The following is a 95,192-nucleotide window of genomic DNA, read 5'->3' on the forward strand; positions in this document are numbered from 1 at the left end:
TTTAGTGGGAAGCTGGGTTTTTTGAAACGCCAAAATTACGCTGAAACCCGCGTGAAATGGGGCTTTGCGAGAAGTAGAGATTTAGCCGAAAAGGGTGATGGTACCGGAGGCCGGACTTGAACCGGCAACGTATACCAAAACAGTATCCAAGCCTCTAGAAAAGCTGCGCTGGTTGCACATTCAGAATTAATACGAGCACACAAGGACATTGGTTTCACTATACGAAATTCTCAAAGCGGCCGTAGGGTTATCGGAAAGCTCTATTCGTTTAACAGTTAATAACGGACCGCTGTCCGTCTCACAGCGGACTTTCACCAACAACTTGTCCACCAGCAGTCGTTCTCCGTACCGAAAATTCTGGTATGACTCCCTCAGGCGTCCTAACGACTGTTGATTGTCAAACACGAACCACATCACGGTCAAAACCATTCGATTAGCCGTAATTTGGTCAATTCGCACAGTAAAAATTAATTTGCAGCTGGAACAACGGTCGCCTTGCAAGACATTTTCTTTATTCCGTGTAGGATATATCTCACAAGTCATTCGAATTGCACTTATAATTGAGTGCACACTATGTCAATAGCTGCTGCCTCTGGTCAATCTTGGGAAAAGACGTTAACAACCTATTAACAAGTTGATATTTCTTTTTACCGAAAATCGAGCGATCAATAGATAGAATGCAACAGCCCGAGATGTTCGGATTACGGAAACTGTTGTCGAAGAATCGATAACGCCAATAGTATAAGGGAACGCTGTGAAAGTTTTCGAACACGACAAAAAGACCGTGGATATCTTGTGGACTGGAGGATGGAATTCTTCATTTCTGGTTTTAATTAATATTTTGGGTCTTCAGAAAAATCTGTGGGTCGTTTTCAGACCCGGTAAGTCTCCAAGAGCATGATATAGAGCGATTTCAGCAGCATGATAGGTCTTAAAACCATACGCCTTTCTGGTAGTCAGTTTCGCTTTGTTGTTGAAGCCCTCAACGACACCGGTGGATATCTGCCCTCTAGCTCTGAACCAGTTAAGCAGAAGCGGACGGTGCTTGCGAAGTGTCTTCGCTATCGCCTTCATGGGCTCTATCTTGGATCTCATTGTTTTCGTACACCATTTGTCGAGAAATTTCCCAGCCCACGCTGGGGACCAGTACTCCCAGAAAAATTGAAACTCTTCCTTCAGCAAATAGGCTCTCACCGATTTCAGATTGTATTGAAGCAGTTCGGCCAACTTTGTCTCCTGGAACTCGGTCAGGTTTTCAGGTCGCTTAAGCAACGCCCAACGGCTTTTCTTCAGTACAGGGTCGTAGCCTTCTGCTACCATCTTCTTTGCCTCTTGCGCTCGAACTTCATCGATCGCCTTGTTCATCTTCGCCACGACATGGTAACGGTCAAAAACGTGTACGGCTTGATTCGCCTTTTTGGCAATGACTTTCAGATACGGTTTCCACATGTCACTGCATATAAATCGAAGTTCCTGGCTTCGTTCCCTGCCAAAGCTTCTGAAGAACCTCAGCAAGGTTCTTACAGTGCGTTTCTCACCGATCCACAACAGTCGTCGGCAACCCTCGTCGATCTGATAGACCAGAGTCAGGTAGTTATGGCCTTTCTGCCACTGGATCTCATCGACGCCGATCGAAGAGATACCCGTCATGTTTCTGTGTTCAAGACCCCAGTTAACCGCCATTTCAACCGACTTGAAGACATGATCCCAAGTCGTTCGAAAGGCTACGGCCACTTCTTTCCAGCTCAGTTTCTTGGCCCAATTAGCGAGGAACCAAGCGTAATTATCAGTCAGCTGATGCTTTCCCGAAGCCCAGGGCATCTTCTCAACATGTATGCCGCATCGCTTGCAATTAACCCTCCTTGGGGCATAAGCAAAGAAGATTCTTATTCCCCAAAAAGGTATAAACTCAAACAACCGTTGTGCCAGGCGATCATACCCTGGACATCGTTTCCCACAGCCCGAGCAGATGCCTCTGCTGTTGGATCTGGGATGGATCTCGACCTCCAGCGTCGGATTATGCTCATCACCTACCCAATGAGCGGTGCCGTACACAAAAGAGTTGAATTTCTGGATACGATTGAGGATAGTCTTAAGTTGCATCCTGTCCTCCGGATTCTGTGTGTTGTAGTTTTCGCAAACACATCATCTCAGAATTTGGACAGGGTGCTCTACCTCCTCGCTCTCAAGCTTTACCTAAATTCCACCTCTCATTGGCACATTATTCACCCACTAATTTGTCGGAAGACCCAATATTTTTGTCGAAGGACGGTTTGAGTAGTTTGGACATCAAGGAACTTGGCAAAATAGAAGACCCCATTATAAAACAGAGACAAAAAGACGCATCGGTGGAAAGCGCTGTTCAACAGTAGTCAATTCTTACTTCATTCGTCTTTGGTATTATCATAATGTTGAAACTCTTAGGACGGGGTATCGGATTTGCCCTAATAGTGCTATTGTTGGTAGCCGTCTCATTTTTCCTGGCTGCCTTCTATTACCATTCAAAATATCAGTGGACTCGGATCGACGTCAATTCTCAACGGGCTTTGTACACGGGAAGGATATCTTTTTCCGGAGTCAAAGAATTGGAACGGTTATACATGTCGACAACGCCAAGACCGCAGAGGTTGGTCATTCGAAGCCTTGGTGGTGACTTGCATGCAGGTATGAACTTAGGCCTGTTTGTGCACGACAACGCATTGGATGTAGAAGTCAAGGAGATCTGTGCTTCTTCCTGCGCCAATTATGTTTTCTCTGCAGCTCGTAAGAAATATTTGCACAGAGATTCTATTCTAGTCTGGCATGGTGGTGCAATGTCTGATGCCATTCCAAGCGTCAATGAGCTGAAGATAAAAATCGAAGATGAGATAATTAGCGCTTCGAAAATCACCAATAAAGAGAGACTTGCTGCATATCGAGAGTTTGGCTTTCGGTATGTTTCTGATCTTATTCCTAGAGAGACAAAGTTCTTCAATAAAATCGGCGTTCAACAGAACATAACCGTCACTGGATTTGGATATTTGCCAAGTGATAAAAAGCCACGGAAAAAGCAATACGCTGGATTTTATTACAGCTTAGAGGATATGCAAGAGTTTGGTCTGGTAGACATTCATCTGATTGATGATGATTGGCTTCCATCTAAGAGTTTCTTTTGGGACAGATACTTCCAGGTGGACATGAGCAGAATGCACAACGCAGATTCTGAACCGAAAGTGAATATTAAGGACGTGACGGTACAACTACCAGATATTGGTGCCTTTAAATAGCTGCCTCAAAAAATGCACGAATGACGCAGCTCGACACGTGGAAACTTTTCTTGCTAGTGGAATAACGGTCAATTTCACAAGAAGCTAGGCTTTATATACCGTCCTTTGGTTCAACTCTCGGCCTGTGATATTCATAATGAATATTACTTGTCAGATAGCCTTGCCATCTGGGAAAACGAAAGGACGGATGGGGCCGAACCGTTCCATGGCCTAGGCGTCGAAAGCGAAAGCGTGACATTTTCCTAAATCGAGCATGATATTGTTGAATGTAACGGCTCTAAAAAGAGAAGAGCCTAGAGTCAGCGTCTAGATTGAAATATGCTGAAGTACATCTATGACCGCTTACAATCAAGATCCTGTCGCAAGAAGCTGGTGAGCATCGCAATACTGTAGTGACCGCTCATGGCTGACAGCCGTGGTAGAGCGGAGCTTCCGTTTTTTTCGCAAATTTTTAAAATCAAGGGATTGAATTGAACTCTTGAATGACCACTTTCTGCTTCATGAAAAGAGTATCAAAATCGTCTGGATGATTCCGATAAATAAATCTGATTTGTCGAATATCAGTTTGCGAAGTCTGACTTGGGAAAAGAAGGATAGGAAACGGGCCAGAAACGTATCTGGTGCTGACGATTTATTGCCAGCTGTAGATGGAGATCACGGGATTATCGGGCAAAGACATGGAGCAAATTGCCGAAGATTTTGAAGCCGAATCGGGCATTCGCTTAAACATCAGCGGGCGGATGTCGATGTTTGATGATGTCTTCGCTTGAGCCGAAACCTTCTTAGATGTTGAAAGAAGCCTTTAGCATTGTATCATTGGGACTCCGTGATACCGTGTTGGGCATCAAACAGGACAGTCGATCAGGTAACGCAAATGCCTAAGGTAAAAAAAGCGTTAACACCCGCGCAGAGCGCCGCAAACAATATGAATGGGTGTTTATGAACGGCAAGCAGGTCAAGGTAAAACGACCACCCACCGTTGAGGGGATGAGTGTGGATGATTTTATCCGAGCCAACGCCGATCCCATCTGGTTGCACCAAAATGAGATGTGGGAGTTCATGGAGCCGAACGACCCGATAGACAACGACGATTGAATGCAGGGGATTGCTAAGTCGTAAACCCATATCCCGATCTACCGTAGAAATCGTATCCAGCGCCACAAACGCAGTACGTCCGCCAGCGCGGCGGCCACATAGGTATAAGCGCAAGCTCTAAGCACTTTGGCCGCTGCCGCAAGGTGGTGTTCCGGCAGATATCCTTCTTTCAAAATGGGCAGTGCTTTTTTGAAGCTTGCGTCGTATTCTTCGGGAAGAATCGCGGCGTACATCACTACGGATGTCAGCATGGAGAGTATGCCTATCAACCCCAGAACCGCCAGGGCCAGCGGTGTTTTTAAAAACACCATAAATATCGGGGCGCTCATCAGCACGTAAGACCCGATCTTTTTGATGCGGAGGGCTTTGCCCATGTATTTTTTTCTTAAGTGGGAGACCGGTTCGTCGCGACAGAACTGAATAGCGTGGCCGATTTCGTGCGCCGCTGTGGCGACGGCGGTAAGGGATTTACCCTCGTAAACATCGGGGCTGAGGCAGACGATTTTCTCATCAGGGGAATAGTAATTTTCATCCTCATTGCCCTTTTTTACCTGAACGCCCTCGAGCGTGAATCGTTCCACCAGATGCTCTGCCAGTTCAGCGCCTGTGCCTGGCATGTCACTAATGTGCCGGGAGTGTCGCCAGAGAACATACTTTACCCAGATTGAGGGGCCATAGACTAGCGCGAGAATGACGAAGAAAGCGAGACCGTATGCCATAGAGAATTGAGCGTTGTGTTGACTTTAGTACACGATTGTAATGGCTCAATGTGAAATGGTGAAGGGTGCCGGATATAGTCCTTTCATACGTCTCCACATTCCTCTTTGGTACCCAGTGCAGTGTATCAAATAGATTGCCTTGGCCCCGCGATCCCAGGATCGGATGTAAATTCAAATGCATCGCGTGTCAGGTTATTCAATGCCGATAAAGCCACCCGTCTGGTGTGCCCAGAGCTTTGCGTAAATACCATTGAGTACCAGTAACTCCTGATGGGTGCCGGATTCAACAATTTTCCCTTCGTCCAGCACCAGCAAACGATCCATTTGGGCGATAGTGGACAGACGGTGTGCTATTGCCAAAACGGTCTTATTCGACATAATTTGATTCAGGCACTGCTGTATTGCCACCTCCACCTCAGAATCCAGCGCACTGGTTGCTTCATCAAGAATGAGAATCGGTGCATCCTTGAGCATCACCCGCGCAATGGCGATGCGCTGACGCTGACCACCAGATAGCTTTACGCCGCGCTCACCTACGTGTGCATCATAGCCAACCCGCCCATTCAGATCCGACAGGTATTGAATAAACTCATGAGCTTCAGCCTGTTTGGCGGCCACCAGCATTTCTTCCTCGCTGGCATCCAGGCGACCATACAAGATATTGTCTCGCACTGATCGGTGCAGCAAGGAGGTGTCCTGAGTCACCATACTGATATTAGCACGCAGGCTCTCCTGACTGACCTCGCGCACGTCCTGGCCATCGATGATAATCTGTCCTTTCTGAACATCGTAAAAACGCAATAAAAGATTCACCAGAGTCGACTTGCCCGCCCCAGAACGCCCAACCAGACCAACTTTTTCGCCAGGTTTGATGTCTATGTTCAACCCGCTAAATACGTTTATGAGCTTGCCTTCAGATCCGGCGTAACCAAAATCCACATTGCGGAATGATATAGCACCGCCACCGACAGCTAGGCGCTTTGGCTTTTCCACATCTTTGACTTCAACTGGGTGAGACAGTGTATTAATGCCGTCCTGAACGGTTCCGATGTTCTCAAACAGCGAGGACACTTCCCACATAACCCACTGCGACATACCGTTCAGACGTAGACACAAACTTACCGCGACAGCGATATCGCCTGGTGTCACGACTTCGTGTAACCACAGGTAGATCGCCAGTACCGTAATACTGAATACCAACAAGGCATTAGAAAACCATACGCAACCATATAGTACCGTCACCAGGCGCATTTGCGGATGCACGGTCTGAAGAAATTGATCCATGCCCTCTCTGGCATAATCAGATTCCCGTTTGGAGTGCGAAAACAGCTTGACGGTAGCAATGTTGGTGTAACTGTCAACGATCCTCCCGGTCATCATAGAGCGGGCATCCGCCTGACGTTGAGAGACTGTCTTCAATCTCGGAACCAGCACTCTCAGGATAATCACGTATACGGCAAACCAACTGAGCAAAGGAATGGTTAGACGCCAGTCAGTGGTAAACACCAACACCAGGATGCTGATAAAATAAACACTCACATAGACCAGAATATCCAGCAACTTCATCACCGACTCACGCACGGATAGCGCAGTCTGCATAACTTTGGTGGCAACTCGACCGGCAAATTCGTTCTGAAAGAAACTCATGCTTTGACCAATCAGATAGCGATGGGCCTGCCAGCGGATCCGCATGGGATAATTGCCCAACAACGTCTGATGCGTCAATAACGACTGAACGATCACCAAAGTAGGCAATACCACCAGCACTAACGCGCTCATCCGCCAGAGGCTGGCCGATTCCTCAGCTAAGAACGTTGCCCGGTCGCGGGTGCCAAACCAGTCAACGAGTTGCCCAAGATAGCCAAATAGCAGCACTTCCAGCGCCGCAATGGATGCACTCAGAACAGATACACTCAGGATCGCCGGCCACATTCCCTTGGAATAGTACAAACAAAACGCCAGCAGCTTTTTCGGTGGCTGTTCTGGTAGCTTGGCAGGAAACGGGTTCGTTAACCGCTCAAAAAAGGTAAACATAGAGTGTCGTATTCCGTGGCTGATGACAGAGACGGCGAATGCTTTTGGCCCCAGCATCACTATGGTCTTTCTGTAGTTGTACGGCTTCTAACGCGGATGAAAATTGCACCCTGTGTGTTACGGCATCTGCGATTGTTGGGCGGCTGTTGCGTATTGCTGGTAGGCGGGTATGGCAATGGCTGCCACTATACCAATAACAAAGATAATCGGTAATATCAAACCAAGAAGTTTTACGCCCAGTGAGTTTTGACAGGGCGCAGGGCCGTAATCATTAACACCTTGCGTGCCCGGAAAGAAGATCAGATAAATCGCTATTAGTAAGTTTAGAAGTGGCACGATGAACAGTAAAAGCCACCAACCATTGCGGTTGAGGTCATTCAGTCGCCTCTTTGCAAACATGACCGAAAAAACAATGGTTGCTACGTAAAACAAGCCAATGCCAATCAACCCAAAAATGGATGACCCCTCCCCCGAGGTGGTAGCAAAAACCCCGCCAACGGGAATCAGTACCAGCATTAACAGGCATTGAATGCCAACGCTGTACGCCAGATACCGTAACCGACCGATGCGGCCTTTAAAGGTTAAAAACTCAGGTTGGTAGCTTTCTTCCTGGTGTTCTGATAAAGCGGCGCCTGGTGCCGTGTAGGGGCTTTGATCGTTCATAATCACTCCGTTGACGCTGGGATCGGACTGTATTTGCGTTATCGCTTGCTAATCATAGCATACGGGTATGGAAATGAGGTTGTACTGAAGGAGCGAAACCCGGCACGTCGAACGTGGGTGGCACGATAATCAACACTGGTTGTTCTGACACCCCCCCCAAAGTATGGTGTAACTTACTCTTTTCTTATAAGCCAGAGTCAAATCCATTCATAAGGTTTTTACTCAAGAATAAAGCTCGGCATCGGGAACCTTGTTGGCGTTCTCCGGACGCACGACGCTATCAGTAGTTATCACTTCAACGACAATGGGTTTGGATGGACTATCTTGCGCTCCTTCTTCGGCTCCAATACGTGAGTCTCCGCCACCCAAACAGACCGCCAAGTTCTTTGGGCGATTCTCTTCCCAATTCAATTGATGATGATGCTTGCAGCATAAATATTCAGTGTACCAAGGGTAGATTTAGGTAGAAGAACGTAGATTTTCGTAGATTTGTGTAGATTCTTTCCCAATAGAAACGCCGAGTCTATGGAAATCTACGTTAATCTACAAAAATCTACGAAAATCGATAGCACTTCTAAAAGAGGGTTTCTCCTCGTTTTTTATTGCGCAATTCATTTCGTAGTGACCAGTGGATAATTTATCCAAAGTTTACTTGGGATAAAATGCGTTGCTTGCTGCGCATGGAGAAAAGAATATGTTGCCGAAGGCAATCGTAAGAAGAGTTTCTCCAAAGTAGACTTTGGAGAGAAAAATCTAAATATAAATACGATACGTACTTTGGACAGAATTCCGAATCCCTAGTAGATATGTACTTGGGATAAAACTGAAATCCAGTAATTGGCAAAAACAGTGAAGAACACAACCAAAGTGGGATCTATCGCAAATCGAGTTCTGTGGTAATATCTTGACCCTCTATAGGGAAGACTAATGAGCGCAATCTCGTTCAAGGGCGGACATTTTCGTCGCGAGAAGACTCTTTGGTGCGTTTCAATGCCGCCAACCTGAGGCGGGCCTTTAAAGCCTGGACGGGAATCACCTGTCTGAGTACCGCCAGTCACTGGGAAACGACCCCGCCTGATGGCGCTGGCTGACACTATTGAGGTAATGGTGTAAAATTCAGCAACGGAACACTTAGGACGCTAAACCACGCATCATGACTGAAGTTAACGACAAGACTATCAATTTAGCCTATTGCATCAATGATATCGCCCGCTATTTCAGGACCTGCTTCGACCGGGAAATGTCTCAACACGGCCTTACCCGCTCGCAATGGTGGCTGTTGGCAAACCTGCAATATAACAACGGCTCAAGCCAGCAAGACCTTGCCGAAATTATGGAACTCGGGAAAAGTGGCACCGGAAAACTCATCGACCAGCTGGAGAAGAAGGGCTGGGTTGAGCGAAAACCCAATCCGGAAGACAAGCGTGCCTACAAGGTTTATCTCACCGAAGCCGTACAGCCCCTGATCAAGGACATTGATCTCGAAGCCCACACCCTGATCGAACGATCCCTATCGGAGCTGTCCGAGAGGCAGCGCACGCAACTGCAGAAACTGCTGGATAGCGTAAAAGGTCAGTTGCTGCAAATGAACAACGGGGCCACACGCTAGCCCCGCCAAATATTAGCCAGCTCCGAAACAGCATTGGAGTGGAAATTACTGCTTTAGATAGCACCCGTGAATCCTGATCATCTTAAGATATGACAGCCGCTTATAGACTGGGGTTTAAAGCACAAACGCCAAGGTAATCAATAGCAAACAAGACAGCGAACACCAGGCGGTAAAACTGTGTCGCAACCAGGAGGGTGCGAATTTCAGCTCCATAAATGAATGTCCAACCAGGTACACCTTCACAAAAGAAATAAACAGAATCGCGGCAACCGCCGCGTCCGGTCCTAAACCGTGATCGCGAAACCACCACGACAACAGCGTCAGGACCACCAGGGCCGTCCACACCTGTATCAAGCTCTTGGTGTGATCTTCACCCTTTGACAATGCGACTGTACTCATAATTTCAACCTCACTTAATCAAGTAAAACAGGGCAAACAAAACCAGCCAGATCAGATCCACCAGGTGCCAATAAATAGCGCCATTTTCCAGAAAGCGCACTTGCCTGGGCGTGACGTTAGTACGAATAGCGGCTGTCATTTTCCACAGGTAGGTCAATACAACCATGCCAACCAATACATGCAGAAAGTGTAAACCTGTCATCATGTAGTAGAGCTGGAAAAACAGGTCATATTGTGCATCGTAGCCGGCAGAGATCTTGATCCCCCACTCGATCATCTTGTTGACAATAAAGGCCGCCCCCCCCAAACCGGCGCCGAGAATGTATTTCCTCCCTAGAACCGCCTGACCACTTCGAATTGACTGCACCGCAAGAGCGACAAAGAGGGACGAGGCCAATAACACCAGGGTGTTTATGAGCCCCATGTTCAGGTTTAGCTGGTGCGAGCCCTCCAGAAACATCTCTGGGCGTTGTGCCCGCTCGTAGAGAAATGTCATAAAGTACAGACTGAAAACAATTAGATCGCAGAGCACAAAGCCCCAGATTCCGATCTCTCCCGGAGCCCGCCGGGCTCCCGTATCAATAGCTGTCGTGTTCATCGCTATAGATTCTCCTGTTTGCAGGCTGATAATCAGCCTTCATCTTTGATTTGCAATAGCTTAAGCGTAATGAGGTTTATGCGGTCGAGCCCGCCAATCCTGGCTGTGGGTTATCGATCTCATTGACGTTGGGTAGCGGTTTGTCCACTTCGTGTTCCACCAGTGGATCTTCCCAACCCGGTGCATAGACGCCCATTCCCTCGCCGGTTTCCTTGGCACAAATCGCTTCCTGACGATCGATGGCTTTTTTACCGTAGTAATTCAGGATTTCCATCCACAGGAAAAACTCAATCAAGGGAATCCAGGTTGGCAGCATGCCGCTGTAATCTGAGGGCCCCTCGCCGAAGAACATTGCCAACATACCCATGACCCAACACAGCACCGAGGCCAGGCTATAGTATCCCACCCAGCGTGGATACATCTGGTGTTCCGGCGGATTCATAAGAATCCCCAATCCGAACGCAGCTACCCAGACGTAGAATGCGGGCCCAATAAACAGGAATGTAAACCAGCCCATTTCATAAAACGCTTGAACCAGCTCCGGCGAAAAGTCCCCTGAACGGTAGGCCGCCAGTGCCCAAAATATTTCAATCATAATAAAAGTTGCGACTGATGCCGACAGACACACTATCTGGGTAAGATAGAGAACGGGAAAACGGCTTTCCGTTTTTCGTGTCCATATGGCTAGAGACGCGCCCCAAGGCGCCATAAATGCCGCTCCAAACAGCATTAGATTACATCCGAGCAAAAAAAGCGTTTTGTTGCTATTAAGCCACTGCGCCACCTCTTCAGCTTGCATGTCAGGCCCGGGAATGGGGAAAAACCCGGCTAGAAAGATAAATCCCACTAAGTAAAAAGCGGTGCATAAGTGACCCGACCATAAGCAGAGTCGATGGGCGGACGGCGTCATTCGCATTTCCATGGAATCGCTTCTCCTCATTTATTCAAATACAGATTTCAGTTCACGCAAACGGGAAATCGCGGTTTAGCAAGATGCAAATCACCCGATTGCAATACATTCGATCTGCCAATTATAGTATCCTGGTATACTATCGGGTGCAAGCGAAACTCTCTCAGTTAATTGGATGGACGCTGGGTTTGATCTTTGGAATAGCCCAAAATCTACGTACGCCAACCTAGCCAATGATGGATTAATATGGTATGCCGGTTTATTATGACCATATGTTCTTATAGAGGATGGAATGCCTTTGATCAGGCCACACCAGGGTTAATGGTGGGTACAGGGTTATTGGTGGATATCGATAGTCGATTGCAATTGCCTCAGAAGGAAGCAAATAAGAACGCGGTCAAAGCCGAGATGGGGTCTGGTTGTCTAGCGGAAGGATTGGAAGAGTAAATGCCTCCACAAGCTGTATCTATTCAGAATATAGCGACAGAGAACCGATTTAACATCAATAAAGGATTGAATACTGCCATTCTCTTCGATCCAAAAGAATCAGCAATATATCTTCTTTCGATATTCCCCGGGTGTTAACCCCACTGCACGCTTAAACGCTTTGGTAAAATGGGCTTGACTGGAGAATCCGCAGCCCAAGGCGACCTGAGTGAGAGACATGTTGTCGTCGACGAGGAGCTTTTTGGCATAGGCCAGTTTTTGGCCGGTGATATATTGATGCGGGGTCGAACCCATTGCGACCTTAAAAGCACGTGCAAAATGACATGGGCTCAAGCAGGCTTCCTCAGCCAAATCATCCAAGGTGATCACCTGATGAATATTGGCCGCAATGTAAGCTTCAATACGCTCGAGTTTTTTGGGGCCAAGTGCACCGGAGGGTGTATCGGCCACCAACTGCTTCGAGGACAGATTAGAGTAATTCTTGACAAGATGCGCGGCCAGGGCGGATCGTAAGGTTTCGATCAATAAATGACTACCCATCGATTCGTTTTCCATTTCGGCGACGATTGTCATAATGATCTGCTCTATCAAGGCGTCGTGAAACCCTCCCGCATAATTCAGTTGCACGCGATCAGGATCGATGTCGAATTCCTTGAGTGCTGCGTCGGAAAACGGCATGGCGGGAATGTACAGATGAACACACTCCTCCATGTTTCCGCTCAGCTGCACAAAGTCTTCGTGAATCCCCGCGGGACATAGCCATATGGTACCTGGAACACCGTGAGACTTTTGATACTCACCATCTCCGGAGCGCTCCACCGTTAGATTGCCTTTAAGCAGGATGCCGATTTCCGTTTCCATCGGGGTCAGGCCTGTGAGTTCTCCCGCATCGTGGGACCAGCGCTCTACCAGCAATTGAGTGTAGTCACTGCTGTCCTTGCTGCTGGATAGTCGTGTTCCGGTTCGATACTTGGCATCGCCGTGCCCTTGTAAAGCCATATGACAACTCCTGGAGGGATGGTGGCACTTCTTATTATAGTTGACCGACATCAGGATAAATAACTCGCAAACGTCGAATTAACAACCTTCGCAACCTATTTGCTTAAGGATCTTATGAGAAGCTTCCTATTACCCATCGCTCCTCTCCAATCCGGGCGCCCGCGTGAGTCTGCTGCAACAACTTAGCTAAGGATCATACTGCCTGACGGCCCTTCTGTCTTCATTACCTGGTGGGCCGTTGACCAAAGACATCAATTTTGGACAACGAATGCGCAAGATATGGCAATACCAGGGTTCTCTACCACTGCATACTGAATTCATCACAACTGATACCTGAAGATTGTATGTCGACGGTCTTAGGGTCAGATGGATTCAGCGGAGTGGAATATCATGAAGAGCAAAACCGTTATTGGCGCCTGCCCGCAAGACTGTCCAGACACATGCTCCATGTTGGTCAAGGTTGAGAACGACCGAGTGGTTTCCGTACGAGGTAACCCCGAGCAGCCTTTTACGGCCGGCCGTTTGTGCGCGAAGGTCAACAACTACCAGGACCGTGTCTACAGCGAGGATCGAGTATTACACCCGCTGAGACGAACAGGCCCCAAAGGATCTGGCAAATTCGAGCGCATCAGCTGGGATCAAGCCCTGGAAGAGATTACTGAACGCTGGAAGCAGCTCATTGCTGAACACGGTGCCAGTTGCATTCTGCCCTATAGCTATCTCGGCACTCAGGGCATCATCAATGGGCTCAATGTCGGTGATCCCTTCTTCAACCGCCTGGGGGCGACGATTTCGGAACGCAGCTTTTGCGACTCGGGTTCGAGTACGGCATACGAGATGACCATCGGCCATACCGCGGGTACCGACCCCGAGAGTTTTACTCGCTCGAAGTACATCATTCTCTGGGCGTGTAATCCGCTGAGTACAAACTCTCACCATTGGCCCTTTATTGATAAAGCACGCAAAAGCGGTGCGAAGCTGGTGGTGATTGATCCTTACAGGAGCCGCACCGCCAGGCTGGCTGACTGGCACCTGGCGATTCAACCCGGTACGGATGGTGCGTTAGCACTGGCGATGATTAATGTCATCATCAACGAGGGGCTGATTGACCGGGACTATATCGACCGCTACACCCTGGGCTTCGAGGAACTCAGAGAGCGAGTCCAACAATACCCGCCTGCAAAGGTGGCGGAAATAACCGGTATTCCCTGCGACGATATTGTTCAGTTAGCCAGAGAGTACGCTTCCACCAGTCCTGCAGTAATTCGTATAGGCGTCGCGCTTGAGAGGCACGCAGGGGGCGGTCAAGCGGTAAGAAGCATTTCGTGCCTGCCGGCATTGATTGGCGCCTGGAGACAGCCAGGCGGTGGATTGTTGCAGCTGTCCATTTGGCCATTCCCGGTCAATTGGGGGCATCTGATGCGTCCGGAATTTATTGGTGGCTCACCCTGTGTACGCAATGTCTGGCAGTTGGGGCAAACGCTGACCGAGTCCAGAGACAATGACGCTGGCAATCGCACCTCAATAAAATCCTTGTTCGTGTACAACTCCAATCCCGTGATTATGGTACCTGAGCAAGAGCGGGTCATTCGGGGATTGGAGCGCGAAGATTTGTTTACTGTGGTTAGTGATCATTTCGTTACGGATACGGCAATCTACGCCGACATAGTGCTGCCGGCAACCACGCAAGTAGAACAGGAAGACATTATGTTCTCCTGGGGGCATCTGTATCTGTCGTATAACAATCGCTCCATCGACCCCCTGGGCGAAGCCGTGAGCAACACAGAACTGTTTCGGCGTCTTGCCAAGTCGATGAACTTCGAAGATCCCTACTTCTACCGCTCCGATGAGCAGATGATTCTCGAAGCGGTGGATTGGGATAGCCCGTTACTGAAACACACCAGCCTCGAAGAACTCAAACAGGAAGGTTTTGTTCGCCTGGGCTTACCGAAACCCGATGAATATGCACCTCATGCGCAAGGCAACTTCCCAACGCCCTCGGGCAAGTGTGAGTTTAGGTCCACCATAGCCGAGCAGGGAAATTTTGTGATTCCGCTGTTCAGGCAAGGTTATGCCGGACAGCAATTGGGAGATTCGGTCGATCCACTGCCTCACTATATCGAGCCGGTTCAATCTCAACAGGCAACTCCAGAACTGTTTGCAAAATATCCCTTAAAAATACTATCCCCCAAGAGCCACACATTCATCAGTTCCAGTTTTGGAAACTTAACCCAGCAGATGCGGCAGGCGGGTGAGCAGCATGTGATTCTGAACCCTGTTGACGCGCAGTCACGGAATATTCAGGAAGGAGAAATCGTAACGGTGTCCAGCCCGGTGGGCTCCTACCAGGCCATCTCTCGAATCAGCGAAGACATCTTGCCTGGAGTGGTCGTCTCGCCGGTGGGCTATTGGCGATTCTCAAGTCAGTTTACCTCTACCGTACAGGCAGTTAACCCATCAAAGTTTGCGGACTTGGGTGCAGCTCCCACCTTTTCAGACGTATTGGTACAGGTTGAAGCCACTAATTTGGAGTAGGTTTATGCCTCATGTAGTAACTGGAAATTGTTTGGGTTGTCGTTATACCGAGTGTGTTTCGGTGTGCCCAGTGGAATGTTTTCATTTTGACGATACGATGAACTACATCGACCCGGATGTGTGTATCGATTGCGGGGGTTGCATTCCTGCGTGCCCGGTGAATGCCATTTACGATTCCTACAATTTGCCGGAAGAAGAAATGCGATGGGAAGCCATAAACCAAGAGCGTTCCAAAGAACTTCCGGTGCTGTCGGCACCTATCGATCCACTGCCCGGTGCTGATGAAAAGAAGCGGGAGCTGGGCTTATGACAGACAAGCCGATTAACTTGCCCTTTCGGATCGCCATCGTTGGTAGCGGTCCCAGCGGTTTTTACGCCGCCGAAGCCCTACTCAGGTCCGAGCCTCCTATCGAGGTGGACGTTTTCGAGAAACTGCCGGTGCCATACGGCCTGGTGAGATATGGCGTCGCTCCCGACCATCACAAACTGAAACAAGTGACCCGTGTTTTCGAACGTATCGCACAAATGGAAGGCTTTCGTCTGATTGGAAATGTGTGCGTGGGTGAAGACGTAACCGTTGACGCTCTGAGGCAGTGCTATCACGCCGTTATTTTTGCCAATGGCGCCGAGAGAGAGAAGGATCTTGGTATTGACGGGGAGTGTTTGGACGGCAGCTTTTCGGCACGAGAGTTCGTCGCCTGGTACAACGGGCACCCACATTACAGAGACTTGGATATCGACTTTTCACACGAGACGGCCGCAGTCATTGGGCAGGGTAACGTCGCCCTGGACGTCGCCCGTATTCTGCTGAAGTCCGAAGCCGAATTGAGCTCGACGGATATCGCCGATTATGCACTGGAGGCATTGAGCCAAAGTAAGGTCAAGAAGGTTCACATCATCGGTCGACGTGGTCCCGTTCAGGCGAAGTTCACCGACAAAGAGCTGCGTGAATTTAAGACGCTGCCAGGCTGTGATCCACTGGTGCGGGAAGAAGAATTTGTACTTAATGCCGCCAGCCACAAGGAGCTGGAAGATAGCACAGATGCCAAGCTGTCCACTAATCTGGAAATAATGCAGGGATTTGAATTTCAACCGTCATCAGATCATCAAAAACAGTGCTGGTTCCGCTTTTTGCAGTCTCCCTCTCGATTGATGGGCGAAAACAGAGTTGAAGCTCTGCAACTAGAACGTTGTGCCTTGGTTGGCGAACCTCTTCATCAAATCCCGGTACCTACCGGGCAGCTAAGCAGAATTGACTGCGGTTTAGTGATTCGCTGTATTGGTTATCGAGCCAAGAGAATTCCAGGCCTGCCCTATGATACGGATAAGGGTGTGCTCAGGAATAACCAGGGCAGACTGACAAAAGCCGGAGAGTCTCTGCCCGGTTTGTACGCGGTAGGCTGGATCAAGCGGGGATCAAGCGGAACCATTGGAACCAATCGTGGGGACAGTGTGGACACGGTCAAACAGCTCTTGAGTGATCTTCCTCAACTTCCAGAACCGCAACACTCACGGTCTCATATTCTGGATTCTCTGACTCGCTCAGGGCTCAGACACACCAGCTTTGGAGACTGGCAAAAAATCGATATCGAGGAAGTGCGACAGGGACAGTCGCTTGGTAAACCTCGTCAAAAGATCACCACACTGCCAGAGATGATCAGCGTCCTCGATTCGTGATCCCGGCCTGTGACAGGGCCACTATAACGTTACTGGAGAGAATAATGAAACTGATACACCCCCTGAAAGCAACCCCTACTCTTCTGGCGCTAAGCTGCGCCTGTCTTCCCATCGCCGAGGCCATCAGTCAAGATGATGGTGTTCGTGGCCTAGAGGAAATTATCGTCACGGCGCAGAAGCGAGAGCAAAACCTTCAAGATACTCCAGTAGCCGTGACGGCGTTCGGTCAAACGGATCTGGAAAACAAGGGCATAGGAGATATCGCCGATATCGCTGATTTCACACCAAACCTCATGTTTGACAAAACCGCGCCCTTAAGCGGTGCATCAAGTGCCGCAGTGCTGTTTATTCGAGGTGTCGGTCAGTCCAGTTTTCAAGTCACCGATGATCCCGGCGTGGGAACCTACGTAGATGGCGTCTACGTAGGCAGTTCTGTCGGTGGTGTTCTGGATGTCATCGATGTGCAGCGAATCGAAGTGCTTCGCGGTCCCCAGGGCACGCTGTTTGGGCGCAATACGATTGGTGGTGCGATTAATGTGACGACCAAGCGGCCGGCAGACGAACACCAAGGCAGTTTTGAGGTGACCGCAGGAAACTACAATCGCATCAATGTGAGGGCCAGCACGGATATTCCACTGACCGAGAACTTAAAAACCAAGTTCACCGCGGGCTACAAGAAGGCGGATGGTTGGGTAGATCTAGTGGCCAATTCGGAAGCTGGCAACGGCACTGAAAACCATCGCAGCCAGAAGACTCCCGGAGATGACAACGAAGGAGCGGCGCGTTTGGCTGTACTCTACACGCCAACTGACGAGCTGACTTTCTACGTGACTGCAGATGCCTCCAGAGTGCGTGAGGCATCTGCTGCGTCAACACTTCTTGGGGTCGGAAAGAACGCAAACGACCCCTCATTCGATGAAGTGGATGGTTTCTTTAACCGGGCCCCCGGAAGAGAGGACAGTGAATTCAGTGCAAATCACGGCATTCTTAACCTTGTTTATAACACCACTCAGGCCGCCACTACTGACATCCCCGGATACGGCACCGGAGTATTTTACGATGATCGCTGGATACCCGATAACCCCGCCAGAGAATCCTTCCGCACCGGCGTTAACGGCACCGACGTGGACACAACCGGCTTTTCAACAACGGTGGAGTGGGATCTCAATGACAGCATTTCGCTAAAGTCCATTACCTCATTCCGGGAAGTTGAAGCTACGCTTAATCGAGACGCAGACGGCTCTCCGCTAACGATCGTTCACTGCTTTACCGATTTTGAACACGAACAATACTCTCAGGAGCTGCAACTGTCTGGGAACTCGGAGAACTTGAAGTGGTTGGCGGGTCTCTACTATTTCAAAGAGGATGCAACGGATCCCTACAGTTGCGAACTGCCGACCGGTCACCTGCTCTTGAAGGCTACGGTGGAAAACACCAGCGTCGCTGCATTTGCCCAGGCAACTTACACTTTTTTGGATGATTTCAATATTACCTTCGGTCTAAGGTGGACCGAAGATGAAAAAACCATGAGCCCTGAGTTTGGTTTGGTGGAATCGTTTGATCGACCCGAAACCCTGGTGCCTAATCTGGTTGATGAAAACGGGAACCAAATTACCTATATCGAAGACAAATACGATGATGTCTCTCCCAGCTTCAGTATTGATTACCAGGTTACTGAAGAGCTGCTTCTTTACTACTCATACAAAGAAGGATTTAAGGGCGGCGGTTTCAGTTCTCGGACTCTGGTCCCCCGAAATGATGTCCTGCAATTCGACCCGGAAGAACTGTCAACCAATGAAATCGGTATAAAGTACGAAGGTTTCGACCGTCGACTTCGTGTCAACGCCGCAGCTTTCCTATCTGAGTACGAAGGCATTCAAGGAACACAGATCGAGTTCATTGCACCGGGCACACAGAATATCGGGGACTCTGAGATCGATGGTTTCGAATTGGAAGTGACCGCGCTGCCCACTGATAACTTGATGGTAAACTTCACCGTTGCTTATCTCAATCATCGCTTCACGCATATTTCTGAAGTGTCGCCTCTGGTGTCTCCCGATGGATTTATTCAGCCCACCGATCAGCTGACTAACACACCAGAGTGGAGTTACACCGCCTCGTTTGATTACACCATTCCTGTGCCGTCTTTAAACGGCGAACTTGCGTTGCGCGCGGATTACTCTCACTACAGCACGGTGTGGAACGACGATCTGAATTCCACGGTGCTGAAGCAATCACCTTATGGCATCACCAATGCTCAAATGGCGTTTATGTCGGATACCGGCGAATGGAGTTTTGTGATCTGGGGTAAAAACCTGACCGATGAAGAGTATATCGTCAGCGGAGACGACAATATCTACGCGGGCTTCCGTGAAGCGAACTTTGGCGAGCCTAGAACCTACGGTGCGACCTTGAGACGCAGCTTCTAGCTTTTGCTCAGTGGTGCGAACTGCTCCAGCGTTTGTTGTCAAGCCGTTCGCGATTTCGAAGAGCCCGGCTTTGGGCTCTTCTCTTTTTGCTTGTTATTGCGCGCTGCAATCAAAGACCAACTATCCAGAAGGGGGCATCATGTCCAGTGAAGTTCAAACGATTGATGAGTTATACCGCGTAGCTGAAAACGCTGCGGAGCAATTTTCCAAGTACACCTTGACGCAAGTGGAGGCCATTGTACATGCGGTGGCCAACGCTGCGGCTGATAAGGCTGAATACTATGCGCGATGGGCGGTTCGCGAAACCGGCTATGGCAGCGTCGATGCCAAAACCGCAAAAAACATCGCAACCTCAACCGGCTTGGTTGAAAACTATAACCTGGCGGATTATGTGTCGCCAAAGATAGATCAAGTCAAGAAGATGATCGCAATTCCCAAGCCTGCCGGTGTTGTGATCGCTCCCATGCCCTGTACCAACCCCATTATGACGGTTAATTTCAAGGTGATCGCTAACTTGATTGCGAGAAATTCCGTCATTTTGTGCCCGCACCCCGCCGCCAAGGAATGTTGTGTGGATGCGGCTGACTTTTTGGCGGAAGTCGCTGAACAAGCCGGCGCCCCCAAGGGTTGCATTCAGATTCTTCGAGTCCCTAGCATAGAGATGGTGGGGCAGATGATGCGCTCGCCTCGAACCAGCCTGATTATGGCAACGGGTGGTCCGGACTTGGTTCATGCTGCCTACAGCTCTGGAAACCCTGCGGTAGGCGTGGGACCGGCCAACGTTCCCTGCTACGTACATGAATCAGCCGACATTAAACGCGCTGGATCGTCGGCGGTGATTGGGAATAGCTTCGATAATTCTCTGCCTTGTACTTGCGAGTCAGTGGTGATCGCTGACAGGTCAATTAGTGAAGCACTAAAACGCGTTATCGCCGACAACGGAGGCTGGTTCGCTGAGGGCGAAAGTAACGAAAAACTGAGGGAGTTCTTATTTCCTAATGGTGTCTCCAATCCGGCCGCTCTGGGTAAGAGTCCCCAATGGATCGGCTATCAAGCGGGTGTCAATGTTCCTGATAACGCCCTGTCAATCGTCTTTGAAATCGACCATATTGGTATGGACGAACCCGTTAGTAAGGAGAAGATGTTTCCCGTTCTGGGTTTTTACCGCATCGATGGTGGAGCGGCAGAGGGCATCGCCAGCGCCCTGGACATGTTGGATCTTATGGGCAAGGGACATTCCGCTGTGATCCATTGCGAAGACCCGAAGGTTGTCGCCAACTACAGTATGGCATTGCCTGTCTGTCGCCTCGCCGTAAACACACCGGGCATGACGGGGTCGGCTGGAATGACAACCAACCTTTGCCCAACGGGCGCTGTGGGTACCGGGTTCTGGGGTGGAAGCTCCACCGATGAAAACATCGGACCTCAGCATCTGGTTCAATACACCTACGTTGCCTACGACAGCGATGAGTCCGTAGTCATGGGCAGCATTGAACAGGCACTACCGCAAGCGATGTAGAAATCCCCCGGATGGTCCATTGCTTTGAATTGAGCCTGCCGATTAACGTTGATGCAGCGGTAGGCTTGTTCACCTATAGCAGCAGATTGGAGGCTGTCGTCATCCTTACCTTCTTGGTAAAATCCCCACTTTTACTTTGGCAGAAGAATGACCAGATCTTTGCAGAAAACCAGCCCAGTTTTGGACGGGGCAGACTCCGTTGTGGTCCTCGACTTTGAAACCACCGGGCTGTCACCCACACAAGGGGATCGTGCGATTGAAATCGGAGCGGTACTGATTGAGCACGGGCAAATAACCGACCGCTTTCAACAGCTGATGAATCCTGGCTTTCGCATTAGTGGTTTTATTGAAAATTACACCGGCATTACCCAAGAAATGCTGGAATCTGCACCGCCGTGTGAAGAGGTGATGGCACAATTTGCGGACTTTATTGGAGACCATAACCTGGTCGCTCACAACGCCTCCTTTGACCGCCGCTTTTTGGATGCCGAGTTGGGGTTTATCCAGCGGGATTATGGGGGCGGCTTCGCCTGTTCCATGTTGATTGCCAGGCGGCTGTACCAGGAAGCCCCCAGCCATAAACTGGGTGTACTGGTGGATTATAAAAATATCCCCAATGATGGGGTGTTTCACCGGGCTTTAGCCGATTCCGAGATGACGGCCAGGTTGTGGTTGTTGATGCTGGAAGATATCAAGGAGCAATACAGCATCGCTCCTGTCTCGTTTGGGTTGATGCAGGAAGTGTCCCAAAAACCCAAAGCCTCGGTAGCGCGTTTTTTGCGTGCTCAAGCATAGGGGTGGAGCCACTATTAATACGGGTCAACGATAGGAGTGCCTATGCCCAGTGACGACTATCAGTGGGAAGCCGACCAAAAGGGATATGAGGTCGAGACCCTACAGGCGCCCCCCTGTATGACCGGCAGCGGAAGTTCCGGGGGCGGCGGCTGTGTCTAACGGGAAACGTCGCATTTCGCGACTCATTCTTGTTCTCTTATCATCAGTCTGGTTCTTTCCCGTCAGCTGTACTTCAATCTCGGTGGTATCCAGCCAGATCTTGAGTCAGCTCGACACCAGAGACATCCGTGCCGGTGAAACGCCCTATCCAATATTCCGCGTGCTGCTCCGTCATACCAAGACTGGTGAACTCACCAGCGTGCCCCTGGGGCAATATGCAGACTATCTATCCAATCATTCTGAATATCATCTGCAGCTGCCCGAAGGCGATGGAGAATATTGGTATGAGGATAACAACGACCCAGGAGCGGAGTTCTTTATTCACTACCAAGTGAGCTTCGATGAGAATGGGCATCCCATCGTGAAGTGCCAATATTCTGATATGGATTACCCAGCCTGGTGGCAGTATCGGGTGATGGGAGATCAGGTGGAGCCGATTTATTCGGGGATGTTTCATATGGGGCACGCGCTATCCGGAGTGATCCCAGGATTCGCAATCGCCTCGATCATCTATTGGATTGCAGGGCGTATTAGGAAAACCAAACGGGAATCCACCAACGGTGAACCTAAGTGATTTGGCATATTGTTAGGCTCCGTCGCAATGGCTTGACCCACAGTTCTACCCCCTCACATTCACACGACGCAAACAGATCCTCAATAGCTTTGGCCGTAGTTCAGACGGCAAATTGAAAGTTGCAGGCTTCTGGCCAAGCATAAAATCAACTCACCTTTATAGCCGGCAGTATAAAATATGCTCAAATATGAAAAACCGGATACCGACGAATCCACTTGTGCCCTCTTCTTCCGTTCCCGTTACCAGGAAAGCAGGTGCTTAGTGGCGCCCAAGTAAGCATGTTAGATAAGTTTCTTACTTTATTTCAGGAAAAAGTATGGATTTTCTCAAATCCCGTTTTTATACTCGAAACCGCACAGAGGGATGATGTGCACATTCAAACCAGCCATTGTAAACATAAGGACTGTGTCTATGGTATTTATCGATTGTAAAGTCGGTGAAGCAATTCACATCGGCGACGACATTATTGTCACCCCCCTTTCAGTATCAACATCGAACATCACATTCAAAGTGGAAACCATCGTTCGAGTACAGCCCCAGAATACGGCAGTATTTCTGAAGCTTCTCGGATCGAAGGAAGGTGCTGTAGGCAGAGGGAGACCAAAGAAGAAAAAAACAGCAAGGCTTCTTGGGCTCAGAAAGCGGTCCAAATACAAGCCCCATTAGCGGTCTTCACAGCCTCCATACCGAGGAATTTTCAGACCTTGATGATGATGGGTCGCTCAGTTTTGTATATCCACGCGCGTCACCTGGTAGAGGAGTACTCGCTCGGCGGGCACCCGTCATCTTTTCTGTAGCCCTCAAGGGATGCCTGCCTTTCAAGGAAGTGTCGGAAGATGACGAGGGGCGTTTTCGCCAGACTGACGTCGGAATCAGTCTGCATTATATTGCGCTGAATCCTCCGCCGCCCTCCTCACATGCAAGCTATCCAGCGCCGCTTGTCTTTGTTCGGCATCACCTCGGTGATAGGCCACGAGCATATCCGCCACGTCGTCTTCTTCGCAGAACAAGTAACACGTCGGCACGTTGAGTTCTTGAGCAATGCTTTGTGCGATCTCATAGTCCGGTGAGTGAACTCCCTTTTCGTATTGATTCATACGGGCACTGGCTGACAACGCATCAATGCCTGCTCGGATCCCCAGCTCACGCTGAGACAGGCCGGCATGGGTTCGTGCTTGTTTTAATCGTTTGGTAAAAGGGGATACGCTGTTCATTCCGTTGTAGCTACTGGACCGGGGCCTATAGGGTAGCCGAGACAGGCTGTTCTTTGAAGAAAAAATACACTCTGGATGACAAAGTTCGGCGGAAGAACTAAGAGATGCTTAGCAAATTTACAGGTGACGATGGGGCGCTCCTGCGCGCTCCCATTGACTTGCACTGATCCTATTCATCAAAGGCAGGCTGATTAATACCCTAAGCCCACCCTCCTCCCGGTTCTCCAGTCGGAAGCTGCCATCGTGAAGATCAATAATCTCCCGACATAGCGGCAACCCGATACCACTGCCTTCTTTCTTAGTAGTATAGAAAGGCACCAGTGCCTGAGACATGACCTCCGAGTTCATGCCGCTGCCTCTGTCGGAAACCGAAATATGTGAGTGCTCCTCTGAATGCCAAACCTTTATTCTGACATCGCTGTCGGGAGAACCTGATTCCTTGGCATTTTTAAGCAGATTCACCAGGACTTGCTGAATCTGCGTGGCATCAAAGTAGCCTGGCGTCGACGGTAACGCCGTTTCATCGAGTTCAAAATGCGAAATTCTCTTCAGAGACTCAAAGAGCTCTGACCATGGTACGAGTTGCCGATCAGGCTTGGGCAGCTTGACCACATTGGCATAACTGCTCACAAATCGGCTCAGGTGTTCACTGCGTTCCGAGATGGTATCCAGTATCTCCCTGAGGTATTCATAACGCTGCTTTTCGATGGCAACCTTGCCCGAATGGGCCATGGAAGAGATAGGAGCGAGTGAGTTGTTGAGTTCATGACTGATAACACGGATCACCTTCTTCCAGGTATTGAGCTCTTGACGCTGAAGTTCGCGGGTGAGCTTTTTGATCAGCAGAAGTCGATGTTCAAGTGAGTTGAGTACAAAGCGACCGTGACTCAGATGATAGGTTTCCTGTACGCCATTGTCCTCCAATGTGAACAATCCGTCCTGACCACTGCGGATCAATTCGCCGACGATCGGAGGTATTACGTCCAGCAATGGCCCCAGCTTCAAACCTGTAATGGCTTTGCCAGCATTGACAATATGCCGAGCCATGGCATTGGAGTAAACAATCGTGCCGTTGTGATCAGTGAGTATCAGCGAGAGGGAGGTGTTCTGAATCACCGTGTCCAACAACAGTTCACGCTGGTAAATGGTTTGACGTTCCTTACGCAGCTTTTCCGTAACGGTGTTGTAAACACCCAGTATATCGTCGATCTGGTCGCGATCGGATTTTGCCAGGCTTACGCTGAAATCGTTGTCCAACAGATTATGCAGACCGTTGTGCAATGCCTCCAGGCGGGTTCTGTCATGGCGGCTGTGCCACCGATGGAGGATAAAGCTGAGCAACAGAGAAACGATCACAGCGGCGGCCAGCCCCAACCACTCGAAACCCAGTCTGGCACCAATGCTGTAGAACGTCAGTGCCGTTATGAGAGTGGTTAGCCAGAGGCCTATGACCGACTGAATGTCGCGCGGGGTCAGTTGCATAACAGAGGACCTGACTTATTGCTCACTGGAAGACTTCTGGTAGGAGATTCCGTACTTGTCCATGCGCCGATACAGCGCCTGCCTGGACATGCCCAACTGGCGAGCGGCCTGGGCAATGACTCCGCAATTGATCTGTAGTACGTATTCTATCATTTGCCGTGTCGGCTCCACTTGCATACGCGACTGCATCGACGATTGAGCGCCTGCTTCCAAGTCCAGGCCGAAATCGTCAGCCTCCAGTATGTCAGCTCCGGAGACCAGCAGCGCTCTTTTACAGGCATTTTCCAGTTGTCTGACGTTACCGGGCCATGGGTACTGCAACAGTCTGTCGACGGCTGAGGGCGACAGGTTTTTCTGTCCCCCCAGAAAACGGTGCAGCAAAGGAAGGATGTCGTCTTGGCGCTCGGCGAGGGGGGGCAGCCTGAGCTCAATGACATTGAGCCGATAAAACAGATCCTCTCGAAACGCTCCATCACGAATCGCATCGGGCAAATCAGTATTCGTTGCACTGATCAGACGCACTGTGCATCGCCTCGGCTGGCTGGAGCCCAGGCGCTCAAACTCGCCGCTCTGTAACACCCGCAGCAGTTTTGCCTGGCCGCTAGCCGACATATTACCAATTTCATCCAGAAACAAGGTGCCGCCATCGGCGCTTTCAAAGCGGCCCACACGGGTTTTGGTTAAACCGGTATAAGCACCGGGCTCAGCACCAAACAACTCCGCCTCCAGCAGTTCATCGGGTAAGGCACCGGCGTTGACTCTGACAAATGGACCGTCGCTGATCTGAGAATTGGCCTGGATAACTTCAGCAATTTTTTCTTTACCCGATCCATTGGGCCCTGTAATCAAAACGGGTACGTCGGAACGAGCGACTTTAACAGCGAGCTCGACAAGGCTCTGCATCTGTTCGCTTTGGTAAATCAGTCCACACAGATCATATTGTTGGCGGAGATCCTGCTGTGCCAGCTGCTGTGCATTCGCTCGCTGCATTTGCTCACGTTGCAAGCTTTCCAGCGCCATCAGGTTGTTGATGGTGGCAATCAGTTTGGCGTCGTCCCAGGGTTTGGCGATATAGTCGGCTGCGCCTTCCTTAATTAACTCAACCGCCATTTCCAGTTGAGTCCAGGCCGTAATCAGAATAATGGGCAGATCTTGACGCCGCTGCCTGATTTTGGAGAACAGCTCCCGCCCCTGCCGACCGGAATTCTCTCCCTCGCTGAAGTTCATGTCTTGAATGACCAGAGAGATGCTCGCATCGTTATCGATTCGCTCCAACCCCTCGGTCGGCGAGACACAGTAGTCGTTGTCGATGCCCTGCAGGGTCAGGAGCATTTGCAGCGCACTGCCAATAGAGGGGTTGTCGTCTATAATCAGAACCTTGGACATGGGTTATCCGGTGATGGCCTCCCTGGGAGGAATCCGTGACGCCTTTCTGACTGGAAAAAAGGCCGCTGTTAATGTAATCAACAAGATGAACATAGCAGCCACGGGGATGTACCCCCAGGGTAGCGGTTCAAATCCGTAAGACTTAACCATATAGGCGCTGGAATAAAATGCAACCACTGTTCCAAGGCATGCCGAGCAGCCCACCAACAAAGTATTCTCTACCAAAAAGTAGCGCATCACCGCGGTGCGCGTTGCCCCCAATGCCCGGCGAATACCAATCTGCCGGCGGCGCTGATTAACCCAAAAACTGGTTAAACCCAACACACCCAAGGCATTGACCACGGTAATCATTGCCAATACTACCGACAGCAGTGTGATCATCGCATAATCAGCGGCGTAGGCGTTTCTGGCTATGGCGTGCATGGTCTTGCCATTGTCAACGATGCGACGGCTGTTGAGATTACGCAGCTTTGCGGTCAAGTCTTCCATCAACGCTTCCTCGTTGTGTTCATTGACCCTGACCAGATAATGCACTGAATCTTTCATTTCCAGATGGGGATAGATCAGAACATTGTGCGGGAACTGCCAATTGAGAAAATGGCCGAACATGTTCTCGATCACCCCGACCACTTGGTAGGCTCCCGACTCACCTTCATAGACGGTTTTTCCTAACACATTGTCTACACCCGGAAACAGGCGTTCAGCCAACGCTTGGGTAATAATCACGGAGCCACCGGTGGGCCAAGCCATTCGATCGAAGCGCAGATACTCCTCGGGATGAAAGTCTCGCCCCTGTATCAGCCTCGCTCCCAGCGTTTGCAGGCCGCTCTCCGTCAAGCGGATGACCGATGCCTCTGACGATGCTGCGGTCGGGGGGCGTTTGCCCTCATGCAAGGGTTCATTGCTGAAACCGGAGGTGCCACCGCTACTCGACATGGGCACGCCGGAGATGGCAATAGCGGATTCCACGCTGTTTTGAGACAACAAAAATTCGACATCCGTTGCTATGGTTTCATTCAGGCTGCCCCCATCATGTTCCTGTTTAACCCAGATTCTGATCAACCCGTCGAGGTCAATCCCCGGGTCGCGGGTAATATAGTCATAGCGTTGATAGGTATAAGACATGGCGTTGCTGATGATCGCAATGCTCAGTGCCAGCTGCAGTATGATCAATACCGGAGCGGCCGGTTTACGCACCAGGCTTTTTAGTATGGGGCCCAGTTCTAACATAGTCTTCTCCTGCCTTGCGGCGTGTTGTGACTCAATCTGCCTTTAGATACAACGCGGGTGCCGTGCGACCGATCTTTAACGCCGGCAGGAATCCACAAAGCACCCCCGTGGCCAGGGCCAGTACAACTGCAAAGCCATAGGTTTGAAGGTGCACGGTCGCCACCTCATCGTAACTCTGGTACATCATGCGAATACCTTCCAGGCTCAGTGCAGAAAACGCCAGGCCAAGTACCGCTCCGACACAGGAAACCAACATGGCCTCGGTCATATGTTGCAGGAAGATGGATCCCCTGTCGGCACCCAATGCCCGTCGTAACCCCGCTTCGGGGGCATTGCGAATAAACTTGGCCAGCAACAGAACCGCTGTATTCATCAGGCATACCGACAAAAAGGCAAAGGAGAACCCCAAGAGCATTCGATCATCGTCAGTAACCACCTTGTAGATTTCCAACCACTGCCGGGGCGATTGCAAGTGATAGTCCTGAAACATCCGATATCGTCCCAGTTGCTGTTGTTGTGCGATGTAGTTGCCTATGAACGTTTCGAATTCGGCTTTGTTTTGAGCAGAAGAAAAGCCGGCCCAGGCGTAAATCCATACGATTTCGCTGGCGAGAAAATCCTGCCGGGTACGGATTTCTTCGTGCTTCCAGCCGGACATATTGCCCCAGTTGGGAAACTCCCGTTTGGTTACGCTGAAAAAAGGCAGGTACAGTTTGGGAGCTTCTCGGAATGGATTGCCGTGCAAATCGTATATCGACGGCGTCGGATGCCAGCGGTCTTGCACCACACCGACAATGGTATAGGGCTGACCGTCCAACAATACGAACTTGCCAACGGAATCATTGCCCAGAAACAGTTTGTCATTGATGGCTTCCGACAACACCACAACTCGCTCGCCGTTAGCGTCCTCCTCTTTGGGCCAGGCGCTGCCATAGAGAAAGACAGCATCAAACATAGTAAAAAAGTCTCGCGTGACCAAGCGGGTTTCTTCCACCGAGGCGGGCAGCTGCAGGTCTGGCGATTTTACGTTGACACCGGTATTCGCCGTGAGCACAACCTGTTCGGCAACCTCGGCATCGTAAACTGCCTTTGCGTCCATGTAGGTTAGTGAAACCGGTATTCCGTTATTGTCCCAATAGCCTTCCTGGTGGCCCCAACTGTTGAGCTGTATTGCGGCAATACGATCGTTTTTGTGCGCCATGGGGTTATTGGACATTACGGAATAGATAGTCAGCATGGTGAGATTGGCAGCAATACCCATGGCAACCGCCAACACCATCATGGCGGAAAGCCAGGGGGTACGTTTGAGGCTGATCCACGCCAATTGCGTATAGTAGAAGAACATGGTTAGCCTCCTAGGCCGGCTCGGAAATTGATGCGATGGCATCGCTGTGGCCCTGGTACATTTTGAAGTCCGTAACCTGGCCGTCGACAATCTGAATGTTCCGCTGCGCCCGACGCGCCAAATCGGGATCGTGAGTGACCATAATGATCGTCATACCCTCGCGATTAATATCTTCCAGCATTTGCATCACTTGGCGTGCCATCAGCGAATCCAGATTCCCCGTCGGTTCGTCGGCCAGCAGGAACCTTGGCTCGCCGGCCAGCGCGCGGGCGATGGCAACCCGTTGCTGCTGACCACCCGACAATTGTGCAGGCACCTGTCTGGCCCTCGCGGCCAAGCCCACTCGTTCCAGTGCTTGGGTGATTCTTTGCTTCCTCTGTGCCGCGGGCATGCCGCGATAACGCAAGGGCACATCGACGTTGTCATAGAGATTCAGGTCGGAGATCAAATTAAACCCCTGAAAGATAAAACCGACTTTTTGGTTGCGAATCCTGGAGCGGGCGCGGTCGTTCAGTGTGCCGACGTTTTCTCCGTCGAGGTGGTACTCACCGCCATCAAAGGTTTCGAGTAGCCCGGCGATGCTGAGTAATGTGGTTTTACCCGAACCGGAGGGGCCGGTGACGGAGACAAATTCTCCATCCTCTACTTGCAAGTCAAAGTCACGCAAAGCGTGGGTTTCAATCAATTCGCTGCGATAAATTTTTTTGACAGACTTCATCGATAACATAGGTCATTCCCCTAGTCGCTGATTATCAGTTGTTGGTCGTCGTTGACGTAATCTAGAGCCGATATAATGATGGTGTCACCCTCTTCGAGCCCATTGACAATCTCCAGCTCCCGCAAATTGCGGCTTCCCGTTTGTATGTTGACCCGCTCAGCCGTTGCACCCCGTACCCGGAAGACCTCTCCGCGAAAGTTATCGAAGAACGAACCTCGACTCACCTTTAAGGTGTTTTCGATTTTTTGCAAATATATGCTGACGCTGAGTCGCTGGTTTTGGCGTAGTGGCTCGGGTGGCGGTTGCAGAAATTGAATTCGGGTAACCACTTCACTGTTGGTCACCTGCGGAGAGATAGCCGTCAAGCGAGCAGCATATTGCGTGGCACCAACGGAAACCCTGGCTTGCATTCCCGCTTCTAGGTCGTGAGCGTAGCTCTCGGAAACACGAGCCTCTATCTCAAAGGCGTTCTGGTCCACCACCGTCATCAACGCTTGATTAACGGTAACGGCCTGACGCTGTTCAACAGCCACCCGCCCAATCAACCCATTGACGGGCGAGCGGATTGACAGCTCCTTGACCCGCCGCCGCAGTGCGTCTACCGCCAGCTGCTGGCTTTCGATCTCCAATACCAGGCTGGCGTCCTGGAAGTCCAGACTCTCTTTTTCCAGACCGTTGTTTTGTCGCGCCTGTTGATAAACAAGCTCGGCCCGTGCCAGATTGTCGCCGGCTTCTTCGTGATCGAGATTGCTGATCAACGCCAGAGCAACGGCCTCGTCTGCCCGTCGTTTTTCCCGACGCATGGCTTTCAGATTCACGCGGGCGAGGTCTTGGTTTTGTTGCAGCTCCAGTTTTCGGCGTTTGTTGTCGATCTGGACACCGCGATGTTGCATGTGCAGGCGTTTAAGAACGGCCTGCTGCTGCGCCAGGTTTTCGTGCAGTGCGGGACTGATGATCCGGGCAATCACCTCCCCTTGTTTGACCACATCACCCGCTTTCACTTGTAGCTGTACGATACCCGACTCCTGAGCGAACAAGGTCGGACTGCTGGCCGCTATCACGTAGCCCTGGGCAACCAGCTCCCGAACCAGATCGCCACGTTCGACGTTTGCAAACCGCAGAACATCGCCAGAAATGACACGGTCCGCGCTGGCAATGACCAAGTGTTGCCAGAGCATATAGCCCATAAACGCAATCGCCAGCATAGCAGCACCTCCTTTTTTGGCGCGGGAGGCGTAGACGGATCGCGGCGTTATCAAGGTGTCCTGGCCGGAGGTATCTCGAATCATGGTGGTCATATCAGCTCAGCATTAACAGCATATGCCATCTGTATAACAAGGACCGTGCCATTATCCCCTTATTGAGATAACGCAATGATTTTTATAGAGATTTTATTGCTGGAAAACGGGCGATGCACAACAATGTGTCCGCTAAAAGTGTCCGAAGTGTCCGCCATAGATGGAGACTGCCAACGATACCGCAGAACAGTAGCAAACTATTTAACCGTCAAGATGGATCGCTGGTTTTTACGAATGAAATTATAAAAGTACTTGGGAATCAGCCGCGAGCCCGCTTCACTCGCTCGAAATGCCCGTTGAAACGCTTCGAAAAATACGGGGTAGTCACTGTGCTCCACCATCAATTCGGTGGAAACCACCCCTCTTAACACCTTCGAAGGGTACCAAGAGTTGATATCGAGCCCTTCCAAGGGAATCCGCCGGCGTAAGAACGCTCGAAACAGAGAGAATTGAGAGAGAACCACATCGGGGGAATGGTACTCGCCAAATAGGAATGGGGCCAACTGGTTGTCGATCAGTTCTTGCCAATAACCTGCATTCAGGAGTGTTTGCATTTCGCTTTGTGAGGGATACCACTGAGTGCTGATTCGGACCCCCTCTTCCGACTGGTAGGACTGCTCAACGTCGGACGAACGTAAATAGGCTACGAAAGCACGGTCACTTTGATCTTGCAGTCCATGAAATTGTTGGTATTGCTTGAGCGCATTGTTTATAAATTCTGTCGAGTAACCGACTTGTTTCAGCACTAACAATGTTTCTGATGTTGGTGTCCAGGTTGATCCGTCAACCCTGCATTGAGGCTTCACTCCTCCGGCTCCAGCAGTGCTTGCATTTGCCGACGCAGTGCCAGGTTGTGAGCGCTGTTGTCCCCAACAATCTCATCGTGCCGGTCACGCCAGATGGTAATCACTGGGTAGGTTTTTAGTCGCCGCTTTTTGAGGGTGCGGGTCTTGCGATAAATTTCTTCCGCCAGTTCCTTGTTGAGTTCGAGCTGATAGTAGTATCCGTTCAACCAGAACACGCCGTTGGGAATGAGCTTGCCCTTTTCATCGTATTGGAAACGCACCGACTCAGCGTGTGGTTCCTGATCTTCCATCTCATCTTGCCGTCTCGCTACGTTATAAAACTGGCGCTCAAAGTTGTCCAGCCTGGAAGACGGCCGCACCCGTTGGTGGAAAATATCCAGTGTATAGCGATGATGGTCGCGACCATAACCTTTGTCTCGAACACCAACCGTCGGTTTAACCCAGTTGTTCAGACGGTGAACCAGATCCAGACGCTCTCGCTTTAGAGAATCGTGTGAAATAAAAGCCAACTGCGGAGAGGTCATGGCATTAAAGATGAGAGGATGAAACTTAACGACAAAGTAGCGCTCTTCCATCAGCTGTGTGGTTTGCCCATCCTCATCCACCCTTTCATACCAGTCTTCAGCGGAATAAAACTCGGTGATGTAGCTATAGTCACCTTTGGTGAACCGGCTGTCGGGCATATAACGTTGTCGCCAGTATTCCGACTGCGTGGCATCGACACTGAATTGCGTGTCCTTAAGGCGCTCAACCATCCGCAATACATTGTCACGGTTTTCCTTAACGTTAGAGACCAGTCCTATTTCTCGAGTTAATTCATAGATATCAAAAAAACAGTATTCGTTGATCATCTTCGCTGGAGCGGGATCATTGAACAAGTCTGATTGTTTATCGTCATTGGCTTGTTTTAACATCCCGTTAAGCGCTTGAATCACACGCTGATCGGAACTGTACATGATGCCAGCCCCTTCCTTGGTGGAGGTGGCCGTGGTGATATCGACGTAATCGTTTTTCTTGATGAAATAGCGACAGTTGATCAACTTCTCTTTATCGGCTCTTGAGCGGGCTGCCGCTTCGAGAATGCCGAAGGCCCCTTCGGTGTAAGGTACAACATCGCCCTCCCCTTCCAACCGTGTGATGCCTTTACCTTCTAGAAACTCTGAATACACCACCAAATCGTTGAGTTTCGGTCGCCCCTGCGGCGACGGTGATTTGTTGGCGGCTGCCTGTAAGTGAGCTAAAACGCCGCTGAGGTTGTTGAGCTGGTGTACGGTGCACTTTCGGCGTTTTCCTGCAATTTCTCTGTATTCGGGATAAATTCGCATGGAGCCGACACTTTCGAGTTCTTGCACTCTACGGCTGATCATACTGTTGGCCGTCGACAGACCTTTGCTGGACTCACCCCCGCTGCCTGGAACAACGTGCGATTGCAGCGATTGGTTTAATTCTTCTCGGTTAAGAACCCTTTTATTTAGCGCTACTGAGCCATTGATCATGGCAACAACAAACTCTTTCAGCCCTGAACCTTGTGGTATAGAGAGTAGCTCGTGCACAGATTGAGACACTTGTGGCTGAATTTCGTAGAGAGCTGTTGGTCGCGGCATGGCTTTTGAGGATGTACTTTTGGTTGTGAGGATGAACTTATCAGTTAGCCACTGTTGGATCAAGTCTTTTGAGGTTGTACTTATGGGTATATCTAGATGCGTTGCTGCCCTTTAGGGGATTCCCAAAGATATTGATCAAGAGAGAAAATACAGAGTAGTAAGAATAAACCAGAGTAAATCTGAATAAGCCGCAGTAAAACCAGAATATTTCTTTAGAATCATTAGGTTATGGTAAGGGTACGATAAGTTACCTGCGTAAATAATAGGTAACCTGCCCTTTTGCATAAGTTACTCGCATTTGCATGAAAGTCACCTGCGTACATTTATAAGTAACCTGCCTTTTTTGAAAGTAACTTGCATAGTTTAATAAGTTACCTGCGTTTTTTATAAGTAACTTGCCTTCTGAGGGATCTCACTGCTGAAATGTGGCTGAACTCATGGAAAAACTGCCTTTTTGGCCTTTTCTTGCCAATGAAATCAGGCAGTTGAGGCAGTCAGGTAGACTTATACGCGCCGCGCCGCCCTTTTCCTTGCAATTTAATAAATTCCAGGCAAAATCTCTAAAATATTTAAATTCTGGCTTTTCCTAGAGGATTTTATTAAATGGCTCTCGATAATCTTCAAAAAATTGAAGAAGTGGATCGCTGGATCGATGCGTGTGGTGACTACCTGGAAGGCCAACAAGAGTTCGCCAATGAGTTTGTTGAACCGCGTCGATACAAAGGCAATGAATTGGTAGAGGTCGTCGGCGTTACGGCATTGGCGACGATCCATACCGCTGAGAAAGAGGGGCGTTTGCCGCCACCGGATCTTAATGAGAACAATCGGCGTTTAGGCGCCACCTTGGGGCAGGTCCTTACCATGCAGGATTACTTTGGGACCAGCCCTTGTCGTCAGTCAGACGACGAGCCCCAGATTCTCAGTTTTATTAACTTCAAGGGAGGGTGTTATAAAAGTACGACGGCACTCTACGCGGGCTCCTACTACGCCAATCTGGGGTATCGTGTATTGCTGGTTGACTTGGACCCACAGGCATCCCTGACCTTGAATACGGGGTTATTCCCCGATGTGGATTCTTCCTACGAAAGCTCCTTGGCGCCTTACATTATTGAGGATGTCGATCATCCGCTGGAGAACGTCGAGGCGGTGGTTCGTAAGACTCATCTGCCGAATATGGACATTATCCCCGCGTGTCTGGATCTTGCGGGTGTCGAGTTCAGTCTCTCTAACGAAGTGGTTGAAAGTCGCATTACCCAAGACAAGGCTGCAATGGCGGGGGTGTTTTTTCGGGTTCGCGAGGCGCTCTCATCCATTAAGTACAACTACGACCTGGTGATCCTGGACGGTACACCGAGCCTGGGGCTCTTGCCGCTGAATATTATTCTGGCTTCTGATACCGCCATTGTACCCGTCCCGACGGAAGCGACTGATTTCGCTTCCACTCGCTCGTTTTGCAAACTCTACAAACAGCAGGCGGAAATCTTAAACGACGCTTTTGGCGATGATGTTCCTTTGCCTGACATGTTTGTGCTTCCAACTCGCTATTCGCCCTCGGAGCACAATGCAACCGTGAGTTCGCAAGAAATCTTGAACGCGGTGCGTGAAATCTTCAACGTGAAGTGTCTTGATACCGTGATTCGCAAACATGAATCGGTGGTGAGTAATCTCAGCTTTTTCAGGCGTACGGTTTTTGATGTGAATGCGGGAGATTGCAATGTTTCCAGGGATGCCCGGAAGAAGGCCATCGCGAACTTTAGTACGGTCTTTAACGAAATTCTGGAAAAAGCGGTGTTTCCTCACTGGGAATCTAAGCGCGTCTGGCGGGAAGAAAGAGGGATTGTGTGATGGCTAAGGTAGACATGAGTAAATTCCGGGCTAAGCGTTCGGAAGGTCAGAAGAGTAACGGGGAGGGCAATGCCACTGCTAACACCAAAACACCTCGAACCGAAAAAAGCACTGCGTCGCCTACGTTAAGCCGTGCACCGAAAAGCGGTGCATTTGGAGGCAAAAAGACAGAGCGAAAGTCCATTCGGCTGCCGGTAACGGGGGCAGACATAGACCTGGTTGCTTCCTCGGTGGATCCTGACTCCTGTTTGATCCACAAGAACAATCGACGTATTCAGGCGCTGCTGACGGAAGACAATCCGAAAGTGGTTAAGCTGAAGAACGCCATCGAGAAAGAAGGGCAGCGCGACCCTGTTCTGGCACGAATGATTGAGGTCGATGGTGAAAAACGCGTGGAGATCATCGACGGTTCACGTCGTCGATTTGTCTCGCAGCTGTTAAAACAGAGCCATCCGGACACAAAACTCAGGGTCTGGATTGGGCATGGAATTAGTGACGCCGATGCCGACTATCTGACGCGCTCGGAAAACGAAAACCGCGATGACATATCCGCTTGGGAAACGGCCCAACACCTTAAGAAACAATTGGACGAAAATCCGACTTGGACACACGATGTCCTCGCCGCTAACGAAGGCATGGCTCGACAGACGGTATCAGATTATCTCGCTTTGGCGGAGGTGCCACTGGCACTTGTGCAGCTGCTGTCTTCACCTGACTTGTTGAAGGTGAGTACTGGTCTTCAGATCGTAAGGTCCATCAAAAGCCTCTCCGTCAAGGAGCTGAAACAGCTGAGCAAAGCGCTGGAGAAAGAAGCGCCTTTTGGCAAGGCCAATGAGCTGGTGAAGGCCATCAAGAGCCTGCATAAGCCCGCCACCGCTACCGAGAAACCCACGGCCAACAAGAAGATTGAAATCAAATCGGGCGATACACTGAGGGCAGAGATTGGCCGTAACCGCCGAGTGCAAGGGCAGTATAAGATCGATCTGTACGATCTGACAGAAAGTGAATATGAGGCCATCTATAACGCTCTCGAGAAACTGCTTAAATAGCCATATGGCCTTTGGCCGGAGTCCGGCCAAAGGGGCTGTTTTTAGCTAACCTATTGAAATAACTAGAAAAATAAAATATCACTCCGTGCAAAAATGCACTTTTTCACCTAAGAGCATCAGTGACACCATTGCAACAGTCGTGGTCAGCGAGAGATGTTTAACGTGAAACATTCACTCGATATGATGCTTGTCCGCCTTCTGAATCAGTCGTGCAACGGGAGGCGATGATCACAATGTTCCTACGCTATTTTGTACAGATGCCAAGCCGGCCGTAAACTGTGGATTTGTCGACAACGCACGAGACAGGTGGTGCTTGAATAAACCGAAATAATCCTATATTAAGAACTAAACGCAAAGGGATAAGCGCATGTTGGGTATTACGACCGCCACACGGCTGAATGTCAGATCCAAACCAGACGGAAGCAGCAGCAAGCGTGGTTTTTTACCGAAGGGAACGGTAATCACCATAACCGGGCAGATCGATAACTGGTTCGAAATTAAATATCAGGATTTCCCCGCCTACCTCTCTTCGCTTTATGTAACGCCATTCACCGGTAACAGTCACTTCAGCGCCAGAGTTACCGCGAACCTGCTTAATGTCCGGTCCGATCCCAGCGTTCGAAGCGCCATTATCGGCCAACTGCCAAAATCTGCAGCTGTCACGGTTGTCGCGTTGCACCCCGATTGGGTCGAAATCGAGTTTAATGATCGGGTAGCATTTATTGCCAGGGACCACGTGGAGCTGGACGGTATCGACAAACTCACACAGGGAATGGTAACGGCACGTGCCTTGAATGTTCGTGGATCCCCGCACAGAGATGGGGCCCTCCTCGGGAGACTATCTCGCAATGCTCGCATTTCCATTCGCGGCCGAAGTGGTGAGTGGCTGCAAATTTTCTTTAATGGCCAACTGGGGTATGTGCATTCCACTTACATAACCGAGCAGACGCAGTCTGAAAGCGGATCGTTTGGATCAGAATTACCCCAGGAACCCGAGCCCTCACCCTCTTTAGTTACGACCCATATCTCGCCGAGGGAGCCAACCTTGCTGGCACCTGCCCGGCAGTTACCCCTAACGGGTGATTCGGTATCCATCAAAGTGTCGCGAACCTGGAACAAATATGGCGCCTTGCTTCAGACGCTATGCGAGGAGATTACTATTGATGTGGCCAGCGCTGTGGCGGTGCTCTGTGTCGAAAGTTCTGGTGAGGGGTTTAGCGCAAGTAATAATGATCGAATGATCATCCGCTTTGAAAACCACAAATTCTGGAAGTATTGGGGCAAACTCAATCAGCAGCAGTTCAAGCGTCATTTTGTCTATAACAGCTCCAAAGTCTGGACTGGCCATCAATGGCGTCCGGATAGCGACGACCCATGGCAGAAATTCCATGGTAACCAAGTGGAAGAGTGGCGCGTATTGGAGTTTGCTCGGACCCTATCCAACGATGCCGCCTTGATGTCCATCAGTATGGGGGCACCGCAGATTATGGGTTTTCATTACCAACGCATTGGTTACCCAACAGCAGAGGCCATGTTTTCGGATTTCAGCCAGAATATTGAGGCCCACATCAAAGGCCTGTTTGCGTTCTTTGACACTGCGATGATCAACGCACTAAAAAGCAGTGATTTTGAAACTTTCGCGGGTCGATACAACGGCAGCGGGCAGAAGGAGAAGTACGGCCGCTGGATAAGAGATCATCACAAAGCGTTCAGTAGTCTCGCTTTTAATCACAGTTTGTTGAATTAACAAGGAAGCTTCTCATGAGCCCGTTAGCCTTCATCAGCGACATTTTTGCTCCAGCAGCCAAACTCATTGACGACGTTCATACCAGCACTGAAGAAAAGGGGGAAATCAGGGCCAAGATCAAGGCTCTTGATCTGGAGATCAAAAAAATCGAAACCGAATTCCGCACTACGGTGATCGATTACGAAACCAAACTCATGGAGAATCAAAGTAAGATCATTCAGGCAGAGGCGACAGGGCAGTCGTGGATACAGCGAAACTGGCGCCCACTGACCATGCTGACGTTTGTGGGCTTGATTGTCCTGTTTGCACTGGGTGTCATCGAGCTGAAGGATGAATTTGCCAAGGAATTCATGCGCCTGGTGCAAATCGGTCTGGGTGGTTATGTGGCTGGCCGTTCAGCGGAGAAGATCTTCCGGGATCGCCGACTGAGTGCCGGCAAGGAGGAAGGTGCCGTGGGCTAGCGGATACAAATCCAGCTTAATCGCCGGAGTCGGTCTTACGCTCATAGGAGGGACTGTCATAAATCTCCCAGTGCTCCTCTGAGCGATACTCCAATGCATACTCGATCCTGCGCTGCTCAATACTCTTGCCAAACACTTCATAGTGCACATTAATCATAATGTCCTTGAGTGCTTCATTGTTGGTCAACCCAATTTGCACGCCTGCCAGCATATAACCTTCTATACGGGCTTTATTGATTTCATTGGCTTTGGAGGTGTGTCTTAAGTCCTGATAAAAATCGCGCAATTGTTGTTTAACGGATTCCAGAAAAAGATCGGATTGGGTCATGACGGTAATGTGCTCCTCTTGGTTCCAGCGGTACTAGTTTGGGAAAGTTACTTCCTAAACACAAGTGTAGAGGAGGGGACTACACTAAAGCGCAGGTTCCGTGGTCTTCTCGGTTTGATCTGTGCCTGCGGAAATTGATGGCTTCGACTGCACGGCCGCATTAATAACCGCTTGCAGCGACGCACCGACGATGTCTTTGTTTCGGGCAACGCCGATATACCGTTGATTATCGACAGATACCAGAACATAGGTCATGGCCTGCGAATCCGTGCCGGTGTGCAGCGCATGCTCACTGTAATCGAGAATCTCCACGTGTTTGCCAAAGCGTGTTTGCCAGGCGCTAGTGAGCGCGCTGATGGCTCCAGCGCCTCGTCCCTGTAAACAGACATTCTCCCGGCCATAGTTGAAGTGCAAAGTCAGAGAGTCCAGGCCCTGATTCTGACTGGCATCCTGTTCGAGCGTAAAATTACACAGGGCATTATCGCTGGAGCAAGCGAGATAAGACTGTTCGAACACCGCCCAGATTTGCTCCGGACTCAGTTCGCCTGCCATCGCCTCTGCTTTGGCCTGTACCTTGCGACTGGCATCGATCTGCATCCAGCGCGGCAGCTGCAAATTATAGTCGTTCTCCAATACCCAAGAGACGCCTCCCTTGCCTGACTGACTGTTGATGCGAATGACGGCTTCGTAACTGCGACCCAAATCTGCGGGGTCAATGGGGAGGTAGGCAACATCCCACAATTCGTTGGGCTCTTGTATCGCCATGCATTTCTTAATGGCATCCTGATGACTTCCGGAAAATGCCGTAAACACCAAGTCTCCGGCATAGGGATGCCTTGGGTGTAATGGAATGTTGGTACATTGCTCGACGACGGCGATAATTTCGTCCATCTGAGACAGGTTCAAACATGGATCCACGCCCTGGCTGTAAAGATTCATCGCCATGGTCACAATATCCATGTTTCCAGTGCGCTCTCCATTACCCAGTAAGGTTCCTTCAACACGATCGGCACCTGCCAATACGCCCAGTTCGGCAGCCGCCACCGCACATCCGCGATCGTTATGGGTGTGGAGGGAAACTTTGTATTCTTCGCGATAGCGGCTGGTCTGACAAAAGTACTCCACCTGATCGGCATACACATTGGGACTGGCACATTCTACCGTTGCCGGCAGGTTGATGATCATGGGGCAGCCGGATTCGCGCCATTCAGCAATGACAGCATCACAGACTTCCACTGCATAGTCCGTTTCGGTCAGGCTGAAACTTTCAGGTGAATACTGGAACGACCATTGTGTCTGAGGATGTTGGGCGGCATAGTCGCGAACCCAACGTGCGCCCTGAATGGCGATGTCTTTAACGCCCTTCTTATCCAGCCCGAATACCTTTTCCCGTTGGGTGGGGTTGGTAGAGTTATACACGTGAACCACAGCTCTCTTGGCTCCGGCCAGGGCCTCAAAGCTGCGGGCGATTAACGCTTCCCGAGACTGCACCAGCACCTGGATCGTCACATCGTCGGGGATTCGATCACCCTCGATCAGAGCACGTACAAAATCGTAGTCCGGCTGCGAAGCAGACGGAAATCCCACTTCGATTTCCTTAAATCCTACTTTTACCAATAAATCCCACAGACGCAGTTTCTGCTCCACTGACATGGGTTCCACCAGTGCTTGGTTACCATCTCTCAGGTCGACGGAGCACCAGTCGGGCGCCACATCGAGTGTGCGGCTGGGCCATTGTCTGTTGTTAAGGGCGGGACGGACGGCGGGTTGATACTTGCGATGGTCAAAACTCATGGTGTGGATAGCCTGTGGCAGGTGGGGTGGGAAAGGGGAGCCCGGTAAACCGGGCTTTTCCGTCATTGAAGATTCCGGGTAGGAATCGGGTCACGCAATCGGGCCGCGGGGTGATGCAGGCCTTTTGGCGATGGGCCGGAGCGGTAACTCCAATGTTTGTAAAGTGTATGGCAGGCGTTGGGGTCAATGATTGCGAATCTGCTGCTCCAAGGGATTGATTTTCATTGAATATTGCTCAAAAATAAATAATTGGGCAATAATCTGCTTTAATTGTTGTAGTTCAGCATTTTTCTGAGGTTTGACGTTAACTCTATGGCAGAAATCACTCAAAAACTGGATCGCTACGATCGCCAAATCCTAGAGGTACTGCAAAACGATGCCCGTCTGAGTAACCAGGACCTGGCGGATCGCATCGGACTATCGCCGTCTCCTTGCTTACGTCGAGTCAAGCGTCTGGAGGAAATCGGGTTGATCAATGGTTATCGGGCGATGCTCAATGCCCGTTCATTGGGTCTGAAATTGATGGCTTTTATCCATATCAGTATGGATAGACATACGCCGGATCGCTTTGAGCTGTTTGAATCTCACGTGCTGGAGTTGCCGGAAGTGTTGGAATGCCACTTGATTACGGGGCAGGACGCAGACTATATGCTTAAGGTCATCGTTGAGGATATGGACGAATTCCAACGACTGCTGTTGGAGCAGATTACCCGTATCGACGGGGTTACTGGCGTCAATTCCAGTTTTGTTCTCAAGTCCCCGGCGAATCGTACGGCTTTACCGATATAAATGCTGACTCTTGGGAGGAGTTGGAGGAAAGTTGTTGGCGCTGTGATTATTAACGCGATGAACAGCAAATGGCGATGATGCTTCACAATCATCGCCATTGTAGGTTATAGAATTTTCGTGGCTTCTAAGCCGCAGAACGACTTGGCAATGTATAACTGATGGGGCGAGTTTGATCTTTTATTGACCAGCCCTGAGCGATATCCTCGCAGGCGCTGTAATAGCGTTGCCCGGCAAACCCACGAATGCGGGCCTTCTCTGACTCGAACCATTCCGCTTCAAAAGCCAATTCCACCTCATTGAGCCCCAAGTAAAACTGACAGTCGTTGTCATCCTCGATCAGAAACCAGTACAGACTGCAGTCATCAATGGAGTATTCAACACCGCGCTCATAGAGGGCTTCAGTGATATTACGCAGGGCGGGGTCCCGCTTTTCGAGGCCACTATTGAGCACTTTGGCACCCTGGTATTCAAAACCCGGATTTCCGTGATAGATGGACTTCAGGCGAACAGCAATTACTTTCACGATCATATGAGAATATAGCCATGTGGAATTTGGTGGTTGCGGCGGATTTTAACACATAGTGATTTGTGGAGAGAAGTCGTATACGCGCCATCTGTTCGCAGCTGTGGATCGATCCACTTACACTGCTTGGCGATAAATTACTTGTTCTGCTCGCGGAGACTCCAAATTAATCACTCCTGTCATCCTCAATGAACGCGGGCAATCTTTTCCCTGTCCTGTGCGTAATCGAAAAGTTTAAAACAGAAGAGTCGTTCCTGGCCTGGACGGTCGATGTGATCATTCGACACTGACAGGTCAAACAACTCGGCCGGCGTGTTGCCATAAATCTCAATTAAAGCATTTGCCTGATTGCCGTCAGCAAAAGGATATGAGCAGAGGGATCATCTGCTGCTGGATAATCAGGAAAAATCAGGAATGACTGATAGATGTGGTTGAGACGAAACCAGGGCGGTTTTCGAACTCAAGCAAATACGAGCGCATCCACGACCAATATGGTATAAAACCGCCCTAATACCGTAAGTAAGAGAATACCCGTGGTTGAATGCGAAATAATGGGCGAGGGGTTGCTCCCCGTATCGGACGGAGAAGGCGACGAAGGTATCGCCATGGTACGGATACGCGAGCGCCGCTCGCGGTTGGAGTTTGCCGTACCAGCCGGTGCACTGCGCTCAGGTCAACCGATTGTCTCACCCTATGGAGGTGGTACCGTGGTATTTGAAGGGCAGCCACGCCCAAATGATTTGCTGCAGGCCGATTTGATGGCGGGGCACTTTGGCATCACTGGTGAGCATCCCGACCACCCGCTGGAGGACTGGCGTGAGGCTGTCGCCGAGGAGGAGACGCGGGATTCCTACTGGAACTGGGTGGCGCGGGAGATCAAGAATACCCAACAGGATTTTTTTGAGTTGCAGTAGGGGACGTCTAAGTGCCTCATCTTCTATAATTCCGGTCAGAGTCAGGGGGCATGGTCAAAAGCGTAGCCAATAATATCTCAGGCAAGATCGGCGGATGAGGCGTCGCTGGTCACACTGCCCCATCGTTTGATCCACCTCAATACACCTGGCCCATCCGTTTGTCATACTGATGCTGCTCCAAGAACCCAGTCAGATCTGAAGGAGGTCAGTATGAGCTTAATTCCACGCAACTCCTTGTTTGATTTTGATCATTTCTTCGACCACTTCCGGGCACCCGAAGTGTTCAATGACAATGTCAGTGGAACATTCAGCCCGCGCATCGAAGTCAAGGAAAAGAAAGGCCACTATGTGATTAGCGCTGAACTGCCCGGAGTTGACAAGGACGACGTTCATGTCACTCTTGAACACGGCATTCTCACTCTGGAAGCCGAGAGCCACCAAGAAGACAAGGAAGAAAAAGACGGACGAATCATTCGCCAGGAGCGCCGTTACGGCAAATTTGTCCGCAGTTTTAACCTGGGCCACGATGTTCAGGAAAAGGACATTAGCGCCAAGTTCAACAACGGCGTGCTGACTCTCAGCGTACCAAAGCACGAGTCTCCTGTGGAGTCCAGTCGTCGTATCAGCATTCAGTGAGTCTTCACATCGTGCCTGCGGTAGCGGTTTGGCCGCAGGCACTTCGTCAAAACCACCTTACATAAATTCCCTACAGAATCATTGAAACGCGCTCAACTTTTCTGGGTTCCGAACCACGTAGATCTCACTAATCATTCCATCGCGTAACTCAAAACTAAACGCCGACACAGGTTCACCACCCATATAGAGCACAAATCCGGGGGCTCCGTTAAACCAGTATTCCTTAAGGGCCACGCTGCCACTCGGCTCAGCAGCCGTAGAGGCATGTACCACCTTGACCAGAAATGTGGCCACCTCATTTCTGCCCCGCAGAACTCTCCGTGCAGCGGACACCTTGCCACCACCATCGGACCGAAAGCCAACGTCTTCCACCAATAGCTGGGTCAAGGCTTCCATATCGCCGGTCTGTACCGCGCCAAAAAACGCTGACGACAGCTTACGCAGCGCGTCGGTACTGGCGCTCTGTTCCCGTTCCGGGGAGCGCAAGCTGTTTCTGGCGCGACTGGCGAGTTTTCGGCACGCCGGTGCACTTTTGTCCAACATGGTGGCGATGTCGTTAAAGTCAAACTGGAAAACATCGTGCAGGATAAAAGCGGCCCGCTCGGAGGGCGAGAGGCGCTCCAGCGTGAGCATCAAGGCGATGGAGATACTTTGGTCCAGTTCGTATTGTCCCTGAGGTGTATGGTCATGCTCTACATAGGGTTCCGGCAGCCAGGGTCCCAAATAGCTTTCCCGCTGAACTCGGGCGCTTTTCAGGTAGTCCAGGGCCAGATTGGTGGTGACCCGGGCCAGCCAGTCGGAGGTCGAGTCAATGGTTTGTTGATCCGCCGCTGTCCACCGCAGATAGGTTTCATGCACAATGTCTTCTGCCTCAGAGCGGGAACCCGTGAGGCGATAGGCCAAGCCCATTAACCGATTGCGTTGTTGTTCGAACAACTGGGTCGGGTCAGCTGCCTGGTTGGCTGAGGCTGGGTGGTTCATGGATGTACCTCCGGGGTGTGGTGTTGAACTCGTCCTGTCATGATTGGACGAGTGAACGAGCAGAAATGTGACAATACCCCTCGCCGTTAGCCGACACCTAATACCAAATTCACCTTCTGTTTCAGATAAGAAAGCAACTTCTTATCCGGCACACCGGCACGTGCGCGAAACACCAGACCTTGCCGCAAGTCAAAGAGCAGTCGAGCCCGCTCCAGCGACGGAAAGTCCTCTGGCAACGTGCCCTTTTTAATTTCTGTATCAAAACGTCGCGCTATGCGTTTGTCCGTGGATGCGATGGCCGATTGCAGCAGTTCCGCTGCACCTTCCACCGTCTGAGTCGTGGTCGAGACACAGGACGCCAGAAAACAGCCTTTGGCCCCACTTTTGTGTTGCGTGGAATCGGCAATGGCCGCTTCGAAAAAGCCACGTACCGCTTTGCGGATGTCCGGCTCGTTTTCCAGCGTAACCAGAGGTCCACAGGTGTTGTTGCCGGTGTAGCTTTCAATGGCTTCCAGATAGAGACCCCGCTTGTCGCCAAACTCCGCGTATAGGCTGGGGCTGTTGATGCCCATGGCCTCTGTGAGGTCCTTCATGGAGGCGCCGTCGTAGCCTTTTTCCCAGAACACGTCGATAGCCTTGCGTAGTACCTCTGCGCGGTCGAGTTTCTTGGGGCGCCCCACCTTTTTTGTGATGATCATTACAAAATTCTTGACTTTATCTTGTTGGAGGTATTTTATAATGATCATCACAAAATTCAAGGAGCCCTTATGACGACCACCAAACTGGCTGCCGGGCAGCCTTTTCCAGAGCTGAATGTGACCAAATTGGGTGGTGGACACCTGACTTTGGGCAAGGTGCAATTGGTGGATATCTCCAACGCGCCTTTTGTACGGCCTGATCTACAGTCGCTGGTTAAAGGCCTGGCGTTTATTCGCAATCCGGAAAACAACTACCCTGTACGAGGAACTTACGGCGGCAGTTAATCAGCTGCCATAACTCTGTCTCGGCCTTGCGACTTGGCCTTATAGAGGGCCAAGTCTGCACGATGCACCCAGTCATCTGTGGGCTCGTTGCTTTGGAGCTGAGCGGCACCAATAGAAGCCGTGATATGCAAGCAGCTTTCGCCAATATCCACCGGGTTGGTTTTGACCTGCTGCCGCAATCGTTCGGCCAGGTTGAGACTTTTGGTCATGTCCGTGTCAGGCAGTAATACATAGAATTCCTCACCACCAACACGAAACAACCAGTCCTGATCTCTTAACTCAGCTTTGATCGTCTTTACCAACGACACCAACACTTGATTGCCAGCGGGGTGACCGTGGTTGTCATTCACCACTTTAAAGTGATCCACATCCAGAATCAGTAAGGACAGTGCCTGGCCGGAACGTTGGTGACGACTGATTTCCTTATGCACCAGTCTATTAAAACTGCGAAGATTGTAGGCTCCGGTCAAGGCGTCGGTATTGGCAGATTCCGCCAACTGTTTGGCCAGCTGCTTGCGCTCGGTAATATCCAACATCGCCCCCACCTGACCACCGACTCGGCCATCGGGGTGATAAAACACGGCCTTATGAAATTCAATGTCATGGAGTTTGCCGTCGGTGAACTTGACCTGGGTTTCATAGCGCTGCGTTCCGCCGGATTCCAGCAGGCTCTTATCGGCCTGGAAATACACATCCGCCAGCGCCTTGGGTTGAATATCATAAACGCTCTTTCCCAACAGCTGCTCGCGAGGCGGCCCAACCAGTTCACCCCAGGCGCGATTACAACCCCGGTAGATGCTGTGTTCGTCCTTATAGAAAATGGGTACAGGCACCGCATCAATGACTGTTTGCAACAGCTGCAAATCGCTGAGGTCGTCATGTGGCAATTGCTGGTGGCGATGGGCCTTGGCCAGCAGGTAGTTGGCGAGCTGATCCGTGTCAGTGATTGGCAGACACGCCTCCACACCCTGTTGCAAATACTGTGGACAGCGCTCCAGGCTCCAATCTTGCAGCAGGAGCAGCACCGGATGGCGATGACAGAGACTCGCCAGTCGATGATCAACGTCGCTTTCGGTAAGCAACAGGACATCGGTGGATTGGTCAAAGGCCTGTTCCAGACTGACCTGTTGCCACTTAAGAGAGACGCCGGCGGCACGCAGTTTGTCGCTCAGCGATTGCTGCAGTGGCCCATCAAGCGATGGGAGGTGGAGTAGGGCCTGGGGTAGTGTCATAACAACAGCAGGGCCTGATTGAAAGCGAGTTATTGGTCTTAGTAGAAGGCATAGTAACATTTCTGTCGCTGGAAGATAAAGTCACGCCCATCCCTCCCGATTCACTTGTTTTTACAAAAATCCCCTGTTTTTGTTCAAGAAAATCCAACGCCCCAAGCCTACATTATGAACTGTCAGCTGGCAGTGCTCCTTCGTGCTTCATCTCTTGGTCGGGAAAGGTGCGGGGCCTGCCAGCTGGCCTCTGACTGGCCTAAGCGCAAGTTTATTTAATGCCCTGACCAGAGTCGGGCTGATCATAAAAAACGGAGAAGTGTTATGAATCCTATATCTGAAGACGTCACTGTATTGGACGCTATGGTCATCGGTGCAGGGGTTGCCGGTTTATACCAATTACATCGGTTGCGGGAGATGGGCCTGAATGTCCGCGCCTACGAAACGGCTACCGGTGTTGGGGGTACCTGGTATTGGAATCGGTACCCGGGTGCACGATTCGATTCTCAGGTAGAAATTTATCAATACTGGTTTTCTGAAGAGCTGTATTGTTCCTGGAAACCCAGCGAACGTTTCCCGGCGCAGCCTGAAACCGAAGAATGGTTGAATTTTGTGGCCGATCACCTGGATCTCAGGAAAGATATTCAATTCAGCACTCGCATTGCGTCCGCTCACTACGACGAAGACAGCGGTCGCTGGAACGTCACGACGGATGCGGGTGAAAAGATCAATACGCAATATCTGGTGGCTTGTTGCGGTATGTTGTCCGCGCCGCTGGAAAACCGCTTTCCGGGACAGAAAACTTTCAAGGGTGAGATACACCATACCGGTCTGTGGCCAAAAGAAGATGTTGATCTGAAGGGCAAGAAAGTGGCTGTTATCGGTACCGGCGCCACCGGCATTCAGGTGATTCAAACCATTGCCCCTGAAGTGGGCTCCATGAAAGTGTTTGTTCGCACACCTCAGTACATCATCCCAATGCGTAACCCGAAATACAGTGAGCAGGACTGGGCCGGTTGGTGTAACCGTTTCAATGAACTGAAAGCCAAGGTGAAGCAAACCTTTGCTGGTTTTGATTATGATTTCCATGAAAAAGCCTGGTCGGATTGTTCTGATGCAGAGCGACTGGAATTGTTGGAGAGACGCTGGGACGATGGCTCTCTGTCTCTGTGGCTAGGGTCCTTCCCGGAGATCTTTTTCGACGAAGAGATCAGTGAAGAGGTTTCAGAATTTATTCGCGGCAAGATGCGCAGTCGACTGGGTAATGATGCGCACCTTTGCAACCTGTTGATTCCAAGCCAGGATGATTACGGTTTTGGTACTCACCGTGTCCCGCTGGAAAACAAGTATCTGGAAGTGTATCTGCAGGATAATGTTGAGGCGGTTGACTGTAAATCGGCACCCATAGAAGAGATCGTTGCCGAAGGGATTAAGACAGCGGACGGCAAAGTCCATGAGGTGGACGTGATTATCTTGGCCGTGGGTTTTGATGCCGGGTCGGGCGCCTTGAGCCGAATTGACTTCCGTGGTCGTGACAACCGTTCACTCAAGCAACAATGGCAGCAGGAAATTACCACCGCCATGGGTATGCAGATTCACGGTTATCCCAATCTGTTTGCCACCGGCGCGCCACTGGCGCCTTCCGCTGCACTGTGCAACATGACCACCTGCTTGCAGTACCAGGTAGACTGGATTACCAATTGCATTGCATACGCCAATCAACAGGGCAAAAAAGTGGTCGAGGTGTCGAAGGAAACCGAAACCCAATGGGTAGAGCATCACGACGAAGTTGCCTCCAAAACCCTGGTGGTGAAAACCGACTCCTGGTATATGGGCTCGAATGTAGAGGGTAAACCCCGTCGCTTGATCTCGTATATTGGTGGAGTGGGGAATTACCACAAACAGTGTGACGATGTGGCGGCAAAAGGGTATCCCGGCTTCGAGATGACATGAGGTGATTGTGATGAGTCACTATTACTCCCAGGAACATCACGGCCCGTATGAATTGATCGATGTTGGCGATCTGGAGCTGGAAGAGGGTGGCAGAATCCCCAACTGCAAACTGGCCGTCTCCCTGTTTGGAACACTGAATGATGCGAAGGATAATGCCATCCTGATCCCAACCTGGTACTCCGGCACCAGCAAGGTCATGGAGGAGGTTTATATCGGCGCAGGCCGTGCACTGGATCCGGAGAAGTACTTCATCATTATTGTTAACCAGATCGGCAACGGGTTATCCACCTCCCCCAGCAACGCGGGGGAGGGATTGCAAGGACCGAACTTTCCGCTGGTGCGTATCAGTGATGATGTCCGGGCTCAGCACCGTCTACTGACCGAGCACTTCGGCATTGACAGCCTGGCACTGGTGGTCGGCGGTTCCATGGGCGCTCAACAAACTTACGAGTGGGCGGTTCGGTATCCGAGCTTTGTTAAACGTGTTGCACCCATCGCAGGCACGGCGAAAAACACTGAGCATGATTTTATCTTCGCGGAAACCCTGGCTGAAGCGATTCTCACGGACCCCAATTTCAATCACGGGCGCTATGCCTCGTCGGATCTTGTAGCCGATGGATTGAAACGCCATGCAAAGCTCTGGACGGTGATGGGGTGGAGTACGGAGTTCTTTGCGGCCAACCGACACCATGCACTGGGTTTCGACTCCATGCGTACGTTTGTCGACGAGTTTATGACGGGGTATTTCGCTCCGATGGACCCGAACAATTTGCTGCGCATGATGTGGAAATGGCAGAGGGCGGACGTCAGTCGCCATACTGGCGGTGACCTGGCAGCGGCATTGGGTCGAATCAAAGCCAAAGTGTGTGTTATGCCAATCAGTCATGACATGTTCTTCCCGCCGACGGATGCGGTGGTCGAGCACAATCTGATTCCCAATAGCGAGTTTTGTCCGCTGCAGTCCATTGATGGGCATCTGGGGTTGTTTGGTACCGATTCTGTGATGCTGGAGCAGTTGGATCAGTGCCTGTTTGAGTTGTTACAGCACTAGCCAATACTTTCGGGGGCAAGGGCGCGACGGCAGGGCGCTGCCCGCCCCCTCTTTTTGACCTGCCCGTCAAGCGTACGATGTTCAGTCGAATCATTTGATTATCGGACGCCCGACGATACGGTGCCGTTTCCGCCTTCTACAAAACTTTCCAACAAATCAACCACTTGGAGCTGTTATCCGGTTTGGCATAGGCCTTGCGTTAAGTCCCGTACCCGATCAACGCGAGTTTATGCACATGGCACACTCAATAAATACACCTGCAAATACGACAATAACACCACAAGAACTCCCACACTGGGTACCCGGTAAACTGCTCAGTAGCAGTGACTCGCTGGGATGGAAGGGCATTGCTCAGAGGTCTTACCGTTATCAGGGGCAGGACGTGCCGATTCCACCCATCGACCACTATATGATTGTGCGCTATCGCAAGGCGCATACCCCCATGCAACGTTGCTTCGACGGCCGATGGAGCAAAAAGGTCTGTTCGTCGGGTGACTTGTCTTTACTGACCAGCATGACGGACTCTCACTGGCACTGGACTCAGGAAATCGATGTGGATCATGTGTACCTCTCCAGCGAGCTGATGTCTCGGGTGGCCGGTGACGCACTGGATCGACCGATCGAGGAGGTCTTGTTGCACGATTTATTGCAAATGCAGGACCCCGTGCTTTCAATGATTGTGGATGCAATCCTCAACGAGGCCAGAGATGCCGGCCTGGGTGGGGCACTCTATGCTGAATCATTGGGCATGCAGCTCGCGGTCCACCTGCTGAGACACTATGCCAACGTCACCTTCAAGAGGCGTGAATCGGTGGGAGGGTTTACGCCTGCTCAGAAACGTCGCTTGACCGATTACATTCATTGCCATATTCAGGAGACGATCCGGATAGAAGACCTATCGCGAGTCGTCGGGTTGGGGGATTGGACGTTTTCCCGAAAGTTCTCCGAGTCTTTCAACTGCTCGCCTCACGCTTATGTAACGTCGCTCAGGGTTGAGAAAGCTCAAAACATGCTGGTGGAAGGAACACTGGCGATCAAGGAGATCGCCTTCGACTGCGGCTTTTCGGATCAGGCGCATTTGACTCGCGTATTGCGAGCCAAGCTGGGAGCGACGCCGGGTCAGTTGAGGCGGGCGCGCTGATTTGCGTGCAAGTGTTAACGGTGATTTTCCAGCCCGTATTTTTTCATTTTCTGATACAGAGTGCTCTTGGCGATGCCGAGGGTTTTCGCCGTTTGAGTCATATTTCCACCGCATTGTTGAATCGCGGCTTCAATGGCTTGTTGTTCAGCGGTATCGAGACTGTAGGGCATGTGTGCGGTATGGTTTGGCTGGCAGTCAGTCGTCAGAATGTCTTCGCCGGGTTGGTAGCCATCGGGCAAATCATCGACGCTAAGGGTTTCGTTTTGCGACATAAAACACATGCATTCAACAACGTTGACGAGTTCGCGAATATTACCGGGCCACTCCCTGTTTTTGAGAGCCGCTAACAGAGCGGGCGAAAAGGTTCTTGGGGCGATTGAATTGGAGGCCTGGGTTCTCTCCAGTACCAGCCGGGCGATGCTCTCGATATCCTCTTTACGGCTAGACAACGGATCGAGGCCAATGGACACGGTGGATAACCGGAAGAACAAATCTTTGCGGAACCGTCCTTCGGCAACGTCTTTTCTCAAATCGCTGTTGGTCGCCGATATCAGCCGGAACTGGACAGGGATGGGCTTAACATCGCCTACGCGGTAAATCTTTCGTTCCTGCAGGACACGCAGGAAAATGGGTTGCAGCTCCAGCGGCATTTCACCGATTTCATCGAGAAACAATGTGCCTCCGTTGGCGGCCTCGATTTTTCCCATCATGCCGCCTTTTTTGGCGCCCGTGAAAGCGCCCTCTACATGGCCGAACAATTCGCCGTTCAAGAGGTCCTTGGTGAAGGCGCCGCAATTGAGGTCAATAAAGGGGCCGTCGGCGTAGTGGCTGGTTTCGTGAATGGCCCGGGCAAACACTTCTTTGCCGACGCCGGTTTCACCCAGGATCAGAACTGGTAAGGGTGTAACGGCGGCTTTACGGGCTTTGTCAGTGCTGGCTTTGAACGAGGCGCTGGTGCCGCAGATTTCCCGGAACGGATCAGCGTTAGGTCGGAGCGTTGAAGGTGTGACTTCAGGTTTTACGGGCGCCTGTCGAGTCCTGCGTTGTTGAGGGGGTACGTGGATCTGGAAGCCGATAATCTGGTCTCCGTAGTGAATGGGTTCAACCCAATCGTCCGAGATCCAAAGCCCGTCATCATGAGGATAGGGGATCTGCGCTCCACCAAATCGCTCCAGGGATAATCGGCTTCGAACCATGGGGTCGTACTCGATGTCGAGCGTGTTAAGCACGGAACTGGCATTTTGAGAACAATCGATCAAGCGGCCGTGCCGGTCCAACAGAAGATTGCCGGAACTGCGCTTTCGGTTGGGCTGGCGGTTGGGGAGCGCCCCCCAATGTTGCTGTACGATATGTTGCTGCACCAAATGCCATTCTTCGCTGGTTTTTTGAGCCAGGCCGGCCTGGATTTCACTGGCCCAGGCAACGATGAGCGGAACATGAAACTTATCAAAAATATTGGACAAGCCCGAGACATCAATCACGCCGATCATCTGATGGTCATAGGGGTCGGAGATAATACCAGCGGTACAGGTCCAAGGTTTAAAACCCTGGCAGTAGTGCTCTTCGCCGTGCACCTGTGTGGGTCTTCGAGTGGCCATTGCCGTGCCTACCGCGTTGGATCCGGACACGGTTTCCTTCCAGCCGCCACCCGGTACCAGGCCAATCCCCCGCGCATCTTCAATGGTTCTTGGGTCCCCAACCACCTCCAGGTTGACGCCTTGGTAATCGGTTACAAACAGAATGGTTTCCAAGTCCCGCAAAAACATTTTTGCCTGTTGAAGCACGGGGCGAGCACATTCCATCAAAACATTATTTCTTTGGCGTAAGGTGTAGAGGGCGCCCTCCGCCGCTAACAGGGGAGCGGATTTCTGTTCCGGATTGACGCCTTGGGTCAGGCAACGCTCCCAGGAATTCACAATAAGATCGCGTACTGGAAGGTCATGAGCATCACCGCCGGAGCAAAGAAACTTATCCCATGCGTGATCAATGTCTTTCTGTTTATAGAAAGTGGGGTCTTGATTTGATGGTCGGGGTCGGTGGGTTTTCAATGTGGTCACCCTCTCCTTGCCTGTATTCCCAATACCCGTTTTTACGATATCAACTGAACACAGTATCCATCGGGCATAATTTTGTTTAGTTATACAAGTTCACAATTTTTATGAGTATTTTATATAGTTATTTTGACTCTCTCTTATTTCATCGATCTACCAACACGCGTTCATAAGCCGCTGTCGATAAACAAAAATCATGTTAGCAGGTGCCATCTTTGTTCACAACAGACGTGGTTTCCCATCTACTTTTCGCTAACTCCCGCTTTTACCTGGGTTCGATTCAGGGTCGTTCGATCCTGAGGCCAAAGCGTTCGATTATCGGACGGTTCTGATCACTCCGCTTTTTCTCTACTTTTTTAAATCCATTAAAAATCAGCCAGTTATAGGTTCCATGAGAAGGTTTCCCTGTCTGGCACAGTTGTTGCGAAACTCTGAGAGCACAGGTTTACCGATAACAAAAGAGAGAGTGTAAAGATGAAAAATTATTGTAGCCAATGGATACGAAGGACAGGCTTCTGGATATGCCTGGGCGGTACGGCGTTTGCTGAATCGGTCTCGGCCAGCCCCGGAGACTATGGCATCGAGATTGACGAGATCAGTAATTTCAGCATGAACCTGAGTGGCTATCTCCGAACCACTGTGGGTGTCAGCCTTGAGGATCACGACGAAACACGATCCGATGACAAGGGCGAGATATCCATGGCCAGGGGGTCGCTGTATCTGGATCTCGATGTCTATACCGGTCCCTTGGTCTGGAAGGCCGTCGGTCGTCTGGATAAGGAGATGCAGACGGATTACCTGGACGATCTCGAAGCCTTAACCCGGCTTCAATCGCCGGGAGGCAATACCAGCACCCAAGACTACATGGACCAATACGACACCGACGACCTTGAGGATTTCCTGCGTGAATTCTATGTGGATTTTACGCTGTTTGATCGCTTGGACGTGCGGCTGGGTAAACAGCAGTTGGTGTGGGGCGAGAGTGATTTCTTCCAGGCGTTGGATCTGGTTCACGGGTTTGATTATCGCTGGCGGCTGTTTTTCGAAAACAACGAGGAGTGGCGCAAGCCGCTCATTCTCGCCAATTTTAATTTAGACGTACCGGCATTGAACGGTAACCTCAATTTTTATGTGCGCCCAGGTTGGGATCGCGATGAGGATATGGGCAGCAACTACAACATTGAAGGCGGTCGCTGGATTCCGCATCCCTATCGCGGTGTGGACTTTACCGCATTTACCAACGCCTACCAGACCGGCCACAAGAGTGGTGATTGGGATGATGAAACCTATGGTATCCGCTGGAACGGTATCGCCGGATCTATCGGCTATTCACTGGCGTATCTCAAAACCTTTAATCCGCAACCGATGATGAATCCCACCTCCAGCACGGCCATATCCGGTCTGTTTGGTGTTACCGCGTCGGCACCCTGGGGTGAAGAGCCGGACAATCAGGTGTTGGGCGACTGGATCTACCCGGAAATTGATGTCTTTGGATTCACCATCAATGGTTACTCCGCATCCATGGATTCAACCTTGAGTGCTGAGATCGCCTATATCCCCAACAAACCCTTTAATTATGGTCAGCTACAGTCGTCACTGCCCGGGTGGGGCGGTATCAAGGAGAAAGATACGGTGGTGACCATGTTGCGTCTCGACAAGGAATTGAAGTTGATGAATCTGCTTGGCACCAACCGACCTTCGCTCTCCAGCATTCAACTGTTTGATACCTGGATTACCGGTTACGACGAGGATGATGAGATTGTGGAGTTCGCCTCCTTCGGCGCCAGGAAGAAGGAACACACCACGTATCTGACTCTGTTTACGCTGCTGAACTTTAAGCGCGATACCATCAACCCCTCCTTTGTGGTCGGAGCGGACTTGAGCAACGGTGGTGGTTTTGCTATCCCGGCAGTTGAGTTTGTGATCGGCGATAAGTGGCGCTTTAAAGTGGAAGCCGATTTGTGGTGGAACGATGGTGACAAGAAGAAACCCTCGGCCACGGCCGCTAACGGCGCGCACTTGAACCCGTTAGGCGTTAACGAAAACAGCGCGTCACTGTTTGACTGGTTTGCAGATGATAATCAGTTGGTCTTCAAGCTCACCAGACAATTCTAATTTGCGAGGAACAGAATATGTATAAGCAATTATTGGTGTCATCCGTAGTTTCCCTGGGGCTGTTCTTAGGCGGTGTCAGCGCTGCACAGTCAGCCGAGGAGCTGGCCGCCGGCACTGTAATCAGCAAAGCCAACTTCGATGACGTTAAAGACAAGTTGTTCGAAGGCAAGCGTGTCGGCGATATGATTCCGGAGCGTCTGGAATGGATGATTCGCGAACGCGAACTGACCATGAAGATTCGCCACTCGGAGAAAATCGAGATGGACGAAAAATACATGCAGGCAACCCAGGAGGGTAAGGGCAAAGTCAAGTTTGATCCCACGACCCGCCAGGTTTCGGGTTGGACCGCCGGCATGTTCTTTGATCCCCAGGACATCGACGTTAACGACCCCCATGCGGGCGACAAAATCATCTGGAACCTGCGCGGGCCCACCTACGGCGCCACCATGGATTTGCGCAATATTTCTTTTGTGTTTATCGACGGCAACAAAGGCGTCGAGCGCATTCAGCGTTGGTGGTCTCGGCGCTATTATATGGAAGGTCGCCTGGATGGCGGTCCAGTACAAGAGGGCGATGGCAGCGTCATGCAAAAGACCATTCTCGTGGCCACCAGCCCCCAGGACATTAAAGGCCTCGGCACCTATTCGGTTCGCTACAACGACCCCAGTGCCGCCAAGCCGGACGATACCTGGGCGTATCTGAAATCCGTGCGTCGCGCACGTCGCCTGACCGGTAGCGCCTGGATGGACCCAATTGGGGGTACGGTACAACTCTACGACGACTGGGACATCTGGGACGCGGTGCCGACCAAATACAAGTCCACCAAGTTGATTGGCAAGCGCTGGGTATTCGCCATCGCACACAGCCCTGAAGTAAGCGTCGACCTTTCCAAAAAGGGCACTAAGGAAGAGTTTCCCAGCGTCGGTTTGAGCGAAGCGCCTTATTACTACCCGGCCAAGCATATCGAGTGGGAGCCCCGCGAGGTGTTTGTGGTGGAAGGCACTCCGCCCGATGGTCATCCGTACAGCAAGAAGATTGTCTATATGGAGAAGGATTGGCCGCGCCCCTACCTGGGAGAAGCCTACGACCGTAACGGCAAATTCTGGAAGTTCTTTATCTTCCAAAACCGTCCGGATGTTGGTGAGGACGGTTACAAGGCGGTGATGCCGGTAGTGGGTCATGTTATTGACTACAAGGCTAACTTCTCGACCACTTGGTCTTCAAACATGAAGTCGAATCCAAAAGGGGTTGAAGCTGACGATGTCACGCTCAAACAGTTGGTCAAAATTGCCCGCTAACTGACAACGGTTTTCCATAGGTCCTCTCCTTCTATGGTTCACAGCTGCCAGAAGTCTCTGCACGTTTCTCTGGCAGCTCTTTTTAGGGAGAACATTGACTGAATGAAGCTTCCGAAACCTGTCGCCGCTCAGAGCGGGTTGCTACGCATCGCTCCCCATCCGTAGCAGCGGGCTCAGACCGCGACAAAGATTGGGCTTTGACCTAAGTAAAAGCCATTCAACAGAAAATAGTGAACACAAATCAAAAAACGCAGCGAGTAAGAGAGCGTTGGTGGTACATATGAGCATAGCGGAAAAAGCACCTGATGATGTTTTGGTGTCGGAACATCTGAGCAACCATAAATCGACAGGTAAAAAAGCAACATCACTACTTTTGTCATTCGTGCCCTGGAGCATTGTGGCCGGGCTGCTGTGGGCCGGCATTTTCGTCAAACCCAGCGCACAGGTGGAGACGGTTGTGCCTCCACCGATTGATAAAAGAGACAAGATCTATGGCGTATCGACGATAGCGACGGACTTAATCTGGCTGGCTGGCAACTACGGGAAAATACTTCGTTCAGATGATGGCGGGAGTAGCTGGGTTCGTCAGATCACGGATACCCGTAAACATCTTCAGGATATCTCCGCCTGGGATAGCCAGCGGGCGGTTGCCGTTGGCAATGGTGGGATTGTGTTGGTGACCGAGGACGGTGGCAATAGCTGGTCTGAGATCGAGGTGCCCAAGTCGGAGATCGCCAACAAATTGATTCGCGTGCACGCCTATGAGGGCGGGGAAGCCTGGGCCGTAGGTGAAGTGGGGATGATTCTTAGTACCACAGACTACGGCAAAACCTGGAGGCGAATGCGCGAAGAAGAAGACATCATCATGAATGACCTGATCAAGTTGGGCGACCGTCGGATATTCGTGGTGGGTGAATACGGCCGCATGTTCCGTAGCGACGATAACGGCAAAACCTGGCAGGATTTTGACACCGATAGCCAGAGCAGTTTGACGGCCATCGATTTCCGTACGCGGCAACACGGTGTCATCGTCGGTCTTGACGGCGTCATATTAACCACCACCGATGCGGGTCAATCCTGGCGGTTAACCGAAAGTAAAGACTCAGGTAACACAGAACATTTGATGGACGTGCAGTGGTCGGGTGATATCAACCGATGGATTTCGGTGGGTAACAAGGGTAAGTGGATGACCTTTTCCAGTGAATTGAATGCGTATGAGGCGGGGAATTTGTCGAAAACCGATTTGTCTTCCCATACGGAGCTGGCGCTGGTGCAAGGGGGGATGATCGCGGTGGGTGCCAACGTCGGCTACTTGGACTTCAAGACCGACGAATTTACAACCTTGGGCAATGACCGCCAATAAACAGCAAATTCCACAAAGGTTTCCACGATGATAGTCAAATTTGCACGCCTCTGCGTGAGGTATAGAAAAATTGCGTTAACATTGGTGCTGGCGGTTACCGCCATGATGTCATTCTTTGCCCAGCGTATTGAGGTCAAGACGGTATTTGAGGATTTACAGCCAGCGTCCCACCCCTACATACAAACCCACGAGCGGTTTAAACAGACCTTCGGCGGCACCAATATCGTTACCTTTATGATTGAGGCCAAAGAGGGCGACATCTTTCAGATGCCGGTGCTGGAGAAAATCCAGAAAATCACTCAGGGCCTGCTGAAAATCGATGCCATCAATGAGTTTCAGATCTACTCCATCGCAGGGAAGAAACTCAAGGAAGTGCGAGCCTCCACGGAAGGTATCGAAAGCCGCCCCTATATGTGGCCGAACTTGCCCAAAAATGCCGAAGAAATTGAGGCGCTGAAACAAGCGGTATTGCGCAACCCCCTCGTCTATGGCCCCTACGTCTCGGAAGATTTGACGTCTACTCTGGTGACTGTGGATTTCTTTGATGATCTGCTGGATTACAACCTGGCCTATGAACAGGCTTATAACCTGATTGAACAGGTGCAAGACGACTCGGTTGAGATTCGACTGGTGGGTAATCCGATCCTTTACGGTTGGGTGAATCACTTCTTGCCGGAAACGGTCAATCTGGTCCTGGCTGCACTCGCCATCTTTCTTCTCCTTCTGTTTGTGATGAACAGAACCTGGAGGGGGACGCTGCTGCCGTTAATATCCGGTGCCATCAGCGCCATTTGGGCACTGGGTGTGGCTAAAATGTGCGGTATTCACTTCGATCCGCTGGTGGTGGTAATCGCCATGCTGATTACGGCCCGGGCCGTTTCACACTCGGTACAGATGATTACCCGTTTCCACGAAGAAATCGATAAATTCGATGGGCAGCGGAAGGTGTGTTCGAAGGTGGCTGCACGCAGAACCCTGGCGGGTCTTCTCCGGCCCGGACTATTGGGAATCGCCACCGATGCCGGTTGCGTGGCGGTGGTGGCAATCAGTCCTATTCCGCTGCTGCAAAAACTGGTGGTGCTCGCGGTGGTCTGGGTCTCCACCGTGGCAGTCAGCTCGGTAATCCTGACGCCGGTGATGTTGTCGTGGATTAAAAAGCCGAGATCCTATGCGCATGGGTTGAATTTGGATTTACTGCTGATTCGACCTTTCCTCAATATTTGCGTCAGCGTTGTCGCCACTCGAGTACGTTACCTGGTTGTGGGTGTTGCGGTTTTGCTGTTCCTGGTGTGCGGGTACTACTCCTTGCAATTGAAAGTGGGTGACGCCAACCCCGGCTCTCCCATTCTGTGGACCGATGCTCGTTACAATCAGGATTCGGCGGCCATCAACCGACAATTTCCTGGAGCGGATCGTATGTTTGTGGTGGTGGGCGGTGAACGCAGTAACCAGGCAAAGGATGTGGAAGTACTGGATACCATGCTGCGGTTCCAGCGCTATATGGAAGCTCAAAAGGAAATCGGAGGCACGTTGTCTATCGCCGATATCTTACCGGCCGTGAATATGACGCTTCGCGAGGGTAACTCCCGCTATTCGGAACTGGGTGAAAACAGCCTGGTCAACGGCGAACTGATGTATATGTTTGAGAACGCCGCCGAACCAGGGGATCTGGACCGATTTGTGGATGTGGACCGCAGCAACGCGGCGGTGACATTGTTCTTCGGTGATCGCCAGGGCAAAACCATTCGTACCGCGATAGCCCGGATTAATCAGTTTATTGAAGAGAATCCAGAGGTCCAGCAAGCGAAGATTCATTTGGCCGGCGGTGTGATTGGGGTTATTGCCGCCGTGAATGAGGTGATCCTGTCCGGTCAGATTCAGTCCATCGCTCTCGCGCTGTTTATCCTGGTGATCATGTGCATTGTGGTGTATCGCTCCAGTATCGCGGGCATGTTTTTTATGGTGCCTGTGGTATTGTCCAATCTCGTGACCTTTGCGTTTATGGCCTGGCAAAACATTGGCATGAACATCAATACGGTGCCGGTCGCCGCTTTGGGTATCGGCTTGGGTGTTGACTATGCCCTGTACATCTGCGACCGCATCAAGAGCGAGCACCAATTGGGTAAATCCCCGCTGGAGGCAATCTCCATCTCCCTGCATTGCGCGGGCCGCGGTGTGTTGGTTACAGCCTTGGTACTGATTGCCAGCGTGTATGTATGGTTATTCTCTTCGCTTCGTTTTCAGGCGGAAATGGGGATGTTGATTGGCCTGTGGCTAACGGTATCGGCACTCAGTGCCTTGTTCTTAATGCCGGCATTGGCCTATATCTTTAAACCTACATTCATATTCGGCAACACGCAACGGCGGCGGTCCACGGGGGAGAGCCCAGAGCTGATTGCTGGTGCAATGGCTTAACCTTGGCTAAGTCGTATGTACAAATTTCGGGACGATGAGCATGTTGCCCTAAAAGACCTTCTGTTTGATGGGATGACCATCATGGCCGGAGGTTTTGGCCTCTGCGGCATTCAGGAGAATCTGATCAACGCCTTGTTTGTATCCGGGGTCTGTGACCTCACAGTCATTGCCAATAACTGTGGGGTCGATGACGTTGGTTTGGGAATATTGCTGCGCAGGCGACAAATCAAAAAAATGATCTGTTCCTATGTGGGTGAAAACAAAATCTTTGAACAGCAATACCTTAACGGGGAACTGGAAATAGAATTCAGTCCCCAGGGAACTCTGGCCGAACGGTGTCGCGCTGGCGGTGCCGGTATCGCCGCGTTCTATACCAAAACGGGGGTAGGCACGGTGATCGCCGACGGTAAAGAACACAAGGTCTTTGACGGAGAAACCTACATACTGGAGAGCGCGCTCAAAGCCGACCTGTCTCTGGTGAAGGCCTGGAAAGCGGACCTGGAAGGTAATCTGGTGTATCGAAAAACGGCCCGCAACTTTAATCCCGTTATGGCTACAGCCGGTAACGTCACGGTGGCGGAGGTGGAAGAGGTTGTCTCCATTGGGGAGTTGGAACCCGATGGCATCCACACGCCGGGTATCTATATTGACCGCATTATCGAAGGCAGAAGCAATCACAAACCGATTGAATTCATCACCACACGGAATTTTCCAGACCCTTGAGGACAGAGACTATGCCCTGGTCCAGAAATGAATTGGCTCAGCGGGCCGCTCGAGAACTGCAGGATGGATTCTATGTGAATCTGGGTATTGGCATCCCCACCCGGGTGGTCAACTATATTCCGAAACACATAGATGTGACATTGGAAAGTGAGAACGGCATGCTGGGTGTGGGGCCTTTCCCGTACCCCGACCAGGTGGACGCGGATCTGATTGACGCTGGCAAGCAAACCATCACCGAGTCTCCAAAGGCCAGTTACTTTTCCAGTGTGGACAGTTTCGCGATGATTCGAGGCGGGCATATTGATGTCGCGATTTTGGGGGCCATGTTGGTCTCTCAGAGCGGGGATCTGGCCAATTGGGTGATCCCAGGTAAAATGGTTAGGGGTATGGGCGGTGCAATGGATCTGGTTGCCGGGGTAAAAAAGGTGGTGGTTCTCATGGACCACAATGCCAAAGATGGCAGTCCCAAATTCGTTCAGACCTGTAATTTACCCTTAACCGGTGCCGGTGTGATCAACCTGCTGATTACTACCCTTGGGGTGTTTGAGTTTCGGCAGCAGCAGGCCGAGTTGATTGAGCTGGCTCCTGGGGTCAGTTTGCAAGAAATCACCGACAAGACAGAAGCTGACTTTGTGGTCAGCACCCATTTAATCAGTGTACCCTATTGATTGGGAGAAAGGGCCGTTCTCCCTTATTCCTCTCTGCTTTGCTTTTTTGACCAAGCGGTCGAACATTTTCACTCAATTTAGTCACTTTTTTTGTCCCTCTCTCGCCACTCGTTGCGTCTTCGCTTGAGTGTTATCCAACGCGTGAGCACTCCGGGTCCTATAGCCACACAATAACGACCTTGACACATAAACTTGATGTACGAGAGATCATTTCCATGAGCAACAAGCTATTAAAGAGTACCCTTGCCACTGCCATGGCATCCCTGCTGATTCAACCTACATGGGTGCAGGCCCAGCATACCCTGGAAGAAATCGTAGTTACCGCACAAAAGCGAGCCGAGAGCCTGCAGGACGTTCCCATCTCCGTAAGCGCCCTGGGCGGAGAAAAGCTGGCGGATGCCGGCATAGAGAAGGTCGCGGATCTGACGGCCTACGTTCCCAATCTGCACATGACTGAAACCGGCATCAGCACACAGCTGCGAATTCGCGGCATTGGTTCCGGTAACGACCAGGGTTTTGAACAGTCCGTCGGCCAATACGTTGATGGTATCTACTACGGCCGTGCCCAGCTGATTCGTGCACCCTTCCTTGACCTTGAGCGTGTGGAGGCCCTGCGTGGCCCACAGAGTATCCTGTTCGGCAAGAACAGCGTCGCCGGTGCTCTGAACATGACCACTGCCAAGCCCACCCAGGAGTTTGAAGCGGAAATCTCCGGTGCCTACGAGCCGGATATCAATATGCGCGAAGTGACCGCCATTCTGTCCGGTCCGCTGACCGATAACCTCGCCGGTCGTATCGCTTATCGCAGCTATGACGAAGATGGCTATATCAAAAACACCTACACAGGCAGCGACGAGCCCAACCGCGATGAGCAGGCGATTCGCGCCACTCTGGTTTGGGATGCCAGCCCTGACTTAACGGTCACCTTCAAGGCCGAGCGCGATACCTTTGATATCAAAGGCCGCCAGATTGAGATTATTGAAGACGAAACCAACTACAGCGCGCGCCTGAACACCCTGTTGGGGCAGCCTGCCTTCGATCCTGCACTGGACTACAACCGTCAGGCGGACGGTAACGACTACAGCGAAAATGAACTGGAAAACTACACCCTGACCGTCGATTGGGAGCTGGGTGAAAATACCCTGACTCTGGTCAGCGGATACGTGGCCTACGAGTTTGAAGACAACTGTGACTGTGACTACAGCCCCGCCGAAATGTTTGTTCTGCCGCTGGAAGAAGAATACTCCCAGTTCAGCCAGGAAATTCGCCTGACCTCGCCCGGTGGTGAAACCGTGGACTGGATTGCCGGTGCTTTCTACCAGACCAATGACCAAGAGTTCAGTGATGAGATTCAGATCAGTACCACCAGCGTACTGCCTGCCGCATTGTCTGGCGCTTTCGGTAACCCTGTGTTTATGAGCCTGGCCGGCACCTCGGCGCCTCGAAATTATGAGCAGTCCTCCGACACCTGGGCGGTGTTTGCCCAGGCCACCTGGAATATCACTGATACCGTGCGTGCAACCTTCGGCGGCCGCTATACCCGCGAAGACAAAGAGGGCGAGCGCACACTGGATATCGCCAGCATCGGGGGCGAAGTCACGCCTCTGACCGTTGCAGCGTACAACGCCCTGCGGGTGGAAACCAATCAGGGCACCGGTCACGACCTGGATGAAGACCGCTCAGAATCCGCCTTTACCCCATCTGTGAATATCCAGTGGGATGCAACGCCGGACACTATGGTCTACGCCAGCTACTCCACCGGCTTTAAGGCAGGTGGCTTCAGCGCTCGTGCCAACAACGTGGCGTCTTTCGAGTTTGAAGAAGAGAAGGTGACCACCTACGAAATCGGTGCCAAGGCAACCCTGGCCGACGGTGCCGCCGAGCTGAATGTGGCCTACTACTACACCGAGTACGAAGATCTGCAGATCTCACAGTTTGACGGGGTTCTGGGTTTCAACGTCGGTAATGCCAAGGACACCACCGTTCAGGGTATTGAGATCGATGGCCGCTGGTTGCTGACCGAAGGCCTGACCTTAAGCTACGCTGCTGCCTACCTCGACTTTGAGTTCAAGGACTTCAAAAACGGCAACTGCTACGCCGGTCAGACCCCGGACGGTGACATCCTGCTGAGCGGCAACCAGGGTTGCGATTACACTGGCAAGTCCGGTCAGTACACACCCAAGAAGACCATGAACCTGTCTCTGGATCATGTCTACGCCCTGACTGACACTCTGGAATTGCGGTCCACCATTGACGCACAGTACCTGAGCGATCAGAACATCGATCCGAACCTGGACCCCCGTAACGACATTGATGCCTATACCACCGTCAACGCCCGTTTGGCGGTAGCGGCTGATCAGTGGTCTGTGGCGCTGGTGGGTAAGAACCTGACCGACGAGGAGATCGTGACCTACGCTGGTAAGGTACCTTTGGCTCCGGCGGGCACCGAGTACGGTTTTGTTAAGCGTCCTCGTACTGTGGCGATTGAAGGCAAGTACCGCTTCTGATGCGTAATTGGCCCCCTACCGAGTTCAGTTAGGGGGCCGTTTCGATATTGAATAAATAGGCGTGGCCTAGAAGCCCGCTTTCATCACAATCAATTCTATCCCTCTGTCAGCTCCGCACTGGAGAGAAATTCTTCTACCAGTAATTGAGTGATGTCTTCTGCCGAGGCCGCTTTGCTGAAGAGCCAACCCTGCAAATAATCGCAACGGGCACTGGCCAGCCAGGCTCTCTGGGGCTCGGTTTCAATGCGCTCGGCGACCACCTTCATACCCAGTCCGTGGGCCATGGCGATGGTGGCAGAGACCAGTTTCTGGTCGGATTCGTCGTTGACCAGATCGTGAATAAACTCACCATCTATTTTTAGCAGGTCGAATTTGTACTTGCGCAGATAGCTCATCGATGAGTAGCCAGTACCGAAGTCGTCCATCGACAAGGAGATACCCAGGGACGCCAATTGGTTTAATTGTTGCTCCACTGAGGGATGTTCTGCTTGAGAATAGCCTCCTCGGGCGTCGGCCAGCAATACACCTTCGGTGATTTCAAATTCGACGCTGCGACCACTAAGGCTGTTTTTCAATAGCGCGGATTCGATCTGGGGGACCAAGTCGTGCCCGAGAAATTGCACAGGCGACAGATTCACGGCCATGGACAGCTCCGGATCAAAGCGCTGTTGCCACTGCGATAGTTGAGACAACGCCTGTTCAATCACAAAGTAACCCAGAGATTCGATGATGCCGTTTTTTTCAGCGATGGGAATAAATTCTGCGGGGGAAACCAGGCCGAGATCCGGATTAAACCAGCGCAGCAGCGCTTCAAAACTGACAATCTTCCGGCTTTGGGCGTCTACTTTGGGTTGGTAGAAGACCACAAACTCCTGTCGCGCCAGTGCGTTTCGCATATGGCGATCCAGCTCGATACCGCGAGAGACGTTTAGCATCAGGTTCTTGGTGTAAAAGGCGTAACTTTCCTGCAAGCGGTTCTTAGCATGATAGGTGGCGGCGCTGGCGTGTTTCAGTAATTCCTCCAGGTTGTTGCTGTCATCGGGGTAAATGGCAATACCGGCACCGGCCGAGACGTTGATGTCGTTGCCGTTAATGACATAACTCTCCTCGAAAACGCTTAACAGTTTTTCCGCCAGCAGCGCCGCATCGGCGGCTTGGGAGAATTGATTTTGGATCACAAGAAAATGGTCGGCACCAAGGTGGCCAATGCTGTCGCTGTCGCGCAGCGTGTCTTTCAATCGTTGTGAAAGGGCTTGAATCAGCTGATCGCCCGTTTTGTGGTCGAAACCCTCGTTAACCTTTTTAAAATCGTTGATATCTATGGACAGGAGCGCCAGTTTGCTGCGATTGCGTTTGGCATCGCTCAGGGCCTGTTTCAGGCGGTCCATAATCAGTACCCGATTGGGCAGGCCGCTGAGACGATCGTAATTGGCGGTGTAATCCAGCTGCGACGTGCGTAACCGAACCTGGCGATTGAGCATCATGTTCCAGATAAAGACCGCGACTACCAGGAGCGAGAAGGCGATCGCCAATTGCCACAGCAAGCGGTAATCTACCACCGGGTCGTAGTCCACAGACAGCCATTTCTCAGAGATCAGCTTTTGCTGCCGGGGCGAAATGCTGTTGAGGCCCTTCTGCAAGATCGATCGCAGTTCTGGCCAGTCTTTACGCACCGCAAAGTGTAGACTCTGTACATCACTGGACACTGGCGCGGCAATTTTCAGATTGGTGAGATTCAGCTTGCGAATCCAGTAGGTGACGGAAGCGACGTTGCCGACAAACGCATCGACTTGACCACCGGACACCGCAAGTAATGCTTCTTGCTGGGAGGGGAAGATTTTGAGTGGGACTTGCGAGTGCTCCATTAGAAAACCGTGGTGTGAGGAATGGCTCTGGACCGCAATGGGTCGACGGTCAATATCCTCTAATCTGGCGATAAAACTGGCGTCTGTGCGAGTGACGATAACCCGGTGAAATTGCAAATAGGGCTCGGTGTAGTGCAAAAATTGCTGCCGTTCAGCGGTCAGTCCCACCGCGGGTAGCACATCAATGCTACCCTCTCGGGCTCTCTGTGTTGCCTCCTCCCAGCTGATATCGGGCACAACCTGCATGTTCAGGTTCAAGCGCTGGTTCAGCAGCTTGATGTAGTCTGAGGCCATCCCCTGATACTGCCCGTTGCTCATAAACTCAAAAGGGGCAAACTCCGGGTCAATGCCCAGTCGAATATTCCGGTGTTGTTTGATCCAGGCTCGTTCTGCCGCCGAGAGGTTAATCTCGACGAGGGTTTCCATATAGTCCACCGGTAGCCATTTGGCACGCAGTGCCTGCAGTTCGCCCTCGGGGATGGCTCTTAAGGCCTTGCGAACGATTGCTGCCAGTTCCGGGGCATTGTTACGGATCGCGATGCGCTCGTTGGCGCTTTGTTTGTCGTAGACCGCCGCGTACTTGAGGTTGGTGAGCAGGTATTTGTTGCGATAATAGTGGCCGGCGCCGAGAAAGCTGATGGCGGCATCAGCATCGCCTACCGACACCGCGTTCAGGGCATCGAGCATGGTGTCGACGTACAGCGGCTGGACTGTGGGGAATTCGCTCAGCACGGCATCGACATACTGATAGTCTTTCACCAGTGCCAGGGTTTTACCGGCGATGTCATGACGTTGCCGGATGCTCCGGTCTTCACGGCGATTGATAATGACCAGGGACTTAAAAATGTAAGGGGCGGTAAACTCAAACCAAGCATGACGGTCGTCACGTTTGACCATGGTGGCAATGATATCGGGCGGCGCGTTTCCCGCAAAATTATCTTCGGCCTCAGAGGTGGAGGCGTTCTTTGCCGCATTGTACAGTGATTCCCAATCCTGCTCGGGATAAACGTTCAAGCTAATGCCAATGCGTTCTTCCAAGAGTCGAAAGACATCCACCGCAAAGCCTTCCAGTTCGCCATCGTCGTTGCGAAAGCTGTAGGGGGGGAAGTTTCCATCAAAGGCGACGCTGACTTGTGGGTGTTGCGCCAGCCAAGCGATCTCGTGTTGGCTCAATGATAGATCTTTCGCCGGGGCCTGGGTCGCGCTGCACAGCCCCCAAATCAGCAATACCACTGTCAGCAATTTCCCCAAAGAGATGGTGCGAGAACGACCAGGGAGGGGAGTGTTTTGAGAAATTCCATAAGCCATCACGAAAATCATCCTTCTTTCGCAGCGGGTATTGCACTATCTTAAAGAATGATCTGGCGAATGGACAGTCCCGTCGGGGAATCTGCTTTGGGCGTTGGACGCGGCTTTAAACGACAATTCGCCTGCGCATCACAAGTGATTGAAAGTATTACTTTTTATTGAATTCATCCTGAGAAAATTCTCTTTAAGTGCGAATTTTCTTCAACGTCTTCACCCTGGTTCAAGAAGATCGTCTCTGCTAGGTTGATGGAGCCGCTGAACAATAAAAATTTGGTTGGGGGCTGGGCATCCAGTCCTCGGTTAGCGCCCCGATCCGGTACAAACTCGCGAGGGTGTTTGACAACCTCGTTTGGATAACACTGAATCTGCATGATGGTGCCGTGGAGCTGTCCAATAGGGTAGAGCGAGACTTGTGTCGAGTTAGACGAGAAGTTCGATGGTTTATTGAGCTAAAATCACTCTGGAATTAACGGATCAGCGTGATCTGTGGCCGATTAAGAAAATACTCACTCACTTATCCCGTGATCGCATCAAAACGAAACCTGAAGCCATGGTCTCGCTTCATCAGCACGCACCGGACGAGGTTATCAATACCGTCGCCAACAAGATTTCGGCCCAGATCGTCATGAAGTGGCTCAACCTAGACCCCACGTACTTGTTGCACCGCGCAGCTTGTTAAAAAGCCAACAGACGTTGCAGCTGCTCCAGCATTTTAGAACTGCGGATTTGTTATTAGGGTACAAGCTTCTAACGGGTTTCTTTCAGGTTTCTTCTTTAACCTGATCGGAAATATCTGCCGACCTTCGCAAGACTTCAGTCAAACACCACGACCTCCTGACTGTGCTGAGTGTGTATATGATCACTCTTCGATAAATAGTGGGCCTGTTTGATCCTACCAAACTAGAGGATTACACAGCCTTTCAAGGCTGCCCTGACTGACAAAGAAAACAATTAAATAACATACGTACATTAATACACGGCGTTATCCTGATCGACCCCTCTCTGGACCTTGTTAATAACGTTCGGTGGTGGGTGAGTCTTCCAGGTTGGGTTGTATCAAAGGGTTTGTATGTTAATCGGCCGAGGCTTCCAATCATTTGACAAAGAAGCCATTGATTATGTCAAAAGAGATCATCACATTGCTAAGCATCGAAAGTGCTGTTCGATGATTTCCAGATATTGCGGTTTTAAAGACCGATCCAAATAGGAGTTTGATATCAGCTGTTGAATGTCGGGCAGCTGGTTCAACACCTTTCGATCAATAAAGTTTGACACGGCCTTCTCGGAGACGCCAAGTGCTCGAGCCAACTGAAGAAAGTCTGCCCGGGTTTCAAAACCATGGATGCTAAAGGCTTCTAGCTCATCCTCTTCCATGACGTCCATCGCCAGCCGATGGACATCATCATAGACTTGGGTGTTTACAACATCATACAGGGGCGTCAACGACACCGGCTTGTCCATTGGGCGTATCAGGCTGATGTTCTTCAGGTGGTAGTCACCGTTACCAATAGCAAACATCGCCACCAGCCGTTTCATAAATTCGACGGCGGCTTGCCCACGCCCGCAGGCGGTCCGTACGGCGTTCCCGGCGCGTTCATAAGAGCACGCCTCATATTTTGCGTCGGTGGTGTTCGCAATGCTCAGCGCCTGCATGAGATCTTCCTGATGCACGGCGGTGCCATCTTTATTTCGGTCAAAACGTCGAATGACGTAGAGCAAGGAGCCGTCGGCTAACGGCAGCAACCCGCAGGCGGGTACCTCTAACCCCATATGCTTGGCAATCAGCATGCTTACGTGTTCATTTGCCGGGAGTCCGGGAAATTCATCGGGCTTCGCATCGGGTTTAAGGATCAAGTCTCCGCCTTGTTCCCCAAGCAACAGCTCCCCCTTGTTCACTTTGGCCGTGAATTTGATCTGAACACCTGAGATGCTGAATCGCTTTCCGCTTCTCATGCGTTCACGCCCTTGCTTTAGCAGCGACTGTCGAGTGATTTGCTCCAAAGGCGGCAAAACCGCAGTGCCGAGCAATCGGCGCAGACACGCGTCGTGAAACCCTTCGGTTTTAGGCTTACCCCCAACGGGTTTAAGACAGACTCTACACGCCATCATGGTCGGCTTTCTCTAATGTCACGGCACCGGGCAGGTCTTTGCCCAGTGCGATCAGCAATGCCAGGGGATCGTCCAGTTTTAAGTCACGCCTGGTGGTCTCCAGTAGCCATCCCTCGGGCAGCAGGTTGCCGAAATAGGGCGGCAGTTCATCCCAGGTCATTACCTCGGGCACCACGGGCAAACTATGACTCAGGGGAAGATGCTCTGGGTGATTGGCCTCATAGCGAAAGCGATAGGTCCCTCGCCTATCCCTGTTTAGGATGCCGCACAATTCGTTGTACAGATAAACCTTCGCGGCTATCGCTTGATCCACAGTTCTACTCCCAGAAACTCACACAGCTCAAACAGGTCCACGATGCCTTTGGCCGTGCCGTTTTCGAGGTTTCGGAGCATAACGGTCGTCAGCTCCGAATCGGCCGCCAGCTGCCGACCGCTGATGCCCAGCGCTTGGCGTGCCTTCTGCAGGGCGTCCCCAAGTTCCCGTGGTGAGGCGCAGCGGACACCGGCCTCGGCGGCACGGTGCGCGAGCTGCTGCTCCATGGCACGTATCTGGGTGACCAGCTCAGAGAGTTTCTCTGACGGTGATTCTGGAATGGCGCGCGTCTGAGTGATCATAAAATGAGTCCATTTCTCTCATTACACTATAAAGGCAAGGCCTGTGAGTCAATAATAGACTCGTTTTCGCCGAGTGACAATAAATTATGCTCAATCAAGAAAAAAGTTAAATTATTTGATAAATTGAAGAGATAATGCAGTCAATCTTAAGGTTCTGAGAGAGCTACAATAGCAAGGAATTTCTACAAAAGCGGACTGTATTTACCACTAAAACATCCTAACGTATTGATTTTATATGAAGATCTTTGCCCGCTTTTTTTACCCGCAGGGCATATCGTTCGCGCTAATCGCCCTCAATATGCCTACCCGTAGTCTCGCATGAGCCGTGGCAACGCCAACGTTGTTAGCCTCCTCTGCGGCCGAGCGCCAAGAATGTCCTTAGAGCAAGTAAGATCTACGGTAGCCGTCCGCGGGTGAGCAATGACAATCCGTTTTCTGAGTCCCTGTTTCGTACAATGAAGTACTGTCCTCGATGGCCATCAGAAGGGTTCGAAAGCTTGGAGACTGCTCGGGACTGGGTAAATGGATTTGTACATTGGTATAACGAAGAGCACTGTCACAGTCGAATCGGATTTGTAACGCATGCACAACACCACCGCTCTCAGGACGAACTTATTCTTAAGAATCGAAAAGACGTTTATGCAAAGGCAAAGAGTGAGAACCCACATCGATGGTCTGGAGAGATTAGAAAGTGGGATTACATCAATGAGGTCGAACTAAATCCGGATAACTCGGACCGTGAGTGCGAGAAAGCAGCGTAAAAAATGAACTAATGGTGACGCCTATCTTGAAAAACGCCGCCTCGAAGTAGGGACCAAATAAAATCCGTAATAATATTATTTTGGCGTATTTCTTGGCCTTTACAAGATCAAAGATAAACTATTTCTCATCTATGGGTGAAGATATACCCTTTGTATATGATCGCATAATGGAGAAAATATCCATACTTCTGAGCATATTACTGATGTTCAGGCTTTTGAAGCTGGGCCTCGCTTGATCAACTTGCCTGAAAAAGTCGGAAAATACTGCGGGCCATTTGTCACGTGGCGAAACCATTGACTGAAGGTTTCTGCGGCTTACAGCGCAAACCTTTTAGGTTCCTTGAATTTAACTTAACCAGAAGGAAGATGCAAAATGAGAACTTTATTGCATATTGATGCTAGTGCGCGCAAAACTACAAATTCAGTGCCAGACTACAATTCCATCTCAAAATCTGTCGCTGCATCGTTCATTGATCAATGGAAGAAACATAACCGTGAAGATAAAATTATTCATCGGGATGTAGGCGTTAACCCTCCAGAATTCATTAGTCAGGATTGGATTGCAGCCGTCTTTACACCTGACGAAGCTAAAACGGATGAGCAAAGAGAGCTATTGTCGTTATCTGACACTTTGATCGATGAATTGGATCAAGCGGATATCATGGTCATATCTTCGTCGATGTATAACTACGGTATGCCAGCAGCCCTGAAGGCATGGTTTGACCAGGTGATCCGTATCCACAAAACATTCACTTTTGATCTAGCGCGCGGCGATTTTCCACTAGAGCCAATCATGTCCGGAAAAACGCTGGTGTTGATTACGTCCAGTGGCGAATTTGGCTTTGAGATCGGTGGCGTTCGAGAAAAGATGAATCACCTTGGCCCCCACGTACAGACCGTTAGTCATTACTTGGGGGTTGAGACCTTCCACGAAATCAAAGCGGAATACCAGGAATTCAACGATGATCGGCACAGGAAATCTGTATCGAATGCTCACAAAACAGCGATTGAGCTCGCAACAGAATTGGCCAATACCTAAAACACCATGTATCTTTTTGCCAGAGGCTGAATGTGTAGTTCGGACTCTGGGTGTTACTTCGTATTCCAAGAATGCACCATTATCTTCATAATTAGAGAGAATAGGGGAGGGCCATGAGTAATAAAGATATTCGGTTGATGAAAGATACAGTTCAGCTATCGCTTGATCACGTCAACAAAGGTGGTATTCCATTTTCATCTCTCGTGGTTACCAAGGATGGTCAAGTATTAGGGAAAGGTGTCAATGAAGTGAATAAATCTTGTGACCCAACCGCCCACGCAGAGATTGTGGCTATTCGCCAAGCATGTAAAATTATGGGTTCAACAAATCTATCTGGGGCGACTCTATATGCATCAGGCGAACCATGTGCTTTATGTTATATGGCCGCGCGTTTTGCAGGCATCACCACTATTGTAATTGCCGCAGACAGGCAGGAGGTTGCGTCCTCGGGATTTGATTATCGTTGGACTTACAACTTCTTCGACAATGGTCAATCTGATGCAGGGGTTAACATTCAGAAATTGGCACCCGACAATGCCATAGAACCTTTCGAAACATACAGCGCAATGCATAGAAGAAGAGCCTGACGCAGCATTTCCGAAATCTGCTGAGTGTTGTTTAGCTGCATACGCTGGATTGCCTCATTACATTGCAGGTAAAAACTCAAAGCGCAAGGTTCTCCCCGGTTAACCACGACAAGAAAGCTTCTACTTTTGGGGCTTGCCGCTGCTCAGGTCGGCAAAGCGCTGTGTAGCCGGCACCTGGCTGTTGTATCTCACCACGATACGGAATCAGTAAATTTCTTTTCAGCAGATCCTCAACAAGAACCGAACTGGCCAACGCCAATCCTTTGCCGGCTATAGCTGCTTGCAGGACATGTTCTTCTTCATCAAACGAAACAATAGATGGCTCGCCAATATCCAAACCTGCTTTACCCAACCAGTTTAACCAGCCGATATCTGACAATATTTTTTGCTGCCAGGCCGTTTCTATCAGCGTGTACCCGCCACAAGGTTTACCCTGTTCAAGTAACCCTGGGGATGCGTAAGCGCCAAAAGTCTCTTTAAACAGCGGTGTTGCATCCAGGCCATCGTGTGGGCTAACACCATATCGGATCGCAATGTCTACGTGCCGGTCTTGCTTGAGATTGACGGCACGGGTAGTTGTGTCCAGCTGCAGACGGTATTGAGGAAATTTCGAATAGAAATCCAAGAGTCTCGGCACCAGCCACAATGTCGCAAAGGATGGGGTTGTGGAAACCCGGATCACCGCTTCTTCTGACACCACGACCTCCAACGCATTGCGGATATCCAGAAAGGCACGGGTTAAGATTGGCGCTAATGCGTCCCCCGCCGTTGTGAGTTCAATTCTCCGCGTTTTCCGTACAAACAACGCCACGCCCAACTGATCCTCTAATGCTCGTATCTGGTGAGACACCGCAGTAGCTGAGACTGCCAGCTCCTCGGCTGCCGCCTTAAAGCTGCCGAGTCGCGCAGCGGATTCGAACGTTTTCAGCGCTGATGACGATGGCAATCGCGCAAACATAGATTCTCCAATGAATAAATAAAACTCATCTATGAGAGCGATTTTACCTTTTGTTAAACAACTTATAAATAACAATAATACATCCATATTGAATCGCCTCGCCGTCAAGCGAGGCCGCAGAGATTAGTACGATCTGGGGTCCAAAAGAACGGCTGACTCCAAAACGTCATAACTCAGATGATTTGCAGTTCGATACCGTAGGTAGGTGGGACCAAATAATCGTGCATTTCTGCGTTGTTTTTCAGAATGTTGAAAAGAGCTCCACAAGGGGCTTTTGTTATTCTTGTAAATCAATGACTTACAAAGGGCTTCGCCTGGTGTTTTGCTAACTCATGTGAGTTAGGAGTTTTCGGACCTTATATATATAAATTTCGCCTAATCATTACTATGTTAATACGATCAGCTTAAATGACGACAAGGAAACCTCGGAGAATCGAAGAGAATGCTGTCAGAATTCTGACCAGCTGTTGGACGGGTGTCGCTTGTACGCTGTACAGAGCATTTAAGGGTGATGAACTTCAGCAGTTGGACGAGGGGATTTTGACAATCGCGGCACCAGGGAAACACCGCTCAATTCTCCCACCGATAATCCATCGCCTCCAAAATCAGCTGCGCAAAAGGCTCCGCCTGTTGATCAATAGAGAGTGCCTCTAGGGCGGCCATATACTCCGGCCGAGTTTCTAGCCGCACAATCACCCACGGGTAACCGGCTGCGACGAGCAACGCATTCATCAAAAAACGGGCGCACCGGCCATTGCCGTCAGGGAATGGGTGTATATAGCCGATAAAGAAATGACCTAACATGGCGGCCACCAGCGGATTCGACTCGCGCTCAATCAACAAAAACAGAGTCTCCATCGCATCCAGTAGGGAGTCCGATGGCAGTGGCGTGTGGCGAGAACCTCGAATAAATACCGGCCGGTTACGGTAACCGGCAAGATCAACCGGGTTAAGCATACCGGACTGGACCATGGGTCCAAACAACGCCCGGAACCAGGCAGATACATCGCTCTTTAAGGCTGTGGCGCCAACCCCCTCACTGCTCATGCGGACTATGGCTTCTTTCACCAATAGATGTGCATTCCTATAGCCCCTAGCGGCCATTGCATCACGCTGTTGCTTATCGGCCTCGTTGCCCTCCGGGTCCCAGTCGCCTTGACGCACTCGCTCAATAAGCGCTGGCGTAACGCGGTACCCCTCAATTGACAATGAGTGGTAGGCATCATGCACGTAACGCTCCTCCAGCGCCCTCAGTGCGGTGTCGATATCGGCTGGTGGGTTAGTTGGTGGGCGCACCAACGGAATCAGTTGTTCTCTCAGTGTCTCCCAAAGCAGCTCAATGCGCGCGGCGTGAGGGGAGCCGGGGCGCAGTACACTGATGTCCGGCACTGGGCTCTCAAAGGGATTGGCTTCACTGACTTCAAAGCCAGCTGTGCGCATACCGCTCAGCAATTCGTCTGCTAGTGTCGGTTGATTAAATGCCCGACTGGCGCCTGCCAGACGCCCCGCTGACTGTTGGTTCCCGCTGGCAAGCAGTTGCGCCAGCAGCGCCGTTGGGTTGGCGGATTTAAGCGCCAGCGCAACCTCCTGAGGTTGGCGTCGATAATAGGTGGGACCAACACGCACGAGAGCCCCCTCTAAAGAGTAGAGTCTAACTCCCGCGTGGTAGGCCACCTCAGCGGGTAGGGATTGGGCCGAAAAAAGCGAAAGGTCCAGACTGCGGGGCAGTTTGATAATGCGATTCTGCTTAGCAGTGTTACCGATAAGCAGTTGCGCGGGTAATTGATTATTACCCGTGTGGATGTCCAACGACTGTTCAGCGGACACAATATAATCTTCACCAAGGTGGTGGGACAGGTACTGCGCCACAAACGTCCAATAACATTCGTGCCATAGTACCGAATCACCGGTATCCTCCGCGCTCAAGTCCGCATCCAGAAGATACCAGCCCCGGATAATCGGTTTGAGAAAACCGGCTTTGATCAGGCGGGTTTTGTGTTGTTTCCCGAGTTGAGCACTGTTCACAACATGATCAACGGAGACCTTGGAAGCGGCTTCCAACGCATCTGCCAATAATTCGTGAGCCGCTTTAGCCATAAAAACCCCGTCTACATGCTCATGTTTTACAAGATTATACGCTCATGTTTTATGGGGTTTCAAGCTCATGCTTTAGGGGTCTGTAAGCTCATGTTTTACGGAAGCGGGGAGCTAGAGACAGAAGCGGACGAGCTTTCCAATAGATAGAATGTAAGCTGGCGTCGCATCGGCGGCGAAAAGTAAAAGTAGTAGAGAGCACCGAATAATCGCTGGAAATTCAGAGAGTTAAGTGGCTTTTGGCGGATCCTGTCAAGATCCCGGTCGATCCTCGATTTCGGCTATTGATGCTCGACGGCCATTCTTTACAAATTGGCCAACAGTAAAGAATGATATATTCTTTACCAAGTGACTTATGGTAAAGAGGGGATGTCCTGTGAAAGTTAGCGGAAAGCGGCAAATCACCTTGCCGATCGATCAATGCCGGAGCGCTGGAATAGAGCCTGGCGATGAGTGCGACAGTTTTGTTGCAAGAGATGGCCATATCACCATTGTCAAGAAGCGGGAAGGTGCGGCCTTTGGGATCTTAAAGGGAAAGAAGATTAATAAGCGGGTTTCTGAAGAAGAGTCTCGGGACGAAGGGATCGCTGGATGATCGCGATTGATACAAATGTATTGCTGCGATATGTACTGAGGGACGATGAAAAGCAGGCGCAGATTGCCTACAAGATTATCCACGGTCAGCAAGTGGTGCTTATTTTGGATATGGTTCTTGTGGAAATGGCCTGGACGCTTAGAGGCAGTCGGTTTGATCTTAGTCGAGAGGAAATTGCTGACACTGTTCTTGCACTCTTAGACGATACGAACCTCGTTTTTGAAAATAAAGACGCGGTATGGCAAGCTGCGGTCGATTATCGTAATGCGGAACGGGTAAAAGTCGGTAAGAAGTGGAAGATTGCAGATTTTCCGGATGCTCTAATGGCAAATAAAGCCAGGGGCGTCGCTGAGGAGATGGATGAGCGATTTAATGGTGCCTATACCTTTGATAAAGCAGCACAAGCGCTGCCAGATGCTAAAGCAGCAGAAAAGTTCAAGGCGCTTAAAGTTATCCGCTAAGCCAGCACTGCCAGACCTTTATCCGCTACCAGATTCGGCAAATTAAGCGATGGGCCGTTTGGCTTTTTCTACCCCTGTTCCCATTTCTGTATCGTGGATTTCCCCGTATTCAGGTACGCAGCGAACACTGCTTGACTGGCTTTGTTCTTGGTACCGGCGTTTTTCAAGCGACTTGTCGCCTCTAAGTACACCGAAAGACGCGACGCATTGGAGCACTCGAACCATGGCTGCGCAAACTGGGGTCTCACAAAGGACGATTCAACGTATTTGGAAGGCGTTCGGACTACAACCACATCGCCAAGAAACGTTTAAGTTTTCGACGGATCCGCTTTTTGTTGAAAAGACCCGAGATATAGTTGGCTTGCATCAAGGGGGCCAAGTCCAATTGCAGTCCTCCAAGAGGGCCTGGATCTACCGCACTGAATGCATGTGATGTCATGCCTGTCTTGTTGTTGTCTTGCATAATGAAAATTATGTTAATTCTAACAGCTTAAATAAGAAATACCTCTGGCTTGTTCAACGGGTCAGATTGCTGTGGCTCAGGTACCCCTGAATTCACCTACGTTCCGCGCGACGGGTTAGTCTGGCATACGCTCGAAATCGACATCATCGCCTACATTCGGAATCGCTTTTAGAGCTTCAGTGAAACTTTTCTTTTGGGGGCGCTAGAGAGCTGACTCGAGTATTCGTCGCTGCTCAGCTTCTGCGCTAATTCCATGCTGAGCAGCGCGGAGCTTAAGCACCTTAACCACTTCATCATTAATATTTCGTACTACCAAATTCGCCATAGCCGATCTGTCGATAGTTAGGCTGAAATGTAGAAGGAGCCTCAGTGAACGAGCCCCTTCCTATTTCAGTTGGTTTGCAATATCGTCTTTTCTTTGTAGGTGCTTTTTGGGTGACATATGGCTGGGCAACACTCCAACAAACACCACATCGTTCTTTCTTTTTAAGTAATATACAATGTGGTCTTTCAAGGGAAAGCGGAAGGCGTCTTCAGACACCTCTTCAATTGATGTTCCCAGTAATGGGTTGTTAGCCAAAGTCTGTAGCTTTTGAAATAAAGCCTCTTTGTACTTCAGCCACTGAGCTTCGCCCCAGGTTTCAATTGTGTATTTCCTTATCTGGGCAATGTCACTCCTGGCGTGGCTCCGGAGATAGAATTTAACATTCTTCATTAATCGTATTGGCCAGAATCCAGCTCTTCAAAGAATGTATCCCCGTCAACGAGGTCATTTTCATCGATATTGTCGAATCGGGCCTTTACCAGCTCCATCTTCAGCTCTTCGATCCGCTGATACTCTTTGGTGGAAACAACCACTGCCACCGGAGTTCCATTTTTCACTATTTCAACAGGCTCAGCTTGAGCACTGATCAGCATATTGCCAAACTTGGTCTTGGCTTCATTCGCAGTCAAGGAGATCATGGTTATCATCAGCCTATAAGATGTTTCCTATATATTAGTCGAATCGTTCGATTCGATCAATAAACAAATAAAATCAATGGGTTACCGATAACGTATAAAGGGCGCCAGCCGCTTTTTAACGAATGCTCTATTTTGTTGCTCGCTGCTGGTCCCAGTCTTCGTCAGGCGGCACATTGATACCACCTGCTCACAGTAGTGTTCATTCGTTTAAACCTCCAAGATAACCTCCTTGGTTCCAGGAATACCCTGCTCCTCAGGATGCCCGAGCTGATTACTAACAAGGCGAGCAGTGTTCACCAAGTGTTGATCGCTCCAGTGATTGGTACAGTGGTGTTTGGGGACAGCCACGGTCCAACGATCTCCTGCAGGCCGATTTGATGGCGGAGCACTTTGGCATCACGGGTGAGCACCCCGACCACCGACTGGAGGACTGGCGCGAGGCTGTCGCCGAAGATCAAGAATACCCAGTCGGACTTCTTTGAGTTGCAGTAGGGAGGGCCTAGGTGGCTCCCCAAAAATCCCCCCACAGAGCCTCATCCTCAACAATACCCGTCAGCGTCAGTGGGTCATGCTCAAAGGCGTAGTCAATAATGTCTTTGGCAATATCCACCGATGAGGCGTCGCTGCTCACCGCGCTGATCAGCGCATTAATGTTCTCATCAAACGCCTCGTGCGGGTCCAACACCGTTTGCTCAACGTAATACATGGACACCTTGTGTTTGTTGATCAGTAATGCCCGATCATTCTCACCACCGGTAGGTGCGTAGGCACCGTTGATCACCGACAGAATAAAAGAGTCCTTTGGCATGCCGCTGTCGAGCTGAAGCGTCCAATAGTTCAGCCCGGTGTCGTAGGCTCTCGACTAAACAGATTGTGGTAAATGGTGCGAATAAATTCCTCGTGGCTGGCACCCTCTGGGTAGGTCGCTCGATATTCCGGTTGATGGGAAAAACTCTGCGCCACCTGCTGCAAAGACAGAGCGCCGGTATGGATCTGCTTAAACCAATAAGACAAACCCTCCGCTTCCGGTGCACGACCAAAGTAGGCGATGTACAGATCACTGATTTGATCCAGCATAGTGGCAGCGTAGCTTCGATACGGGCCCTCCACACCATCGTGGTCAGACAGAGAGCTTGGGTGCAGCTCGATGCTAAAAGCATCACCCATGGCATAGCCGAAACCCAAAGAGGCAATCCCAACCAGGGTATCCTCGCCATGCACCCCGACCAATAAGTCATCCACCACCTCATACTGGCTGGGCAGGTGATCCAATCTCAGAATCTCATTGCCGGTATTCCCGTAAAACACCTGATCACCTTCAGGGTTCACCAACGGCTGCCCGGCGGGAACGACGGTGACATTGATATCATCAAAGGCGGAAAGCCCGGCGTTATCCACCGCTTGAATACGAACAACGAGAGGCTGGTCCGCAGGCGACGCCTGGCCGGTGTCACCGAACAGCACGCCGTTGTCAAACGTCAGCCAATCCGGCAAGGGGTCGCCGTTGGCCAGCGTCGCCGAAAACGTAAGCGAATCGTCTGCATCCAAATCAATAATGCCCCTGGTATTCTGCGCGTCGCCAAGCTCATGGTAAAGCAGCACCCCTTGTACCGCCACAATATCGCGATAGGGCGCGACAACCACCGGCGCGTCATTGGTGTCATCAAACGCGGTTTTCTGCCACTGCGCCAAATCATCCAGAGATTCCGCTTCAGATAACTGTTGATTCAGGGTCGAGATGCGCTCCAGGTCTGTCTCTTCAAAGTCCTCCAACGTCGCACTCAAGAATGCTTCACTGGTCAGGTCGACGGCCGAGGTGTCTTGTGCAATCGCGTCAGCCAATTGCGAGACCGCCTCGTCGCTGTAGGGCGACAGCGCGGCAACGGCGGCAACCTGAACGGCTTTGCTTTGTACCTCTATCGCCAGTTCGTCATCCTGCGCCAGGGGGTCGTAAGATATCAGGTCAATGTCTTCCTCAATACCCAGGGCAGATTGCACCGCCGATTCAGCTGCTTCCGTACTCAGCTCACCGCTGTTTTTCACTTCCTGCACCAGCGTGGTCAGCGGATTAATAATGGAGGCATGCTCGGGGGCGCTGAGCAGTAGGTCGTTGGGCAACCCGGTGTCGATATTGGTACCGCCCACCGCCAACAGGTCACCGGACAAAGTGGTCTGCAAGGAAAAGTTGCCGTCGGCGTCGGTAAACACACCGGTGGATTCCTCAGGGTCGGCGATGCCGTCACTATTTACATCAATAAAAATCTCTGCACCGGCAATATAGCCATCGGCGACACGGCCGGTGGCCTCATTGATAATGGTAAGCTCAAAGATTCCGAAAGCCGTTTCCGCATAGGGGTCTTGAACCGTGACCTGAAGCGAATACACACCGGTTTCCGCCTGTCCCTCCAGCACGAAAAATCGCTTTTCCACAGGATCAAACTCTATCCAGTCGGGCAGAGCGTTCTGACCTTCCAAGTCGCCGAAATAGGTGAGCTCGTCCCCATCAATATCAACAAAACTGCCCTCGGGTACGATAAACTCGAAAGCGTCGGTGCGGTTTATGTGCTGGTCCGGCAGTTCAAATGCCAGCTCCGGCGCATCGTTCACATTCTCAACAGGGTTGGTGGCGCTACTAACAATCTGTTCAGAGTGACCGAACCCATCCACATAAGAGGTCGCCACGGAGATCGATTGACTAACGTGCGCCTGAGTAAGCGCCAGCTGGGAGCCATTCTCGCCTTCCAGCTCGACGCCATCGGCAAACCATTGGTGCAGAAGGGCACCTACACCGTCCGCATCAGAAATCGATTCCGACAGCTGTAGTGTTCCTCCCTGACGGGGGAATCCGAGAATCGTCGGGCCGCCCTCCGGGGCATCGTTAATATTACTGACTGCATCAGTCTCAGCGCTATGAACGACCTCCGTGTTTTCAAACCCATCCGTATAACTGGCCGCGACCGAGATCTGTTCACCCACATGACTTTGCTCCAGCTGCAGCTCACTGCTGACTTCGTCCGGCAGCGGCTCGCCATCGGCGTACCATTGGTAGCGCATTGTGCCTAACCCATCGGCATCCGTCAGGTTGTGGGAAGCCTGCAGAGTATTTTCTTGTGTCGGCGTACCCGCAATACTCACTTGCCCAAGGGGAGCATCGTTCACGTTCTCAATGGTGACGGACTCGATACTGCTAACGCTCTCCAACGTTCCCTGTCCGTCCTGGTATGACGCGCGCACCAAAACAGTCTGGCTGACGTGGGCCTGGGTTAACAACAACTGCGTTGAGTTGTCCGAGCTTTGTTCTACGCCGTTTACCAGCCACTGATAGTGGACGTCACCCAACCCGTCCGTGTCCGACAAGGTGTGAGACACCGTTAGAACCTCTCCCTGGCGAAATTCACCCGCTATAGAGACCGCACCGCTGGGGGCATCATTCACATTGGCCACCTCAATCGTCTCTACAGAGGTGACGGTTTCCTCTGTGTCCCGACTATCCGTATAGCTCACCGCCACCGAAATACGCTTACCCACCTGCGCCTGCGTTAAAGTGAACTCGTGTGTGGTCGCGCCTTCAATCGGCGCACCTTCGGCCAGCCACTGGTAATGCAACGTACCCAGTCCATCCTCATCGCTCAGAGAATTAGTGGCGGTCAGCGTCTGCCCCTGCTCTGCCGTGCCCAGAATATCAACCTCGCCCACAGGAGCATTGTTAATATGCGAGACGGCCGAGGTAGCGTCCGACCTTATCGACTCCTCCTCGCCGTACCCATCCACATAGCGGGCCTCCAGCGAGATGGACTTACCCAATAGGGCCTGGGTCAATGACAACGTGTTGTTGTTGGCACCGTGAATCATCAAGTCATCGGCGTACCATTGATAGACAACCTCGCCAAGCCCATCGTCATCCTCTAGATTGTGACTCCCCGTTAAGGATTCACCCAACAGCGTATTACCGGTAATGGTGACCGTACCGGTCGGCGGATTGTTTACATTGGCAACAAGCTCAGTCTCAGCGCTGCTGACTTGTTCACTCTGCCCATAACCATCGGTATAGCTGATTACCACAAAAACCGGCTTACCCACATGCGCTTGTGTCAGCTCGATGGCGGCGCTGGTTTGGCCGTCCAGCGGATTGCCGTCGGCATACCATTGGTATCTGACCGTGCCCAACCCGTCGTCGTCGGCCAAGTCATGGCTAATGCTCAGCGTCTGGCCTTCAATTGCATCACCGTTGATGGTCACGGTACCCGTCGGCGCATTATTAACATTCATCACCTCAGAGGTGGCCGCGCTGAAAATGCGTTCATCCGCACCATAAGCATCCGAATAAAACGCCTCGGCGGTAACCTGCTTACCCACTTGCTCCTGCGTTAATGTCAGCTCGGTGTCCGTCGCCGCCTCAATGGCGATACCATCGGCAAACCACTGGTATTGAACAGTGCCCAGCCCATCTATATCGCCCAGATCATGGCTGAGCGTCAGCGTCTCGCCTTCAGTCGCCACTCCAGTGATGGACAAACTGCCGGTTGGATCATTATTAACGTTGGCGACCATCGCGGTCTCGCCGCTAAACACTTGCTCCGCAGTACCATAGCGATCGGTGTAACTGCCGCGCACACTGATCACTTTGCCCACCTGATCCTGCGTCAGCAGCAACTGCGCATCGTCAGCGCCGTCGATGGCAACACCATCCTGATACCACTGGTAAAACACATCATCCAGGTCGTCTTCATCCGTCAGGCTATGGCTGGCGGTCAGGGTTTCGCCCTCAACCGCTTCGCCACTGATGGTCACATCGCCCACTGGATCGTCGTTGACGTTACTAACATCGGGAGTTACGTCACTGGTCACCGATTCGTTGTGGCCATAACCATCCACATAAGTAGCCAGCACAACGATGCGCGCGCCCACCTCGGCCTGGGTTAACGTCAGCTCATCGCCCGTGGCCCCCTCGATGGGATTACTGGAGGCATACCACTGATACTGAAAACTCCCCAAGCCATCTTCATCACTCACCGTACTAACGATGGTTAATGTTTCGTCTTCACGAGCGATGCCACTAATTGTCAACCCGCCGGAAGGCCCATTGTTCACATTAGTAACAGCGCTGGTGGTATCACTGAACACTGTTTCCCGTGTGCCCTGGCCATCGGTATAACTGGCCATCGCACGGATAACTTTGCCAACCTGCGCCTGGCCCAGCGTAAATTCGCTGCCCGTGGCACCGCCGATGGCCACATAATCGGCATACCACTGATAGCGTACCGTGCCCATACCGTCTTCATCGGTAATGGTGTGCCGCGCATAAAGCGTGTGCCCCTCAGTCGCGACGCCCGCAAGAATCACTTCACCATAGGGGGCATCATTCACATTGGCCACCGCCGCGCTGGCGGCACTGTACACACTCTCGTAGCGACCATAACCATCGGTATAACTTGCACGCACAGAGATGGATTCACCCACCAGACTCTGATCCAGCGACAACTGCGAACTGTCTTCCCTAGAAAGCGAACGGCCGTTGGCATACCACTGGTAACGAACGCTGCCCAAGCCGTCCTCGTCGGTAAGATTGTGCCACGCAACCAATGTGCGGCCCTCTTGCAGGCTGCCACCGAAGGACACGGTGCCCACGGGCGAATCGTTCACGTTAGCGACGTTGGACGTGGCAGCGCTGGTCACGGACTCCACTTCGCCTTGCCCGTCGATGTAGGTGGCCTTAACCGTAATCGACTTGCCCACTTGATCCTGCACCAACACCAGTTGGTCCGAATTTGCACCGCTGATGACTTGATTATTGGCGTACCATTGATACTCAATGTCGCCCATGCCGTCAGCGTCGTTTAGGGTATTGGAGAGGCTTAAAGTGTGGCCCTGAGTGAGGGTGCCGGTAATGGCCAGTGTGCCGGTGGGTTCGCTGTTGTCGCGAATGATTCTGAAGCTGGTGTCGAAGCCCAGGCTGGCCAGCTCGGATGTAGTATAGGTTCGTACGTTGCCGGCGGTATCGTTGACGGAGACTTTTGTGACGCTGTAGGTCCCAGGGACGTTATTGTCGAATATGCCTTTCGATTCATTGCTGATGCCATCATCCCAAGAGTCGTAAAACCCGCTCAAGACCACAAGGCTCCAGGTCCCGTTCGCTGTTGGGCTGTCGGCTCTATGAGAGTAGGTCAAATCAGAGTCAAAGTAGATAGTGACCTGATCAATGTCAGATATATCATCCGATGCTTCGACTTGGAAATTCAATGGACCACTACCGGAAGTCGTATCAACCGTCGGAGACAGAGAGAACGCCGTGATCTCCGGAGCCTCCGTGTCCGCCGTGGCACCGGTTAGCTCAAAACTGGTACTGAACCCAGCACTGATCAGCTCTTCGGTCGTGTAGGTTCTTACGTTCCCGGCGACATCTTCGATATCGAGTTTGGTAACGGTATAAATTCCTGGGCTATTGGTATCAAATATTCCTTTTGATTCGACTGAGACGCCGTCATCCCAAGAGTCGTAAAACCCGTTCAAGACCACCAGACTCCAGGTACCATTCGCCGTTGCGCTGTCGGCTCTATGAGAATAGGTCAAATCAGAGTCGAAGTGGACAGTAGCGCTTTTTACACCTGACTCGTCGTCAGCTGCTTCAAGGCTAAACGTCAGGGGGCCGCTACCGGATGAGGCATCGACACTTGGCGTTAAAGAAAAGAGCGATAATTCCGGGGCCTGTGTGTCAGGAGCCGCACCGATCAGCTCAAAGGAAGTGTCAAATCCAGCATTGTTCAGATCCTCAGTGGTATAGGTCCGAACATTCCCAGCCAAATCCCTGATGTTAATTCCTGTAACCGTGTGGGTGCCTGAGCTGTTGGTATTGAATAACCACTTTGATTCCTCAGCGATACCGTCATCCCAGGAGTCGTAAAACCCACTCAAGACCACAAGGTCCCAGGTGCCGTTCGCCGTCGGGCTGTCGGCGCGAAAGGAATAGGTCAATTCAGAGTCAAAGAAGATGGTTGCTGAATCAATGCCGGTATCATCGTCGGACGCCTCCATATGAAACTCCAACGGCGCACTACCTGAAGACACATCCACCAAATCGGTAAGAGTAAAAGCGGAAAGCACTGGCGCAGTGACATCAGAGCTGGACATGGAGGCAATTCCTTATGCAGTTGGGCTAAGAGGTAGTGTTAGGACTTGGAGAGCGAGAGTGGTTATCCGAAGCGGAAAACACCTGCGGCTAACTGGTAGACGGTAGCAAGATCGATCATTCCTTAATCAGGTTAAACGGACCATGTCGGCGGATTAACCGTAAATGTTAACGCGTTGAAGTGTGTGCCAATAGTGGCGTATATCTGCACGATGTGTGAGATATTTCCTACAAAATGTAATAGATATGGGATGAAAGAGTACAAATCGAGCCAAATGTATGTCTGATTGCCTGTACTACCGTGGCTAATTCCCAGCAAGTGGTCAAAATAGACGGCGACAATTTTTTTTGCATCTGCACAAAAGTAACGAGTGCGAACCCATGCCACGATTTTTCAACAACGCTGGCACCTGTGGTGCCAATCGATCACAACCATATCGAGCCTCTTGACCGAATAGACTGGGAAGAGATATAGCAACTCATCCACGAAAAAAGCTATCTGATGTTGCACGCCCCCGACAAGAGTGCCATTTCTAATGAACGGAAAAGTGACATTTCTAAAAAATCCTAACACCTTAATTTCGCATAATGAAAATTATGTTAATACGCAAATTTTATATTTGTTGTTTCCGAATGATTTTCTAAATTTGTAGTATTGCAAATGGATACGTCCAGCATTTGTGTCCAGAATTATCTTGAGAGAGATAGTAAACACGTCTCGGTTCAGCCGAATTCACTGTAATAGTTCTATCGAATTTCGTTCGAACCAAAACGGCCTCCAACTGATCGTCGCAGAATCTGATATCAAAATGCTTGTCTACATAGTTCCTGAATATCTCCAGCGCATCTTCTCTCTCAGGGAAATCTTCACAGGAAAGCGCTAGATAGCCAATATCGTCCTCTCCTTTAGCAACGATCAATCGATTAAATCTGGAGTAGTAATTGAGAAAAAATGAAGTGTCATCAAAAATAGTGTGGCTTTCAGCGAGATCATGAATTTCCTGTCGAATCTTTTCGGCAAGATTAATGTCGCCGCTATATATGTGGTCATCTTCGATAAGATCCTGGTAGTACTGTATCCTTTTAGTTTCTAGATTTAGGTACAGCCTATCATCCTCGTTCCACTCTGGAAAGACCACGGAATGAATGGAAACTCCGCGCTTGTCGGAGCTACTCTTCAGTTGAGAGTTTGGCTTATTCCCAAAGAGTGCACAATGCATTGAATTTATGTTCAAATTGGCTTGAATAGTCGCCAAATAGACGAGCCTAGTTTCCAGTGCTTTTATCAGTTTTGGGCTCCTGTGAAGGCGAAAATAATCTTCATCACCATCAAATCTTCTCTGATATTCATCTGTGACATCAAACCAGTCTTTATGTTCAGATGCTGACTTGTATAGAGAAGAGGGGAGTGGCTTAATCTCATTGGTTAGAGGAAAGGCTGAAGAACTTAATATAGACTCTACTAATTCAGAGCAAAATTGATACAATTCCTCATCTTCCTCTAGAACTCTTTTTAGATATGAACGGTTCCCTGAATCTTTGTATTTTTTAACCTTCGCATCTAACTTTCTAATCCCTTCATGCAGATTATGTGCTGAGGCGTTATTTAATTTATTCATAAAATCAACGAATTGGTAACTGTATATATTCCCTATATAGTTTCCCACCATGGATACGAAGCTATCCATGGTGTGCATCTGTGTAATTTCTTTGTTTCTAAATATCCGCCATTCTTTTTCTGGGCCACATTCCTGATTAAGCAAAGTATACCCAATTTGCAATTCTGAAGGATTTGAATGGAAGACCGTATTTCCGCCACTCACTATCCCGACATGTGACCATGTCAGATCGTAAGGCAGACGAAGAGTGCTTTCTTGAAAGCGACGGTTGATGCAATTCTTTGTTCTATTCCTGAAAAAAATAACGTCATAATACATGTTGAGTAATCTCTTTCATCAGACATTCGTTGAGTATAGTATAGTGGTCCCCGAAATTGAGAAAGGGCTATAGAGAATACTGACTCAGAGTGGTGGAGTAGACGCGTAGTTTACAGCCCCAGCTATCCACCAATTGTTGGGCACCCGTCTAAGTTAATGCTACCATCCGTCCAATGAACACTGAACAAGTAAAAGACTATTGTCGCTCCTTCCCAGGAGTCACAAGAAAACTCAGTGGCCATCCTGCCAATGTTTTGTCCTTCTCCGTACAAAACAAGAAATTCGCCTATTTCAAGACCAGTGCCCCGGAAAAATGGCGCTTTAGCTTCCGAGTCACCCCTGAGCGCTTCCTAGAGCTTACGGATCAACCCGGTATCAAACCCGCCCGCTATATGCACCGGTATGGTTGGGTTACGGTGGTGAACGTAACCTCAATGGACGAAGTCTATCTCCAAGAGCTGATTGACTGGTCGTTCGAAAAAGCCGTCAGTGGTTTATCCAAGAAGTTGCAGAGAGAGCTCAAGGGTTGATTGATATCAAAGAGTTTCGCGCAAGAGTTGGCACCTTCCCAACCTCTTCTAGACTGGGAAGGTGATAATTTGAAGTTAGCCTTTACGACTGTTGGAGTTCCAACGCAGATTTCTGGATTGTGGCTTTGCGTATGCCGCTCCACTGGTGGGGTGGATGGCGCAGAAATCCACCACAACTGACCTCAATTCTCATAATACACCCAACAATTTTCAAAATTCCCCTGTTCCATCTCCGCTCGGTCACCGTAAAAATACAAATGTCCGCCATCTCCCCACAAAAAGCCGGCATTCACATCACTGGTAAATTGCACCAGCAACCCCATCTTACTCGCGGCCTCCAACAGGTCGTGGTACTCCGGGGTGCCTTCCTTCGGGTAAGCGTAAGGGTCTTTGCCCTGGGCAGCCAACGTGCAAAAGAACTCGGGCGGCATGTATTGCAATAAAGCGGGGTAACCAGACACCTGATTATCGGGTTCCTCCTCGCTGATCGCGTCTAAAACCTCATTAAAATGCTCGCGCTCATCGGTTTCAAAGTCCAAGCTGCTGTAGGCGGCGGTCATCTCGTTGGGTAGCGGTAATCCACCCTTTACGATTCGCACTAAACAGGGGGCAAACAGCTCCGGTGCGATCTTGCCAGTATACTCGGTGCGCGCCAGCGTCGTCTCAGGGTCAGCATAAATCGCCTGCCACCCATCTTTATGCTCAGGGCGGCTGCCCAGCAATATATCGAGAAGGTAGGTTTCTTTATCGAGGTGCTCACTGCTAAAGGTTTCCTCAGAGCAACCCAGAAAAAACAGCACAATCCCGCCTGTCGGCAGCCGAATATCAGGCTGAACACTCGCCAGCTCTGACAGGTTAATCTGCCCAATAAATCCCATCGGTCGCCCCTCCCAGGTGGGCCAGGCCGTACCGTCGGGCAAGTCTGGCCAGCCGCCCAGGCGGCTCACACCCAGCGGCGGAGCGCCTCGTTGATCGGGCATCGCCCAACCGCTCTTCTTCGTTTTTTCCGATTTGAGTTTCGCTGCGGGGTAGTGAAAGTACTGTATCGGGTCAGCCAGTCTCTGCAAGCCCGCTTTATCGATCAATTTTTTCAACGTTGCCCTTGGGTTTAGCGTTAACGGGACTCGGGCACCCGGCTTTCCTTGCTCCGATACAAATACGTTCTCGGTGTCAGGGGCGTCAAGGCTAATCTCTCTAACGCCTTCATTTTCCGAAACCAACAAGCGAGAGCCGATAAAAGCAAAGGCCGCAGGGATCAAGCTTTCCGTTCGATGTTTACCGCTTTCCCTTTCCACAATCACACGATCACAAAGTTCCGCCACCTGCCAGCTGGCACCACTTTCAAGGTCGGTCAGCATAAGCTCTGGCTTATTGAGCAATTTTGAGGTGAGCCAGCAACCATCGTCCGATAGGCTAAGCGTGGCCACATCATCGCGTTTACAGCCACGATGGGGGTAATAGCGTTTGGCGTCACCAGTCAGAGTGTTCACAACGGCCACCAACCCCTTATCTCCCGAGAAGGCTACCCAATCGGATTTCCTGGCTGCCGCCGCTGTCCAGGCCAAGGCGTTCTTTGGTATATCAAATTTGTGGATTTCCCGGTTGGATCCGTACTCAAAGGTATACAAAACCTCATCGTTCACTGCCACCCAGTAGTTCTCCAGTGCCACAAACTCGAACACGGGATACAGTTGGCGGTGCGAAGCAAGAATCTTACGGTCCGAAAGCCGCTGTTCAATCAAACACGGCTCGGTGCTATGGCTGGTATCCAGGCAAATAACGGATGCACCATCTGCAGACAACGCCTTGGGGCTAGCCAGCGCCTGCGCTTGGGGCCACTGTGTTTCTTCTCGCTCTTCCACGGTGTCCTTAAACACATCGATCACTCGCTGCACTGCATGAGGTAAATAGTCGCCCCGGTCGCATTCCATGCCCACTACGAGCCGACCAGTGTGCGACGTTAACGCCACCCTCGGCACAAACAACGCTTCTTTTGTAGCGAGCTCAGCTTGGTACGCGTACAGCCAAGCCGCGCTATTGTCCTCAACCATGTTCTTCTGTACATCCGCCGTTTGTAACAACCGTTGTTGCTCCGCTTCGCTGGCGGGCCTTGTCATACAGCACTTCTCGGTGATGTTGGTAAGCGAATGGCAGGTGTCGATGTGGCCATAGGCAAAATAGGCATGGTTTGACTCCCGACTGCACTCGCCACCAATCTTGTGTTCAGCAAACCGGATGGCAACCAGGAAATGTCCACTATCATCCAGGGGCAGTATTTCTTTGTCGTAGTACACTCTACAGTTCCTTGTGCGCTGGTATCCGTTTCTAAGCGTATAACAAGTTGTCGGCGTTACGTGCAAAGTAATCGGCCAAATAAGTGAGGCGAGCGCCCTCGTCTTCAAAATCGTTAGGGACAGAGTGATAGGCGGTCCCGACCCGCTCATGATTCTGTTTACTACTGAACCAGACCTCTACAGCCTTCACCAGCGCATCCGCTTCCCCGTTCAACCCTACCTTGCGGTAGCAGCGGATGATCTTGTCCATCTCATCACGCTTGTTTTCGATAGCGTACCAACCACTGAATAGGCAATTGGTCTCCCAGTAGAATATATAAGCCAGCAGTACATAGCCCTCTGGGATCGAGTCCTCATCAATGTCTGACATCATTAGCTCACCCGAGAGCTTGAACATCATATCGATCAGCTCGTCGCCCTCCAGTGAGTTCCAAAACTCTAGATCGCAGCCTCTCACTGTGGTTATCTTCTGCAATAGGGGGAGAATGTTCTTCGGTATGTTCATAGATCCCTCGAGAATCGGTTCACCTAAATTCCTTGGCTTGAGGTGTTATACCACGGCTGGGTAAATTTGTTCTACTTTTCTGAAACCGGTAGGGCGGCACACACTGGATATAAGGCTCCAGATTGTCCCTACTATCGCCATTTGCTGCAATCCCGCACTGTGCTATGTTTGGGATGGACTGTATTACAAGGAAATAATTGGTCACCCCGCCTTTGTTTCCTTTTGAAGGAAACGTTTCACCGCTAGTAGTCACTAACCGTAGGGGCTGTTCACAGAGCTAGAACAGCGAGCGACATGTAGGAATTCATGCCAAAAACAGGGCTAATGCAATGGATTGGAATTGGGCGATATCAATTTTCTACAAACTGGCCTCTATTGGCTCAGGCACCTTCATTGTATACCTGGGCTACCGGCTATTCATAAAAGGCGTCTACGGCGAGACCGGAGAGGTATCTGTTGACTGGAACGACAATCGATTAATGCTGAAACGCGCAGCTCCTGGCAGTATCTTTGCTGTCTTTGGGGCCATTGTCATCGGGCTCATCGTGACAACTGAAGCAAAGTACTCGCCGGCTGAGGGAATCAGCATGAGCAACATCTTCAATCTTTCTCAGATGGAGAACGCGAAAAAGATCAGCGAATTAATTGAGAGCGAAGAGCTGGATGCCAAAACCAAAGCGGTACTCAGCGAGATACTAGAAAGCATGGGCGGAAAACCAACGATCATCGTCGACAACCCGCGAACCAATCTCGATGACAGCTATGAGAGCTAATGGATGATTATGCTAACAAAGGAACAAAAAAGGACCCTATTGTTCTGGGTCATCATTCTAATGATTGCCCCCTTCGCGATAGAAATGGTCTTTCTCGCCGATTTGCTTGGAGCCGAGACCGCCGTCTTCTTCCTTGTATACTACTTAAAGGATGCTTGGACAAGAATCCAGCTAACGTGGAGGCACTTTAAAGACGAGATTTCTACATGTGTGGCAATTCTAATCACGATGGGTATAGCAAGCCCAGGGGTATTACCACGAATTACGCCATCGGATTATTCTTCTTCGCGGTTACCGGTTCGCTTTTTTACAGTCTTCTCGCATTGTACCCAGTAGTAATGACCGAATTCTGGGTGTTCGGAATTTCTTAACTAAATCCCTACATTAAGGATAGGCAATGCCTGAAAATTCGAGAAACAAGGGTTCAAACCAGTGTTTGGGTATTATCACCAATGTCTACTAGTGGTTACATTGAGCTGTCGGACGCCAATACTACTCTTGTAAAATTATCCACATGCTCCCATCGGCGACATTTGACGTATACAGCGACAATTGTCGAATACTCATTGCACGCCGATACCTGACTGTCTATTCTGATATGTAATGGATTGATCAGCCTCCCTTCCAGTGTTTATCGGTTGAATTCGACGCCTACCGAATGGAGAATACGGAGCAAGGATATGCCAAACACCCCCCGCCAATTGGTTTTTCTTCTGCACGGCATGGGCGAGCACAGCAAGGGCTGGTCCAAAAAAGGTGTGGATTACCTCACCAAGGGTGCCAAAACACTCAAATTTGACTACACCGTGGGAGCAGACAGAGAGGTCGAGTTCATCGAACTCACTTACGGCCGGTTCTTTGATGATTACCTGAAAGACTATGAGAACCACGCCGAGGCACTGAGCAAGTTGCCAGTAGGGGTAATTAATGGGCTGCCGGATTTTTCCAAAGCCATCGTTAAGGCCGCCAAAACCTCTCCCAATCAAGATAACATGCTCGTAACCCATTGGGGTGATGTTGCCCTCTACGCGCTGGCTTTGATAGGTCCACAAATCAGAGATTGGATCAAGCTGCAAATAGAGGAAACGCTCTTGCAGCGAGGATACCCCGAGTGGTCGGTGATTGCCCATTCGCTGGGAGCACGGGTCATACACGACACATTAGACGAATGGTTTACGGCCAACCCCAACGCATACATGGTACCAGGTAAGCCTAATCTTCTATTGATGATCGGCAATGTGATTGCTTTGATGTCAAGAGACAGAGACGTGATGTGGCGCGATACCTTGGTTTATCCCCATACTGATATGAAGCGGGGCGCTTGTTTTAAGTACGTCAACGTCGACCACCCGATGGACCCGTTTACTTGGGTCCGATCGTTTGATCCTATGCCGGAGTGGGGCGACGGCGCCGCTAGTACCGGATCGTTTTTTGAGCCTGTGTTAAAAAGCAGTCATCTCACATGTTGGAACCCCCATGCGTTTGGGCACTATTGCAGAAACCCTCTCACCCAGGCAGCATTTTTCCGCCACGTAATGGGCGAGCGCCTGTTTAGCCCCATCGATGAAGAGCAGCTGCCCAAAGCGATGGAGAAGTACCGAAAGGCCACCATTGAGGGGGGCTACCTTAACCTCAAAGACCAGTTTGAAGACCTTAAGTTGGGCGATATTCGCGAACTCAAGAAGTTTGTAGAAACACTAAAGGCCTATTTTGAAGTACTGGAAAGCTTTGACGAGGACTGCTGACATGTTAATCACGGACGACACTACTCTGAGCCAATCTGGCACTCACTCCTGTCGAAGCCCGCTCCAAGGGCGATGGACTCTGGCGACACTCTTCCAGTCTTTGACGCTGGTAGCTGTTTATACGCTGACATTGGCTGCTTCGTCTGCGAGCGCACGATGCCTGGACAATACCTCAACCGACACCAGGTTTTTGGTCTACGCAGAACGATACGCGCAAACTTGCCTTGATGACAGTGCGGTATACGCACAGGCAATTAACTCGCTTGATGCCAACAACAAAAAGCTCGATTTGGACAAACGCTTAGGCAAAGTCATCGCTTCGTTAAACGTGCTTAAACAAGGTGTCTCAGGTGGGCGTCCTAACTCTGACTCTTCAGCCGCAGACGCATTAGAGAGCGCGTTAAACAAAGCTATAGACACCTCAGCTGATCTTCAGCTTGCCTATTTAACCACTCCCCAAAGCCAGGCTTTGGTCGCAGATGAAGGCCTTGCCATTAACAAGTGGGGATATGGCGCAGGGAGCCACGTGATTTGGCGAGCAGTGATCCTGCAGCCGCTGTTGGATCAAGGCTGTGCCGCGAGAGACGTTACCTTCTCAGTCGACTCCACTTGTTACAACTACTTTCATCAAAAATTAGCAGGGTTGGCGGAGATCTATGGCATAGTAAGAGAGCAGATACTACCGGTTGCCGTCACTCCCATCGGGCAAATGAGCATCAAACGCTACGCCGATCGGGTCGCTAGGTGGGAATCCTACTTCAAAGACACTCAGTTCCAGTACCCCTGGGAGCTTATTGTTAACCGACGATTCACCTACAACTGGCATGAAATCGCCAAGGAAGACAGCATTCCCACCAAACGCTACATACTTCTGCACCCGGATGTGGGTGCCCTCTATGCCGATAACGACGGCGATGACCAGACCGATTTGGCCCTGGTGATGCAGTGGGCTGGTATTCAGTGGTGGCAGGAATGGGACAAAGACAACCGAGCCAAGCACCCCATCGGCGTCTCTGTGGTGTCAACATTTGTGGATCTGCCAGAGATGGATGAGCATGGTTTTGGATTCATGTTCCACTACAAACGCTTTGGACTGTCGGTAACCAAACACGGTGATGACACAGCAGTATTTTTTAACCTGAAGTTAGCCGAGTGGATCGATGGTGGGGACTGGAAGGCCAAACTGAAGAAAGAGGGGGATTAGCGGATTGACAATTTTCCATTTTAAGCAGCTGGTCGTTCTGCTAGCAGCATGGCCGCTGCTTGCCATCCTGTATTAACTGGATGGTGAGCTCTTGTTATGGTTTCGATGGAACGAGCCAAAGCAAGCGAGGTAACCCGTTTTGCGTGAAAGACCAAACGGCGAGATTTAGGTATGCGAGATCCGAATCTTTAGGATGGCGATGACCAAACAGTGTGACTCGGTATTGGATTTGCTCAACATCGGTCACTATGAGCACTTTTACGACCAGCTTAACGAATGGCACAAAGCTGGTTTGACGTTGATTGGCTATTGAATCCAACTCCACTTAGCGTGCTGCGACGTGACGCTCATATCAAAGAGTATACTATCCGACGAATTAAGCACTTTCTGTGAAACTTTAGCACTTTGCGTGGTCGTCCATCCAAAATAGGGAATTCCTCGTAGAAATATCAATATGTCCGATAAATATCATTATCGGACATATTGATATTGTCGAAAAATTGCCTATAATTCTGGACGACCACAGAAAGTACTTAATTTTTCCACGCAAAGTGCTAAAGTTTCACAAAAAGTGCTTAATTTGTCGGACAGTGAAAAATCCACATTTTTTAGCGCATTCCTTTCTATCAAAGCCTTCTGAAAGAGTGTAGACGAATAATGTGAAGGCCACTTTTCTAGCTTTTTAGTCCAGAAAATCACTATTCATTTCCTCGATTTCAACATCCAAAACCGATCAGCTTTTCCAAAAACGTTACGATTCTCGAGAATTTCAGCAATACTTTCTCCTTCAAAAAACTATATACTGCTGGGCTTACTTCATCTTTTTATCTGGGAATAATAAATTAAGCTATTCAATTTAACATAACGGGAATTATGTGAACTTTGATTGTAGGCGCAATATAGTAATGTCCTATTTGAGCAATTTAGAAATGTCCGCTTTTGCGTATGATATTCGGCCCTTTACCGGACAGATCGACGCATTAGGAGCCATTTTCGATGGGAAGTTTGCTGACTATGGGACAGAAACAACTGGACAGACTCACGATCCTGGAGCGTGTTAAAGACCGTCGATTAACTCAATCAGAGGCCGCCAGATTGCTGGGCATCAGTGATCGTCAAGTGAGACGGCTTTATAGCGCCTACAGCGACCAAGGCGCTCAAGCGTTGGTTTCCAAACACTACGGTCGTACAA

The 95,192-nt window shown here is 50.8% G+C and carries 76 protein-coding genes and 2 pseudogenes; 40 read left to right on the forward strand and 38 right to left on the reverse strand.

Features of this window, described 5'->3' with window-relative positions; translation table 11 throughout:
- Positions 1 to 849 precede the first annotated feature (849 nt).
- Positions 850 to 2,103: an ISL3 family transposase gene (locus HBA55_RS32180; RefSeq protein WP_166999856.1), complete on the reverse strand. Its 1,254-nt coding sequence runs from the start codon at positions 2,101 to 2,103 to the stop codon at positions 850 to 852.
- A gap of 497 nt (positions 2,104 to 2,600) precedes the next feature.
- Here HBA55_RS32180 and HBA55_RS32185 point away from each other — a divergent pair, with 497 nt between their 5' ends.
- The 3 genes from HBA55_RS32185 (at position 2,601) to HBA55_RS32190 (ending at position 4,361) form a co-directional block, all read left to right on the forward strand.
- On the forward strand, positions 2,601 to 3,266 hold the full coding sequence (locus tag HBA55_RS32185) for a hypothetical protein (RefSeq protein ID WP_166999857.1): 666 nt from the start codon (positions 2,601 to 2,603) through the stop codon (positions 3,264 to 3,266).
- 647 nt (positions 3,267 to 3,913) lie between these two features.
- Positions 3,914 to 4,036 (forward strand): hypothetical protein, encoded by a 123-nt coding sequence (locus HBA55_RS37935; protein ID WP_277345753.1) that lies wholly within the window; start codon positions 3,914 to 3,916, stop codon positions 4,034 to 4,036.
- Positions 4,037 to 4,205: 169 nt separating this feature from the next.
- The gene (locus HBA55_RS32190; protein WP_206020085.1) at positions 4,206 to 4,361 is read left to right on the forward strand and encodes a hypothetical protein; all 156 of its coding nucleotides are present in this window, start codon (positions 4,206 to 4,208) and stop codon (positions 4,359 to 4,361) included.
- 38 nt (positions 4,362 to 4,399) lie between these two features.
- Here HBA55_RS32190 and HBA55_RS32195 read toward each other — a convergent pair whose 3' ends face one another.
- From HBA55_RS32195 to HBA55_RS32205, 3 genes are all read right to left on the reverse strand, one after another.
- Entirely contained in the window at positions 4,400 to 5,080 is a 681-nt protein-coding gene (locus tag HBA55_RS32195) for a zinc metallopeptidase (RefSeq protein WP_166999858.1), read from the reverse strand.
- A 192-nt stretch (positions 5,081 to 5,272) separates the two neighbouring features.
- The gene (locus tag HBA55_RS32200) at positions 5,273 to 7,114 is read right to left on the reverse strand and encodes an ABC transporter ATP-binding protein (protein ID WP_166999859.1); all 1,842 of its coding nucleotides are present in this window, start codon (positions 7,112 to 7,114) and stop codon (positions 5,273 to 5,275) included.
- 117 nt (positions 7,115 to 7,231) lie between these two features.
- Entirely contained in the window at positions 7,232 to 7,777 is a 546-nt protein-coding gene (locus tag HBA55_RS32205) for a DUF805 domain-containing protein (RefSeq protein WP_166999860.1), read from the reverse strand.
- Positions 7,778 to 8,930: 1,153 nt separating this feature from the next.
- Here HBA55_RS32205 and HBA55_RS32210 point away from each other — a divergent pair.
- Positions 8,931 to 9,386 carry a MarR family winged helix-turn-helix transcriptional regulator gene (locus HBA55_RS32210; RefSeq protein WP_166999861.1) on the forward strand — a complete coding sequence of 152 codons (456 nt, stop codon included), beginning with the start codon at positions 8,931 to 8,933 and terminating at the stop codon, positions 9,384 to 9,386.
- A 114-nt stretch (positions 9,387 to 9,500) separates the two neighbouring features.
- On the opposite strand, the gene HBA55_RS32215 is transcribed toward HBA55_RS32210, so the two are convergent.
- From HBA55_RS32215 to HBA55_RS32230, 4 genes are all read right to left on the reverse strand, one after another.
- Positions 9,501 to 9,785, reverse strand: coding sequence for a cytochrome C oxidase subunit IV family protein (locus HBA55_RS32215; protein ID WP_166999862.1), 285 nt, complete (start codon positions 9,783 to 9,785; stop codon positions 9,501 to 9,503).
- Between the two features lie 10 nt (positions 9,786 to 9,795).
- Positions 9,796 to 10,383, reverse strand: coding sequence for a cytochrome c oxidase subunit 3 (locus HBA55_RS32220; protein ID WP_166999863.1), 588 nt, complete (start codon positions 10,381 to 10,383; stop codon positions 9,796 to 9,798).
- A 76-nt stretch (positions 10,384 to 10,459) separates the two neighbouring features.
- A complete protein-coding gene (locus HBA55_RS32225; RefSeq protein WP_166999864.1) occupies positions 10,460 to 10,978 on the reverse strand; it encodes a hypothetical protein in 519 nt (172 codons plus the stop codon).
- Positions 10,979 to 11,839: 861 nt separating this feature from the next.
- Positions 11,840 to 12,739 (reverse strand): helix-turn-helix domain-containing protein, encoded by a 900-nt coding sequence (locus HBA55_RS32230; protein ID WP_166999865.1) that lies wholly within the window; start codon positions 12,737 to 12,739, stop codon positions 11,840 to 11,842.
- 390 nt (positions 12,740 to 13,129) lie between these two features.
- On the opposite strand from HBA55_RS32230, the gene HBA55_RS32235 reads away from it, so the two are divergent.
- From HBA55_RS32235 to HBA55_RS32265, 7 genes are all read left to right on the forward strand, one after another.
- Positions 13,130 to 15,274 carry a molybdopterin-containing oxidoreductase family protein gene (locus tag HBA55_RS32235; RefSeq protein WP_166999866.1) on the forward strand — a complete coding sequence of 715 codons (2,145 nt, stop codon included), beginning with the start codon at positions 13,130 to 13,132 and terminating at the stop codon, positions 15,272 to 15,274.
- A gap of 4 nt (positions 15,275 to 15,278) precedes the next feature.
- Positions 15,279 to 15,584: a ferredoxin family protein gene (locus tag HBA55_RS32240; RefSeq protein ID WP_166999867.1), complete on the forward strand. Its 306-nt coding sequence runs from the start codon at positions 15,279 to 15,281 to the stop codon at positions 15,582 to 15,584.
- Complete coding sequence (locus HBA55_RS32245) at positions 15,581 to 16,951, forward strand: FAD-dependent oxidoreductase (protein WP_166999868.1); 1,371 nt, start codon at positions 15,581 to 15,583, stop codon at positions 16,949 to 16,951. Before HBA55_RS32240 ends, HBA55_RS32245 begins: the two co-directional genes overlap by 4 nt.
- Before the next feature lie 44 nt (positions 16,952 to 16,995).
- The gene (locus HBA55_RS32250; RefSeq protein ID WP_166999869.1) at positions 16,996 to 19,380 is read left to right on the forward strand and encodes a TonB-dependent receptor; all 2,385 of its coding nucleotides are present in this window, start codon (positions 16,996 to 16,998) and stop codon (positions 19,378 to 19,380) included.
- Positions 19,381 to 19,519: 139 nt separating this feature from the next.
- Entirely contained in the window at positions 19,520 to 20,899 is a 1,380-nt protein-coding gene (locus tag HBA55_RS32255; RefSeq protein WP_166999870.1) for an aldehyde dehydrogenase family protein, read from the forward strand.
- Positions 20,900 to 21,046: 147 nt separating this feature from the next.
- Positions 21,047 to 21,694: a 3'-5' exonuclease gene (locus HBA55_RS32260; protein WP_166999871.1), complete on the forward strand. Its 648-nt coding sequence runs from the start codon at positions 21,047 to 21,049 to the stop codon at positions 21,692 to 21,694.
- Between the two features lie 259 nt (positions 21,695 to 21,953).
- Entirely contained in the window at positions 21,954 to 22,427 is a 474-nt protein-coding gene (locus HBA55_RS32265; protein ID WP_166999872.1) for a hypothetical protein, read from the forward strand.
- Between the two features lie 872 nt (positions 22,428 to 23,299).
- Here the strand turns inward: HBA55_RS32265 and HBA55_RS32270 are convergent.
- The 9 genes from HBA55_RS32270 to HBA55_RS32310 form a co-directional block, all read right to left on the reverse strand.
- Positions 23,300 to 23,641, reverse strand: coding sequence for a helix-turn-helix domain-containing protein (locus tag HBA55_RS32270; protein WP_166999873.1), 342 nt, complete (start codon positions 23,639 to 23,641; stop codon positions 23,300 to 23,302).
- A gap of 117 nt (positions 23,642 to 23,758) precedes the next feature.
- Positions 23,759 to 25,123, reverse strand: a complete 1,365-nt coding sequence (locus tag HBA55_RS32275; RefSeq protein WP_166999874.1) for a sensor histidine kinase — start codon at positions 25,121 to 25,123, stop codon at positions 23,759 to 23,761.
- A 15-nt stretch (positions 25,124 to 25,138) separates the two neighbouring features.
- Entirely contained in the window at positions 25,139 to 26,509 is a 1,371-nt protein-coding gene (locus tag HBA55_RS32280; protein ID WP_166999875.1) for a sigma-54-dependent transcriptional regulator, read from the reverse strand.
- 3 nt (positions 26,510 to 26,512) lie between these two features.
- Positions 26,513 to 27,739, reverse strand: coding sequence for an ABC transporter permease (locus HBA55_RS32285; protein WP_166999876.1), 1,227 nt, complete (start codon positions 27,737 to 27,739; stop codon positions 26,513 to 26,515).
- A 31-nt stretch (positions 27,740 to 27,770) separates the two neighbouring features.
- Complete coding sequence (locus tag HBA55_RS32290; RefSeq protein ID WP_166999877.1) at positions 27,771 to 29,084, reverse strand: ABC transporter permease; 1,314 nt, start codon at positions 29,082 to 29,084, stop codon at positions 27,771 to 27,773.
- 10 nt (positions 29,085 to 29,094) lie between these two features.
- Positions 29,095 to 29,811, reverse strand: a complete 717-nt coding sequence (locus HBA55_RS32295) for an ABC transporter ATP-binding protein (protein WP_166999878.1) — start codon at positions 29,809 to 29,811, stop codon at positions 29,095 to 29,097.
- 11 nt (positions 29,812 to 29,822) lie between these two features.
- The gene (locus tag HBA55_RS32300; RefSeq protein WP_166999879.1) at positions 29,823 to 31,100 is read right to left on the reverse strand and encodes an efflux RND transporter periplasmic adaptor subunit; all 1,278 of its coding nucleotides are present in this window, start codon (positions 31,098 to 31,100) and stop codon (positions 29,823 to 29,825) included.
- Positions 31,101 to 31,297: 197 nt separating this feature from the next.
- The gene (locus HBA55_RS32305) at positions 31,298 to 31,846 is read right to left on the reverse strand and encodes a hypothetical protein (protein WP_166999880.1); all 549 of its coding nucleotides are present in this window, start codon (positions 31,844 to 31,846) and stop codon (positions 31,298 to 31,300) included.
- A gap of 56 nt (positions 31,847 to 31,902) precedes the next feature.
- Positions 31,903 to 33,273: a hypothetical protein gene (locus HBA55_RS32310; RefSeq protein ID WP_166999881.1), complete on the reverse strand. Its 1,371-nt coding sequence runs from the start codon at positions 33,271 to 33,273 to the stop codon at positions 31,903 to 31,905.
- 840 nt (positions 33,274 to 34,113) lie between these two features.
- Here HBA55_RS32310 and HBA55_RS32315 point away from each other — a divergent pair.
- The 4 genes from HBA55_RS32315 (at position 34,114) to HBA55_RS32330 (ending at position 38,612) form a co-directional block, all read left to right on the forward strand.
- On the forward strand, positions 34,114 to 35,355 hold the full coding sequence (locus HBA55_RS32315; RefSeq protein WP_166999882.1) for an AAA family ATPase: 1,242 nt from the start codon (positions 34,114 to 34,116) through the stop codon (positions 35,353 to 35,355).
- On the forward strand, positions 35,355 to 36,404 hold the full coding sequence (locus tag HBA55_RS32320; RefSeq protein ID WP_166999883.1) for a ParB/RepB/Spo0J family partition protein: 1,050 nt from the start codon (positions 35,355 to 35,357) through the stop codon (positions 36,402 to 36,404). Before HBA55_RS32315 ends, HBA55_RS32320 begins: the two co-directional genes overlap by 1 nt.
- A 367-nt stretch (positions 36,405 to 36,771) precedes the next feature.
- Positions 36,772 to 38,151, forward strand: coding sequence for an N-acetylmuramidase domain-containing protein (locus HBA55_RS32325; protein ID WP_166999884.1), 1,380 nt, complete (start codon positions 36,772 to 36,774; stop codon positions 38,149 to 38,151).
- A gap of 14 nt (positions 38,152 to 38,165) precedes the next feature.
- On the forward strand, positions 38,166 to 38,612 hold the full coding sequence (locus HBA55_RS32330) for a 3TM-type holin (RefSeq protein WP_166999885.1): 447 nt from the start codon (positions 38,166 to 38,168) through the stop codon (positions 38,610 to 38,612).
- Between the two features lie 16 nt (positions 38,613 to 38,628).
- On the opposite strand, the gene HBA55_RS32335 is transcribed toward HBA55_RS32330, so the two are convergent.
- Together HBA55_RS32335 and leuA are read right to left on the reverse strand one after the other, a co-directional pair.
- Positions 38,629 to 38,940 carry a hypothetical protein gene (locus tag HBA55_RS32335; RefSeq protein WP_166999886.1) on the reverse strand — a complete coding sequence of 104 codons (312 nt, stop codon included), beginning with the start codon at positions 38,938 to 38,940 and terminating at the stop codon, positions 38,629 to 38,631.
- A gap of 84 nt (positions 38,941 to 39,024) precedes the next feature.
- Positions 39,025 to 40,800, reverse strand: a complete 1,776-nt coding sequence (gene leuA, locus HBA55_RS32340; RefSeq protein ID WP_338109496.1) for a 2-isopropylmalate synthase — start codon at positions 40,798 to 40,800, stop codon at positions 39,025 to 39,027.
- 246 nt (positions 40,801 to 41,046) lie between these two features.
- Between leuA and HBA55_RS32345 the strand changes: the two genes are divergently transcribed.
- The gene (locus tag HBA55_RS32345; RefSeq protein ID WP_166999887.1) at positions 41,047 to 41,523 is read left to right on the forward strand and encodes an Lrp/AsnC family transcriptional regulator; all 477 of its coding nucleotides are present in this window, start codon (positions 41,047 to 41,049) and stop codon (positions 41,521 to 41,523) included.
- A 124-nt stretch (positions 41,524 to 41,647) separates the two neighbouring features.
- On the opposite strand, the gene HBA55_RS32350 is transcribed toward HBA55_RS32345, so the two are convergent.
- On the reverse strand, positions 41,648 to 42,052 hold the full coding sequence (locus tag HBA55_RS32350) for a hypothetical protein (protein ID WP_166999888.1): 405 nt from the start codon (positions 42,050 to 42,052) through the stop codon (positions 41,648 to 41,650).
- 527 nt (positions 42,053 to 42,579) lie between these two features.
- Between HBA55_RS32350 and HBA55_RS32355 the strand changes: the two genes are divergently transcribed.
- Both HBA55_RS32355 and HBA55_RS32360 read left to right on the forward strand, forming a co-directional pair.
- On the forward strand, positions 42,580 to 42,960 hold the full coding sequence (locus HBA55_RS32355; protein WP_166999889.1) for a hypothetical protein: 381 nt from the start codon (positions 42,580 to 42,582) through the stop codon (positions 42,958 to 42,960).
- A 210-nt stretch (positions 42,961 to 43,170) separates the two neighbouring features.
- Complete coding sequence (locus HBA55_RS32360) at positions 43,171 to 43,596, forward strand: Hsp20/alpha crystallin family protein (RefSeq protein ID WP_166999890.1); 426 nt, start codon at positions 43,171 to 43,173, stop codon at positions 43,594 to 43,596.
- 78 nt (positions 43,597 to 43,674) lie between these two features.
- Here the strand turns inward: HBA55_RS32360 and sigJ are convergent, their stop codons facing one another.
- Both sigJ and HBA55_RS32370 read right to left on the reverse strand, forming a co-directional pair.
- Entirely contained in the window at positions 43,675 to 44,577 is a 903-nt protein-coding gene (gene sigJ / locus HBA55_RS32365) for an RNA polymerase sigma factor SigJ (RefSeq protein ID WP_166999891.1), read from the reverse strand.
- 86 nt (positions 44,578 to 44,663) lie between these two features.
- Entirely contained in the window at positions 44,664 to 45,275 is a 612-nt protein-coding gene (locus HBA55_RS32370; RefSeq protein ID WP_206020087.1) for a TetR/AcrR family transcriptional regulator, read from the reverse strand.
- Between the two features lie 69 nt (positions 45,276 to 45,344).
- Between HBA55_RS32370 and HBA55_RS37270 the strand changes: the two genes are divergently transcribed.
- Positions 45,345 to 45,560 carry a hypothetical protein gene (locus HBA55_RS37270; RefSeq protein ID WP_206020088.1) on the forward strand — a complete coding sequence of 72 codons (216 nt, stop codon included), beginning with the start codon at positions 45,345 to 45,347 and terminating at the stop codon, positions 45,558 to 45,560.
- Here HBA55_RS37270 and HBA55_RS32380 read toward each other — a convergent pair.
- Positions 45,557 to 46,792, reverse strand: a complete 1,236-nt coding sequence (locus tag HBA55_RS32380; RefSeq protein ID WP_166999892.1) for a sensor domain-containing diguanylate cyclase — start codon at positions 46,790 to 46,792, stop codon at positions 45,557 to 45,559. The genes HBA55_RS37270 and HBA55_RS32380 overlap by 4 nt on opposite strands.
- 315 nt (positions 46,793 to 47,107) lie before the next feature.
- Here HBA55_RS32380 and HBA55_RS32385 point away from each other — a divergent pair, with 315 nt between their 5' ends.
- The 3 genes from HBA55_RS32385 (at position 47,108) to HBA55_RS32395 (ending at position 50,928) form a co-directional block, all read left to right on the forward strand.
- Complete coding sequence (locus tag HBA55_RS32385) at positions 47,108 to 48,736, forward strand: flavin-containing monooxygenase (RefSeq protein ID WP_206020089.1); 1,629 nt, start codon at positions 47,108 to 47,110, stop codon at positions 48,734 to 48,736.
- 10 nt (positions 48,737 to 48,746) lie between these two features.
- A complete protein-coding gene (locus HBA55_RS32390; RefSeq protein ID WP_166999893.1) occupies positions 48,747 to 49,787 on the forward strand; it encodes an alpha/beta fold hydrolase in 1,041 nt (346 codons plus the stop codon).
- 235 nt (positions 49,788 to 50,022) lie between these two features.
- Complete coding sequence (locus HBA55_RS32395) at positions 50,023 to 50,928, forward strand: AraC family transcriptional regulator (protein ID WP_166999894.1); 906 nt, start codon at positions 50,023 to 50,025, stop codon at positions 50,926 to 50,928.
- A gap of 14 nt (positions 50,929 to 50,942) precedes the next feature.
- Here the strand turns inward: HBA55_RS32395 and HBA55_RS32400 are convergent, their stop codons facing one another.
- Positions 50,943 to 52,976, reverse strand: a complete 2,034-nt coding sequence (locus tag HBA55_RS32400; RefSeq protein WP_166999895.1) for a sigma-54-dependent Fis family transcriptional regulator — start codon at positions 52,974 to 52,976, stop codon at positions 50,943 to 50,945.
- 477 nt (positions 52,977 to 53,453) lie between these two features.
- On the opposite strand from HBA55_RS32400, the gene HBA55_RS32405 reads away from it, so the two are divergent.
- From HBA55_RS32405 to HBA55_RS32435, 7 genes are all read left to right on the forward strand, one after another.
- A complete protein-coding gene (locus HBA55_RS32405) occupies positions 53,454 to 55,094 on the forward strand; it encodes a DUF1302 family protein (RefSeq protein ID WP_166999896.1) in 1,641 nt (546 codons plus the stop codon).
- A 17-nt stretch (positions 55,095 to 55,111) separates the two neighbouring features.
- Positions 55,112 to 56,392: a DUF1329 domain-containing protein gene (locus tag HBA55_RS32410; protein ID WP_166999897.1), complete on the forward strand. Its 1,281-nt coding sequence runs from the start codon at positions 55,112 to 55,114 to the stop codon at positions 56,390 to 56,392.
- Positions 56,393 to 56,672: 280 nt separating this feature from the next.
- Positions 56,673 to 57,755, forward strand: a complete 1,083-nt coding sequence (locus HBA55_RS32415) for a WD40/YVTN/BNR-like repeat-containing protein (protein ID WP_166999898.1) — start codon at positions 56,673 to 56,675, stop codon at positions 57,753 to 57,755.
- 27 nt (positions 57,756 to 57,782) lie between these two features.
- Positions 57,783 to 60,170, forward strand: a complete 2,388-nt coding sequence (locus HBA55_RS32420; RefSeq protein WP_166999899.1) for an efflux RND transporter permease subunit — start codon at positions 57,783 to 57,785, stop codon at positions 60,168 to 60,170.
- Positions 60,171 to 60,185: 15 nt separating this feature from the next.
- On the forward strand, positions 60,186 to 60,893 hold the full coding sequence (locus HBA55_RS32425; RefSeq protein ID WP_166999900.1) for a CoA transferase subunit A: 708 nt from the start codon (positions 60,186 to 60,188) through the stop codon (positions 60,891 to 60,893).
- Positions 60,894 to 60,904: 11 nt separating this feature from the next.
- A complete protein-coding gene (locus HBA55_RS32430) occupies positions 60,905 to 61,561 on the forward strand; it encodes a 3-oxoacid CoA-transferase subunit B (RefSeq protein ID WP_166999901.1) in 657 nt (218 codons plus the stop codon).
- Positions 61,562 to 61,776: 215 nt separating this feature from the next.
- Entirely contained in the window at positions 61,777 to 64,068 is a 2,292-nt protein-coding gene (locus HBA55_RS32435; RefSeq protein WP_166999902.1) for a TonB-dependent receptor, read from the forward strand.
- Between the two features lie 95 nt (positions 64,069 to 64,163).
- On the opposite strand, the gene HBA55_RS32440 is transcribed toward HBA55_RS32435, so the two are convergent.
- The 4 genes from HBA55_RS32440 to HBA55_RS32455 form a co-directional block, all read right to left on the reverse strand.
- Entirely contained in the window at positions 64,164 to 67,166 is a 3,003-nt protein-coding gene (locus HBA55_RS32440) for an EAL domain-containing protein (RefSeq protein WP_166999903.1), read from the reverse strand.
- Positions 67,167 to 68,375: 1,209 nt separating this feature from the next.
- Positions 68,376 to 69,350 (reverse strand): type II toxin-antitoxin system HipA family toxin, encoded by a 975-nt coding sequence (locus HBA55_RS32445; RefSeq protein ID WP_166999904.1) that lies wholly within the window; start codon positions 69,348 to 69,350, stop codon positions 68,376 to 68,378.
- The gene (locus HBA55_RS32450; RefSeq protein WP_166999905.1) at positions 69,337 to 69,663 is read right to left on the reverse strand and encodes a HipA N-terminal domain-containing protein; all 327 of its coding nucleotides are present in this window, start codon (positions 69,661 to 69,663) and stop codon (positions 69,337 to 69,339) included. The genes HBA55_RS32445 and HBA55_RS32450 overlap by 14 nt, the downstream gene beginning before the upstream one ends.
- The gene (locus HBA55_RS32455) at positions 69,648 to 69,965 is read right to left on the reverse strand and encodes a helix-turn-helix domain-containing protein (RefSeq protein WP_166999906.1); all 318 of its coding nucleotides are present in this window, start codon (positions 69,963 to 69,965) and stop codon (positions 69,648 to 69,650) included. Before HBA55_RS32455 ends, HBA55_RS32450 begins: the two co-directional genes overlap by 16 nt.
- Positions 69,966 to 70,366: 401 nt before the next feature.
- Here HBA55_RS32455 and HBA55_RS32460 point away from each other — a divergent pair.
- The 3 genes and pseudogenes from HBA55_RS32460 to HBA55_RS32470 form a co-directional block, all read left to right on the forward strand.
- A pseudogene (locus HBA55_RS32460) lies at positions 70,367 to 70,726 on the forward strand (integrase core domain-containing protein); the annotation flags it as partial.
- A gap of 373 nt (positions 70,727 to 71,099) precedes the next feature.
- Positions 71,100 to 71,765 (forward strand): FMN-dependent NADH-azoreductase, encoded by a 666-nt coding sequence (locus HBA55_RS32465; protein ID WP_166999908.1) that lies wholly within the window; start codon positions 71,100 to 71,102, stop codon positions 71,763 to 71,765.
- Positions 71,766 to 71,878: 113 nt separating this feature from the next.
- Positions 71,879 to 72,352, forward strand: coding sequence for a nucleoside deaminase (locus HBA55_RS32470; RefSeq protein WP_166999909.1), 474 nt, complete (start codon positions 71,879 to 71,881; stop codon positions 72,350 to 72,352).
- Between the two features lie 76 nt (positions 72,353 to 72,428).
- On the opposite strand, the gene HBA55_RS32475 is transcribed toward HBA55_RS32470, so the two are convergent.
- The gene (locus HBA55_RS32475; RefSeq protein WP_166999910.1) at positions 72,429 to 73,397 is read right to left on the reverse strand and encodes a LysR substrate-binding domain-containing protein; all 969 of its coding nucleotides are present in this window, start codon (positions 73,395 to 73,397) and stop codon (positions 72,429 to 72,431) included.
- A 483-nt stretch (positions 73,398 to 73,880) separates the two neighbouring features.
- Positions 73,881 to 75,407, reverse strand: a complete 1,527-nt coding sequence (locus HBA55_RS32480; protein ID WP_166999911.1) for a Fic family protein — start codon at positions 75,405 to 75,407, stop codon at positions 73,881 to 73,883.
- A gap of 373 nt (positions 75,408 to 75,780) precedes the next feature.
- On the opposite strand from HBA55_RS32480, the gene HBA55_RS32485 reads away from it, so the two are divergent.
- The 3 genes and pseudogenes from HBA55_RS32485 to HBA55_RS32495 form a co-directional block, all read left to right on the forward strand.
- On the forward strand, positions 75,781 to 75,999 hold the full coding sequence (locus HBA55_RS32485) for an AbrB/MazE/SpoVT family DNA-binding domain-containing protein (protein WP_166999912.1): 219 nt from the start codon (positions 75,781 to 75,783) through the stop codon (positions 75,997 to 75,999).
- Entirely contained in the window at positions 75,996 to 76,460 is a 465-nt protein-coding gene (locus HBA55_RS32490) for a PIN domain-containing protein (protein ID WP_166999913.1), read from the forward strand. The genes HBA55_RS32485 and HBA55_RS32490 overlap by 4 nt, the downstream gene beginning before the upstream one ends.
- Positions 76,461 to 76,644: 184 nt before the next feature.
- Positions 76,645 to 76,827: pseudogene (locus tag HBA55_RS32495) on the forward strand (IS630 family transposase); the annotation flags it as partial.
- 298 nt (positions 76,828 to 77,125) lie between these two features.
- On the opposite strand, the gene HBA55_RS38255 reads toward HBA55_RS32495, so the two are convergent.
- The 6 genes from HBA55_RS38255 to HBA55_RS32520 all read right to left on the reverse strand — a co-directional run bounded on the left by HBA55_RS38255 (position 77,126) and on the right by HBA55_RS32520 (position 86,949).
- A complete protein-coding gene (locus HBA55_RS38255; protein WP_420821518.1) occupies positions 77,126 to 77,248 on the reverse strand; it encodes a FitA-like ribbon-helix-helix domain-containing protein in 123 nt (40 codons plus the stop codon).
- A 60-nt stretch (positions 77,249 to 77,308) separates the two neighbouring features.
- Entirely contained in the window at positions 77,309 to 77,638 is a 330-nt protein-coding gene (locus tag HBA55_RS32500) for a type II toxin-antitoxin system RelE/ParE family toxin (RefSeq protein ID WP_166999914.1), read from the reverse strand.
- On the reverse strand, positions 77,638 to 77,895 hold the full coding sequence (locus tag HBA55_RS32505) for a type II toxin-antitoxin system Phd/YefM family antitoxin (protein WP_240946412.1): 258 nt from the start codon (positions 77,893 to 77,895) through the stop codon (positions 77,638 to 77,640). Before HBA55_RS32505 ends, HBA55_RS32500 begins: the two co-directional genes overlap by 1 nt.
- 490 nt (positions 77,896 to 78,385) lie before the next feature.
- On the reverse strand, positions 78,386 to 78,694 hold the full coding sequence (locus HBA55_RS32510; protein WP_166999915.1) for a hypothetical protein: 309 nt from the start codon (positions 78,692 to 78,694) through the stop codon (positions 78,386 to 78,388).
- Positions 78,695 to 78,723: 29 nt separating this feature from the next.
- Positions 78,724 to 85,014 carry a DUF4214 domain-containing protein gene (locus tag HBA55_RS32515; protein WP_166999916.1) on the reverse strand — a complete coding sequence of 2,097 codons (6,291 nt, stop codon included), beginning with the start codon at positions 85,012 to 85,014 and terminating at the stop codon, positions 78,724 to 78,726.
- Positions 85,015 to 85,653: 639 nt separating this feature from the next.
- Positions 85,654 to 86,949: a hypothetical protein gene (locus HBA55_RS32520; protein ID WP_166999917.1), complete on the reverse strand. Its 1,296-nt coding sequence runs from the start codon at positions 86,947 to 86,949 to the stop codon at positions 85,654 to 85,656.
- Between the two features lie 173 nt (positions 86,950 to 87,122).
- On the opposite strand from HBA55_RS32520, the gene HBA55_RS32525 reads away from it, so the two are divergent.
- Positions 87,123 to 87,479, forward strand: a complete 357-nt coding sequence (locus tag HBA55_RS32525; RefSeq protein ID WP_166999918.1) for an MmcQ/YjbR family DNA-binding protein — start codon at positions 87,123 to 87,125, stop codon at positions 87,477 to 87,479.
- Positions 87,480 to 87,661: 182 nt separating this feature from the next.
- Here the strand turns inward: HBA55_RS32525 and HBA55_RS38115 are convergent, their stop codons facing one another.
- Positions 87,662 to 89,773 carry a DUF1963 domain-containing protein gene (locus tag HBA55_RS38115; protein ID WP_166999919.1) on the reverse strand — a complete coding sequence of 704 codons (2,112 nt, stop codon included), beginning with the start codon at positions 89,771 to 89,773 and terminating at the stop codon, positions 87,662 to 87,664.
- 31 nt (positions 89,774 to 89,804) lie between these two features.
- Positions 89,805 to 90,278: a hypothetical protein gene (locus tag HBA55_RS32535; protein ID WP_166999920.1), complete on the reverse strand. Its 474-nt coding sequence runs from the start codon at positions 90,276 to 90,278 to the stop codon at positions 89,805 to 89,807.
- A 329-nt stretch (positions 90,279 to 90,607) separates the two neighbouring features.
- Here HBA55_RS32535 and HBA55_RS32540 point away from each other — a divergent pair, with 329 nt between their 5' ends.
- The 4 genes from HBA55_RS32540 to HBA55_RS32555 form a co-directional block, all read left to right on the forward strand.
- Positions 90,608 to 91,051, forward strand: a complete 444-nt coding sequence (locus tag HBA55_RS32540; protein WP_166999921.1) for a hypothetical protein — start codon at positions 90,608 to 90,610, stop codon at positions 91,049 to 91,051.
- A gap of 680 nt (positions 91,052 to 91,731) precedes the next feature.
- A complete protein-coding gene (locus HBA55_RS32545) occupies positions 91,732 to 92,796 on the forward strand; it encodes a hypothetical protein (protein ID WP_166999922.1) in 1,065 nt (354 codons plus the stop codon).
- A gap of 1 nt (position 92,797) precedes the next feature.
- A complete protein-coding gene (locus HBA55_RS32550; RefSeq protein WP_166999923.1) occupies positions 92,798 to 94,000 on the forward strand; it encodes a hypothetical protein in 1,203 nt (400 codons plus the stop codon).
- Positions 94,001 to 94,996: 996 nt separating this feature from the next.
- Positions 94,997 to 95,192: helix-turn-helix domain-containing protein (locus tag HBA55_RS32555; RefSeq protein ID WP_166993460.1), on the forward strand; the 196-nt coding region annotated here is incomplete at its 3' end.

It is taken from the genome of Pseudomaricurvus alkylphenolicus, from assembly GCF_011683955.1.
GTDB classification, from domain to species: Bacteria; Pseudomonadota; Gammaproteobacteria; order Pseudomonadales; family Cellvibrionaceae; genus Pseudomaricurvus; species Pseudomaricurvus alkylphenolicus.

Excerpts from the sequence above, each read along its gene's own strand:
- HBA55_RS32480 (WP_166999911.1), bottom strand. The coding sequence starts at position 75,407 with ATGGCTAAAGCGGCTCACGAATTATTGGCAGATGCGTTGGAAGCCGCT.
- HBA55_RS38255 (WP_420821518.1), bottom strand. The coding sequence starts at position 77,248 with ATGGCGAATTTGGTAGTACGAAATATTAATGATGAAGTGGTTAAGGTG.
- HBA55_RS32435 (WP_166999902.1), top strand. The coding sequence starts at position 61,777 with ATGAGCAACAAGCTATTAAAGAGTACCCTTGCCACTGCCATGGCATCC.
- HBA55_RS32490 (WP_166999913.1), top strand. The coding sequence starts at position 75,996 with ATGATCGCGATTGATACAAATGTATTGCTGCGATATGTACTGAGGGAC.
- HBA55_RS32330 (WP_166999885.1), top strand. The coding sequence starts at position 38,166 with ATGAGCCCGTTAGCCTTCATCAGCGACATTTTTGCTCCAGCAGCCAAA.
- HBA55_RS32300 (WP_166999879.1), bottom strand. The coding sequence starts at position 31,100 with ATGACCACCATGATTCGAGATACCTCCGGCCAGGACACCTTGATAACG.
- HBA55_RS32475 (WP_166999910.1), bottom strand. The coding sequence starts at position 73,397 with ATGGATGTATTATTGTTATTTATAAGTTGTTTAACAAAAGGTAAAATC.
- HBA55_RS32540 (WP_166999921.1), top strand. The coding sequence starts at position 90,608 with ATGGATTGGAATTGGGCGATATCAATTTTCTACAAACTGGCCTCTATT.
- leuA (WP_338109496.1), bottom strand. The coding sequence starts at position 40,800 with ATGACGGAAAAGCCCGGTTTACCGGGCTCCCCTTTCCCACCCCACCTG.
- HBA55_RS32385 (WP_206020089.1), top strand. The coding sequence starts at position 47,108 with ATGAATCCTATATCTGAAGACGTCACTGTATTGGACGCTATGGTCATC.
- HBA55_RS32195 (WP_166999858.1), bottom strand. The coding sequence starts at position 5,080 with ATGGCATACGGTCTCGCTTTCTTCGTCATTCTCGCGCTAGTCTATGGC.
- HBA55_RS32420 (WP_166999899.1), top strand. The coding sequence starts at position 57,783 with ATGATAGTCAAATTTGCACGCCTCTGCGTGAGGTATAGAAAAATTGCG.
- HBA55_RS32380 (WP_166999892.1), bottom strand. The coding sequence starts at position 46,792 with ATGACACTACCCCAGGCCCTACTCCACCTCCCATCGCTTGATGGGCCA.
- HBA55_RS32200 (WP_166999859.1), bottom strand. The coding sequence starts at position 7,114 with ATGTTTACCTTTTTTGAGCGGTTAACGAACCCGTTTCCTGCCAAGCTA.
- HBA55_RS32290 (WP_166999877.1), bottom strand. The coding sequence starts at position 29,084 with ATGTTCTTCTACTATACGCAATTGGCGTGGATCAGCCTCAAACGTACC.
- HBA55_RS32260 (WP_166999871.1), top strand. The coding sequence starts at position 21,047 with ATGACCAGATCTTTGCAGAAAACCAGCCCAGTTTTGGACGGGGCAGAC.
- HBA55_RS32315 (WP_166999882.1), top strand. The coding sequence starts at position 34,114 with ATGGCTCTCGATAATCTTCAAAAAATTGAAGAAGTGGATCGCTGGATC.
- HBA55_RS32270 (WP_166999873.1), bottom strand. The coding sequence starts at position 23,641 with ATGAACAGCGTATCCCCTTTTACCAAACGATTAAAACAAGCACGAACC.
- HBA55_RS32185 (WP_166999857.1), top strand. The coding sequence starts at position 2,601 with ATGTCGACAACGCCAAGACCGCAGAGGTTGGTCATTCGAAGCCTTGGT.
- HBA55_RS32320 (WP_166999883.1), top strand. The coding sequence starts at position 35,355 with ATGGCTAAGGTAGACATGAGTAAATTCCGGGCTAAGCGTTCGGAAGGT.
- HBA55_RS32210 (WP_166999861.1), top strand. The coding sequence starts at position 8,931 with ATGACTGAAGTTAACGACAAGACTATCAATTTAGCCTATTGCATCAAT.
- HBA55_RS32405 (WP_166999896.1), top strand. The coding sequence starts at position 53,454 with ATGAAAAATTATTGTAGCCAATGGATACGAAGGACAGGCTTCTGGATA.
- HBA55_RS32295 (WP_166999878.1), bottom strand. The coding sequence starts at position 29,811 with ATGTTATCGATGAAGTCTGTCAAAAAAATTTATCGCAGCGAATTGATT.
- HBA55_RS32245 (WP_166999868.1), top strand. The coding sequence starts at position 15,581 with ATGACAGACAAGCCGATTAACTTGCCCTTTCGGATCGCCATCGTTGGT.
- HBA55_RS32345 (WP_166999887.1), top strand. The coding sequence starts at position 41,047 with ATGGCAGAAATCACTCAAAAACTGGATCGCTACGATCGCCAAATCCTA.
- HBA55_RS32415 (WP_166999898.1), top strand. The coding sequence starts at position 56,673 with ATGAGCATAGCGGAAAAAGCACCTGATGATGTTTTGGTGTCGGAACAT.
- HBA55_RS32310 (WP_166999881.1), bottom strand. The coding sequence starts at position 33,273 with ATGATCAGCCGTAGAGTGCAAGAACTCGAAAGTGTCGGCTCCATGCGA.
- HBA55_RS32430 (WP_166999901.1), top strand. The coding sequence starts at position 60,905 with ATGCCCTGGTCCAGAAATGAATTGGCTCAGCGGGCCGCTCGAGAACTG.
- HBA55_RS32235 (WP_166999866.1), top strand. The coding sequence starts at position 13,130 with ATGAAGAGCAAAACCGTTATTGGCGCCTGCCCGCAAGACTGTCCAGAC.
- HBA55_RS32410 (WP_166999897.1), top strand. The coding sequence starts at position 55,112 with ATGTATAAGCAATTATTGGTGTCATCCGTAGTTTCCCTGGGGCTGTTC.
- HBA55_RS32180 (WP_166999856.1), bottom strand. The coding sequence starts at position 2,103 with ATGCAACTTAAGACTATCCTCAATCGTATCCAGAAATTCAACTCTTTT.
- HBA55_RS32190 (WP_206020085.1), top strand. The coding sequence starts at position 4,206 with ATGAACGGCAAGCAGGTCAAGGTAAAACGACCACCCACCGTTGAGGGG.
- HBA55_RS32205 (WP_166999860.1), bottom strand. The coding sequence starts at position 7,777 with ATGAACGATCAAAGCCCCTACACGGCACCAGGCGCCGCTTTATCAGAA.
- HBA55_RS32255 (WP_166999870.1), top strand. The coding sequence starts at position 19,520 with ATGTCCAGTGAAGTTCAAACGATTGATGAGTTATACCGCGTAGCTGAA.
- sigJ (WP_166999891.1), bottom strand. The coding sequence starts at position 44,577 with ATGAACCACCCAGCCTCAGCCAACCAGGCAGCTGACCCGACCCAGTTG.
- HBA55_RS32525 (WP_166999918.1), top strand. The coding sequence starts at position 87,123 with ATGAACACTGAACAAGTAAAAGACTATTGTCGCTCCTTCCCAGGAGTC.
- HBA55_RS32350 (WP_166999888.1), bottom strand. The coding sequence starts at position 42,052 with ATGATCGTGAAAGTAATTGCTGTTCGCCTGAAGTCCATCTATCACGGA.
- HBA55_RS32370 (WP_206020087.1), bottom strand. The coding sequence starts at position 45,275 with ATGATCATCACAAAAAAGGTGGGGCGCCCCAAGAAACTCGACCGCGCA.
- HBA55_RS37270 (WP_206020088.1), top strand. The coding sequence starts at position 45,345 with ATGACGACCACCAAACTGGCTGCCGGGCAGCCTTTTCCAGAGCTGAAT.
- HBA55_RS32455 (WP_166999906.1), bottom strand. The coding sequence starts at position 69,965 with ATGATCACTCAGACGCGCGCCATTCCAGAATCACCGTCAGAGAAACTC.
- HBA55_RS32510 (WP_166999915.1), bottom strand. The coding sequence starts at position 78,694 with ATGCCAAAGGACTCTTTTATTCTGTCGGTGATCAACGGTGCCTACGCA.
- HBA55_RS32220 (WP_166999863.1), bottom strand. The coding sequence starts at position 10,383 with ATGAACACGACAGCTATTGATACGGGAGCCCGGCGGGCTCCGGGAGAG.
- HBA55_RS32550 (WP_166999923.1), top strand. The coding sequence starts at position 92,798 with ATGTTAATCACGGACGACACTACTCTGAGCCAATCTGGCACTCACTCC.
- HBA55_RS32225 (WP_166999864.1), bottom strand. The coding sequence starts at position 10,978 with ATGATTGAAATATTTTGGGCACTGGCGGCCTACCGTTCAGGGGACTTT.
- HBA55_RS32470 (WP_166999909.1), top strand. The coding sequence starts at position 71,879 with ATGAGTAATAAAGATATTCGGTTGATGAAAGATACAGTTCAGCTATCG.
- HBA55_RS32500 (WP_166999914.1), bottom strand. The coding sequence starts at position 77,638 with ATGAAGAATGTTAAATTCTATCTCCGGAGCCACGCCAGGAGTGACATT.
- HBA55_RS32515 (WP_166999916.1), bottom strand. The coding sequence starts at position 85,014 with ATGTCCAGCTCTGATGTCACTGCGCCAGTGCTTTCCGCTTTTACTCTT.
- HBA55_RS32395 (WP_166999894.1), top strand. The coding sequence starts at position 50,023 with ATGGCACACTCAATAAATACACCTGCAAATACGACAATAACACCACAA.
- HBA55_RS32425 (WP_166999900.1), top strand. The coding sequence starts at position 60,186 with ATGTACAAATTTCGGGACGATGAGCATGTTGCCCTAAAAGACCTTCTG.
- HBA55_RS32215 (WP_166999862.1), bottom strand. The coding sequence starts at position 9,785 with ATGAGTACAGTCGCATTGTCAAAGGGTGAAGATCACACCAAGAGCTTG.
- HBA55_RS32325 (WP_166999884.1), top strand. The coding sequence starts at position 36,772 with ATGTTGGGTATTACGACCGCCACACGGCTGAATGTCAGATCCAAACCA.
- HBA55_RS32335 (WP_166999886.1), bottom strand. The coding sequence starts at position 38,940 with ATGACCCAATCCGATCTTTTTCTGGAATCCGTTAAACAACAATTGCGC.
- HBA55_RS32445 (WP_166999904.1), bottom strand. The coding sequence starts at position 69,350 with ATGATGGCGTGTAGAGTCTGTCTTAAACCCGTTGGGGGTAAGCCTAAA.
- HBA55_RS32230 (WP_166999865.1), bottom strand. The coding sequence starts at position 12,739 with ATGGCTTTACAAGGGCACGGCGATGCCAAGTATCGAACCGGAACACGA.
- HBA55_RS37935 (WP_277345753.1), top strand. The coding sequence starts at position 3,914 with ATGGAGATCACGGGATTATCGGGCAAAGACATGGAGCAAATTGCCGAA.
- HBA55_RS32360 (WP_166999890.1), top strand. The coding sequence starts at position 43,171 with ATGAGCTTAATTCCACGCAACTCCTTGTTTGATTTTGATCATTTCTTC.
- HBA55_RS32275 (WP_166999874.1), bottom strand. The coding sequence starts at position 25,123 with ATGCAACTGACCCCGCGCGACATTCAGTCGGTCATAGGCCTCTGGCTA.
- HBA55_RS32545 (WP_166999922.1), top strand. The coding sequence starts at position 91,732 with ATGCCAAACACCCCCCGCCAATTGGTTTTTCTTCTGCACGGCATGGGC.
- HBA55_RS32240 (WP_166999867.1), top strand. The coding sequence starts at position 15,279 with ATGCCTCATGTAGTAACTGGAAATTGTTTGGGTTGTCGTTATACCGAG.
- HBA55_RS32520 (WP_166999917.1), bottom strand. The coding sequence starts at position 86,949 with ATGTATTATGACGTTATTTTTTTCAGGAATAGAACAAAGAATTGCATC.
- HBA55_RS32465 (WP_166999908.1), top strand. The coding sequence starts at position 71,100 with ATGAGAACTTTATTGCATATTGATGCTAGTGCGCGCAAAACTACAAAT.
- HBA55_RS32285 (WP_166999876.1), bottom strand. The coding sequence starts at position 27,739 with ATGTTAGAACTGGGCCCCATACTAAAAAGCCTGGTGCGTAAACCGGCC.
- HBA55_RS32505 (WP_240946412.1), bottom strand. The coding sequence starts at position 77,895 with ATGATAACCATGATCTCCTTGACTGCGAATGAAGCCAAGACCAAGTTT.
- HBA55_RS32535 (WP_166999920.1), bottom strand. The coding sequence starts at position 90,278 with ATGAACATACCGAAGAACATTCTCCCCCTATTGCAGAAGATAACCACA.
- HBA55_RS32390 (WP_166999893.1), top strand. The coding sequence starts at position 48,747 with ATGAGTCACTATTACTCCCAGGAACATCACGGCCCGTATGAATTGATC.
- HBA55_RS32250 (WP_166999869.1), top strand. The coding sequence starts at position 16,996 with ATGAAACTGATACACCCCCTGAAAGCAACCCCTACTCTTCTGGCGCTA.
- HBA55_RS32280 (WP_166999875.1), bottom strand. The coding sequence starts at position 26,509 with ATGTCCAAGGTTCTGATTATAGACGACAACCCCTCTATTGGCAGTGCG.